Source organism: Pseudomonas fluorescens, assembly GCF_001307155.1.
Taxonomy (GTDB): domain Bacteria; phylum Pseudomonadota; class Gammaproteobacteria; order Pseudomonadales; family Pseudomonadaceae; genus Aquipseudomonas; species Aquipseudomonas helvetica.
The window spans coordinates 4,137,336-4,249,296 of sequence record NZ_CP012830.1 but is presented as its reverse complement, the minus strand read 5'-3'; the positions used below and the strand labels follow the sequence as shown (position 1 = coordinate 4,249,296).

The 111,961-nt window shown below is 59.3% G+C and carries 119 protein-coding genes (2 of these 119 only partly in view); 53 read left to right on the top strand and 66 right to left on the bottom strand.

What is annotated here, in order from left to right; all coding sequences use genetic code 11:
• Together AO353_RS19390 and AO353_RS19385 are read left to right on the top strand one after the other, a co-directional pair.
• Positions 1-25 carry the end of a VOC family protein gene (locus AO353_RS19390; RefSeq protein WP_054596407.1) on the top strand. 434 nt of this gene lie to the left of the window's left edge, so 25 of the gene's 459 nt are visible here — the last part of the coding sequence; the start codon falls outside the window, past its left edge; the stop codon is at positions 23-25.
• A gap of 163 nt (positions 26-188) precedes the next feature.
• Positions 189-1,016, top strand: a complete 828-nt coding sequence (locus AO353_RS19385; RefSeq protein WP_054596406.1) for a class I SAM-dependent methyltransferase — start codon at positions 189-191, stop codon at positions 1,014-1,016.
• A gap of 102 nt (positions 1,017-1,118) precedes the next feature.
• Here AO353_RS19385 and AO353_RS19380 read toward each other — a convergent pair whose 3' ends face one another.
• The 3 genes from AO353_RS19380 to AO353_RS19370 all read right to left on the bottom strand — a co-directional run bounded on the left by AO353_RS19380 (position 1,119) and on the right by AO353_RS19370 (position 3,875).
• Positions 1,119-1,604: a GNAT family N-acetyltransferase gene (locus tag AO353_RS19380; RefSeq protein WP_054596405.1), complete on the bottom strand. Its 486-nt coding sequence runs from the start codon at positions 1,602-1,604 to the stop codon at positions 1,119-1,121.
• A gap of 268 nt (positions 1,605-1,872) precedes the next feature.
• Positions 1,873-3,198 carry an ATP-binding protein gene (locus AO353_RS19375; RefSeq protein ID WP_173860018.1) on the bottom strand — a complete coding sequence of 442 codons (1,326 nt, stop codon included), beginning with the start codon at positions 3,196-3,198 and terminating at the stop codon, positions 1,873-1,875.
• The gene (locus tag AO353_RS19370; protein ID WP_054596403.1) at positions 3,195-3,875 is read right to left on the bottom strand and encodes a response regulator; all 681 of its coding nucleotides are present in this window, start codon (positions 3,873-3,875) and stop codon (positions 3,195-3,197) included. Before AO353_RS19370 ends, AO353_RS19375 begins: the two co-directional genes overlap by 4 nt.
• Positions 3,876-4,028: 153 nt before the next feature.
• On the opposite strand from AO353_RS19370, the gene dsbD reads away from it, so the two are divergent.
• The 3 genes from dsbD to dsbG are packed head-to-tail and all read left to right on the top strand — an operon-like array spanning position 4,029 to position 7,374.
• Entirely contained in the window at positions 4,029-5,765 is a 1,737-nt protein-coding gene (gene dsbD / locus AO353_RS19365; RefSeq protein ID WP_054596402.1) for a protein-disulfide reductase DsbD, read from the top strand.
• On the top strand, positions 5,765-6,631 hold the full coding sequence (locus tag AO353_RS19360; protein ID WP_054596401.1) for a TlpA disulfide reductase family protein: 867 nt from the start codon (positions 5,765-5,767) through the stop codon (positions 6,629-6,631). The genes dsbD and AO353_RS19360 overlap by 1 nt, the downstream gene beginning before the upstream one ends.
• Positions 6,607-7,374, top strand: coding sequence for a thiol:disulfide interchange protein DsbG (gene dsbG, locus AO353_RS19355; RefSeq protein ID WP_054596400.1), 768 nt, complete (start codon positions 6,607-6,609; stop codon positions 7,372-7,374). Before AO353_RS19360 ends, dsbG begins: the two co-directional genes overlap by 25 nt.
• Before the next feature lie 75 nt (positions 7,375-7,449).
• Here dsbG and AO353_RS19350 read toward each other — a convergent pair whose 3' ends face one another.
• Positions 7,450-8,262, bottom strand: coding sequence for an alpha/beta fold hydrolase (locus AO353_RS19350; protein ID WP_054596399.1), 813 nt, complete (start codon positions 8,260-8,262; stop codon positions 7,450-7,452).
• A gap of 287 nt (positions 8,263-8,549) precedes the next feature.
• Here AO353_RS19350 and AO353_RS19345 point away from each other — a divergent pair, with 287 nt between their 5' ends.
• Positions 8,550-9,098, top strand: a complete 549-nt coding sequence (locus AO353_RS19345) for an RNA polymerase factor sigma-70 (protein WP_054596398.1) — start codon at positions 8,550-8,552, stop codon at positions 9,096-9,098.
• A gap of 110 nt (positions 9,099-9,208) precedes the next feature.
• Here AO353_RS19345 and AO353_RS19340 read toward each other — a convergent pair whose 3' ends face one another.
• Complete coding sequence (locus tag AO353_RS19340) at positions 9,209-10,003, bottom strand: substrate-binding periplasmic protein (protein ID WP_173860017.1); 795 nt, start codon at positions 10,001-10,003, stop codon at positions 9,209-9,211.
• A 105-nt stretch (positions 10,004-10,108) separates the two neighbouring features.
• On the bottom strand, positions 10,109-10,732 hold the full coding sequence (locus AO353_RS19335) for a TetR/AcrR family transcriptional regulator (protein ID WP_054596396.1): 624 nt from the start codon (positions 10,730-10,732) through the stop codon (positions 10,109-10,111).
• A 180-nt stretch (positions 10,733-10,912) separates the two neighbouring features.
• Here AO353_RS19335 and AO353_RS19330 point away from each other — a divergent pair, with 180 nt between their 5' ends.
• The 8 genes from AO353_RS19330 to AO353_RS19295 all read left to right on the top strand — a co-directional run bounded on the left by AO353_RS19330 (position 10,913) and on the right by AO353_RS19295 (position 20,194).
• On the top strand, positions 10,913-12,703 hold the full coding sequence (locus tag AO353_RS19330) for an acyclic terpene utilization AtuA family protein (RefSeq protein ID WP_054596395.1): 1,791 nt from the start codon (positions 10,913-10,915) through the stop codon (positions 12,701-12,703).
• 12 nt (positions 12,704-12,715) lie between these two features.
• Entirely contained in the window at positions 12,716-13,585 is an 870-nt protein-coding gene (locus tag AO353_RS19325) for an SDR family oxidoreductase (protein WP_054596394.1), read from the top strand.
• A gap of 3 nt (positions 13,586-13,588) precedes the next feature.
• Positions 13,589-15,205, top strand: coding sequence for a geranyl-CoA carboxylase subunit beta (gene atuC, locus AO353_RS19320; RefSeq protein WP_054596393.1), 1,617 nt, complete (start codon positions 13,589-13,591; stop codon positions 15,203-15,205).
• 38 nt (positions 15,206-15,243) lie between these two features.
• A complete protein-coding gene (atuD, locus tag AO353_RS19315; protein WP_054596392.1) occupies positions 15,244-16,401 on the top strand; it encodes a citronellyl-CoA dehydrogenase in 1,158 nt (385 codons plus the stop codon).
• Positions 16,398-17,195, top strand: coding sequence for an enoyl-CoA hydratase/isomerase family protein (locus AO353_RS19310; protein ID WP_054596391.1), 798 nt, complete (start codon positions 16,398-16,400; stop codon positions 17,193-17,195). The genes atuD and AO353_RS19310 overlap by 4 nt, the downstream gene beginning before the upstream one ends.
• Before the next feature lie 59 nt (positions 17,196-17,254).
• The gene (locus AO353_RS19305; protein WP_054596390.1) at positions 17,255-19,216 is read left to right on the top strand and encodes an acetyl-CoA carboxylase biotin carboxylase subunit; all 1,962 of its coding nucleotides are present in this window, start codon (positions 17,255-17,257) and stop codon (positions 19,214-19,216) included.
• 70 nt (positions 19,217-19,286) lie between these two features.
• A complete protein-coding gene (locus AO353_RS19300) occupies positions 19,287-19,829 on the top strand; it encodes an exonuclease domain-containing protein (protein ID WP_054596389.1) in 543 nt (180 codons plus the stop codon).
• An 80-nt stretch (positions 19,830-19,909) separates the two neighbouring features.
• Positions 19,910-20,194 carry a pyrimidine/purine nucleoside phosphorylase gene (locus tag AO353_RS19295; protein ID WP_007940055.1) on the top strand — a complete coding sequence of 95 codons (285 nt, stop codon included), beginning with the start codon at positions 19,910-19,912 and terminating at the stop codon, positions 20,192-20,194.
• Between the two features lie 69 nt (positions 20,195-20,263).
• On the opposite strand, the gene AO353_RS19290 is transcribed toward AO353_RS19295, so the two are convergent.
• A complete protein-coding gene (locus AO353_RS19290) occupies positions 20,264-21,070 on the bottom strand; it encodes an MOSC domain-containing protein (protein ID WP_054596388.1) in 807 nt (268 codons plus the stop codon).
• Between the two features lie 101 nt (positions 21,071-21,171).
• Entirely contained in the window at positions 21,172-22,107 is a 936-nt protein-coding gene (locus AO353_RS19285) for a chemotaxis protein CheV (protein WP_054596387.1), read from the bottom strand.
• 566 nt (positions 22,108-22,673) lie between these two features.
• Here AO353_RS19285 and AO353_RS19280 point away from each other — a divergent pair.
• The 4 genes from AO353_RS19280 to AO353_RS31605 all read left to right on the top strand — a co-directional run bounded on the left by AO353_RS19280 (position 22,674) and on the right by AO353_RS31605 (position 25,737).
• The gene (locus tag AO353_RS19280; RefSeq protein ID WP_054596386.1) at positions 22,674-23,144 is read left to right on the top strand and encodes a hypothetical protein; all 471 of its coding nucleotides are present in this window, start codon (positions 22,674-22,676) and stop codon (positions 23,142-23,144) included.
• Positions 23,145-23,664: 520 nt separating this feature from the next.
• Complete coding sequence (locus tag AO353_RS19275; RefSeq protein ID WP_054596385.1) at positions 23,665-24,558, top strand: sensor histidine kinase; 894 nt, start codon at positions 23,665-23,667, stop codon at positions 24,556-24,558.
• Positions 24,555-25,214 carry a response regulator transcription factor gene (locus AO353_RS19270; protein ID WP_054596384.1) on the top strand — a complete coding sequence of 220 codons (660 nt, stop codon included), beginning with the start codon at positions 24,555-24,557 and terminating at the stop codon, positions 25,212-25,214. Before AO353_RS19275 ends, AO353_RS19270 begins: the two co-directional genes overlap by 4 nt.
• 214 nt (positions 25,215-25,428) lie before the next feature.
• Entirely contained in the window at positions 25,429-25,737 is a 309-nt protein-coding gene (locus tag AO353_RS31605; RefSeq protein ID WP_237142903.1) for a hypothetical protein, read from the top strand.
• Between the two features lie 75 nt (positions 25,738-25,812).
• On the opposite strand, the gene glp is transcribed toward AO353_RS31605, so the two are convergent.
• Together glp and moaB are read right to left on the bottom strand one after the other, a co-directional pair.
• The gene (gene glp, locus AO353_RS19260; RefSeq protein WP_162491288.1) at positions 25,813-27,000 is read right to left on the bottom strand and encodes a gephyrin-like molybdotransferase Glp; all 1,188 of its coding nucleotides are present in this window, start codon (positions 26,998-27,000) and stop codon (positions 25,813-25,815) included.
• 22 nt (positions 27,001-27,022) lie between these two features.
• Positions 27,023-27,562: a molybdenum cofactor biosynthesis protein B gene (gene moaB / locus AO353_RS19255; RefSeq protein ID WP_054596381.1), complete on the bottom strand. Its 540-nt coding sequence runs from the start codon at positions 27,560-27,562 to the stop codon at positions 27,023-27,025.
• An 81-nt stretch (positions 27,563-27,643) separates the two neighbouring features.
• On the opposite strand from moaB, the gene mobA reads away from it, so the two are divergent.
• Both mobA and AO353_RS19245 read left to right on the top strand, forming a co-directional pair.
• Positions 27,644-28,246, top strand: a complete 603-nt coding sequence (mobA, locus tag AO353_RS19250; protein WP_054596380.1) for a molybdenum cofactor guanylyltransferase MobA — start codon at positions 27,644-27,646, stop codon at positions 28,244-28,246.
• Positions 28,247-28,322: 76 nt separating this feature from the next.
• Positions 28,323-28,544 carry a YgdI/YgdR family lipoprotein gene (locus AO353_RS19245; RefSeq protein WP_054596379.1) on the top strand — a complete coding sequence of 74 codons (222 nt, stop codon included), beginning with the start codon at positions 28,323-28,325 and terminating at the stop codon, positions 28,542-28,544.
• A 327-nt stretch (positions 28,545-28,871) separates the two neighbouring features.
• Here AO353_RS19245 and AO353_RS19240 read toward each other — a convergent pair whose 3' ends face one another.
• The 3 genes from AO353_RS19240 to AO353_RS19230 form a co-directional block, all read right to left on the bottom strand.
• The gene (locus AO353_RS19240; protein ID WP_054596378.1) at positions 28,872-29,762 is read right to left on the bottom strand and encodes a pseudouridine synthase; all 891 of its coding nucleotides are present in this window, start codon (positions 29,760-29,762) and stop codon (positions 28,872-28,874) included.
• A gap of 92 nt (positions 29,763-29,854) precedes the next feature.
• Positions 29,855-30,175: a hypothetical protein gene (locus AO353_RS19235; RefSeq protein ID WP_054596377.1), complete on the bottom strand. Its 321-nt coding sequence runs from the start codon at positions 30,173-30,175 to the stop codon at positions 29,855-29,857.
• A 122-nt stretch (positions 30,176-30,297) separates the two neighbouring features.
• Positions 30,298-30,534 (bottom strand): glutaredoxin family protein, encoded by a 237-nt coding sequence (locus tag AO353_RS19230; protein WP_054596376.1) that lies wholly within the window; start codon positions 30,532-30,534, stop codon positions 30,298-30,300.
• 204 nt (positions 30,535-30,738) lie between these two features.
• Here AO353_RS19230 and AO353_RS19225 point away from each other — a divergent pair, with 204 nt between their 5' ends.
• The gene (locus tag AO353_RS19225) at positions 30,739-32,694 is read left to right on the top strand and encodes a monovalent cation:proton antiporter family protein (protein WP_054596375.1); all 1,956 of its coding nucleotides are present in this window, start codon (positions 30,739-30,741) and stop codon (positions 32,692-32,694) included.
• 73 nt (positions 32,695-32,767) lie between these two features.
• Here the strand turns inward: AO353_RS19225 and AO353_RS19220 are convergent, their stop codons facing one another.
• A complete protein-coding gene (locus AO353_RS19220) occupies positions 32,768-33,976 on the bottom strand; it encodes an ammonium transporter (RefSeq protein WP_054596374.1) in 1,209 nt (402 codons plus the stop codon).
• A 369-nt stretch (positions 33,977-34,345) separates the two neighbouring features.
• Here AO353_RS19220 and AO353_RS19215 point away from each other — a divergent pair, with 369 nt between their 5' ends.
• The 7 genes from AO353_RS19215 to AO353_RS19185 all read left to right on the top strand — a co-directional run bounded on the left by AO353_RS19215 (position 34,346) and on the right by AO353_RS19185 (position 41,993).
• A complete protein-coding gene (locus AO353_RS19215; protein ID WP_054596373.1) occupies positions 34,346-34,660 on the top strand; it encodes a DUF883 family protein in 315 nt (104 codons plus the stop codon).
• A gap of 1 nt (position 34,661) precedes the next feature.
• The gene (locus AO353_RS19210; RefSeq protein ID WP_054596372.1) at positions 34,662-35,051 is read left to right on the top strand and encodes a phage holin family protein; all 390 of its coding nucleotides are present in this window, start codon (positions 34,662-34,664) and stop codon (positions 35,049-35,051) included.
• Positions 35,048-35,392, top strand: coding sequence for a hypothetical protein (locus tag AO353_RS19205; RefSeq protein WP_054596371.1), 345 nt, complete (start codon positions 35,048-35,050; stop codon positions 35,390-35,392). Before AO353_RS19210 ends, AO353_RS19205 begins: the two co-directional genes overlap by 4 nt.
• Positions 35,393-35,432: 40 nt before the next feature.
• Positions 35,433-36,764, top strand: coding sequence for a deoxyguanosinetriphosphate triphosphohydrolase (locus AO353_RS19200; protein ID WP_054596370.1), 1,332 nt, complete (start codon positions 35,433-35,435; stop codon positions 36,762-36,764).
• Between the two features lie 268 nt (positions 36,765-37,032).
• The gene (locus AO353_RS19195; protein ID WP_054596369.1) at positions 37,033-37,431 is read left to right on the top strand and encodes a response regulator; all 399 of its coding nucleotides are present in this window, start codon (positions 37,033-37,035) and stop codon (positions 37,429-37,431) included.
• A 297-nt stretch (positions 37,432-37,728) separates the two neighbouring features.
• A complete protein-coding gene (locus tag AO353_RS19190) occupies positions 37,729-38,355 on the top strand; it encodes a response regulator transcription factor (RefSeq protein WP_019692902.1) in 627 nt (208 codons plus the stop codon).
• An 8-nt stretch (positions 38,356-38,363) separates the two neighbouring features.
• A complete protein-coding gene (locus tag AO353_RS19185) occupies positions 38,364-41,993 on the top strand; it encodes a transporter substrate-binding domain-containing protein (RefSeq protein ID WP_054596368.1) in 3,630 nt (1,209 codons plus the stop codon).
• Between the two features lie 55 nt (positions 41,994-42,048).
• On the opposite strand, the gene AO353_RS19180 is transcribed toward AO353_RS19185, so the two are convergent.
• Together AO353_RS19180 and AO353_RS19175 are read right to left on the bottom strand one after the other, a co-directional pair.
• Positions 42,049-42,531, bottom strand: coding sequence for a GAF domain-containing protein (locus tag AO353_RS19180; RefSeq protein ID WP_054596367.1), 483 nt, complete (start codon positions 42,529-42,531; stop codon positions 42,049-42,051).
• A complete protein-coding gene (locus tag AO353_RS19175; RefSeq protein ID WP_054596366.1) occupies positions 42,528-43,418 on the bottom strand; it encodes an ATP-binding protein in 891 nt (296 codons plus the stop codon). Before AO353_RS19175 ends, AO353_RS19180 begins: the two co-directional genes overlap by 4 nt.
• Before the next feature lie 166 nt (positions 43,419-43,584).
• Between AO353_RS19175 and AO353_RS19170 the strand changes: the two genes are divergently transcribed.
• Positions 43,585-45,912 carry a hybrid sensor histidine kinase/response regulator gene (locus AO353_RS19170; RefSeq protein WP_054598274.1) on the top strand — a complete coding sequence of 776 codons (2,328 nt, stop codon included), beginning with the start codon at positions 43,585-43,587 and terminating at the stop codon, positions 45,910-45,912.
• Here AO353_RS19170 and AO353_RS19165 read toward each other — a convergent pair.
• The 3 genes from AO353_RS19165 to msrB form a co-directional block, all read right to left on the bottom strand.
• On the bottom strand, positions 45,896-46,357 hold the full coding sequence (locus AO353_RS19165; RefSeq protein WP_054596365.1) for a MarR family winged helix-turn-helix transcriptional regulator: 462 nt from the start codon (positions 46,355-46,357) through the stop codon (positions 45,896-45,898). The two genes, AO353_RS19170 and AO353_RS19165, sit on opposite strands and share 17 nt — an antisense overlap.
• Positions 46,354-46,839 carry a glutathione peroxidase gene (locus tag AO353_RS19160; protein WP_054596364.1) on the bottom strand — a complete coding sequence of 162 codons (486 nt, stop codon included), beginning with the start codon at positions 46,837-46,839 and terminating at the stop codon, positions 46,354-46,356. Before AO353_RS19160 ends, AO353_RS19165 begins: the two co-directional genes overlap by 4 nt.
• Positions 46,840-46,955: 116 nt before the next feature.
• A complete protein-coding gene (gene msrB, locus AO353_RS19155) occupies positions 46,956-47,351 on the bottom strand; it encodes a peptide-methionine (R)-S-oxide reductase MsrB (RefSeq protein WP_054596363.1) in 396 nt (131 codons plus the stop codon).
• Between the two features lie 224 nt (positions 47,352-47,575).
• Between msrB and AO353_RS19150 the strand changes: the two genes are divergently transcribed.
• Together AO353_RS19150 and htpX are read left to right on the top strand one after the other, a co-directional pair.
• A complete protein-coding gene (locus AO353_RS19150; RefSeq protein WP_054596362.1) occupies positions 47,576-48,787 on the top strand; it encodes a pyridoxal phosphate-dependent aminotransferase in 1,212 nt (403 codons plus the stop codon).
• Positions 48,788-49,100: 313 nt separating this feature from the next.
• Positions 49,101-49,988 (top strand): protease HtpX, encoded by an 888-nt coding sequence (gene htpX / locus AO353_RS19145; protein WP_054596361.1) that lies wholly within the window; start codon positions 49,101-49,103, stop codon positions 49,986-49,988.
• Between the two features lie 65 nt (positions 49,989-50,053).
• Here htpX and AO353_RS19140 read toward each other — a convergent pair whose 3' ends face one another.
• Positions 50,054-50,710 carry a thiopurine S-methyltransferase gene (locus AO353_RS19140; RefSeq protein WP_054596360.1) on the bottom strand — a complete coding sequence of 219 codons (657 nt, stop codon included), beginning with the start codon at positions 50,708-50,710 and terminating at the stop codon, positions 50,054-50,056.
• A 103-nt stretch (positions 50,711-50,813) separates the two neighbouring features.
• On the opposite strand from AO353_RS19140, the gene AO353_RS19135 reads away from it, so the two are divergent.
• The gene (locus AO353_RS19135; protein ID WP_054596359.1) at positions 50,814-51,581 is read left to right on the top strand and encodes a DODA-type extradiol aromatic ring-opening family dioxygenase; all 768 of its coding nucleotides are present in this window, start codon (positions 50,814-50,816) and stop codon (positions 51,579-51,581) included.
• Between the two features lie 126 nt (positions 51,582-51,707).
• On the opposite strand, the gene AO353_RS19130 is transcribed toward AO353_RS19135, so the two are convergent.
• A complete protein-coding gene (locus AO353_RS19130) occupies positions 51,708-53,381 on the bottom strand; it encodes a DEAD/DEAH box helicase (protein WP_054596358.1) in 1,674 nt (557 codons plus the stop codon).
• Positions 53,382-53,804: 423 nt separating this feature from the next.
• Between AO353_RS19130 and AO353_RS19125 the strand changes: the two genes are divergently transcribed.
• Positions 53,805-54,596, top strand: a complete 792-nt coding sequence (locus tag AO353_RS19125) for a crotonase/enoyl-CoA hydratase family protein (RefSeq protein ID WP_054596357.1) — start codon at positions 53,805-53,807, stop codon at positions 54,594-54,596.
• Positions 54,597-54,752: 156 nt separating this feature from the next.
• On the opposite strand, the gene AO353_RS19120 is transcribed toward AO353_RS19125, so the two are convergent.
• Positions 54,753-55,508, bottom strand: a complete 756-nt coding sequence (locus AO353_RS19120) for a spermidine synthase (RefSeq protein ID WP_054596356.1) — start codon at positions 55,506-55,508, stop codon at positions 54,753-54,755.
• A 156-nt stretch (positions 55,509-55,664) separates the two neighbouring features.
• Between AO353_RS19120 and AO353_RS19115 the strand changes: the two genes are divergently transcribed.
• Positions 55,665-57,011, top strand: coding sequence for a class II 3-deoxy-7-phosphoheptulonate synthase (locus AO353_RS19115; RefSeq protein WP_054596355.1), 1,347 nt, complete (start codon positions 55,665-55,667; stop codon positions 57,009-57,011).
• Positions 57,012-57,134: 123 nt separating this feature from the next.
• Here AO353_RS19115 and AO353_RS19110 read toward each other — a convergent pair whose 3' ends face one another.
• On the bottom strand, positions 57,135-58,364 hold the full coding sequence (locus tag AO353_RS19110; RefSeq protein WP_054596354.1) for a winged helix-turn-helix domain-containing protein: 1,230 nt from the start codon (positions 58,362-58,364) through the stop codon (positions 57,135-57,137).
• 64 nt (positions 58,365-58,428) lie between these two features.
• Positions 58,429-58,644 (bottom strand): DUF1127 domain-containing protein, encoded by a 216-nt coding sequence (locus AO353_RS19105; protein WP_054598273.1) that lies wholly within the window; start codon positions 58,642-58,644, stop codon positions 58,429-58,431.
• Positions 58,645-58,741: 97 nt separating this feature from the next.
• Here AO353_RS19105 and AO353_RS19100 point away from each other — a divergent pair, with 97 nt between their 5' ends.
• Positions 58,742-59,596 (top strand): LysR substrate-binding domain-containing protein, encoded by an 855-nt coding sequence (locus AO353_RS19100; RefSeq protein ID WP_162491287.1) that lies wholly within the window; start codon positions 58,742-58,744, stop codon positions 59,594-59,596.
• Here AO353_RS19100 and AO353_RS19095 read toward each other — a convergent pair.
• Positions 59,586-60,320 carry a sulfite exporter TauE/SafE family protein gene (locus AO353_RS19095; RefSeq protein ID WP_173859977.1) on the bottom strand — a complete coding sequence of 245 codons (735 nt, stop codon included), beginning with the start codon at positions 60,318-60,320 and terminating at the stop codon, positions 59,586-59,588. The two genes, AO353_RS19100 and AO353_RS19095, sit on opposite strands and share 11 nt — an antisense overlap.
• Before the next feature lie 121 nt (positions 60,321-60,441).
• Here AO353_RS19095 and AO353_RS19090 point away from each other — a divergent pair, with 121 nt between their 5' ends.
• Both AO353_RS19090 and AO353_RS19085 read left to right on the top strand, forming a co-directional pair.
• Complete coding sequence (locus tag AO353_RS19090; RefSeq protein ID WP_054596351.1) at positions 60,442-60,903, top strand: MarR family winged helix-turn-helix transcriptional regulator; 462 nt, start codon at positions 60,442-60,444, stop codon at positions 60,901-60,903.
• Between the two features lie 303 nt (positions 60,904-61,206).
• Positions 61,207-61,626 (top strand): organic hydroperoxide resistance protein, encoded by a 420-nt coding sequence (locus AO353_RS19085; RefSeq protein ID WP_054596350.1) that lies wholly within the window; start codon positions 61,207-61,209, stop codon positions 61,624-61,626.
• Positions 61,627-61,703: 77 nt separating this feature from the next.
• On the opposite strand, the gene AO353_RS19080 is transcribed toward AO353_RS19085, so the two are convergent.
• Positions 61,704-62,273, bottom strand: coding sequence for an elongation factor P (locus tag AO353_RS19080; RefSeq protein WP_007943632.1), 570 nt, complete (start codon positions 62,271-62,273; stop codon positions 61,704-61,706).
• 48 nt (positions 62,274-62,321) lie between these two features.
• On the bottom strand, positions 62,322-63,455 hold the full coding sequence (earP, locus tag AO353_RS19075) for an elongation factor P maturation arginine rhamnosyltransferase EarP (RefSeq protein WP_054596349.1): 1,134 nt from the start codon (positions 63,453-63,455) through the stop codon (positions 62,322-62,324).
• Between the two features lie 122 nt (positions 63,456-63,577).
• Between earP and AO353_RS19070 the strand changes: the two genes are divergently transcribed.
• Both AO353_RS19070 and AO353_RS19065 read left to right on the top strand, forming a co-directional pair.
• Positions 63,578-63,979: a hypothetical protein gene (locus AO353_RS19070; protein ID WP_054596348.1), complete on the top strand. Its 402-nt coding sequence runs from the start codon at positions 63,578-63,580 to the stop codon at positions 63,977-63,979.
• Positions 63,980-63,981: 2 nt separating this feature from the next.
• The gene (locus AO353_RS19065) at positions 63,982-64,464 is read left to right on the top strand and encodes a GreA/GreB family elongation factor (RefSeq protein WP_054596347.1); all 483 of its coding nucleotides are present in this window, start codon (positions 63,982-63,984) and stop codon (positions 64,462-64,464) included.
• A gap of 5 nt (positions 64,465-64,469) precedes the next feature.
• Here the strand turns inward: AO353_RS19065 and cysB are convergent, their stop codons facing one another.
• The 5 genes from cysB to AO353_RS19040 all read right to left on the bottom strand — a co-directional run bounded on the left by cysB (position 64,470) and on the right by AO353_RS19040 (position 68,427).
• Entirely contained in the window at positions 64,470-65,444 is a 975-nt protein-coding gene (cysB, locus tag AO353_RS19060; protein ID WP_007955684.1) for an HTH-type transcriptional regulator CysB, read from the bottom strand.
• 113 nt (positions 65,445-65,557) lie between these two features.
• On the bottom strand, positions 65,558-66,058 hold the full coding sequence (locus AO353_RS19055) for a universal stress protein (protein WP_054596346.1): 501 nt from the start codon (positions 66,056-66,058) through the stop codon (positions 65,558-65,560).
• A gap of 93 nt (positions 66,059-66,151) precedes the next feature.
• A complete protein-coding gene (locus tag AO353_RS19050; RefSeq protein WP_054596345.1) occupies positions 66,152-67,057 on the bottom strand; it encodes a 5'-nucleotidase in 906 nt (301 codons plus the stop codon).
• A gap of 24 nt (positions 67,058-67,081) precedes the next feature.
• Positions 67,082-68,044 (bottom strand): putative 2-dehydropantoate 2-reductase, encoded by a 963-nt coding sequence (locus AO353_RS19045; protein ID WP_054596344.1) that lies wholly within the window; start codon positions 68,042-68,044, stop codon positions 67,082-67,084.
• Positions 68,041-68,427 (bottom strand): thioredoxin family protein, encoded by a 387-nt coding sequence (locus AO353_RS19040; RefSeq protein ID WP_054596343.1) that lies wholly within the window; start codon positions 68,425-68,427, stop codon positions 68,041-68,043. Before AO353_RS19040 ends, AO353_RS19045 begins: the two co-directional genes overlap by 4 nt.
• Between AO353_RS19040 and AO353_RS19035 the strand changes: the two genes are divergently transcribed.
• Both AO353_RS19035 and AO353_RS19030 read left to right on the top strand, forming a co-directional pair.
• A complete protein-coding gene (locus AO353_RS19035) occupies positions 68,426-68,857 on the top strand; it encodes a PilZ domain-containing protein (protein WP_054596342.1) in 432 nt (143 codons plus the stop codon). The genes AO353_RS19040 and AO353_RS19035 overlap by 2 nt on opposite strands.
• A gap of 143 nt (positions 68,858-69,000) precedes the next feature.
• Positions 69,001-70,077, top strand: a complete 1,077-nt coding sequence (locus AO353_RS19030) for a 3-deoxy-7-phosphoheptulonate synthase (protein WP_054596341.1) — start codon at positions 69,001-69,003, stop codon at positions 70,075-70,077.
• Between the two features lie 63 nt (positions 70,078-70,140).
• Here AO353_RS19030 and AO353_RS19025 read toward each other — a convergent pair whose 3' ends face one another.
• Positions 70,141-70,422, bottom strand: coding sequence for a GNAT family N-acetyltransferase (locus tag AO353_RS19025; protein ID WP_019692933.1), 282 nt, complete (start codon positions 70,420-70,422; stop codon positions 70,141-70,143).
• Positions 70,423-71,057: 635 nt separating this feature from the next.
• On the opposite strand from AO353_RS19025, the gene oprI reads away from it, so the two are divergent.
• Positions 71,058-71,309, top strand: a complete 252-nt coding sequence (oprI, locus tag AO353_RS19020) for an outer membrane lipoprotei OprI (protein ID WP_002553018.1) — start codon at positions 71,058-71,060, stop codon at positions 71,307-71,309.
• Between the two features lie 124 nt (positions 71,310-71,433).
• Here the strand turns inward: oprI and AO353_RS19015 are convergent, their stop codons facing one another.
• From AO353_RS19015 to AO353_RS19005, 3 genes are all read right to left on the bottom strand, one after another.
• Positions 71,434-72,402: a L,D-transpeptidase family protein gene (locus AO353_RS19015; protein WP_054596340.1), complete on the bottom strand. Its 969-nt coding sequence runs from the start codon at positions 72,400-72,402 to the stop codon at positions 71,434-71,436.
• A 103-nt stretch (positions 72,403-72,505) separates the two neighbouring features.
• The gene (locus AO353_RS19010; RefSeq protein WP_019692935.1) at positions 72,506-72,799 is read right to left on the bottom strand and encodes a hypothetical protein; all 294 of its coding nucleotides are present in this window, start codon (positions 72,797-72,799) and stop codon (positions 72,506-72,508) included.
• A 58-nt stretch (positions 72,800-72,857) separates the two neighbouring features.
• A complete protein-coding gene (locus AO353_RS19005; protein ID WP_054596339.1) occupies positions 72,858-73,463 on the bottom strand; it encodes an arylesterase in 606 nt (201 codons plus the stop codon).
• Between the two features lie 10 nt (positions 73,464-73,473).
• Between AO353_RS19005 and AO353_RS19000 the strand changes: the two genes are divergently transcribed.
• From AO353_RS19000 to greB, 3 genes are read left to right on the top strand one after another with little or no spacing between them, the layout of a single operon-like run.
• Positions 73,474-74,160 (top strand): ABC transporter ATP-binding protein, encoded by a 687-nt coding sequence (locus AO353_RS19000; RefSeq protein ID WP_054596338.1) that lies wholly within the window; start codon positions 73,474-73,476, stop codon positions 74,158-74,160.
• On the top strand, positions 74,160-76,664 hold the full coding sequence (locus tag AO353_RS18995; protein ID WP_054596337.1) for an ABC transporter permease: 2,505 nt from the start codon (positions 74,160-74,162) through the stop codon (positions 76,662-76,664). The genes AO353_RS19000 and AO353_RS18995 overlap by 1 nt, the downstream gene beginning before the upstream one ends.
• A 34-nt stretch (positions 76,665-76,698) precedes the next feature.
• Positions 76,699-77,196: a transcription elongation factor GreB gene (gene greB / locus AO353_RS18990; protein ID WP_054596336.1), complete on the top strand. Its 498-nt coding sequence runs from the start codon at positions 76,699-76,701 to the stop codon at positions 77,194-77,196.
• Positions 77,197-77,210: 14 nt separating this feature from the next.
• On the opposite strand, the gene AO353_RS18985 is transcribed toward greB, so the two are convergent.
• The 3 genes from AO353_RS18985 to AO353_RS18975 form a co-directional block, all read right to left on the bottom strand.
• A complete protein-coding gene (locus tag AO353_RS18985) occupies positions 77,211-77,519 on the bottom strand; it encodes a hypothetical protein (protein ID WP_054596335.1) in 309 nt (102 codons plus the stop codon).
• Between the two features lie 251 nt (positions 77,520-77,770).
• Positions 77,771-78,205, bottom strand: a complete 435-nt coding sequence (locus tag AO353_RS18980) for a DoxX family protein (RefSeq protein ID WP_054596334.1) — start codon at positions 78,203-78,205, stop codon at positions 77,771-77,773.
• 101 nt (positions 78,206-78,306) lie between these two features.
• The gene (locus tag AO353_RS18975; protein WP_054596333.1) at positions 78,307-79,728 is read right to left on the bottom strand and encodes a transglycosylase SLT domain-containing protein; all 1,422 of its coding nucleotides are present in this window, start codon (positions 79,726-79,728) and stop codon (positions 78,307-78,309) included.
• Positions 79,729-79,962: 234 nt separating this feature from the next.
• Between AO353_RS18975 and AO353_RS18970 the strand changes: the two genes are divergently transcribed.
• From AO353_RS18970 to AO353_RS18960, 3 genes are all read left to right on the top strand, one after another.
• Complete coding sequence (locus AO353_RS18970) at positions 79,963-80,769, top strand: TatD family hydrolase (protein WP_054596332.1); 807 nt, start codon at positions 79,963-79,965, stop codon at positions 80,767-80,769.
• A 109-nt stretch (positions 80,770-80,878) separates the two neighbouring features.
• Positions 80,879-82,360, top strand: a complete 1,482-nt coding sequence (locus AO353_RS18965) for a methyl-accepting chemotaxis protein (protein WP_054596331.1) — start codon at positions 80,879-80,881, stop codon at positions 82,358-82,360.
• Between the two features lie 227 nt (positions 82,361-82,587).
• Positions 82,588-82,950 (top strand): Mpo1-like protein, encoded by a 363-nt coding sequence (locus AO353_RS18960; protein ID WP_054596330.1) that lies wholly within the window; start codon positions 82,588-82,590, stop codon positions 82,948-82,950.
• A 5-nt stretch (positions 82,951-82,955) separates the two neighbouring features.
• Here the strand turns inward: AO353_RS18960 and AO353_RS18955 are convergent, their stop codons facing one another.
• The 3 genes from AO353_RS18955 to AO353_RS18945 form a co-directional block, all read right to left on the bottom strand.
• Positions 82,956-83,753 carry an acyl-CoA thioesterase gene (locus AO353_RS18955; protein ID WP_054596329.1) on the bottom strand — a complete coding sequence of 266 codons (798 nt, stop codon included), beginning with the start codon at positions 83,751-83,753 and terminating at the stop codon, positions 82,956-82,958.
• Between the two features lie 122 nt (positions 83,754-83,875).
• Positions 83,876-84,643 carry a CHAD domain-containing protein gene (locus AO353_RS18950; protein ID WP_054596328.1) on the bottom strand — a complete coding sequence of 256 codons (768 nt, stop codon included), beginning with the start codon at positions 84,641-84,643 and terminating at the stop codon, positions 83,876-83,878.
• 97 nt (positions 84,644-84,740) lie between these two features.
• Positions 84,741-85,019, bottom strand: a complete 279-nt coding sequence (locus tag AO353_RS18945) for a hypothetical protein (protein ID WP_054596327.1) — start codon at positions 85,017-85,019, stop codon at positions 84,741-84,743.
• Between the two features lie 224 nt (positions 85,020-85,243).
• Between AO353_RS18945 and AO353_RS18940 the strand changes: the two genes are divergently transcribed.
• The gene (locus AO353_RS18940) at positions 85,244-86,281 is read left to right on the top strand and encodes a patatin-like phospholipase family protein (RefSeq protein ID WP_054596326.1); all 1,038 of its coding nucleotides are present in this window, start codon (positions 85,244-85,246) and stop codon (positions 86,279-86,281) included.
• Between the two features lie 148 nt (positions 86,282-86,429).
• Here the strand turns inward: AO353_RS18940 and AO353_RS18935 are convergent, their stop codons facing one another.
• The 6 genes from AO353_RS18935 to kdpF all read right to left on the bottom strand — a co-directional run bounded on the left by AO353_RS18935 (position 86,430) and on the right by kdpF (position 94,573).
• A complete protein-coding gene (locus AO353_RS18935; protein ID WP_054596325.1) occupies positions 86,430-87,128 on the bottom strand; it encodes a response regulator in 699 nt (232 codons plus the stop codon).
• A 48-nt stretch (positions 87,129-87,176) separates the two neighbouring features.
• A complete protein-coding gene (locus AO353_RS18930; protein WP_054596324.1) occupies positions 87,177-89,828 on the bottom strand; it encodes a sensor histidine kinase in 2,652 nt (883 codons plus the stop codon).
• A gap of 105 nt (positions 89,829-89,933) precedes the next feature.
• Positions 89,934-90,479 carry a potassium-transporting ATPase subunit KdpC gene (gene kdpC / locus AO353_RS18925; RefSeq protein ID WP_054598272.1) on the bottom strand — a complete coding sequence of 182 codons (546 nt, stop codon included), beginning with the start codon at positions 90,477-90,479 and terminating at the stop codon, positions 89,934-89,936.
• A 211-nt stretch (positions 90,480-90,690) separates the two neighbouring features.
• Positions 90,691-92,769 carry a potassium-transporting ATPase subunit KdpB gene (gene kdpB / locus AO353_RS18920; RefSeq protein WP_054596323.1) on the bottom strand — a complete coding sequence of 693 codons (2,079 nt, stop codon included), beginning with the start codon at positions 92,767-92,769 and terminating at the stop codon, positions 90,691-90,693.
• Positions 92,770-92,780: 11 nt separating this feature from the next.
• Positions 92,781-94,475, bottom strand: a complete 1,695-nt coding sequence (gene kdpA / locus AO353_RS18915; protein WP_054596322.1) for a potassium-transporting ATPase subunit KdpA — start codon at positions 94,473-94,475, stop codon at positions 92,781-92,783.
• A gap of 8 nt (positions 94,476-94,483) precedes the next feature.
• A complete protein-coding gene (kdpF, locus tag AO353_RS29915; RefSeq protein WP_019692955.1) occupies positions 94,484-94,573 on the bottom strand; it encodes a K(+)-transporting ATPase subunit F in 90 nt (29 codons plus the stop codon).
• 400 nt (positions 94,574-94,973) lie between these two features.
• On the opposite strand from kdpF, the gene eat reads away from it, so the two are divergent.
• Together eat and AO353_RS29910 are read left to right on the top strand one after the other, a co-directional pair.
• The gene (eat, locus tag AO353_RS18910; protein WP_054596321.1) at positions 94,974-96,338 is read left to right on the top strand and encodes an ethanolamine permease; all 1,365 of its coding nucleotides are present in this window, start codon (positions 94,974-94,976) and stop codon (positions 96,336-96,338) included.
• Positions 96,339-96,503: 165 nt separating this feature from the next.
• Positions 96,504-96,671 (top strand): DUF2897 family protein, encoded by a 168-nt coding sequence (locus tag AO353_RS29910; RefSeq protein WP_081013765.1) that lies wholly within the window; start codon positions 96,504-96,506, stop codon positions 96,669-96,671.
• A gap of 149 nt (positions 96,672-96,820) precedes the next feature.
• Here the strand turns inward: AO353_RS29910 and AO353_RS18905 are convergent, their stop codons facing one another.
• The 12 genes from AO353_RS18905 to ccmA all read right to left on the bottom strand — a co-directional run bounded on the left by AO353_RS18905 (position 96,821) and on the right by ccmA (position 105,782).
• Positions 96,821-97,672: an urea carboxylase-associated family protein gene (locus AO353_RS18905; RefSeq protein WP_054596320.1), complete on the bottom strand. Its 852-nt coding sequence runs from the start codon at positions 97,670-97,672 to the stop codon at positions 96,821-96,823.
• Between the two features lie 15 nt (positions 97,673-97,687).
• Positions 97,688-98,341, bottom strand: a complete 654-nt coding sequence (locus AO353_RS18900; RefSeq protein ID WP_054596319.1) for a GntR family transcriptional regulator — start codon at positions 98,339-98,341, stop codon at positions 97,688-97,690.
• A gap of 125 nt (positions 98,342-98,466) precedes the next feature.
• On the bottom strand, positions 98,467-98,868 hold the full coding sequence (locus AO353_RS18895) for a hypothetical protein (RefSeq protein WP_054596318.1): 402 nt from the start codon (positions 98,866-98,868) through the stop codon (positions 98,467-98,469).
• A gap of 13 nt (positions 98,869-98,881) precedes the next feature.
• Complete coding sequence (gene ccmI / locus AO353_RS18890; RefSeq protein WP_054596317.1) at positions 98,882-100,090, bottom strand: c-type cytochrome biogenesis protein CcmI; 1,209 nt, start codon at positions 100,088-100,090, stop codon at positions 98,882-98,884.
• Complete coding sequence (locus tag AO353_RS18885; protein ID WP_054596316.1) at positions 100,083-100,556, bottom strand: cytochrome c-type biogenesis protein; 474 nt, start codon at positions 100,554-100,556, stop codon at positions 100,083-100,085. Before AO353_RS18885 ends, ccmI begins: the two co-directional genes overlap by 8 nt.
• Entirely contained in the window at positions 100,553-101,089 is a 537-nt protein-coding gene (locus AO353_RS18880) for a DsbE family thiol:disulfide interchange protein (RefSeq protein ID WP_054596315.1), read from the bottom strand. The genes AO353_RS18885 and AO353_RS18880 overlap by 4 nt, the downstream gene beginning before the upstream one ends.
• A complete protein-coding gene (locus AO353_RS18875; RefSeq protein WP_054596314.1) occupies positions 101,086-103,074 on the bottom strand; it encodes a heme lyase CcmF/NrfE family subunit in 1,989 nt (662 codons plus the stop codon). Before AO353_RS18875 ends, AO353_RS18880 begins: the two co-directional genes overlap by 4 nt.
• Before the next feature lie 3 nt (positions 103,075-103,077).
• On the bottom strand, positions 103,078-103,533 hold the full coding sequence (gene ccmE / locus AO353_RS18870) for a cytochrome c maturation protein CcmE (protein WP_054596313.1): 456 nt from the start codon (positions 103,531-103,533) through the stop codon (positions 103,078-103,080).
• The gene (gene ccmD, locus AO353_RS18865; protein WP_019692354.1) at positions 103,530-103,706 is read right to left on the bottom strand and encodes a heme exporter protein CcmD; all 177 of its coding nucleotides are present in this window, start codon (positions 103,704-103,706) and stop codon (positions 103,530-103,532) included. The genes ccmE and ccmD overlap by 4 nt, the downstream gene beginning before the upstream one ends.
• Positions 103,706-104,458: a heme ABC transporter permease gene (locus AO353_RS18860; RefSeq protein ID WP_054596312.1), complete on the bottom strand. Its 753-nt coding sequence runs from the start codon at positions 104,456-104,458 to the stop codon at positions 103,706-103,708. Before AO353_RS18860 ends, ccmD begins: the two co-directional genes overlap by 1 nt.
• A 77-nt stretch (positions 104,459-104,535) precedes the next feature.
• Entirely contained in the window at positions 104,536-105,204 is a 669-nt protein-coding gene (ccmB, locus tag AO353_RS18855) for a heme exporter protein CcmB (protein ID WP_054596311.1), read from the bottom strand.
• Positions 105,201-105,782 (bottom strand): cytochrome c biogenesis heme-transporting ATPase CcmA, encoded by a 582-nt coding sequence (gene ccmA, locus AO353_RS18850; protein WP_237142901.1) that lies wholly within the window; start codon positions 105,780-105,782, stop codon positions 105,201-105,203. The genes ccmB and ccmA overlap by 4 nt, the downstream gene beginning before the upstream one ends.
• 249 nt (positions 105,783-106,031) lie before the next feature.
• Between ccmA and AO353_RS18845 the strand changes: the two genes are divergently transcribed.
• Together AO353_RS18845 and AO353_RS18840 are read left to right on the top strand one after the other, a co-directional pair.
• Complete coding sequence (locus AO353_RS18845) at positions 106,032-107,603, top strand: flagellar hook-length control protein FliK (RefSeq protein ID WP_054596309.1); 1,572 nt, start codon at positions 106,032-106,034, stop codon at positions 107,601-107,603.
• Complete coding sequence (locus AO353_RS18840) at positions 107,600-107,929, top strand: EscU/YscU/HrcU family type III secretion system export apparatus switch protein (protein WP_019692359.1); 330 nt, start codon at positions 107,600-107,602, stop codon at positions 107,927-107,929. The genes AO353_RS18845 and AO353_RS18840 overlap by 4 nt, the downstream gene beginning before the upstream one ends.
• Before the next feature lie 202 nt (positions 107,930-108,131).
• On the opposite strand, the gene AO353_RS18835 is transcribed toward AO353_RS18840, so the two are convergent.
• The 6 genes from AO353_RS18835 to AO353_RS18810 form a co-directional block, all read right to left on the bottom strand.
• A complete protein-coding gene (locus tag AO353_RS18835) occupies positions 108,132-108,524 on the bottom strand; it encodes a DUF2802 domain-containing protein (RefSeq protein WP_054596308.1) in 393 nt (130 codons plus the stop codon).
• A complete protein-coding gene (locus AO353_RS18830; protein ID WP_019692361.1) occupies positions 108,525-109,010 on the bottom strand; it encodes a chemotaxis protein CheW in 486 nt (161 codons plus the stop codon). It lies immediately after the preceding gene.
• Between the two features lie 76 nt (positions 109,011-109,086).
• Positions 109,087-109,983 (bottom strand): CheW domain-containing protein, encoded by an 897-nt coding sequence (locus AO353_RS18825; RefSeq protein ID WP_054596307.1) that lies wholly within the window; start codon positions 109,981-109,983, stop codon positions 109,087-109,089.
• A 33-nt stretch (positions 109,984-110,016) separates the two neighbouring features.
• Positions 110,017-110,805, bottom strand: coding sequence for a ParA family protein (locus AO353_RS18820; RefSeq protein ID WP_054596306.1), 789 nt, complete (start codon positions 110,803-110,805; stop codon positions 110,017-110,019).
• 50 nt (positions 110,806-110,855) lie between these two features.
• On the bottom strand, positions 110,856-111,743 hold the full coding sequence (gene motD, locus AO353_RS18815; protein ID WP_054596305.1) for a flagellar motor protein MotD: 888 nt from the start codon (positions 111,741-111,743) through the stop codon (positions 110,856-110,858).
• Positions 111,744-111,755: 12 nt separating this feature from the next.
• Positions 111,756-111,961, bottom strand: the final stretch of a protein-coding gene (locus tag AO353_RS18810; RefSeq protein WP_054596304.1) for a flagellar motor protein. It continues 535 nt past the right edge of the window; only the last 206 of its 741 coding nucleotides appear in the window; the start codon falls outside the window, past its right edge; the stop codon is at positions 111,756-111,758.

Genomic DNA, 111,961 nt, shown 5'->3' with positions numbered 1-111,961 from the left:
GAAGGAGATGTTCAAACAGCAGTAACCCCCCTCCCCCCGCAGGACACGGCGTCGCCCGCCCATAAGCTTCCTCTGTGAAGCCACGGGCGATGCCGTCCGCGCTTACAAAAACCCTCAAGAAAACCTGAAGACCCGAGTGCTAGTCTGCCCAACGCACCCTAGGGATAGACAAGGAACAGGTCTTCAGCATGAGTGACTACATCAAACTGAACAAAGCCAACTGGGACGAACGCGCCCCGTTGCATGCCGCCTCAACCGAATATGGGACTCAGACTTTCATCGACGACGCCTATCACCTCTCCGACGTCGTGCGCTTCGACGTACCGTTATTGGGGGATATCTCGGGCTTTCGCGGCGTGCATCTGCAATGCCACATCGGCACCGACACGCTCTCGCTGGCCCGCCTCGGGGCGCAAATGAGCGGGCTCGACTTCTCACCGGCCGCCATCGTCCAGGCACGCGCGTTGGCCGAGCGCAGCGGCGCGCTAATCGAGTATGTCGAATCCGAGGTTTACCACGCGACTTCAGTGTTGCCACCCGCCTCGTTCGATCTGGTCTACACCGGCATCGGCGCCTTGTGCTGGCTGCCGAGTATCGACACGTGGGCGCGCACGGTCAGCGACCTGCTCAAGCCAGGTGGACGCTTGTTCATCCGCGAGGGCCACCCGATGTTGTGGTCGATCAACGAAGGTCGCGAAGACGCCTTGTCCGTCGAGTTCCCGTATTTCGAGCGCGAAGAGCCTTTGGTCTGGGATGACGAATGCACCTATGTCGAGACCGATGTGCGGCTCAAGGCCTCCGTCACGCATGCATGGAACCACGGTCTGGGAGAAATCATCACCGCACTGCTGACCCACGGGCTGGACATCACCGGTCTGGTGGAGCATCAAAGTATTCCCTGGAACGCCTTGCCCGGTCAGATGGTCTGCGATGACCACGGCGAATACCGTTTGAAAGAAGCCCCATGGCGCCTGCCGCTGAGTTACACATTGCAGGCGGTGAAACGCCGGGGCTGAGCACGGTGGCAGGTGCGCATTCCGGCCAGGGCGCGTACGTACTGGTTTACCTGCTCTGGAAACGCATCAGCGCTCCAAGGAGTTACACCCTCGGAAGGCTTGCTATGGGAGTGCTGTCAGCAACTTGTTCATGGGGACGGCCGTAAGCCCGGCAACACTGAATGCTTCTGCGCAGCGTCGGTACCCAAGGTGCTGAAAAAACTCTTCGCTGGTGCCGGTGCTGTTGAGTCGTGCCTGACTGAAACCATGCTCGATCAACCAGATTTCGAGACCCTGGATCAACGCCTGCCCGGCACCCCGGCGAAACCATTCCGGCAGGACGTAACAAAACCCGACCTTGCCGCTGACAGCGGCCATGGCCACCCCAATCGGTTTGTCGTCCAACAGCGCAAGATTCAGGTACAGGCGTGGGTCGGTCAGCCAGGGTTGTACATGTTCAACGGTTTTGTTGTGGGTCCAGGCCGCGACGACTTTCGGGTCATTGCGGTGATCCCCAGCGCACCCGACCTTGATCGAGCGCTCGACGATCCGGCTGATAATCCCCGCGTCCGCGGGCCCGGCCTTGCAAATGTGTAGGGGGGAATCCATAGCGCTATCACCTCATTCCATTGAGTCAAAGCTGCGAGGGACGATAGCGCCGCGAGGGTCAGGTGACTAATGGAGAGAAGTTACATTTGATGTGGTAACCCAATTTGTAGCAGCTGGCGAAGCCTGCGTTCGGCTGCGCAGCAGTCGTAAGTCCGAACACCGCGGTTAACCTGAAAGACTGCAGTGTCTGATTTTACGGTCGCTGCGCAACCGAACGCAGGCTTCGCCAGCTGCTACGAATACCAGATGTATGAGCGCGCGAGGGCCCTCAGGCTGACTGCAACGGCATCGTCAGATCAACCCGCAAGCCATCGGCACGGCTGTCGAAATGCAACACGCAGCCACAGCGCTGGACGATCGCCTGGACAATCGCCAGCCCAAGCCCACAGCCGGTGCTTGCGCCGTTGCGCCAGAAACGCTGGGTCAGGTGTTGCAGGTCATCGGCGGCGATGCCGGGGCCATGGTCGCGCACCTGAAAACGCACGCGGTTACCCATGGTTTCAAGGCTCAGTTCCACCGCCGCATCCGCCGGGGTGTGGCGTAAGGCGTTGTCCAACAGATTGCGCAAGGCGGCAATCGACAGCACGGCTGGCATCTGCACCGGTGCCTGTGAGTACTTCGCTGGCAAGTGCAGTTTGATCCGCTGACGATCACCGCTAGCCGCGTCTTGAATCGCCAAACGGGCCACCTCTTCGGCGCTGCACTGCACGCCATCGTCGAACGACAGACTGCCTTCGACCCGCGCCAGCAACAGCAATTGCTCAAGCGTGCGGTGCAAGCGATCGGCGCCTTCCTCGGCGCGGGCCAGGGACTGATCGCGGGCGGCGCCTTCGGTCATGCGCGCCACTTGCAGGTGCGTCTTGATCGCCGTCAACGGGCTGCGTAGCTCATGAGCGGCATCGCCAGTCAGCCGTCGCTCGCGCTCGATGGCCTTGCCGATTCGCTGGAACAGCTGATTCTGGGTTTCCAGCAACGGCTGCAATTCGCTCGGCAGCGGATGGATTTGCAACGGCTCAAGGGAGTCGGCGCTGCGACGCATCAAGGCATCGCGCATGCGATTAAGCGGCGCCAGGCCTTGGCCGATCCCCAGCCAGAGCAGCCACAGGCAACCGAGCAACGCGACGCCCACCGGCACCGACGCGGCCAGCAGTACCGACATGTTCAGTGCCTCGCGCTCGACTTGCCGGTCGGCCGTGGTGATGCGCAAATCACCACGAGCCAAGGTGAAACTGCGCCAGCGCGCACCGTCGATCATCTGGTCATGGAAGCCCATCTGTTCAGCTTCCAGGGTTTGTTCGGGAGTGCTGTGACTGCGGGCCAGAATCTCGCCGCGCAAGGAGCTGACCTGACAGGCCATGCCCCCCGGAATATTCAACTGCTCAGCACTGAAATGCGTGCCATCGCCCTTGCTCGGCAGCGCCGGCAATTGCTCCAGCAACCCGGCGACCATACGCGCCGAGGCCACCAGCCGCTGGTCGAGGGAAAACATCATCTGATTGCGCAAGTCGCTGAGCATCCAGGCCGCAGCCAGGGCCCAGATCAGCGCGAAGGCCGCGCCGAGGGTCAGACTCAGGCGCAAACGCAAACTCATCACTTCGATTGCTCTCCGCCATCCGCCGGCCCAAGGCGATAACCCAGCCCGCGCACGGTTTCAACGATGCCGTTGCCGAGTTTACGTCGCAGGTGATGGATATGTACGTTGAGGGCGTTGCTTTCCAGTTCATCGTTGAACCCGTAAACGCTGTCCTTGAGTTGCTCGGTCGACAGCACCCGGCCACGGTTGTGCAGCAAGGCTTGCAACAACGATTGCTCGCGGCGCGACAAGTCTACCGGTTGACCGGCCAGCAGCGTTTCGCGGCTGCTCGGATCGTAAGTCAGGGCGCCATGCTCGATCAGATTGACGCTGCGCCCCGCCACACGCCGCAGCAAGGTGTGCAGACGCGCAGCCAATTCACGCAGGTCAAAGGGCTTGAGCAGATAGTCATCGGCGCCCGCTTGCAGGCCATCGACGCGGTCGGTCACCGAATCGCGCGCGGTCAGAATCAGCACCGGAATCTCCAGGCCGTGATGACGCAACTGCTGCAGCAGCTTCAGACCGTCTTCGTCCGGCAGCCCCAGGTCGAGCACCATCACGTCGAACTTGGCAACCTTGAGCATCGCCCGGGCAGCCGAAGCCGTGGCGACATGCTCCACGGTCAGGCCCTGGGCCGTGAGGCCGGCAACGATGCCGCTGGCGATCAGCTCATCATCTTCACAGACAAGTACGTGCATGGTGAGACCTGTAGAAAAGCATTGATTAAGAGGGCAGCGGATTAAGCGGACATTATGCCCGAGGTGTCATTGCCACAAGGATAACGCGGTTAATCATCGGTTAATCGCCACCCATCATCGTGCACCCTACTTGCACCGCGATAAGGCTTTCCCATGCGTCGTCTGTTTCTACTGTTTTTTCTTTTCATCGCAGGGCTGGCCCAGGCAGCGTCGAACCCGTTCGACACCAAAGCTGATTTCCTGCCGGTCGGCAAAGCCTTTGTTTTTACCTCCGAACGCCTTGAATCCGGCGAAACCCAACTCTTCTGGCAAATTGCCGACGGCTACTACCTGTATCAGCAACGGATGAAGTTCGACGGTTTACCCGAGGCGGATAAACCGCCGCTGCCGTTGGGTGAAGCCCACAGTGACGAGTTTTTTGGTGATCAGCAGGTGTATCGCCAGGGCCTGGAGTTGAAAGTCCCGGCCGGCGCCAGTGGCCAGATCAAAGTGGGGTTTCAGGGCTGTGCCGATGCCGGCTTGTGTTATCCGCCACAAACTCAGGTGATCGACCTCGGAGGCAGCACGGCGGCGGTCAATGCCGCGCAAGCACCGGATGAAGCCTTGGCCAGCGGTCTGCAACAGCGGGCGCTGGGCTGGAGTCTGCTGGTGTTCTTTGGTCTGGGACTGTTGCTGGCTTTCGCGCCTTGCTCGTTGCCGATGCTGCCGATTCTCGCCGGTTTGATCGTCGGTAGCGGCGCCAGCCCCAAGCGTGGTTTCGCTTTGGCCGGCAGTTATGTGGTCAGCATGGCGCTGGTGTACGCGGTGCTGGGCGTAGTAGCCGCGTTGCTCGGTGCGAACTTGCAGGCCTTGTTGCAGAACGTCTGGTTGCTCGGCAGTTTCGCCGTGGTGTTTGTGTTGTTGTCGTTGCCGATGTTCGGCTTCTTCGAACTGCAACTGCCAGTCGCTCTGCGTGACCGTCTGGAAAACGCCAGTCGCAAGCAAGGCGGCGGCAGCCTTATCGGTGCCGGGGTGCTCGGCGCCTTGTCCGGATTGCTGGTCGGCCCGTGCATGACCGCGCCGCTGGCTGGAGCCTTGCTGTACATCGCCCAGAGCGGTAACGCGCTGCACGGAGGGCTGATCCTGTTCGCCATGGGCATCGGCATCGGCTTGCCGCTGCTGTTGCTGGTGACCGTCGGCAACCGCTTCCTGCCCAAACCCGGCACCTGGATGAACCTGCTCAAAGGCATCTTCGGTTTCCTGTTCCTCGGTACCGCGCTGGTGATGGTGCGGCCAGTGCTTGATGAGTCGCTATGGATTGGTCTATGGGGTGCGCTGCTGTTGATCATCGCCTACAGCGCCTGGCGCCAGACCGGTGGATTCGGCCGCGCCGCCCATGTGTTCGGTGGCATGGCGCTGCTTTCCGGATTGTGGGGCAGCCTGCTGTTGATCGGTGCTGCGGGTGGCAGCGATGACCTGTTCAATCCATTGCAGGTTTACAGTGCACAGGCATCGACCCGCGTCGCCGGCCCCACGGCTGACGACGCCTTCATCACCGTCAAGGATCCCGCTGCGCTGCAACACGAACTCGACACTGCCCGCGCCCAGGGCCAGTGGGTGCTGCTGGACTACTACGCTGACTGGTGTGTGTCGTGCAAGATCATGGAGAAACAGGTGTTCGGCAAACCCCAGGTAATGGATGCGCTGAAAGATGTCCGCTTGCTGCGCCTGGACGTGACCGCCGACAATGCTGCCAGCCGTGAACTGCTCGGCCGTTACAAAGTGCCGGGGCCGCCAAGCCTGTTGTGGATCGGCACCGACGGCATCGAGCGCCGTAGCCAGCGCATCACCGGAGAGGTGGATGCCGCCGGTTTCCTCCAACGCTGGAACATGACTCGGGACGCTCGTTAATGCTGACCTTTACCCTCGGCACCTTTGCCATTGCGCTCAACCACCTGCTGCTGATCAGTGCCCTGGCACTGGCCACCCTGGTCGGCTGGCGGGTGGCCAAGCGCGGTGGCGAGAACCCCGAGTCGGTGCTGTTCAGCCTGTTCCTGCTGGGCCTGCTCGCGGCCAGAGTGGGATTCGTGCTCACCTACTGGGCCCACTACCGTGATGACCCGTGGCAGATCATCGACCTGCGCGATGGCGGTTTCCTCGCCTGGCCCGGGGTGATTGCCCTGCTGCTGGCAACACTGTTGCGGGGCTGGCGCCGACCGGCGCTGCGCAAACCGTTGGGCGCGGGCGTTGGCAGCGGCCTGTTGTTCTGGTTGCTGGCAAGTTTGTCCCTGAACCTCTACGAACAAGGCACGCGCCTGCCGGACATCGTCTTGCGCAACGCCGCCGGCGAAACCGTGCAACTGGCCGATTATCAGGGCGGCCCCTTGGTGATCAACCTGTGGGCCACCTGGTGCCCGCCCTGCCGGCGTGAAATGCCGGTGCTGGAGAACGCCCAGCAACATCGGCCCGACCTGACCTTTCTGTTCGTCAATCAGGCCGAAAGCATGCAAAGCGTCAGCACCTTCCTTGCAACCCAAGGCCTGAGCCTTTCCAATGTGCTGTTCGATGGCGGCGGCCGACTGAGTCAGGCCGTTGGCTCCATGGCGCTACCGACTACGCTGTTCTACAGCGCCGAAGGCCGAATGCTCGGTAGCCACCTGGGTGAATTATCGGAAGCCAGCCTGGCCCGTGCCCTGGAAAACTTCGACTCCCCAACTTCTGCCATACAGGCCACACCTTCAAGGAAACTGCCATGCCCCGCCTCCGCCACCTGCTGACGCTGTCCCTGGGCGCAGCGCTGCTGCAAATCCCGATGCTGCAGGCCGAAGAGCTGCCTGCGGCGATCCGCAAGATCGAAGAAAAAGGTGCGAAAATCATCGGCAGTTTCGATGCGCCTGATGGCTTGCGTGGTTATGCCGCGCAGTACCAGAACCGCGGCATGGCCTTGTACCTGACGCCCGACGGCAAGCACGTGCTGCTCGGCAACCTGTACGACGCCGATGGCAAGGACCTGAGTGCCGAGCCGCTGCAAAAACTGGTCTACGCGCCAATGGCCAAGGAAGTCTGGGCGAAGATGGAAGCCAGCAACTGGATCGCCGACGGCAGCAAGGATGCACCGCGCACCGTCTACCTGTTCAGCGACCCGAACTGCCCTTACTGCAATATGTTCTGGGAGCAGGCCCGGCCGTGGGTGAAGGCCGGCAAAGTGCAGCTGCGGCACATCATGGTCGGGATCATCCGAGAGGACAGCCCCGGGAAATCCGCAGCCCTGTTGGCCAGCAAAGACCCGGGCAAGGCGCTGGAGGAACACGAGAAGGCGGGCAAGCAAAGCTCGTTGAAAGCGCTGACAAGCATTCCCGCCGCGATCCAGGCCAAACTCGACACCAATATGAAGTTGATGGAAGAGCTGGAATTGTCCGCCACTCCGGCCATCTTCTACATGGACGACAAGGGTGAGTTGCAACAGCAGCAAGGCGCGCCGTCGCCGGAAAAACTAGTGAAGATTCTCGGACCGAAGTAGTTTTTTACCGTCAGGTTTCTACTGGATGCAACGACGTCATCGCGAGCCTGCTCGCGATGGCGTCCTAATGATCGACTAAGTTCTCTCCGCCAGAAACTTCAGCAGCGCCTTGGTGACGAACTCAGGATTCTCCAGGTTCGAAATGTGCCCTGCCTCCGGCACCAACAGATACGGGCAACCGATCAACTCGGCCATTTCCCTGGTTTCCAACGGTGGTCGCGGTTTGTCCTGATCACCGCACATCAGCAGCGTGGTTTCAGGATTCAGCTCGCCCAGACGCGGCAGCAGATCATCACGACCAAACGTAATGCGCCCCATCGGCACAATGCTTTCACGCAAACGCTCAGGCGGCAGCGCGGCCAGCCTGGCGCGGAAATCCTGATAAAGCGCCGACTGAGGGTCGATGCCTGGACGGAAGAAAATCGGCACCACGATATCGAGTAACTGCGGCGAGATCACACCGCTGTCTTCGATCTGCTTGAACAGCGAGAAATAGTACTGGCGAGTCAGCTCGGGCTCGACACCGACATAGGTGTCCATCAACACCAGGCCGTTGAGGCGCTGTGGGGCCGACAGCGCCAGACGCACGCCCCACATGCCGCCGACCGAAAGCCCGACCAGGGTGACGCGGTCAATATCCAGATGATCAAGCAGCGCCAGTACCTGCCGCGCCTGATCATCCAGCGAAGTCATGCCCTCAGGTAACGGCCCGGACTCCCCGTGCCCCCACAGGTCCACGGCAATCACCCGATGGTGTTGCGACAACGCCACAATCTGCGGCGCCCACATGGCCTGGTCCCACAAGTAACTACCCGCCAACAGCACCACCGGACCAGTGCCTTGGTCAACGTAGTGAAGCAATTGTCCATCAATCGTAGCGAAGGGCATCAACTGTCTCCTTTCTGAATCGGGTCAACCAAAAACTCCGGCAGCCTGTCCCGGCGACGGGGGACAGTCAATCCGAACTTCAATAGAGGTCGTAACACGTCTGCGCTGGTCAGTAGCAAGCGCGGTTCAAGGACTGTCTGCGTGAGGTGTTGGACAAAGGGGCCTCAACATAACAATCGCTATCAATTGACAATTATTATCATTAACACTAGCTTGTCACTCGATGCGTAGGACGGCTCCGCCCCCCCTTGGTCGTCCTATTTACTTTTTGCAGCAAGGTGATTTCCATGACGGAACCAGTAACCACAAGCAGGTGCGACTCACCCTTACTCCAGGCGTTCGTTAATAATCGACTGATTCTGGTCAAAATCGCAGCCCGCATTACCGGCTGCCGATCCCGCGCTGAAGATGTCGTTCAGGATGCGTTTTTCAGGCTGCAATCAGCACCGCAAATCACCTCCTCGTTCAAGGCTCAGCTCAGCTACCTGTTTCAGATCGTGCGCAACCTGGCGATTGACCACTACCGCAGACAGGCGCTGGAACAAAAGTATTCGGGCACCGAAGAAGAAGGCTTGAACGTGGTCATTCACGATGCCTCGCCAGAAACCTCGCACATCAACTTCTCGATTCTGGAAAACATTGCCGATGCCCTCGGCCAATTACCGAGTCGCACCCGCTACGCCTTCGAGATGTATCGCCTGCACGGCGTGCCGCAAAAGGATATCGCCAAGGAACTCGGCGTGTCGCCGACCCTGGTGAATTTCATGATTCGTGATGCCCTGGTGCATTGCCGCAAGGTTTCGGGCAAGCGCAGCGATACGTTCGCCCGCCGCTAAAAGATCGCAGCCTGTGTGTTGTGGTTCAGTTTTTTTTGGACCGTTCTGGAGATACCGCCTTGAGCCTTACCGAGCAAGCGCAAGTTTCAGGTCAAAGGGTTGGCCTGACTTCAGCTTTTAGGCACCGGCACGATGGCAATCTTGTACGGATCGAAAATCTTCAGCATCTGCCCGTTATCCCGCAACCCCTGCAGCAACTTGCCGAAGGTTTCCGCGCTGATCGGCGCTTGCGGACGTAACAGCGCGTAATGGTGATAAACCTGATCGATGCGCTGGGATACCAACAACTGCGGCCTGACCTTTTCATTACGCAGCAGGTAATCGTAGAGGTACGAACGTGTGACCAGTGCAATGTCGGCGCGATTGCGCAGAACCATTAAAATATTGCTGTCGTGAGAAGTCGTGAGCGTCGCGTTGTAACTGTCCTTGAGAAATTGCGGATCGTTATTGAAATTGGCGAATTCATAGTGATAACCGCTGTACAGCGCCAGACGCTTGCCTTTCAAATCGGTGAAGTAACCCTGCTGACGATCCGGCTTGCTCTGTGCGACAAAGATTTCAGCATCTTCCAGCCCCATGTCGACGGTGCTGTGCGGGATATCCTTCCAACCCCACTCCGGATTTTCGAAGATTGCCATGTCAGTCCGGCCATCCTGGAAATCACCGAATCGACGCTGCAAGGAAGTCGGCACGAGTTTGAACTCATAGTCGGTTTGCGAGTGGTTCAGCGCCTCGACCAACTGCGGTAGCAACCCGGTATCGTCGCCATTCTCCGGTCGAACGGTGTACGGCGGAAAGTGCGCAGCGCCCACCTGCACTACTTGTGCGGCCGAAACCGGGAGTACGGATAGCGCACCCAGCGCCATCAGCGAAATCCGTAAAGCCTTCCGAACTGGCGAAGACATCAAAACGAGCCCACCTCTAAAAATATATCGACTACAACCAAGCTAGGCGGTTTTATCCGCTTCGACAACTTGGTGATGGCTATTTAATAAGTTTTTGCGAAACGGTCACTTTTCTTCCAACACCAGAATCAAGGCTTCGTCGGCCAATTGATCGAGGCTCATGCTGCCATCCGGCCGAAACCAGGTGGTTGTCCAGGACAGCGCGCCGGTTAGAAAACGTCGGGTAATAAATACGTCGCCGCGAATGAAACCGGCGTCTTTCGCCTCACCCAGTACCTGCAACCAGATCTGCTCATAGATATCGCGCAGCGCTAGCACCTGGGCCTGACCTTCTTGCGAAAGCGAACGCCATTCGTAGACCAGCACCGCCATTGCTTCGCCGCTGCCGCCCATGATCGACTGCAACTCACAGCGGATCAGTGCCAGCACCCGCTCGCGCACATTGGTCGCTTGCGCCAGGGAGGCGCGCATCAATGCGGTGTTGTAGCGAATGGTTTCTTCCATCACCGCCCGCAGGATTTCATCCTTGCTTTTGAAGTGATGAAAAATGCTTCCCGACTGAATCCCGACCGCACTGGCCAGGTCACGCACCGTAGTGCGCTCGTAGCCCTTGTTGCGAAACAGGTGAGCAGCCATTTGCAGCAGTTTGCCGCGAGCGCTGTCGGGATCGGTCAGTTGCCCGTTGTCGACCAACTCGCGCATTACCAGCAGGGCTTTTTGCTCGTCCACCCGTTCTCTCCTACAGTCGCTCAATCAATTGTGCGATCACACCACGAATGCAATGGGTTTGCGCGGGCAATTTAAGCTGACCGGGACGACCAAGCAAGCGCTTGGGCAGAAGATGTAACCAGCATTTACAAACCAAGCGCTTGCTTGGTAGTCTCGAGCCACTTCTGTCGGAGGCTTGCAATGAACAAAACCGTTCGTATCGGCTGCGCCAGTGCCTTCTGGGGCGATACCTCGACCGCCGCCGCGCAATTGGTTGACGGTGCCCAGCTGGACTATCTGGTGTTCGACTATCTGGCAGAAATCACTATGTCGCTGCTGGCCGGCGCGCGAATGAAAGATCCCCAGGCCGGTTACGCGACCGACTTCGTCGAAGTCCTCAGCCCGCTCCTCAAGCAACTTTGCGAACAGAACATCCGCGTGATCAGCAACGCCGGCGGGGTCAACCCACTGGCCTGCGCAGCAGCGCTGCAAGCGGCGTGCGATAAAGCCGGTGCGCCACTGAAGATCGCCGTGTTGCTCGGTGATGACCTGCAACCGCAGTTCAAGCAATTGGCTACCAGCGGCGTAAAGGAAATGTTCAGCGGCGCCCCACTGCCGCCAATGTGCGTGTCGACCAACGCCTACCTCGGCGCCCCCGGCATCGTCGAGGCGCTACGCCTGGGTGCGGACATCGTTATCACCGGCCGGGTGGTCGACAGCGCCGTGGTCAGCGCGGCATTGGTGCATGAGTTCGGCTGGTCATGGCAGGACTACGACAAACTGGCCCAGGCCGCGCTGGCCGGGCATCTCATCGAATGCGGCGCACAGTGCACCGGTGGCAATTTCACCGATTGGCGAAAGGTGCCCGACTACGAACACATCGGTTTCCCCATCGTCGAAGTCAGCGCCGACGGCCAGTTCATCGTCAGTAAACCCGAAGGTACCGGCGGTTTGGTCACACCGCTGAGCGTCGGCGAGCAACTGCTGTACGAAATCGGCAATCCTCGCGCCTATCTGCTGCCCGATGTGGTCTGCGATTTCAGCCTGGTCAAACTCCAGCAACACGCCAACAACGCCGTGCATGTACACGGCGCCAAAGGCTTGCCACCACCCCGTCAATATAAGGTCTGCGCGACCTGGCCTGACGGCTTTCGCTGCACCGCCAGTTGCCTGATCGCCGGGATCGACGCGGTGGCCAAGGCACGTCGGGTGAGCCAGGCGATCATTGCCAAGACCTCGGAAATGTTCAGCCAACGCGGCTGGGCGCCCTACAGCGAAGTGAACATTGAGCTGCTCGGCAGCGAAGCGACTTATGGTCCGCATGGTCAGCGCCAGGACAGCCGCGAAGTAGTGATCAAACTGGCGGTGCGGCACCCGGACAAACAAGCGCTGATCCTGTTTTCCCGCGAGATCGCTCAAGCCGCCACCGGTATGGCGCCGGGGTTGACCGGAATCGTCGGAGGCCGGCCAACCGTGTACCCATTGATTCGTCTGTTCTCGTTCCTGATCGACAAAAATACCTGCGTGCTGGAAGTCGACCTGCAAGGCCAACGTTATCCCTGCGCCCTGCCTGCCCTCGATCACCTCGACGTTGCCGACCTGCCGCTGCCCTTTGATCCGCCCAAACCCCACGCTCGCGCCGACGCCAGTGTGGCGCTGGTGAAACTCGCGGTGGCGCGCTCCGGCGACAAGGGCAATCACAGCAACATCGGCGTCATGGCCCGCGCCCCCGAATACCTGCCGTGGATCGCCGAAGCACTGACACCTGCGGTGATCGTCGACTGGATGAGTCACGTGCTTGACCCGATCCACGGACGTGTCGAGCGCTGGTATTTGCCCGGTACTCACAGCCTGAACTTTCTCCTGGAAAACGCCCTCGGTGGCGGTGGCGTGGCCAGCCTGCGAATCGACCCGCAAGGCAAGGCGTTCGCCCAGCAGCTATTGGAAATCCAGATCCCGGTGCCGCAAGGCATCGCTGACCAAGTCAAGTAGAGGACGGTTGCCGTGGCCTTTGATTCGATATTCAAACCCGAGCTGTTTGCCGGCCAGACGATTATTGTCACCGGTGGCGGCAGTGGCATCGGCCGTTGCACCGCGCACGAACTGGCGACCCTCGGCGCTCATGTGCTGTTAGTCGGGCGCAAACCCGAGAAGCTGCAAAAGGTCGCGACGGAAATCATCGAGGACGGTGGCAAGGCGGATTGGCAGGCCTGCGATATCCGCGATGAAGAAGCGGTCACGCAATTGGTCGGGCAACTGATCAAGGACCACGGGCCGATTCATGGCCTGGTCAATAATGCTGGCGGCCAGTACCCGGCGCCCTTGGCCTCGATCAATCAGAAAGGTTTCGAAACCGTGTTGCGGACCAATCTGGTGGGCGGGTTCCTGATGGCCCGCGAGGTGTTCAATCAGTCAATGAGCAAGTACGGTGGCAGCATCGTCAACATGCTTGCCGACATGTGGGGTGGCATGCCCGGCATGGGCCATTCGGGCGCGGCGCGTTCGGGCATGGACAACTTCACCAAGACCGCCGCGGTCGAGTGGGGTTACGCCGGTGTGCGGGTCAACGCGGTGGCGCCTGGCTGGATTGCCTCCAGCGGCATGGACACCTACGAAGGGGCGTTCAAGGCGCTGATCCCGACCCTGCGCGAACACGTGCCGCTCAAGCGGATCGGCACTGAATCGGAAGTCAGCGCAGCGATCGTTTTCCTGCTGAGCCCGGCGGCGGCCTTTATCAGTGGCAGCACACTGCGGATCGACGGTGCGGCGAGCCTCGGCGGTCGCGCCTGGCCACTGCACAAGGCGCAGCACAGTGAATCCTTCAATGGCTTTCACCGCGCAGGCTTACCCGATGTGCTCAAGGGCGAGGACTGATCTATGCCACAGATTGAATCGCAACTCGACATCCACAGCCGGCAGTTTGCGCAGAACCGCGAGGCGATGTTGAGCAACATCGAACAGTTCCGCCAGTTGGAACGCAACCTGCTGGCCAAAGCCGCAGAGGCCAAACCGAAATTCGACAAACGCGGGCAACTCCTGCCTCGCGCACGGCTGAACCTGCTGCTCGATCCTGGCGCACCGTTTCTTGAGCTGGCGAGCCTGGCCGGCTACAAACTGCACGACGACAAGGACGGCAGCCAGGCCGGTGGCGGGTTGATCGCCGGAATTGGTTATGTGTCCGGTGTGCGGGTGCTGGTGGTCGCCAATAACAGCGCGATCAAGGGCGGCACCATTTCTCCCAGTGGCCTGAAGAAATCCCTGCGCCTGCAACAGATCGCCATGGAAAACAAACTGCCGGTGATCACCCTCGCCGAGAGTGGCGGCGCCAATCTCAATTACGCCGCGGAGATTTTCGTCGAGGGTGCGCGCAGTTTCGCCAATCAGGCGCGGATGTCAGCCATGGGCTTACCGCAAATCACTGTGGTGCATGGTTCGGCCACCGCTGGCGGCGCGTATCAGCCTGGGCTCTCGGATTACGTGGTGGTGGTGCGCGGCAAGGCCAAGCTGTTTCTCGCCGGCCCCCCGCTGCTCAAGGCCGCTACCGGCGAAGTCGCCACCGATGAAGAGCTCGGCGGCGCCGAGATGCACGCGCAAATCGCCGGCACTGCCGAGTACCTGGCCGAAAACGATGCCGACGGTGTGCGCCTGGTACGCGAAATCGTCAGCCTGTTGCCGTGGAATGCGCAATTACCGCAGCGCAGCGCCGAACACTGGGACGAGCCGCTCTACCCCATCGACGATCTGCTGGGGCTGATTCCCGACGATCCGAAAAAACCCTACGACGTGCGCGAGATCATTGCGCGCATCGCCGATGGCTCGCGCTTTCTCGAGTTCAAGGGCGAGTTCGATCAGCAAACGATGTGCGGTCATTTGAAGATCCAGGGGCGGCCCTGCGGTTTCATCGGCAACAACGGTCCGATCACCCCGCAAGGTGCCAGCAAGGCCGCGCAGTTCATCCAGCTCTGCGACCAGAGCCAGACACCGCTGCTGTTTTTCCATAACACCACCGGTTTCATGGTCGGCACCGAATCGGAACAGCAAGGGGTGATCAAACACGGCGCGAAGATGATTCAGGCGGTGGCCAACGCGCGGGTGCCGAAGCTGACCATGGTGGTCGGCGGCTCTTACGGCGCCGGCAACTATGCAATGTGCGGCCGCGGGCTCGACCCGCGTTTCATCTTCGCCTGGCCCAACAGCCGCACCGCCGTGATGGGTGGCGCCCAGGCCGGCAAGGTGCTGCGCATTGTCAGCGAAGCCAGGCAGGCCAAGGACGGTTTGGTCCCGGACCCGAAGATGCTCGACACGCTGGAACAGGTCACCGCGCAAAAACTCGACAGCCAGTCCACCGCACTCTACGGCAGCGCCAACCTGTGGGACGACGGGCTGATTGATCCACGCGATACGCGCACCTTGCTTGGCTATCTGCTGGATATCTGCCACGAAGCCGAGGTTCGTCAGTTGCAACCGAACAGTTTCGGTATCGCACGTTTTTGAGGCTCTGATCACCACCCGATTTAGGGAGAACAATAAAAATGATCTTCACCCAGGAACACGAAGAACTGCGCCGTACTGTCCGTCATTTTGTCGACCGTGAAATCAACCCGTACGTCGATGAGTGGGAAAAGGCCGGGCGCTTTCCGATCCACGAGATTTTCCGCAAGGCCGGTGCGCTCGGTCTGTTGGGGATTTCCAAACCGGAAAAATTCGGTGGCATGGGCCTGGACTACAGCTATTCGATTGTCGCCGCTGAAGAGTTCGGGACCATTCATTGCGGCGGGATTCCGATGTCGATTGGCGTGCAGACCGATATGTGCACCCCGGCCCTCGCCCGTTTTGGCTCCGATGAGCTGCGTGAAGAATTCCTCCGCCCGGCGATTACTGGTGAACAGGTCGGCTGCATCGGCGTCTCGGAAGTCAGTGCCGGCTCTGACGTCGCCGGGCTGAAAACCACCGCGCGCAAGGACGGCGGCGACTACGTGATCAACGGCAGCAAAATGTGGATCACCAACTCCCCAAGCGCCGACTTCATCTGTCTGCTGGCCAACACCTCGGACGACAAGGCGCACATCAACAAGTCGTTGATCATGGTGCCGATGAACAGCCCCGGCATCAGCCTCAGTTCGCCTCTGGACAAACTCGGCATGCGCAGTTCGGAAACCGCCCAGGTATTTTTCGACAATGTGCGCGTGCCGCAACGCAACCGCATCGGCCATGAAGGCGCAGGCTTCATGATGCAAATGCTGCAGTTCCAGGAAGAACGCCTGTTCGGTGCGGCGAACATGATCAAGGGCCTGGAATATTGCATCGACAGCACCATCGAGTATTGCAAGGAGCGCAAGACCTTTGGCACTGCGCTGATCGACAACCAGGTGATTCACTTCCGCCTCGCCGAGCTTGCAACTGAAATCGAATGCCTGCGCGCGCTGGTCTACCAGGCCACCGAGCAATACGTCAAAGGCCAGGACGTCACGCGCCTGGCGTCCATGGCCAAACTCAAGGCCGGGCGGCTGGGCCGGGAAGTCAGCGACAGTTGCCTGCAATACTGGGGCGGCATGGGCTATATGTGGGACAACCCGGTGGCCCGCGCCTACCGCGATGTACGGCTGGTGTCGATTGGCGGCGGCGCCGACGAGATCATGCTGGGGATCATCTGCAAATTGATGGGCATCCTGCCCGGGAAGAAAAAATGACCACCTTGCCCGTTTGCCAGACCCTGCTGCTGGAACTGCACAACGGCGTTCTGCACCTCACCTTGAACCGGCCAGACTGCCGCAACGCCATGAGCTTGCAGATGGTCGCCGAATTGCGCGCGGTACTCGCGGCGGTGCGCGATGACCGGGACATCCGCGCGATAGTGCTCGGCGGTGCCGGCGGGCATTTTTCTGCCGGCGGTGATTTGAAAGACATGGCCAATGCCCGCGCTCAAGGTCAGCAGGCCTACCGCGAATTGAACCGCGCGTTTGGCGCCCTGCTCGAAGAAGCCCAGCACGCGCCGCAAGTGCTGATCACGGTGTTGCAAGGCGCGGTGCTCGGCGGCGGCTTCGGTCTGGTGTGTGTCAGCGACATTGCACTGACCGATCACAACGCCCAGTTCGGCTTGCCGGAAACCAGCCTCGGCCTGCTGCCGGCGCAAATCGCACCGTTCGTGGTCCAGCGTATCGGCCTAACACAGGCACGACGCCTGGCGCTGACCGCCGCGCGTTTTGACGGGCATGAAGCGCGGCGTCTGGGGCTGGTGCATTTTGTCGAACACGATGCCCAAGCCTTGGCCGAACGTCTGGATGCGGTGCTCGCGCATGTGCTGTGCTGCGCGCCTGGCGCCAATGCCGCGACCAAGGTCTTGTTGCTGGCCAGCACCGAACAGTCCATGGGACCGTTGCTCGACCAGGCAGCCGATTGGTTCAGTGAAGCCGTGACCGGGGCGGAAGGTGTCGAAGGGACGATGGCCTTCGTACAAAAGCGCAAACCGGGTTGGGCGCCGTAGGAGCAAAGCTTGCTCGCGATGAGGCCCTCACATACCGCCTACCCCAAGGGAACCCACAAATGCCCACCCTTCGCAAAATCCTCATCGCCAACCGCGGTGAAATAGCCTGCCGCATCCAGCGTACCGCCCAGGCGTTGGGCTATCGCACGGTGGCGGTGTTCAGCGATGCCGACGCCGACGCTCTGCATGTGCGCATGGCCGATGAAGCGGTCAACATCGGCCCCGCTGCTGTTGCCCAGTCCTACCTGAACAGTGCAGCGATCATCGACGCTGCATTGCGCAGCGGCGCGGACGCGATCCATCCCGGCTACGGCTTCCTCTCGGAAAACGCTGAATTCGCCACGGCATGCGCCCAGGCCGGCATCACCTTTATCGGTCCGGATCCTGCGGCCATCGAACTGATGGGCAGCAAACGCCTGTCGAAAATCGCCATGCTCGCCGCTGGCGTGCCGTGCATCGGCGGTTACCAAGGAGCGGAGCAGGATGACGCTACCCTCAGCCGCGAAGCCGAACGCATCGGCTATCCGCTGATGATCAAGGCCAGCGCCGGAGGCGGTGGGCGCGGCATGCGCCTGGTGCACACTGCGGATGAATTGCTTGCGCAGATCCGTACCGCACGCTCCGAAGCCCTGCACGCATTCGGCAGCGACGAGTTGATTCTCGAACAAGCGCTGATCGAACCGCGTCATGTCGAGATTCAACTGTTCGGTGACCAGCATGGCAACCTGATCTACCTCGGCGAGCGCGACTGCTCGATCCAGCGTCGCCATCAAAAAGTCATCGAAGAAGCGCCGTGTCCGGTGATGACAGCCGAATTGCGCGACGCCATGGGCGAGGCTGCGCTGAAGGCCGGACGCGCGGTGAATTACGTCGGCGCCGGCACCGTGGAGTTCTTGCTCGATGCGCGGGGGCAGTTTTACTTTCTGGAGATGAACACCCGCTTGCAGGTCGAGCACCCGGTGACCGAGATGATTACCGGCCTGGACCTGGTGGCCTGGCAACTGGATGTCGCCGCTGGGTTACCGCTGCCGTTGCGCCAGGAACAGGTCGAACTCAAGGGCCACGCGATGGAGGTGCGTCTTTACGCCGAAGATCCGGCGCAGGATTTCCTGCCCCAGACCGGGCGCATTATGCGTTGGGAACCGGCCCTCGCGGACGGGGTGCGCATTGACCACGGCTTGCTTGAGGGTCAGCAGGTCAGCCCGTTTTACGACCCGTTGCTTGGCAAAATCATCGCTTACGGCGCCACCCGCGAGGAGGCTCGGCGCAAGTTACTGCGGGCAGTCCAGGACAGTGCCTTGCTGGGCTTGCAAACCAATCAGCGTCTGCTCGCCGGTTTGCTGGAGCATCCACAGTTCATCGCCGGGGACTTCAATACCGGGTTCATCGCGCAACACTTCGCCGATCACCCAAGCCTTCACTCGCACGCGCCCACGGCCGAAGAGCTGGCTATCGCCACGGCGCTGTTCTATCAGCAGTCCGCTGGCGCTCATCCGCCAGGACTTGCCGGTTGGCGCAACAACGCCAACGCGCCGCTGTTGCAACAGATCGGCCTCAACGGCGATCGCTGGTCAACCGAGGTGACGGCCCTGCCCGACGGGCAACTGGTCATTCAGGTGGCCGGGGAAACGCTGCAACTGAAACTGCTCGATATCAACGCCCGCTCGGCCAACCTGGAAATCAACGGCATTCGCCGCCGCTACGCCTATCAACTGGCCGCCGGACAACTGTGGTTGTTCACTCGCCCCGGCAGCTTGCTGCTGCAAGACCAGACATTGGCGCCCGTCAGCAGCCAGGTCGGCACCAGCACCGGCACGCTGAAAGCCCCGATGGATGGTGCGATTGTCGACGTACTGGTCAGTGAAGGCTCATCGGTGACCAAGGGGCAGCTGTTGCTGGTGCTGGAGGCAATGAAAATGGAGCACCCGCTCAAGGCTGGCATCGACGGTGTGATCAAACGGCTGCAGGTCAGCCCCGGCGATCAGGTAAAAAATCGTCAGATTTTGTTGGAGGTTGAATAAGCCGCTAGGCGGATCCATCGCATTTGGCTACGCTCAGCCTCATCAGGACGCGGACACCAGGAAACCTGCGATGCCTCATTGGCTGGTAATTGATCTCGAAGCGACCACCGATGACGGTGGCTGGCCAGTAACCGAGATGGAAATCATCGAAATCGGCGCCACCCTGGTCAATCGCGCAGGCCGCGAACTGGACTACTTCCAGCGATTCGTTCGGCCCCTGCGACGACCGCTGCTGACCCCTTTCTGTCGCGAACTGACCCACATAACCCAAGCCAATATCGACGCTGCCCAGCCACTGACCGAGGTCTGGCCGCTGTTCGAGCGCTGGCTCGGCCAGCATCATACGCGCCTTGAAGGTTGGGCCAGCTGGGGCGATTACGACCGACAACAACTGCTTCAGGAATGGCGAAGCCTGCAACTCGATAGTGCCCTCAGCCGAGTCCCCCACATGAACCTGAAGCAACGCTTTGCCAAGGCCCGTCGACTGGAGCGGCCGTTGGGGCTCAATGGCGCTCTGCAATTGGCGGGTATGCAATTTACCGGTCAACAGCACCGGGCGCTGGAAGATGCACGTAATACTGCGCGGTTGTTACCGCTGATTCTTCCGGCCTGATCCTTGAGGGCAACAGGTGACGGACGAAAAGGCCTTGTGCATACTGGCCGGCCTTTTTAGCCCATTTCGAGGAATCGCCCATGTTTAAAGTCAACGAGTACTTCGACGGCACCGTCAAGTCGATTGCCTTCGGCACCGCTGAAGGTCCGGCCACCATTGGCGTCATGGCACCGGGCGAATACGAATTCGGCACCAGCCAGCGTGAGATCATGCACGTGGTTTCCGGAGCCCTGACCGTCAAACTGCCTGACAGCAGCGACTGGGAAACCTTCGCCGCCGGCAGCCAGTTCAACGTACCGGCCAACAGCAAGTTCCAGCTGAAAGTCGCCGTCGACACCGCTTACCTGTGCGAATACCGCGGCTAAGCGTTTCACCGCGATAAAAAAATGCCCGTGTCGAAAGACACGGGCATTTTTCATTCCAGCATTACAGCCTCATTCGAGAATCTCTACCGGCATGCCGACTTCGAGCCGGCCATTGCCGTCGTTGACCAGGTTCTGGCCAAACATCGCGCCATCCTCTTGCGCACGGTATTTCTGCAGCGTCGCCAAGGGTTCACGGTCGTCACTGCGCTCACCGGTTTGCGGGTCGATGGTGGTGAGAATGCAGCGTGAACACGGCTTGACCACACGAAACTCGACATCGCCAATGCGAATGCGCTTCCAGCCGTCCTCGGCAAATGCCTCGCTGCCCTCGATCACCAGATTCGGTCGAAAACGCAGCATCTCCAGTGGACGGCCGACCCGTTGCGACAAGTCCTCAAGCGACGCCTGACCAATCAACAACAGCGGAAAACCGTCGGCAAAGGCGACTTTATCGTCCTCCTTGCCGTAGCCGGCCTGAGTGGTACGGGCCAGCGCCTCGGGCACCTGCACCAATCGGGTAGGTTTGCCAATGAATTCACTGACCCAGGCGCCGGCAGCCTCCCCCGCATCGGGAACTCGCAAGGTATCGCGCCAGATGGTCACCCCACGCAGTTCAGCGTCGCTGGCAGGCAAGGCAATATCGATCGACGAGCGACCGGGTGCACTGAGCGTCAGGCCGCCGGAAGTATTCCACAACGCCGACAACTGGCTCATTCCCGATTCCACACGCTGTGTCAGGAAACGTCCACTGGCCTCGTCCACCAGCATCCAGCGTCGATCCCCCTCCAGCCCCAGTTTGTCCAGGCTGGCCTGTTGCAGGATTTCGCCCTTGCCGGACTTGAGTGGATAACGGTAAAGCGCGCTCAGACGCAACATGGCCAGCTCCCTGGTGGGCAAAAGCGCCACGATATACGAGCCGGCTGATGAATCAAAGAAGCACATCACGGGCAGATATCCTGCCTGCCCGTGACGTTCCGTCAGGCCGGGACTGCGTCGAGCATCAGGCGCTGGCGCACCACGTCGACCAGTTTGTCTGGCTGGAATTTCGAGAGGAAGTTGTCACAACCGACCTTCTTCACCATCGAGTCGTTGAAGCTGCCGGACAGCGAGGTATGCAGGACGACGTACAGGCCGCGCAAGCGTGGATCGTTGCGAATCTCGGTAGTCAGGCGGTAACCGTCCATCTCGGGCATTTCCGCGTCGGTGAAGATCATCAGCAATTTGTCGGTCATGACCACACCCGTATCGGCCCAGGCCTTGAGCATGTTCAGCGCCTTCAGACCGTCACTGGCGATGTGCATTTTCACCCCGAGCTGACCCAGGGTATCGCGCAACTGGGACAGGGCAACATTGGAGTCGTCCACCAGCAGCACTTCACGACCGCGGGCGCGCTCCAGCACCGGGTCTTCGAGCTTGTCACGCGAAACCTTGGCGTTGTAAGGCACGATCTCGGCGAGTACTTTTTCGACGTCGATGATCTCCACCAGTTGGTCATCGACCTTGCTGATGGCCGTCAGGTAATGCTGGCGCCCGGCACTGGTTGGCGGCGGCAGAATAGCTTCCCAGTTCATGTTGACGATGCGATCGACGCCACCGACCAGGAAGGCCTGCACCGAGCGGTTGTACTCGGTCACGATGATGGTGCTGTTGGGCCCCGGCACCAGCGGTCGCATGCCGATGGCCTGGGACAGGTCGATCACCGGCAATGTCTGGCCACGCAGATTGACCACACCACAGACAAACGGGTGACGCTGCGGCATCAAGGTCAGCTTTGGCAATTGCAGGACTTCCTGCACCTTGAAGACGTTGATTGCAAATAACTGCCGACCGGCCAGGCGAAACATGAGAATTTCCAGGCGATTCTCACCCACCAGCTGTGTGCGTTGATCTACTGTGTCGAGAATGCCGGCCATTGATGACTCCTGGGCTTTTCTGATGAATTCACTAAAGAAAGTTATCGGCGGATCTCACGCAATCTTGACCCGCAAACAAAATGCCACGCAAAGGAATTGATGTCACATTAACATCATGCTCTACTGAAGCGGCTATTTCATCCACTGCACAACCCTGCGCGCGACCCGTCTTTGCGTGTCAAGTTCCGTGACATCAGGGAATCCCCTAGCCGCAATCGGGATCAGCCTGATATTCGCGATATCCAATAGCCATTAATGTGACGCCATTCTCACTGCATGAATGGAGTCAGGCTTTTGTCTGTGATCGAAGTACCGTTGCCGAGCTCTTTTTTCAGCCCGCCGGGTTACGCACCTTATGCCTCACGGCTAATGGGTTCGGCACCTCGTTACGCTGTCAATCAGGCTCGCTCCATCGGGGCATTCGCGTCGAACGCAAACAGACCGTTCATCGTCAACAGCAAAAAATCAGAACTGCCCTACAGATTCCGGTCGTGGTCCGGCAGTACCTTACGCCCGTTCGCCATACGGCTGATTGCATCACCTGACTTGATGTCGTGGAGAAAAGCATGCTGAACGATCGTAAAAACCGGAATCAGCGACTGCCCGAATTCTTGATCGAGGCAGAAACCCTGCTGGCCAAATCCGAGGAATGCCTGAGCCACCTGCAACTGATCAACAATGATCAGGACGCCATCGATTGCATGCTGAACACACTGTTCACCCTGGCCAACCGGGCCGATGCATTGGCACTGCGGGCGGTATCCGAGTTCTCGATGTGCATTCACGCCTTGCTCAACGGTGCACGCAATCAAATCGACCTGAACGACCAGGCACTGTGTGCCTTGAAAGAGTGCTTCACATTGATGGCCTGGCAACTTGAACTGGTCGACCTGACTACCGGCCAACTCAGCCTCGATGACGCCGAACAGCTATCGTTGATCGAAGCCTTCGCGATGGAAATTGGCCGTGCCCCGACGCGCCTGGCATTACCCACCAAGCCATTCGCATGCGTTCCGCTTTCGGCAAGGCATGCCTGAGTTGCATCAGATAATGCATGGCATCGTTTGATAATTTTTAACACTTCCAGCAACAACGCTTTCGCGTCGCAATTGAATACTTCATATCTTTTAACGTCAGAATCAAATTAATAACCCAAGCATTAGTTGCCGACTTCCGACCTCCTGAGCTACCCGTCCAGAGCGCTGCAAACTGATTAGTGACGTAATGAGTCATGCTGGACGCTCAGTCACCAGCCCATGACCGCCAACGTGGAGCATATGTCCAGCAACGGCTAAATTCCTGACCCTTTGGACATATATAGCGAACGCGACCAACGGTATGTTAAGTGGTATTATGCGGCCCAATTAGTTGGTTCTGCGCTATGGCACTCTGACTTCAGGCGGAGCCTACCCCCTTGTACAGTGCAACACTCGATTTTGACAATCAGACTGCGCTAACTTGAAGCTCACTATTCAATTACCAGCATTTTCCACACAGAGACCCGTCAGCCATCGTGACCGGTCTGCCCGCAGCGAACATTCATTGGCTCCATCCGCTATGTACGCCAGCCTCAAGTCAGTCGCCTCTTGGCCACCCTCCCGAAAAAGCGTTCGCCGATTCACACTGCTGCTGTGCCTGTGCTCTGCGGTGGGCAGCCTGCTGGTTTACTGCCTGTCCAGCCAATTTCCAGTCGCACTGCTGATATTGAATCTCGCGGCAGCCACCAGCGTCTGGGTGCAGTATTGCAGTTCGCGAAAATCGATCAGGTTCCAGCCTCAGGAACTGGCCGATCGTTTGCTGGAAGTACAGGAAAACGAACGCCATCGGCTCAGCCGTGAACTCCACGACGACATCGGCCAATTGCTGACGGCGGCAAAGCTGCAAAGTGAATGGCTCAAGCGACGTCAGCCCGAAGAACTGCAAAGCCATTGCACCCTGCTCTGCGACACGCTGGAAGAAACCCTGACCAAAGTTCGTGATGTCTCGGCCATTCTCAATCCAAGACAACTCACCAGCCTTGGCCTTGAAGCCAGTTTGCGTGCACATCTGCTCAAAATGCTGGCCAATACTGCCGTGAACTGGAGCCTTGAATGCCAGCAGCGCCTGACCGGTATTCCGGAAGAAATGGCGGTGGCGGCGTTTCGGATTTCTCAGGAAGCCGTCACCAATATGCTGCGTCATGCCCAAGCCAAAAACCTGCTGATTCGCCTGCAACGTCTGCCCCAAGGACTGGCGCTGTTTATCAGCGATGACGGACTGGGCTTTTCTCCAGCCACCCATCCTGGTCGTGAAGGGCAACGCGGAATGGCCGGCATGTCGGAGCGGGTCGAACAACTGGGCGGCACCTTGAGCGTCATCAGCGAGCCCGGCAAGGGTACGCAGATCGAAGCACTTTTCCCCTGGGCGCCCCGCGCGCTCGAACGAGCCAGTACGAATAAGGTTCAACATTGACTTGTAACTTGCTTCTGGTGGATGACCACTCGCTGATCAGAGCCGGCGTGCGTGCGCTGGTTCTGGACATTCCCGGTTACGCCGTCATTGGTGAAGCCAATGATGGTGCGCAACTGCTCGAAATGGTCGAGAAGCTAAGCCCCGACATCATCCTGCTGGATATATCCATGAAGGAAACCGGTGGGCTCGAGGCTCTGCAAAGACTCAAGGCCGTACGCCCACAAAGCAAAGTGCTGATCCTGTCGATGCACACCGACCCGACGCTGATCATGCAAGCCCTGGAGTCAGGCGCTCACGGCTATCTGCTCAAGGACACCACCGCCACGGAGCTGGAACACGCGCTCGAAGCCTTGCGCAACAACGAACGCTACCTGAGCCCGGCCATCGCTCACACCGTGATCAACCAGGCGCTGGTGCGTGCCCAGAAAAGCCGGCCAGAACCCGTCGACACCCATAATCTGACGGCTCGCCAGCTAGAGATTCTGCGCTTGATCGTGCGTGGCAAATCCACTCGCGAGATTGCCAATGGTTTGGGCCTGAGCATCAAAACGGTGGAAACCCATCGCTCTCAGATCATGAAGCGCTTGCAGATCTTCGATGTCGCGGGCCTGGTACTGTTTGCCGTGCGCGAGCAAATCATCAGTCTCGACGATTAGGCCAGATGCAACGCCCTGCAGTGCCTATCCCTCAGGCATTCAGAAGCGTCCTACATGTCGACTTTTTTCTTACAAGTCATGATGAATATGCCCAATTGACGGTCATTTGGCATTGGTACACCTTGTGACTGCAGTTATCAGGCAACAGCAAAAAATCCACAAGGATGTGCACGCAATATGACCAGGGTCTATCAGGCAGGGAGCCATGCACTTAATGCAAAGCCATGACTTACGATTTCCAGCGAACCGGGATGCGCCTCCAAACACCGGCCACCCCGCTCACCCGATTGAATGCAATTGCACCGTCAACACACCTGGAGTGAACAACATGGAACCGCGCGTTGTAGAGCTGGAGACCCACCTCAAGTACATCCGCAGAGATATGGAAGAGGTCCGAAACAACGTCAAGTCCATCAAGCACAGGCTTGCCTACTCGGCAGGCGCTGCGGCGGTGATCATCAGCCTGCTCGGCTGGATTGCCAACAGCCGCTTCGATCAACTCGTGACGCTACTTAACGCATAACCTGCACCACGAAACACCAGGCCCGACGTGATCCATACCGGGCCTGGTGCTGGCGAGGCTGTAGTGCGCAAAGACCTAGCCCAGCACTTCACTCAGGGGGATGAAGTTCACCCAATCACCCTCGACCAACGTGCGATCTTCCAGCACTTCAACCAGCCCTTCCGCCCAGGCAGCACTGCGCAAAACACCCGAGCTCTGATTCTTGTAGATAATTGCCCGCCCATGCTCCAGACGACCGCGCAGGTATTCACGGCGATTGCCGGCCTTGGACCAGACGAATCCTGCCGGAACCTGAAACTGCAAAGGCCGAACCTCTCTCACGCCTTGGCGGCGTAACAGATAAGGGCGTGCCAACAAGGCGAAGGTCACCAGTGTCGACGCAGGATTGCCAGGCAACCCAATCACCGGCACGCCTCGAAAATGCCCGAACGTCAGTGGTTTCCCCGGCTTGATGGCCAATTTCCACAAGGCCAGTTCGCCCTCTTCGCGCAGCGCAATACCCAGGAAATCCGCCTCGCCTACCGATACACCGCCCGTAGACAGGATCAGGTCGACATCCCCCAGTTCGGCGAGCCGATTGCGAGTGGCCTGCAAATCGTCCGGCAGAATCCCCGCATCGATCACTTCGCAGCCTAAACGCTGCAACCAACTGCACAGCAATACCCGATTGCTGTTATAGATCTGACCCGGACCGAGGGCTTGCCCAGGCTCGACCAACTCGTCTCCGGTGGACAGCACCGCAACCCGTACCTTGCGCACGACTTCTAGTTCTGCACACCCCAGTGACGCTGCCAAACCTTGCTCGATGGGACCCAGGCGCGTACCGGCGGTCAATACCTGTTCACCCACCGTGGTTTCCTGACCTTGTGGGCGAATGTTTTGCCCTGCGCGCATCGGCTCGGTAAAACGTACCCGTTGGTCCGCCTGGACCTCGGCGTTTTCCTGCATTTCTACGCAGTCTGCACCCACTGGCACCGGGGCACCGGTGAATATCCGTGCACATGTACCGGGGGCCAATGGCTCCGGGGCTTGCCCGGCAAAAATCTTCTGGCTGACCACCAGTGGCTCGCCAGTCCAATCGGCCAGGCGCAAGGCATAACCATCCATGGCGCTGTTGGGCCATGGCGGCAGATCAAGGGTCGATACCAGGTCCTCGGCAAGAACGCGGCCCTGGATCGCGGCCAACGGCAATCGTTCACGCTCGAGGATTGGCGACGCCTCAGCCATTTCCAGCAAGCGTGCCAGCGCCACTTCGACGGGCATCAAGCTGCCGGTCTTGCCCGGCTTACCCACGGGATTCACAGGGTGCCGCCTGTTTCAAGTGAGCGACGAAGTTACACGGACGATGCCGCGAATCCAGTTGCTCCGCGAGAATCCCGTCCCAACCGGTTCGCACCGCATTGGTAGAACCCGGCAGACAGCAGACCAGCGTGCCATTGGCCAACCCTGCCAATGCACGCGATTGCACCGTCGAGGTGCCGATGTCCGCAACCGAGATCTGCCGAAACAGCTCGCCAAATCCGTCGACCTGCTTATCCAGCAGGCAACTGACAGCTTCCGGTGTACTGTCACGACCGGTAAAACCCGTACCGCCCGTAATCAGCACCACTTGCACGACGTCGTCAGCGATCCAGGTCGCGACTTGCGCACGAATTTTGTAGAGGTCATCTTTAAGCAGAATACGCGCGGCCAGGTTATGCCCGGCAGCACTGAGGCGGTCAACGAAGACCTGTCCCGAGGTATCGGTTTCCAGCGTGCGGGTATCACTGACAGTCAGCACCGCAATGTTCAGCGGGGCGAAAGGTACATCAGCCTTGGCTTTCATAGGCTCGTCCAGTTGTAGGAGAAACAGCCCGGTGTTATATCACAGCGCCTCATTTTTTCAGCGCACCGATGGAGATGCAGCATGACCTCGAACTTCCAGTTGCCGCCCTGCTCCATCCTGCTTCTGGCGGGAGGACGTGGTCAGCGCATGGGCGGTCAGGACAAGGGGCTGCTGGTGTGGCAAGGCCTGCCTCTGATTGCTCATCTGCATCACCTGACTCGAGGCTTGAGCGATGACCTGATCATTTCCTGCAACCGCAATATGGAAAAATACGCGCTTTATGCCGACCAGTTGGTGCATGACGACAATAGCGACTTCCCGGGCCCCTTGGCCGGGATTCGCGCCGGGTTGGCGGTCGCGCGACATCCCCATCTGATGGTACTGCCCTGCGACGTGCCGCGCATTGACGCCCAACTGCTCACGGCCATGCGAGAAGCCGCCTGCCAACAGCCGGACAAACCCTTGATGCTACGCCAGGGCGAACATTGGGAACCGTTGCTGTGCATTATCCCTGTAGCGCTGGCAGGCGAGTTTGAAAACGCCTGGAACGAGGGTGAACGCAGCCCCGGACGCATCATGCGCAACCTGGGTGCCATCGCACTGCAATGCCCCGAAAACGATCGACGCCTGGCCAACCTGAATACACCTGAACTGTTAAGCCTGCACAGCAACGTGCCAGAATGAGGCCAACCAAGGAACTTGCACGCCAGGCATACGTCTCAGCCCAGTACTCAAAAGAATTCATATTCGGAGAAATCACATGACTCATCGGACCCTCGCCACTCTCATGCTCGCACTGGGCCTCGCTACCCTCGCCGGTTGCTCATCGCCCGCGGTGATCACCTTGAATGACGGTCGCGAGATCCAGTCGGTCGACACCCCCCACTTCGATTCCAAGTCGGGCTTTTACGAATTCGAGCAACTGGATGGCAAGCAAACCCGCATCAACAAAGATCAGATTCGTACCGTTAAAGACCTGTAAGCCTCACGGCGACAGCCTGGTACAGATAAAGCCCGCCAGTGTGCGCAATGCTGTTCACTTAAGCCGATGTTTCAGGCACAACCGCAGTTGTGGCGAGGGAGCTTGCTCCCGCTGGGGCGCGAAGCGGCCCTGAATTGGGCCTGCTACGCAGTCCAGCGGGAGCAAGCTCCCTCACCACAGATACTTCTCAGGCCTCCAGACTTCCTTAAGTGAACAGCATTGCGCCAGTGTGCGGGCTTTATCGTTTCTGGCAAAAGCAGGCCTTGCACAGGCCAAGTCACTCACTGAGCACCGCGTTTGAGCTGTGCAATCACCACCGCAGGGCACTCACCACTGCAGGGTGATCTCGCTTTCAAAACTTCGTTCCAGCCCGGTCACCGGATCGATAAAGCGCAGCCCTTTGGCCAGCAACTTCAACGGATTGGCGTAATCATCCTCAACGTCTTTCAATGCGTCGGGATAAAACGGGTCATTGCAGATACTCGCCCCCAACGCCGTCATGTGGACCCTTAACTGGTGCTTTTTGCCAGTCACCGGATACAACGCATAACGCCAGAGATCGGCATTTTTTTCTACGACTTCAATCGCTGTCTCGGTATTGCTCGCCCCCGGACCTTCTTGCATGCGAAAGAAGGGTTCGCCATCAACCAAACGGCTTTTGTGCACCCGTGGAAACGACAACTCAGGCAAGGCACGGGCAATTGCCTCGTAGCGCTTTTCGATCTGTCGAGTCGGAAACAATGACTGATAAGCCGAGCGACTCTGGGGGTTGGCCGAAAACAGCACCAGCCCAGCCGTGTGTCGGTCTATGCGGTGCAATGGCACCAGGTGCGGGTTATCCAGGCGACGGATCAAACGCCGCAGCAACGTCTGCTCGACGTACTCGCCTGCTGGGGTAACCGGCAGAAAGTGTGGTTTGTCCGCGACCACCAGATGCTCGTCGGCATACAGAATCGTCTCGAGCACCGGGATTGTCTTTTCGTCGGGGACTTCCCGAAAATAGTGAATCCGCAGCCCTTCCTTGTAAGGCAGATCGACGGCAATCGCATGTCCGTGGCCATCCAGGACACGGCCACGGGCAATCCTGTCCAGCCATTGTTCACGACCTATGGCGCTGAAGTGCTCGCACAGACAATCGAGAACGGTCAACCAGGCGCCAGGCGGCAGGTACAGCGTGCTGGCCTGGTTCTGTGCGGCGGAAAAAGATGAGGTGGACATACGAAAGCTCTGGCCCTAATGCAGGTGGGCATTATCCAACAAGGACCCGAGCGATCCTAGGACAGATTCCGTGCGGGTCTCCCTCATGACTATCACGCGGTCAGCGACACTCGCTGCGCCGCCGCTTCGGTAAACTCCTTCAGCCAGCGCAATACATCGACAGCCTCCCAACGGCCGGGATCATAAAGCGCATACAACAACCCCTGATAACCCACGACATCCAGTTGACGGTGGTAACCCGCACGCTGAAACAAGGCTTCGATTTCAGCGAAGCACGTATTGAAGTGCAATTTGTTGAATGGCGTTTTCCCTTCCGTAACCAGGCCATCCAGGCGCAACTCCAGCACTGCCTCTTGGACCACATCAGCCGACATGCGATTCACGCTGGCTTTCAATTGTTCGACATTGACCATGCACTTCCCTCTGACGCGAATAACTGTATGCACATACAGTAAACGAATACTCGGGGTTACGCCAACGCATTACCTGAGGAGCGCGACAGGCGGAACGGCCGTCGCTGAAAACAAGAAGGGGTTTAGCGCAGGAATGCCACGACCTGTTCGGCGTCGAAGGGCCAGCCCAGCTCAGCCCCTGTATCAACACGGCGCAGCACCGGAATGCGTAAACCGTAGGCTTCGAACAACGCTTCACTGTCGGCAATGTCGACCAGTTCCACCAGCAGCCCATGCTCGACCAGCGGCATCAGCTCTGCTTCTGCGAGTTCACAGAGATGGCAACCAAGGGTGCTGAACAACTGGCATTCAGGAGTCATGACAAACAGACCAACGAGGATTGGGTGACTATTCTAGGCCCGGGATGAAAAGTCGTCGAGCAACGCCCTCCGTGACGACAGCCAATTTTAGCTATCTGGTATAACCCTGATGCAAATCATTCGACGTCGGCTCCAACTGCGCAATGCTCGCGGCTTTTTTTGCCTCTACGCTGGGTACGTCCCGGCACCGAAACGGAGAGTGTTGTGTTTGTCAATTTGTTGATCATCCTCGCCTCGTCATTGGTGGTGATTGCGCTGTTTCGGCGTCTTCAGCTGCCTCCCGTGCTGGGCTACCTGTGCGTGGGACTGCTGGTTGGGCCCGGCGCATTCGGCTGGGTGAATGACAACCAGGATCTACCAGACCTTGCCGAGTTGGGCGTGGTGTTTCTGCTGTTCTCCCTGGGGCTGGAGTTTTCCCTGTCGAAAATGCTTGCGCTGCGGCGCGTGGTATTTGGTCTCGGCAGCCTGCAAGTGCTGTGCTCGGGGGTGCTGCTGGGCGGCTTGCTGATGTTACTCGGCATGCCCGCCCCTCCGGCCATGTTGCTTGGCGCCGGTCTGGGGCTTTCGTCCACGGCAATTGTCAGCAAAGAGCTGAGCAGCCTCGGCGAGATCTTCAGTCGTCACGGCCAGAATGCGATAGGCGTGCTGTTGTTTCAGGATGTAGTTGCGGTGTTGTTACTGACGCTGGTCCCGGTGTTCGCCGGTAGCAGTGATCAAAGCTGGTACTGGGCGCTGCCGATAACACTGGGCAAAACCGTGCTGTCGTTTGTCGGCCTGTTGCTGACCAGTCGCTGGTTACTGCCGCGACTGTTCCACGAAGTCGCCACCTCGCGCTCCGCCGAACTGTTCGTCCTGCTGGCCCTGGTCATCGTCTTGCTGACTGCCTGGCTGACACATCTGCTCGGACTCTCCCCCGCCCTCGGTGCCTTCCTTGCCGGCATGTTGCTGGGCGAAAGCCATTACCGGCATCAGATCGAAGCCGATATTCGCCCGTTCCGCGACATTCTGCTCGGGTTGTTTTTCGTCAGTATCGGCATGCTGATCGATCTGCAGCTGTTCGCCAGCCATGGCCTGTTGATTCTCGGCCTGACATTGGGGTTACTGCTGATCAAGGGCAGCATTGTCGCGGCGCTGGTCAAATGGCGCGGCAGCAACGGCGAAACTGCCTGGCGCAGCGGCCTGGCATTGGCGCAAGGCGGTGAATTCTGCTTTGCGCTGATGGCACAGATGCAACAGAACAAACTGATACCGGCCGAACTCAGCGGTCTGTTACTGGCCGCGACGTTTTGCTCGATGCTGCTGACACCACTGTTGCTGCGCGCAGCACCGGGCATTGCCGCACGCTTGCATCGCAAACCCGATAAGGAAGCGCAACTCGATCAGGTCGCGGCATTGAACGCCGAGCTGCACGGGCATGTAGTGATTTGCGGCTACGGTCGGGTGGGTCAGTCCATAGGGCGTTTTCTGCGTCGCGAAGGTCAGCCCTTCGTTGCGCTGGACGATGACCCGGTTCGCGTTCATCAAGCCGCAGCGGGTGAAAGCTGCGTGCACTATGGCGATTCCCGTCGCGTGGAACTGCTGGGTGCCGTAGGTCTTGAACGCGCACGACTGTTGGTGATCGCAGTGGACAAAACCGATATAGCCATGACCGTACTCAAGGCAGCACGGCAGCTAAACGCTCAGGTCCCGATACTGGTTCGAACCCGTGACGACAGTCAGTTGGCCGAACTGAAGGCGGCCGGAGCCAATGAGGTTGTCCCGGAACTGCTGGAATCGAGTCTGATGCTCGCTTCCCACGCGTTGCTCATGCTGGGTTTGCCCCATCCGCAGGTCCAGGAGCGTGTCGACGAAGTGCGACATGGGCGCTATCGCCTGCTGCACGGTTTCTATCACGGAGCGCAAAGCAACCTGTTGGACAGTCGTGGGCAGCCGAAAGTATTGATGTATGCCGTCAACCTGACAATGGATGCCCATGCATGCGGCCGGCCCTTGAATGAGCTGGCACTTGAAGCATTGGGGGTGGACGTTCAAGCCATTCAGCGCAATGGCGCTGATTTGGCAGTTGAGGGCGTCACCTGCTTGCTGGCGGGCGATCGGGTGTTGATGTCAGGCACCTTGTCTGCCATCGAGGCCTGTGAAGCACGGCTGTTGGCGGGGTAATGAAGCGTGGTCGCGTTGCTCGCGCAGAACCGGAAAATATCCTGCGCGAGCCCGGCCAATTAGCTGAAGACAATCAATCCTGGCTGACTGCACCGATCTTGTGGATCGACAGATCCGCCCCGTAATACTCCTCTTCCTGGCTTAACCGCAGCCCGTGCAACAGCTTGATCGTGCCATACACCGCAAAGCCTCCGATCAGTGCTATGGCTACCCCGAGTGCAGTGCCTATCAACTGGCTGATCAGGCTGACGCCACCGAGCCCGCCCAAGGCACTCTGACCAAAAATCCCGCAGGCAATCCCGCCCCAAACACCACAAAGACCATGCAACGGCCAAACGCCGAGCACATCGTCGATCTTCCATTGGCTTTGCGCCGCAATGAAACACCAGACAAACAAGGCACCGGCAATGGCTCCGGTCACCAGTGCACCAACCGGATGCATCAGGTCGGAGCCAGCGCAGATTGCCACCAGCCCGGCCAATGGACCGTTGTGCAGGAACCCTGGGTCGTTACGACCGACAATCAACGCGGCTACCGTGCCGCCGACCATCGCCATCAACGAGTTGACGGCCACCAGACCGCTGACGCCTTGCAGGGTTTGCGCGCTCATCACGTTAAAGCCAAACCAGCCGACGATGAGAATCCACGAACCCAATGCCAGAAACGGAATACTCGACGGCGCAAACGCCACCAGGCGCCCGTCGCGATACCGACCATTGCGCGGACCGAGCAGCAATACCGCCGCCAACGCCAGCCAACCCCCCATGGCATGCACTACCACAGAACCTGCGAAATCATGGAAGCCGGCACCGAAGCGTGCCAACAACCAGGCCTGCAGACCGAAGTTTCCGTTCCAGACCACACCTTCAAAAAACGGATAAATGAACGCCACGATCAACGCCGTCGCACACAACTGCGGAACAAATCGTGCGCGCTCGGCAATCCCCCCGGAAATGATGGCCGGAATGGCCGCAGCAAAGGTCAGCAGGAAGAAAAACTTCACCAGCCCATAGCCGTGATCAGCACTGATTACCGCGGCCGGTTGCATGAAAGTGACACCGTAGGAAATCCAGTAGCCTATAAAGAAGTAAGCCAGCGTTGAAATGGCAAAGTCACTGAGGATCTTCGATAACGCGTTGACCTGGTTTTTTTGCCGAACCGTGCCGACTTCCAGAAAAGCAAAACCGGCGTGCATGGCCAGAACCATGACAGCGCCGATCAGAATGAACAGCGTATTGGAGCTATGGACCAGGCTGTCCACAGCACTTTGCAAATTTTCCATGGAGTTGGCAGACCTTAAAGTCGCAAAAGCACCAAAGCGGTTCGCCGAGACAATTTACGCACCAAGTTGACACCAGACTTGGCATCCACCCTTATTCCGGCGAACCGTTTTGGCGCAAAAAACTCATTGAGGTCGATCGTTGCTCGGGTGTTTGCGCGAGTTTCTATTATTTAGGTTAAGGTTTTCGCGAAGCACGCCCAGTTTCAGTACAACAGCACTGGCTGACGCACCACGACATAGCAAAAGCTGTACCAGGCATTAGGGGGTTCTCAACGCGGCGGGGGAATCTATTTGAGAACAGCCCCTAGCACTGAACCTTCGAACAAGGCTCATACTCGAACATTTCACACACCAATAATGGAGATCATCATGGCCAGAAAAACGGAAAAGACTGCTCAAGAAATCCTCAGGGAAGATTTTCAAACATTGGTCAGCGACACCGAACGGTTGCTGGAACACACTGCGACACTGGCCGGTGATCAAGCCGATGAGTTGCGTAGCCAGATTCACGAAAGCCTGCAGCGGGCTCGCGAAACCCTGAAACTGACCGAAGATTCCTTGCGCCAACGCGGCCAGGAAGCTGTCACCGCCACCGAAGACTATGTTCAGGCCAACCCTTGGCAAGCGGTTGGCATCGCGGCCGGCGTAGGCTTTTTGATTGGCCTGCTGACGACGCGGCGCTGATATGGCTATCGATGAATCCGGCTCGTCCGAAACAGGTACGGGGTCTTCATCGCGACGCTTGGGTGCCGCTTTTCTCGGGTTGCTGCACAGCCATGTAGAGTTGTTCGGCATCGAATTGCAGGAGCAAAAAGCCCGCACCGTAAGCCTGTTGCTGTTCGCAGGGCTGGCACTGGTTTTCGCCTTATTGCTGTTGATCGGGCTTTCGGCGCTGGTGTTGATTCTGCTGTGGGACACTTATCGCCTGGCAGGGATCATCGGCCTGTGCGTTTTCTATGCGCTCGCGGCACTCTTTTGTGGCATGCGCTTGAAAGCGGCGATCTTCGATGAAACATCACCGTTCAATGCCACCCTTCAAGAGCTGGCGAACGACAGGGAGCGCTTGCTGCCATGAACCTGCCTGAAATCCCCAAAAACAGTTCCCGACAAGAGATGCGCAAGGCATTGATACGCTTGCGCATGGAAATGCATCGCCAGGAAATGCGCCACGAGTCCCGGCAGATGCTGGAACCCTTGCAACGCGTACGGGGAATGACGCACAGTTTTCAGGAGGGTCTGGGCATCAAGCACGCGCCACTCTGGGGCATCGCCGCCGTAACCTTGCTTGGCTTTCTCACCGCCAAGGGCGCCAAGGGCGGTGCCATCAGCAGCGTCACTCGGTTAGTCCAGCTCGGCACCAGCCTGTTGCCGCTGATCAAGCTGGTGCTGCAAGGCTCCTCGCGCAAAGACCCGTAGACCCACAGCCCCCAATCAGTCACCTGACGGAGAACCTGCCTTGGATTGGCATACCCTGCTTAATCGTGAACGCCTCGGAAAACCGCTACACAGCCCGGAAGAGCTCGGTCGCAGCCCTTTCCATAAAGACCACGACCGGGTCATTTTCTCCGGCGCCTTCCGCCGTCTTGGGCGCAAGACCCAGGTTCACCCGGTGTCCAGCAATGACCATATCCACACGCGCCTGACCCACTCACTGGAAGTCAGTTGTGTGGGCCGCTCATTGGGCATGCGCGTCGGTGAAACCATCCGCAGCGCCCTGCCCGACTGGTGCGAGCCTAGCGATCTGGGCATGGTGGTGCAGTCAGCGTGCCTGGCCCACGACATTGGCAACCCACCCTTCGGCCACTCGGGTGAAGACGCCATCCGCTACTGGTTCCAGCAAGCCGCGGGCAAAGGCTGGCTGGACGCCATGAGCGAAGTCGAACGCAACGATTTCCTCAACTTCGAAGGCAATGCCCAAGGCTTCCGGGTTCTGACCCAACTGGAATACCACCAGTTTGACGGCGGTACACGGCTGACTTACGCAACGCTGGGCACTTATCTGAAATACCCGTGGACCGCGCGCCATGCCGATTCGCTGGGTTACAAAAAACACAAGTTCGGTTGCTATCAGAGCGAACTGCCCCTGCTGGAGCAGATCGCCCAGAAACTCGGCCTGCCTCAACTCGAGGAGCAGCGCTGGGCTCGACATCCTCTGGTCTACCTGATGGAAGCCGCCGACGACATCTGCTACGCCTTGATCGACCTTGAAGATGGCCTGGAGATGGAGCTTCTGGAGTACGCCGAGGTGGAGTCCCTGTTGCTCGGCCTGGTGGGTGATGATCTGCCGGAAACCTACCGCCTACTCGGCCCCGATGACTCGCGTCGCCGCAAACTGGCGATTCTTCGCGGTAAAGCCATCGAGCACCTGACCAACGCTGCGGCACGGGCATTCGTCGAGCAACAGGACGCGCTATTGGCCGGCACCCTTCACGGCGATCTGGTGGAACACATGCACGGGCCCGCCAAGCGTTGCGTACTGAATGCCAAAGACATGGCGCGTAAAAAAATCTTCCAGGACAAGCGCAAAACCCTGCATGAAATCGGCGCTTACACCACGCTGGAAATTCTGTTGAATGGCTTTTGTGGGGCGGCACTGGAACAGCACGGCGGTCGTACGGCTTCATTCAAGAATCGTCGCATACTCGATCTGCTGGGTAATAATGCACCCGACCCGCACGGTCCTTTGCATAACTCGTTTTTACGCATGATCGACTTCATCGCCGGAATGACCGACAGCTATGCCAGCGAAATGGCACTGGAAATGACCGGACGCTCCAGTCACCACTAAAAATCCATTGATCGGTCGCCCCGAAATATTCCGTGACGGCTGATCTCCCCACACTTTGTAGTACCGGGAGAATCTCCCTACATCGTATACAGAGCAAACTGATCGTTTGCTCTGTATACACACGAAATAATCACTCTATCCTGAACAATAGAATTGGCGGCCTTACAGCCGATATAGCTCCAGCAACGGCAAACAAGACAGTACGGATTAAACCGACAACGCTGTTTCCGACACCCACCGCAGTTCGACCCTCCACATGGAAAGCTATATGTTCAACTACGATCTGCGCATCATGCTGGTGGAGGACCATCCTTTTCAGCTGAAAGCAACCCAATACCTGCTTGAAAGTTACGGTTTTACTCAAGTCACCGCCGTAGATAATGCCGAAAATGCATTACAAACGTTGAGACATGTGCAGCCCCCCTTCGAAATACTGCTGTGCGATCAATGCCTGCCAGACCTCTGCGGCCTCGACTTGATCGGTATTGCCAGCCACCAGGGCCTGATACGACAGGCAATCATCCTGAGCAGCCTTGACTCAACCGAACTGGACACCTTGAAAAAAAATGCACATGAACAACGACTGCCATTACTTGGTTATTTGGCAAAGCCACTGAAACAATCTGAATTTATAAACTTGTTGACCCTTTCGGACCTTTATAAATAAACACAATTAACCCCCTCGAATACCTCACGACAAATAAAAAACCCTCAGCGCCATTACGCATCAGAAAACAGCGATGCGGCATATATTGTAAAAACACATATCGACCCTGAATAAATGCGCCTACATGCCCGGTTAATATACTTATTCCTCCTCACAAACCTAGTTCACTCGTAGTCCTCTGCCTCTTTTAATGTAGGACATGTCCTATATTGCACCTATAGCCTCGTCAGTTCATGCGTCAACGCACTTATCTGAGCTAAGGTGCTCGCTTTATTTGCGCACGTATGGGACATGATTATGAACTCGGTTTTTATTGTTGACGATCACCCCGTCATTCGCCTTGCGGTTCGTATGTTGCTGGAACATGAAGGTTACAAAGTAGTCGGTGAAGCCGACAACGGCGTCGATGCGATGCAGATGGTTCGCGAATGCATGCCCGACCTGATCATTCTTGACATCAGCATTCCCAAACTCGACGGACTGGAAGTTCTCTCCCGCTTCAATGCAATGAGCACCCCGCTGAAAACACTGGTGTTGACGGCCCAGAGCCCAACACTGTTCGCCATCCGCTGCATGCAGTCCGGGGCCTCCGGTTATGTCTGCAAGCAGGAAGATCTCAGCGAGCTGCTCAGTGCCATCAAAGCCGTGCTGTCCGGTTACAACTACTTCCCCAGCCAGGCCTTGAACCCGGTTCGCGGGGATGAAGCGCTCTGCGCTGAACTGGACTTGTTCAAGTCCGTCAACGATCGCGAACTGATGGTCCTGCAACTGTTCGCCCAGGGTCGTACCAACAAGGAAATCGCCAAGGGCATGTTCCTCAGCAACAAGACCGTCAGCACCTACAAAAAAAGACTCATGCAAAAACTCAAGGCCAAATCCCTGGTAGAACTTATCGAGATGGCAAAACGTAACGCGCTAGTGTGAGAGACAGGATGCCCAGGTGTTTAAAGGACTATTTATTGTATTTGAGTGCAGGTTTATGTCTGAGCACCTCTGTGTCAGGAGCAGGCAGCGGAGTCGGAAATTACGCGCTGCTCAGCCGCTCAACGGCAGGTTACATGGACGTCCAACTGGATAAATCACAACGGTTGTGGCTGCAAAACAAGCGCGAACTGATCCTGGGGACCTCCGCGCCTGACTACCCTCCTTTTGATTTAACGATCAGCGGTCACGACTATGAGGGTTTCACGGCTGATTACGCAGGAGTTCTTGCACAATCCCTAGGCTTGCCGATCAAGGTCCGTCGTTACCTCTCCCGAGAGGCCGCCATCGAAGCACTCGAAAATGGCGACGTCGACCTGCTCGGAACGGCCAATAGCTTTGAAGAACGACGTTCCAGCATCGTACTGTCTGCCCCCTACGCCATAGATCAACCGGTTCTGGTCACCCGGAACGCTGAAAACCGATCATTGACCGAAGGTCTCGCCGACATGCGATTGAGCATGGTCTATCACTATCTGCCGCTGGAGGAGGTAAAGGCGCAATATCCCAAGGCCATCATCACCTCCTACCCGTCCTACCAGAACGCGATCAATGCCGTCGCCTTCGACCAGGCAGACGTATTCCTGGGCGATACCATTTCCACCCATTTCATGATCAACAAGGGCTATCTGAAAAATGTACGGATGGCCAACTTCGGTAAACATGAGGCCTATGGCTTCAGCTTCGCAGTCAACAAGGACAATCCAGACCTGCTGGCAATCATCAACGCGGTACTCAAGGAAGTGCCTGCGAGCGAGCGGGAAAACATTGCCAAGCGCTGGAGCGCGGGCAGCGACATCCTTCTGACCGACCACAAACTGCAACTGACCAACCGCGAGGAACGCTGGCTTGCGCAGCACCCCGTTGTTCGCGTAGTCGTCAACGATGCCTTCGCCCCGCTGACATTCTTTGACGCCGACGAGAGCTTTCGGGGAATCACCGCCGACTTGCTCGAACTGATCAGGCTTCGAACCGGTTTACGCTTCGAGATTCACCGCAGCCAAAGTGACAGCGAGATGATCAGCCAGGTCAAAGGGAACCAGGCCGACCTGATCGCCGCGATGATTCCCAGCGCCGAGCGCGAGGCGCAACTGAGCTTCACCCGTCCCTACCTGGAAAATTCATTTGTACTACTGACCCGAAAGAGCACCTCCAGCCCAATCAATCTTGAGCAATTGAATGGAAAGAGCCTTGCCATCACTCAAGGCAATCCGCTCCTCGACTACCTGCACCGTGCCTACCCGACGATCCAGTTGGTTGAAACACCTGACAGTTTCAGCGCGGTGGAGTTACTCGCCAAAGGTCAGGTCGAGGGCGCCGTCAACTCATTGGTGATTGCCAACTACTTCATTTCATCGCAAGTGTTCGAGGACGCATTGCAAATCAGCGCGACTGTCGGGACGCAGCAAGCCGCGTTTTCACTGGCAACCGCGCGCGATGCCACAGAACTGCACTCCATCCTCGACAAAGCCCTGCTCAGCATTGCGCCGGACGAACTGGGAATAATCAACAGCCGCTGGCGCGGCTACACGGGCACTGCCAATAGCGCCTGGCGCAACTACCATCGCCTGTTTTATCAACTGGTCATTGGCAGCGGTCTTTTGTTGCTGATTTCGCTGGCCTGGAATGCCCACATGCGCAGGCAGATCAAACAACGCCAGAAAGCAGAGCGCGCACTCAACGACCAGTTCGAATTCATGCGCACGCTGGTCAATGGTACGCCTCACCCCATCTACGTACGGGACCGTGAAGGACTGCTGCAAAGTTGTAACGACAGCTATCTGGAAGCCTTTTGTGCCAAACGCGAGGACGTGATTGGCAAAAGCCTCATGCAGGGTGCCATGAGCAACGAGTTCGAGGCCCGGGAATACCTGGCCGACTACCAGCGAGTGGTGGCTGAAGGTGTCCCGTTGATTCTCGACCGCCCCCTGCACATTGGCCGGAAAAGGCTGACGATCTATCACTGGATTCTTCCCTATCGAGACTCGACGGGTGAGGTCCAGGGGATCATCGGAGGCTGGATCGACATCAGCGAACGACGGCAGCTTTTTGATGAGCTCAGGTCAGCCAAGGAACAGGCGGACAAGGCCAATCGCGCCAAGAGCACCTTCCTGGCCACCATGAGTCATGAAATTCGCACACCGATGAATGCGGTGATCGGCATGCTCGAACTGACATTGAAACGGACCGACCAGAGCCACCTGGATCGGCCGGCCATCGAAGTGGCCTATAGCTCGGCCAAGGACATGCTGGAGTTGATTGGCGACATACTCGATATTGCCCGAATCGAGTCTGGCCATTTGAGCCTGGCGCCAGAGCGGGTGAACCTTGGCGACACGATTGAGTCGGTCGTGCGGGTCTTCGATGGATTGGCCCGGCAAAAAAACCTCTGCCTGGTGCTGGAGTTCCCCACCAGCGCTGAACAGCCCGATGTATTGATAGACCCACTGCGTTTCAAACAGATACTGTCGAACCTGATCAGCAATGCCATCAAGTTTACCGAGCACGGCCAGGTGAGGATCAAGGTCAATCTGCAACCGGCGTCGGAGTCCGACCGTCTCCAGATGGAGTTGTGGGTCAATGACACCGGAATTGGCATCAGCGAGGACGATCAGCGACGCTTGTTCGAGCCTTTCACTCAGGCCGATAACACCGGGCATTTGGCCAGAAGCGGCGCTGGATTGGGATTGGTGATCAGTCGCAACCTATGCGAAATGATGGGCGGTTGCGTGCAACTGACCAGTTCGCCCGGGGTCGGCACTCAGGTAAGGATTTCATTGCCGATGGCCGCGCTGCCTGACGCCGTGGTGCTGGACACCCCGCAACCGGTCATCGCGAACGCCTCGGCCACCCTGAACGTGCTGGTGGTCGACGACCACCCCGCGAATCGATTGCTCATGTGCCAGCAACTTGGTTTTCTGGGGCATCGATCCGTCACGGCCAACAACGGTGAGGCAGGTTTCCAGGCATGGAAAGAGGGCCATTTCGACCTGGTGATTGCAGACTGCAATATGCCACTGATGAATGGCTACGAACTCACCCGTGCCATCCGCCAGACCGAGCGCGATGAGCAGCGCCCGCCCTGCACGGTGCTTGGCTTCACCGCCAATGCTCAACCGGAGGAAAAACACCGATGCCGACAGGCTGGCATGAACGATTGCCTGTTCAAACCCATCAGCCTGACGACGCTGGGCCAACGACTGGAAGCACTCAAGCCGATCATTGAAGATCAAGCCTTTCACCTGGACGGCTTGCAGTTACTCACCGGCGGCGATCCACAACTGGTTCAGCGCTTGCTCGCCGAACTGTTCAACAGCAATCGCCTCGACCGCCAGGAACTCCTCGCACTGCCTCCTGCAAGCGGGCCGCAAGCCTTCATCGATATGGCGCACAAAATCAAAGGTGCGGCCCGTATTGTTCAGGCCTCAAGGCTTATCGACGGTTGCGAAGCGCTTGAGCGCGTATGTCATGAGAACTTCTGTCTGGACCTGCTCGAGGCCCGCTGCAAAGGCATAGAGCACGCCATGCTTGAGTTGGAGCAGGCGCTACAACGACAGATCCATCATCACGCCAACGTGTAAAACCTCCCCTGAAGCACCCCGTAGCAGCCGCCTTCGGTAGCGGCTGCGGGTTTGATCAGCACTCGGTCAAACGCAGGAAAATCTCCGCCAACCGCTCAATGCCGGCCTGATCATCAACGGAGAAACGCGCCAGCAAAGGACTGTCCAGATCCAGCACGCCAATCAACCGACCGTCCTTGACCAGCGGCACCACCAGTTCACTGTTCGAGGCACTGTCGCAGGCAATATGCCCGGCGAACGCATGCACATCTTCAACCCGTTGAGTGCGAAGGGTTGCAGCCGCTGCGCCGCAAACGCCACGACCGAACGGAATGCGCACACAGGCGATCTGCCCCTGGAACGGTCCGAGCACCAGTTCCTCGTTGCGATTGAGGTAAAATCCGGCCCAATTCAGATCATCGAGCTGATTGAACAAGAACGCCGAAAACTGCGCGGCGTTGGCGATAAAGTCGCGCTCATCCGCCAGCAGCGACTCCAACTGCGCGCAGAGCAGGCCGTAGCCCTCAAGTCCAGCGCCGCTCTTTTGCAAATCGATCATGCCTTGTGCTCCAACAACTTCAGTCCGACCCAATACCGGGCAAATTGATACGCGCAACGGCCGTTGCGATTACCGCGTCCGGTAGCCCAGCGAACCGCAAGAATCTCGAGTTCTTCATCACGCTTCCACTCAAGGCCGGCCTTGCCCGCCAATGCTCCCACCCAATGCTCGACCACATTGAGGAAGTGCTCCTGGGTAAAAGGATAAAACGACAGCCACAGGCCAAATCGATCCGACAGCGCGATCTTGTCTTCGACCGCCTCGTTGGGATGAAGCTCGCCGTCGACCCTTTTCCAGTTTTCGTTATCGCTTTCTTTTTCCGGAACCAGGTGGCGACGGTTGGAGGTGGCATACAGCAGTACGTTATCCGGTGCCTGTTCCAGCGAGCCATCGAGCACGCTTTTGAGCACCCGGTAATCGCCCTCGCCGGCCTCGAACGACAGATCATCGCAAAACAGCACAAAGCGCTGTGGCAGCTTGGCGATTTGCTCGACGACGCGTGGCAGGTCCGCCAGGTGATCGCGCTCGATCTCGATCAGACGCAAACCGCCCTTGGCGTGCTCGGCCAGCAAGGCCCGCACCAGCGACGATTTACCGGTACCGCGCGAACCCCAGAGCAGCGCATGGTTGGCAGGCATGCCGTCGAGAAACTGCCGGGTGTTTCGCCCCAACTGTTCCAACTGCTTGTCGACCCCGATCAGGTCGGACAGACGCATGTCCAGGCTGACCTCAAGCGGCAGCAGAAATCCGCTGCGACCCTCGCGCTGCCAGCGTGCTGCCAGGCACTGCGTCCAGTCGATGGCCGTGCGTTGCGCGGGCAGTAGCGGCTCAATACGAGCCAGAACCGCATCGGCGCGTTCAAGAAATGCATTCAATCGGGAATCCACGACTTCTCCTCAGGCACGTTCACAGTAATGATGGGCGACAGAAAACCAAGCGCAGCGCGTAATGCCGGGATTATCGCGATAATGGCTTACCCGCCAGTCATGCCGAAATACACTGATGATCGGCTATGCTTCGCCCAGAAGGGAAACGAAAGTGGTTCAGCACACCATGGATATCAAGTTCACCAACCGCCTGTCTTACAAGCAAGCCAGGCTTACGGTGCTGGTCGGTTTCATTCTGGGAACCTTGCTCAGTCTGGTGCAAATAGGCATCGATTATGCCAGCGAAGACGCCTCCATCAACCGGGAAATACACTCGCTGCTGGAAATCAGCCATAACCCGGCTTCGCGGATCGCCTACAACATCGATGCCGAACTGGCTCAGGAACTGACCCTCGGCCTGCTGCGCTCGCCCGCAGTGATCAGTGCGCAACTGAGTGATAACAACAATACGATCCTCGTCAGCGTCAAACGCCCGGACACGCAAAACGGCAACTATCGGGTGATCAGCGACTTTCTGTTCGGCGCCAATCGACAGTTCAAGGACCGCCTGTTCCTCGACCACCTGCCCGATGAGTCCCTCGGCACCTTGCAACTGGATATCGATACCTACACGTTTGGCAGCCGCTTTCTGCGCCGGGCCGAAGTCACTCTGATCAACGGTTTTGTCCGCAGCCTGATACTGACCGGGATTTTGCTGGCGCTGTTCTACGTGATGCTCACCAAACCGCTGGTGCGGGTGATTCGCGAACTGAGCGCACGTGACCCGAGCAGTTCAGAACAGCCACCGCTGGAGTGTCCGGCAGCGCACGAAAACGATGAGATCGGCGTTCTGGTCACGGTGGCCAACCAGCAATTCGAAAGCATGACCACTGAAATCCAGCAGCGCCGCAACGCCGAAAACCGCCTGACCGACTACCTGGGACAACTGGAAAATATTGTCTCGGCGCGTACCGGTGAACTGAAAGCGATCAATAGCCGATTGACGGTATCGAACGCAGAATTGGAAATCGCGCGCCAGACCGCCCTGGACATGGCCCAGGCACGCTCTGTGTTTCTGGCCAACATGAGCCATGAAATCCGTACGCCGCTCAATGGTTTGCTGGGGATGATCGCACTCTCGCTGGACAGCCCGCTGAATGCCGAACAACGCCAGCAACTGTCGATTGCCCACGACTCCGGCAAAGTGCTGGTGGAATTGCTCAACGATATTCTTGACCTGTCGAAGTTCGACGCCGGTCAGCTTGAGCTGGAGCGCATTCCATTCGACCTCGGCTCACTGATCGAAGACACCGCCAACCTGCTGTCACAGAACGCCGCGCCCAGCGTCGAACTGACGTGCCTGATTGATCCGCAGTTCCCGTCGCTGGTACTCGGCGACCCGATGCGGGTTCGGCAGATTGTCAGCAACCTGCTCTCCAACGCCCTTAAATTTACCCGTTTTGGACGGGTGGACGTGCGCCTGAGCACCCACGAAGACGGTGTCAGAATCGAAGTCTGCGACACCGGTATCGGCATCGCGCAGGATGATCAGGTCAAAATCTTCCAGCCGTTTACCCAAGCAGGTGCCGGCATCTCTCGTCAGTTCGGTGGTACCGGGCTGGGGCTGGCCCTGACCTTTAACCTGTGCGAAGCCATGCAGGGCCGGCTCGGCATCAGCTCGGAGCCTGGTTTCGGCAGCCAGTTCTGCGCTGATCTGCCGTTGCCCACCCACACGCCGGCAATCGTTCCCGCGTCCCTGCAAGGCAAGGTATTGGCGATCACCGCCGCCAGCAGCGGTCTGGCCGAACTGTTAGGCAATCTGTTGCCCGGTTGGGGGCTGGAATACCAGCAGCGCACCATCGACGACTCAATGATCGGCTTATCGCCCGATGTGCTGATCACCGACTGCCCGGAATGTCTGTTCGGATTACGTCCGGGCATGACCGCACCGATTTTGCTGGTGACCGCCTATGGCAGTTTCATGCCCAGCGAAGAAGCGGCTGCCCTCGCCCCTCTGCAACAACAAGCCCGCCCACTGGCCCGCAACGCACTCTACCAGACACTACGACGCACTTTGCAGGCCGACGAAGTCGCTCTCGTGTCCGATACTCAAGAGCCAAGCCTCATGCCCCAGCGGCGGGCGAGAATCCTGCTGGTGGAAGACAACCCGGTCAATCAGCTCGTAGCCAAAGGCATGCTCAGCAAGTTGGGTTGCAAGGTGGTTGTCGCCTCCCACGGCGCCGAAGCGCTCGACCAGCTGGAGCTCAAACAGTTTGATATGGTGCTGATGGACTGCAACATGCCGGTGATGGACGGCTACGAGGCCAGCCGGCAGATCCGTCAGAGTGGGCGCTGGCCGGATCTACCGATCGTTGCCCTGACCGCCAACGCCATGCCCGAGGAGCGCGAACGCTGCCGCGCGGCAGGCATGAGCGATTATCTGGCGAAACCGTTCCGTCGCGAGGAACTGGCCGCCCTGCTTGAGCAGTGGGTGCCGGCTACGGTAGCGCCCTGATTTGCCCCAGCAGTTGATCAAGGCCGTCACGCAATTCGTCCAAGCGCTCAAGGTCGACACCGCTGTCGCACAACAGGCGTGCCTTGAGAGGCCCGACCTGTTCGCGCAAGGCAACCCCTGCCGGCGACAGACTCAAGTGCACTTCTCGCTCATCGCGCGCCGAGCGTTGACGCTGGACCAGGTGTAACTGCTCAAGACGCTTGAGCAACGGCGTGAGCGTCCCGGAATCCAGCGACAATCGCTCGCCAAGGGCTTTGACTGTTGGCTGCCCGGGTGCACTCTGCTGCCACTCCCATAGCACCAGCATCACCAGATATTGCGGATACGTCAGACCCAGTTGATCGAGCATCGGCTTATAACCGCGGATCACCGCTCGGGACGCGGCGTACAGTTTGAAGCAGAGCTGACTGTCGAGCAGCAGCGAATCGGCTGACACATCGTTCATTTGAGCAGGGCTTCAATCTCGCGGGTCAGGTCCTGCGGCTTGGTCGCCGGTGCAAAACGCTTGACCAACTTGCCATCCTGGCCAATCAGGAACTTGGTGAAATTCCACTTGATGCCCTGGGAGCCCAGTACACCCGGCGCACGTTTTTTCAACTGAACAAACAGCGGGTGGGCGTCGCTACCATTGACGTCGATTTTCTTGAACAGTGGAAAACTCACACCGAAGTTCAATTCGCAGAACTCGGAAATCTCCCCTTCATTGCCCGGTTCCTGTTTACCGAACTGGTTGCACGGAAAACCGAGCACCACCAGGCCTCGATCCTTGTAGGTCCGCCACAGTTCTTCCAGTCCTTTGTACTGCGGGGTAAAGCCGCATTTACTGGCGGTGTTGACCACCAATACCGCTTTGCCGGCGTAATCGGCCAGGGTCTTTTGCTCACCGTTGATGGTGGTGCAGGGAATACTCAGCAGAGTGTCGGTCATCGCGCATGCTCCGGTGGAAGATGGGGAAGGATTAAACATAGCGAGCAATTAAATTGTGTGCAATTTAATAAATCAATAACCTGCCGACAAGCAGCTGCCGCAGGTCAGGACTCACATTATTCGCGCGGCACCAGGTCCAGGCACACCGAGTTGATGCAATAACGCAAGCCAGTCGGTGGCGGGCCATCCGGGAATACATGCCCCAGGTGCGCGTCGCACTTGGCGCAGACCACTTCGGTACGAATCATGCCGTGGCTGATATCACGAATCTCGACCATGGCGCTCTCGCCGATCGGCTCATAGAAGCTCGGCCAGCCACAGCCTGAATCGAACTTGGCTTTTGAGTCGAACAGCGGTTCGTTGCAACAGATGCAGTGATAGACACCATCGGTCTTGGTGCCGTTGTACTTGCCCGAGAACGGCCGTTCGGTGCCCTTCAGACGACAAACGTTGTACTGCTCCGGGTCGAGCATCGCGCGCCATTCTTCCAGGGTTTTTTCCAACTTTTCCATTGTCATACCTCTGCATCTGAAAAAGCCTGATCTGTACCTTTTCCACGGATCAGGCGGCACGTATGATTGCGCCTCGTTAATCGCCAGTCTGGCAGCCGCGTTACCCGCATTCAAACGGATTTTGGTGCGGTGACCCCAGGCGCCAGGCGTGTGTGAAAACGCAGGATTCCCAGTACGGTAGTTCATACAGCGTCTGGATCGTTCATTTTCGGGAACACATCGCCATGCAGGTCAGCAAATCGAACAAGCTCGCCAACGTCTGCTACGACATTCGCGGCCCAGTGCTCAAGCACGCCAAACGCCTGGAAGAGGAAGGCCATCGCATCCTCAAGCTGAACATTGGCAACCCGGCGCCTTTTGGTTTCGAAGCGCCCGATGAAATCCTCCAGGACGTGATCCGTAATCTGCCGACCGCCCAGGGCTACAGCGACTCCAAAGGCCTGTTCAGCGCGCGCAAGGCCGTCATGCAGTATTACCAGCAGAAACAGGTAGAAGGTGTCGGCATCGAAGACATCTACCTGGGCAACGGCGTTTCCGAACTGATCGTGATGTCGATGCAGGCGCTGCTCAACAACGGTGACGAAGTACTGGTCCCGGCTCCCGACTACCCGCTGTGGACCGCGGCGGTCAGCCTGGCGGGTGGCAATCCGGTGCACTACCTGTGTGACGAGCAAGCCAACTGGTGGCCGGACCTGGCCGACATCAAGGCCAAGATCACCCCGAACACCAAGGCGTTGGTCATCATCAACCCGAACAACCCGACCGGTGCGGTGTACTCCAAGGAAGTCCTGCTGGGCATGCTGGAACTGGCTCGCCAGCACAACCTGGTAGTGTTCTCCGACGAGATCTACGACAAGATTCTCTACGACGATGCCGTGCACATCTGCACCGCGTCCCTGGCGCCGGACCTGCTGTGCCTGACCTTCAACGGTCTGTCCAAGTCCTATCGGGTTGCCGGTTTCCGCTCCGGCTGGATCGCCATTTCCGGTCCCAAGCATCACGCTCAAAGCTACATCGAAGGCATCGACATGCTGGCCAACATGCGCCTGTGCGCCAACGTGCCAAGCCAGCATGCAATCCAGACCGCATTGGGTGGTTATCAGAGCATCAATGATCTGGTGCTGCCGCAAGGTCGCCTGCTGGAACAGCGTAACCGCACCTGGGAACTGCTCAACGACATCCCGGGCGTCAGTTGCGTCAAACCGATGGGCGCGCTCTACGCGTTCCCGCGGATCGACCCAAAAGTCTGCCCGATCCACAACGATGAAAAATTCGTTCTCGACTTGCTGCTTTCGGAAAAACTGCTGGTGGTCCAGGGCACAGCCTTCAACTGGCCATGGCCGGACCACTTCCGCGTCGTGACCCTGCCACGGGTGGACGACCTGGACATGGCTATCGGTCGGATCGGCAACTTCCTCAAGTCCTATCGCCAGTAAGCGCGATAACGCCGAGGGCCTCAAAAAGGCCCTCGGCGATTAATTCAGCAACATATCTCCATTCTTCGACTGCGACAGCGCCTTGAGTGCAGGCGGATTTACGCGGCTGCCGGTTACGCCCAGCAGAGGCGGGACTTGTGAAAGCAAAATCCAGCCAAATATCTATTCAGGTGACGTCAGAAATGCCCTGCAAGCATCTAGAATCCAGCTGTAGGACACAGTTTGAAATAGTCACCCGGTTGAATAGCCTGGTGCGGCACCTTATATACCCCGCAGTACGCTACATATTTAGCACGAGGAGATTTCTACAACCATGATGCGCATCCTGCTGTTTTTGGCCACTAACCTGGCGGTCGTGCTGATTGCCAGCATCACCCTGAGCCTTTTCGGCTTCAACGGGTTCATGGCGGCCAACGGGGTTGATCTCAACCTCAATCAGCTGCTGATTTTCTGTGCGGTCTTTGGTTTCGCCGGCTCGTTGTTCTCGCTGTTCATCTCCAAGTGGATGGCGAAGATGAGCACCAGCACCCAAATCATCAGCCAGCCGCGCACTCGCCATGAACAATGGCTGCTGCAAACCGTCGAGCAGCTGTCTCGTGAAGCCGGAATCAAAATGCCTGAAGTCGGGATTTTCCCGGCCTACGAGGCCAACGCCTTCGCCACCGGCTGGAACAAGAACGACGCGCTGGTCGCGGTCAGCCAGGGCTTGCTCGAGCGTTTCTCGCCCGATGAAGTGAAAGCCGTCCTGGCCCATGAAATCGGTCACGTGGCCAATGGCGACATGGTAACGCTGGCGCTGATTCAGGGCGTGGTGAACACCTTCGTGATGTTCTTCGCACGGATCATCGGTAATTTCGTCGACAAGGTGATCTTCAAAAACGAAGAAGGCCAAGGCATCGCCTACTATGTCGCGACCATCTTCGCCGAACTGGTACTGGGTATCCTGGCCAGCGCAATCGTCATGTGGTTCTCGCGCAAACGCGAATTCCGTGCAGACGCAGCCGGCGCCCAATTGGCCGGCACCAGCGCCATGATCGGCGCCCTGCAGCGCCTGCGCTCGGAACAAGGCCTGCCGGTGCACATGCCGGACACCTTGAATGCCTTCGGCATCAACGGTGGCATCAAGCAAGGGTTCGCTCGCATGTTCATGAGCCACCCGCCACTGGAAGAGCGTATCGACGCCTTGCGTCGTCGGGGCTGAGAGGTTCTGCGGTGATACGAAAGGGGCGATTTGATCGCCCCTTTTTTATGCCGATCTTTTGCTGTTTAGCGAGCCATCAATTTATATACCCGCTCTTCAAGGCGCGTAACGCCCGCCTGGAGGAACTTCCAGCTCTCCCCCAGAATGTCCCGCACCTCACAGAAATCAAGCTGCCAGCGACCACCCAGCAATGTCTGCGCGTTTTCATCCGTCACGGCAAAGGGCGGCCCGTCCATCTGCGCCTGATCGTAGTCCATCGTAATCAACAAGCCTTCACAAGCTGACGGTAAAATCCGGCTCAGGTGCGCGGCGTATTGCTCGCGCATGAGCGGTGGCAAGGCAATCAGCGCCGCCCGATCATAGACAGCCGCACAATCGGCCACATCGTCTGCGGTCAGGCCGAAAAAATCCCCGCACCACAATGCCAGGGGACCCGCCTGGTAGACCTTGAACGCACCTTGCTCGGTGATCTGCGGTGTCAGTTGCTGCTCACGAAAAAACTCCTCAACGGCTTTTTCCGATAACTCGACACCCAGCACCCGATGTCCCTGCCCTGCCAGCCACACGAGATCGAGACTTTTCCCACAGAGCGGCACTAACACCTGCGAGCCCTTTGCCAGATTCAATTGCGGCCAGTATTGCTGCAAATAAGGATTAACCTCTGACTGATGGAAACCGATCTGATTGAGCTCCCAACGCTTTTGCCAAAACTCTGGCTGCATAAATCCCCCTGATATTTCGATCTATATGCCCTAAAACTTATATTAGATTTAGATCAATGATCTGACTGAAGATGCTCTCATCTTAACGCTCAGGACCTTATTCATGTTCCCCAGCCTGTTTATCTCTCACGGTTCACCCATGCTTGCACTGGAGCCCGGCGCCAGTGGCCCGGCGCTGGCCCACCTGGCCAGCGAACTGCCGAAACCCAAGGCCATCGTGATCGTTTCCGCACACTGGGAAAGCCAGGACCTGCGCGTCGGCAGCGCTGAGCAACCGGAAACCTGGCACGACTTCGGAGGATTCCCCGCCGCGCTGTTCGCGGTGCAATACCCGGCACCCGGCCAGCCGGAACTCGCGGCGCAGGTCGCCGAATTACTCAAGGCTGATGGCTTGCCGGCACAGCTCGATAACCAGCGTCCGTTCGATCATGGTGTTTGGGTGCCACTGTCTCTGATGTATCCGCGGGCCGACATTCCGGTGGTACAAGTGTCACTGCCAAGCCATCTCGGCCCTGCCCTGCAAACCCGCGTCGGTCGCGCATTGTCCAGTCTGCGCGAGCAAGGCGTGCTGTTGATTGGTTCCGGCAGCATCACCCACAACCTGCGCGAACTGGACTGGCATGCCGGCCCGGAAAGCGTCGAGCCCTGGGCCAAGGCCTTTCGCGACTGGATGATTGAAAACCTCGCCGCAAACGATGAAGCCGCCCTGCACGACTATCGTCGGCAAGCCCCGAATGCCGTGCGCAGCCATCCCAGCGACGAACACTTGCTGCCGCTGTACTTCGCCCGCGGCGCCGGTGGCGATTTCAGCATCGCCCACCAGGGGTTCACCATGGGTGCGCTGGGGATGGACATCTATCGTTTCGGCTGAATCCTGCCGCTCGTTCCCGCGCAGCGTGGGAACGATCAACAAAGGCCAGACACAAAACTGCAGGCAAAAAAAATCCCCGAACCAGTCGGGGATTTTTTATCTGCGATCAATCAGCCCGAAAGCGGATCAATCTTCGCGATAGCGACGCAGTTTCAGCTGCTTACCGGCAACGCGAGTGTCCTTCAGTTTGGTCAGCAGACGCTCCAGACCATCTTCCGGCAACTCGACCAGGCTGAAGCTGTCACGCACCTGGATACGACCGATTGCTTCACGAGCCAGACCACCTTCGTTGAGGATGGCGCCCAGCAGGTTCTTGGCAGCGATACCATCACGCGCACCCAGCGCGGTACGGCAACGAGCACGGCCTTCGGCCAATGGGATCGGAGCACGACGCTCGCGGTCACCACGGTCAGGACGATCACCGGTACGCTCTGGACGATCGCCACGCGGTGCATTGTTCGGCACCAGTGGACGTTCTTTCTCGATGGCAGCCAGGGTCAGCGCCTGAGCGTTGGTAGCCTTGCGCAGCAGAGCAGCAGCCAGTGCACGCGGGGTGCAACCGATGTCGGCAGTCAGGCGATCCAGCAGATCACCGTGAGTCGATTCGGCATCGGCCACCAGCGGCGACAGGCTGTTGGTCAGTTTCTTGATGCGTGCATCGAGAACGGCTTGAGCGTCTGGCAGGCGAACTTCAGCTACCTTTTGACCGGTTACACGCTCGATCACTTGCAGCATGCGGCGCTCACGCGGAGTCACCAGCAGCAATGCACGACCTTCGCGACCGGCACGGCCAGTACGGCCGATACGGTGAACGTAGGACTCTGGATCGTACGGCATATCAACGTTGAAAACGTGAGTGATACGTGGAACGTCCAGACCACGAGCAGCAACGTCGGTCGCCACAACGATGTCCAGACGGCCATCCTTGAGGGACTCGATCACGCGCTCACGCTGGTTCTGAGCAATGTCACCGTTCAGCGCAGCGGCCTTGTAGCCTTTGGCTTCCAGGGCACTGGCCAGGTCCAGGGTCGCTTGCTTGGTACGCACGAACATGATCAGCGCGTCGAAGTCTTCCACTTCCAGCAGGCTCAATACAGCCGAGGTCTTCTGGTCAGCGTGAACCAACAGGTGAGCCTGTTCGATCGCGGTAACGGTCTGAGTCTTGGTCTGGATCTTCACGTGCTGCGGATCACGCAGATGACGCTCGGCGATGGCACGGATCGACTGCGGCAGGGTAGCCGAGAACAATACGGTCTGACGGGTTGCCGGCAAGGCCTTGAAGATAACTTCCAGGTCGTCCATGAAGCCCAGCTTGAGCATTTCGTCAGCTTCGTCGAGAACCAGGTGGTTCACGGTCGCCAATACTTTTTCGTCACGACGCAGGTGGTCGCACAGACGGCCCGGAGTGGCGACAACGATCTGTGCGCCATTACGGATTGCTTTCAGTTGCGGGCCCATAGGCGCGCCGCCGTAAACGGCCACAACGGTAACGCCCGGCATTTGCTTGGCGTAGGTTTCGAAAGCGGTTGCTACTTGCAGCGCCAACTCACGGGTTGGCGCCAGGATCAGGGCTTGCGGTTCGCGCTTAGCAGGATCGATGCGGTGCAGGATCGGCAGGGCGAACGCAGCGGTTTTACCCGTACCGGTTTGCGCCTGACCAATCATGTCGTGACCGGCCATGATGATCGGGATCGATTGCTGCTGAATAGCCGAAGGCTCTTCGTAGCCAGTCGCGATGACGGCTGCAAGAATATTCGGATTAAGGTTAAAAGCGGCGAAGCCGCCGGTTTCCTGGGTCATGGGTCTGCCTCTAAGTGCATCCGCAAAGACCCATGCTCCAAAGCTGCGCATGCCGTGTAAGACTCAAGAGTCGCCCTGGCTGCTTTGTCGGCGGGGATTTGCGAAAACGAATGAATGAAAAAGATTCGTCAAGGAAGAGTCCGCTGTGCGGACGTGCAGCCGAAGCTGACTTCGGGGAATTGCGCTACCTAAACGCGGCCTGGCTAAAGACCGGCGCGCACTATACCGGAATTCGCCAAAAAAGGGAGCTTTATTTGTCGGAAAAAACCCGCATACACCGTTGTGTCACAGGCTTTGCGGATAATCGTGCAACGGTCTATTTTTCAAAGGCCCGGCCCTGTTGGTCGTGACACTTAAACGGTTCATCTTTCAGGCTATGACCTTTGGTCCGCGCCCCCCCTTCCCCGCCCGAGGATAGACCCCATGAATCAAGCAGATTGCAGTCGTGTCAGCCGTGAACGACGCGGTCATGTCCTGTTGATCGGGCTGGACCGGGTGGCCAAGCGCAATGCATTTGACCTCGATCTGCTCAACGCACTGAGCCTGGCCTATGGCGAGTTCGAAGCCGACAGCGAGGCCCGCGTTGCGGTGGTGTTCTGTCATGGCGAGCACTTTACCGCCGGGCTGGACCTGGCGAGTGTCAGCGCGGCACTGGCCGAAGGCTGGCAAGTCCCGGCCGGCGGTTGCGATCCGTGGGGGGTGTTCGTTGGCCCCAGGGTCAGCAAACCGGTGATTGTTGCGGCCCAGGGTTATTGCCTGACCATTGGCATCGAACTGATGCTGGCCGCCGATATCAACCTCTGCGCCAGCAACACCCGTTTTGCGCAAATGGAAGTGCAGCGCGGCATCTTCCCCTTTGGCGGGGCAACCTTGCGCCTGCATCAGGTAGCCGGCTGGGGCAATGCCATGCGCTGGCTGCTGACCGGCGATGAGTTCGATGCCCACGAAGCGCTGCGTCTGGGACTGGTGCAGGAGGTGATGGCCAGCGAAGACCTGTTACCGCGTGCGATCGAGCTGGCAGAACGCATTGCCAGGCAGGCGCCGCTGGGGGTTCAGGCGACCTTGCAGTCCGCGCGCCAGGCCCATCTGGAGGGCGAAACAGCGGCGGCATTGGCTTTGCCAGCGCTGGTCAAGAAGTTGCTCAACAGTGAAGACGCCAAGGAAGGCGTGCGATCGTTGATCGAGAAACGCCCGGGCGTATTCAAAGGCTGCTGACATTGCCTTTGTGGCGAGGGAGCTTGCTCCCGTTCGGCTGCGCAGCAGTCGTGAAGCAGCAATCGCGGTGGATCAGAAAGACGGCGCTTGCCGGTTCTGGGGTCGCTTCGCGCCCCAACGGGAGCAAGCTCCCTCGCCACAGTGGCTCGCCAGAATTCACGTCGCCGGGCGAATCGCCTTGATCAGCGATTGCAGCGAATACCCCAACCGCGGCGCCAGCGCTTCGGCGCGGGCGGTCAATCCTTGCATGTCCAGTTCCTGGTCAAGGTCGGCTGGCACGATCAGGATCACGTTGCCCTCCTTCACCGGCAGCTCCCAATAATGCCGGTGATAGAGCCCACGTAGTAATGCCGCACCCAGTGGCTTGCCGTCATCGGTCGCCCATTGATTGATCACCAGCCAGCCGCCCGGGTTCAGGCGTTTCTGACAGTTTTCCAGAAAGCCCCAGGCCAAATGGCCGACACCCGGCCCGACATCGGTATAAAGGTCGACGAAAATCAGATCCGCCGACTCAGCGGTCTCGAGCAACTCAAGGGCGTCGCCGATGCGGATATACAGACGAGGATCGTCGTCCAGCCCCAGGTACTCGATGGCCAGGCGCGGTACGTCTGGGCGCAACTCGATCGCTTCGACGTCTTCCAGCGGCAGGAACTTCAGGCACGCCTGAGTCAGGGTGCCCGCCCCCAGGCCGAGAAACAGCGCGCTTTCCGGCTGCTCATGGCACAGCGCACCAATCAGCATCGCGCGGGTGTAGTCGTACTCGAGCCAGCTCGGATCGGCAGTGAACACGCAGCTCTGCTCGATGGCATCACCAAATTCGAGAAAACGGTAATCCGCCACTTCCAGCACCCGGATCATGCCGAATTCATCGTGCACCTCGGCGAGCAGATGCTCGACGCGCTCCTCAGTCATTTCGTCTCCTGGTCGTTGTCGGGTTGATCCCCGGCAACGCAATCATTCGTTCCGCTTGGTGCGGCAAAGGCGCGATTGTCCGCCAAGCTTCGGGAACAGGTCACGCACTAATTGCTGATAACATAAACGTCCGATCGTAAAACATTAGAGTCCACGATGAGCCAACCCTGGAGTCCTGACAGCTGGCGCGCCCTGCCGATCCAGCAACAACCCCACTACCCTGACGCTGCGCATTTGCAACAGGTCGAGCAAAGCCTGGCCAGTTATCCGCCATTGGTGTTTGCCGGTGAGGCCCGGGAGTTGCGTCGTCAGTTTGCCGAGGTGACCCAGGGCCGGGCGTTTCTGCTGCAAGGCGGCGATTGCGCGGAAAGCTTCGCCGAATTCTCGGCGGCAAAAATCCGTGACACCTTCAAAGTCCTGCTGCAAATGGCGATCGTCATGACCTTCGCTGCCGGTTGTCCGGTGGTAAAAGTCGGGCGTATGGCCGGGCAGTTCGCGAAACCGCGCTCGTCCAATGACGAAACCATCAACGGCGTGACCCTGCCGGCCTACCGCGGCGACATCGTCAACGGTATCGGTTTCGATGAAAAAAGCCGCGTCCCCGACCCGGATCGCCTGTTGCAGTCCTATCACCAGTCCACCGCGACCCTGAACCTGCTGCGGGCCTTTGCCCAGGGCGGTTTTGCCGACTTGCATCAAGTGCATAAATGGAACCTGGACTTCATCGCCAACTCGGCGCTGGCCGAAAAGTACAGCCACCTGGCCGACCGTATCGATGAAACCCTGGCGTTCATGCGCGCCTGCGGCATGGACAGCTCGCCGCAATTGCGCGAAACCAGTTTCTTCACCGCCCACGAAGCGCTGCTGTTGAACTACGAAGAAGCCTTCGTACGCCGCGACAGCCTGACCAACGATTACTACGATTGCTCGGCGCACATGCTGTGGATCGGCGATCGCACGCGTCAGCTCGACGGCGCTCATGTCGAGTTCCTGCGCGGGGTGAACAACCCGATCGGGGTCAAGGTCGGCCCGTCCATGAACCCCGAAGAACTGATTCGCCTGATCGATGTGCTCAACCCCGACAACGATCCAGGCCGCCTGAACCTGATCGCGCGGATGGGCGCAAACAAGGTCGGCGACCATCTGCCACAGCTGATTCGTGCGGTCGAACGCGAAGGCAAGAAAGTGCTCTGGAGCAGCGACCCGATGCACGGCAACACCATCAAGGCCAGCAGCGGCTACAAGACCCGGGATTTCGCGCAGATCCTCGGCGAGGTGAAGCAGTTCTTCCAGGTTCACGAAGCGGAAGGCACCTATGCCGGCGGCATTCATATCGAGATGACCGGGCAGAATGTCACCGAATGCATCGGCGGTGCACGGCCGATCACCGAAGATGGTTTGTCGGACCGTTACCACACCCATTGCGACCCGCGGATGAATGCCGATCAGTCGCTGGAGCTGGCGTTCTTGATTGCCGAGACCCTGAAGCAGGTTCGGCGCTGAATCTGTAAGCCTTGTGTTGCCTGACACACCGCCATCGCGAGCAAGCTTGGCTCCTACAGAGAATGAGGTTGGCCGTAACAACCCTAACCCGTAGGAGCCAGGCTTGCTCGCGAAGGCGTCAGCTCAGGCACCGCCAATCTGCGTCAACGCCACCCGCAACCGCGCCGCACTGGTCCGCGGGCAATTGAGCTGAATCTGCTCCAACCCCAACCAATCGGCCATCTGCCGAAGATTCGCCGCCAACGCCTGCATCCCCTGCTCATCCAGGCCTTGCTCTTCTTCGTGCACCGCATGCACTGCCAATCGACCCAACGCCCGTTCCGCTCGAAGATCGACCCGCGCGGCAATCCGCTCGTTGTGCAAAAACGGCAGCACGTAATAGCCGTAAACCCGCTTGTCTGGTGGCGTGTAGATTTCCAGTCGATAACGAAAATCGAACAACCGCTCGGTTCGACTGCGTTCCCAGATCAACGAATCAAACGGTGAAAGCAACGCACTGGCTTCAACCTTACGCGGCACTTTTGGCTCCGGCAGGCAGTATGCCGGTTGCTTCCAGCCCTGCACCCCGCACACCAGCAACTCACCATTTTCAACCAGCTCGGCCAGGCCGTTGCGGCACTCGGTCAGACCCAAACGAAAATAGTCGCGCAGATCCTTTTCCGTGCCGACACCCAACGCATTGGCTGCATGCAACAGCAATCCGCGTTGCGCCTCGGTTTCGCCGAGCAGCGGTTGCTTGAGTATCGATTCGGGAATCACCCGTTCCGGCAAGTCGTAAAGACGCTCAAAACCGCGACGCCCCGCCACCGTCACTTCGCCGGCAGCGAACAACCATTCCAGTGCATGCTTTTCAGCGCTCCAATCCCACCACGGACCGGCCCGCTCCTGGCGCGTCGACAAACTGCCAGCGCCGAGTGCACCCAGCTCCTGGACTGAAGCCAGGACGCGGCGAATGGTCTCTTGCTGTTCGCGACCGAATCGCGCCAGTTGCTGATAGATCCCCTCGCCTTGCGCCGCGCGCTGCATGCGCCAACGCATCAAGGGATACATCGACAGCGGCAACAACGACGCTTCATGCCCCCAATACTCGAACAACGTACGCCGTCGGCCCTGGCTCCAGGCGGCCTGGTCGAGCAAGTCGGCGGAGTAGTTGCCAAGACGCGAGAACAGCGGAAGATAGTGCGAGCGCACCAGTGCGTTGACCGAATCGATTTGCAGAATACCCAAGCGTTCGATCAGGCGGTTGAGCTGAGCGGGCTTGACCGCCGCTGGCGGCTGGCGCCCGGTGAAACCCTGGGCGGCCAGTGCCAGACGCCGAGCCTGCTTGAGGGATAAGGACAGTTCTGCGGGCATGTGCATCTCCTTGTCTGCTCGCAAACTACCTCAGTGTGAAGCTGCTTGTGTAGCGGTTCGGTACTCATTTGTGCATCGGGTCATCCCAGAATGGCCGGACGACTTCATGCTCGACATCGGCGCGGCTGATACCGATATCCTTGAGCGCCTCATCACTCATGCTCGCCAGCAAAGCGCGCTCACGATGAAGTTCATGCCAGCGGACGATTTTTTCCAGCCAATGGCCCAGGGAAAACCCGTGAAACTTTCCAACCAGCACATAACCTTTTTGACCTTTCATCATCTTGCCCTCCGTTGTAGATGACTGAAGTCTCGCGCCGGAGCTAAGATCAATCCAACGAATGTTTCTTATGCAATACATCTCTGAGATTGATGAATTGAGCCACTACCCGAGTATCGATACGGAAGTCCTGCGCACCTTCGTTGCCATTGCCGACCAGGGTGGTTTCACCCGCGCTGGCGAGCTGGTCAATCGCACGCAATCGGCGGTGAGCATGCAGATGAAACGGCTGGAAGAGGATGTGCTGCAACGCCAGTTGTTTCAGCGCGACGGCCGTCAGGTGAAGCTGACCGCCGAGGGTCAGGTGTTGCTCGGTTATGCCCGGCGGATCCTGAAACTCCACAGCGAAGTGTTCAACACCCTGCGTGAGCCACACATGGTCGGCACGGTGCGCATCGGCACCCCGGATGACTATGTCATGCGTTTCTTGCCGGGCATCCTCTCGCGCTTTGCCCAGGCCTATCCGCTGATCCAGATCGAAGTCCATTGCGAGTCATCCAAGCAGCTATTGCTGCGTCAGGACCTGGACCTGTCGATCGTCACCCGCGAACCCGGCAGCGAGATCGGCCAGTTGCTGCGCAAGGAGCGGTTTGTCTGGGCGCAGGCGCAGTGCTTCAACCCCAACGAGCAGACGCCGCTGCCTCTGGCGATGTTCAACAGTGATTGTTTTTGCAGGCTTTGGGCCTGCAATGCGCTAGACGCTTCCGGGCGCGAGTACCGGATCGCCTACAACAGTTCGAGCCTGTCGGCGATCATGGCGGTGGTCAGCGCCGGGCTGGCGGTCACCGCGCAACTGGAAAGCCTGATCACCCAGGACATGCGCATCCTCGGCGAGGCTGAAGGCCTGCCCTTGTTGCCCGAAGCCAGCATCATGCTGGTGCGCAACCTGAACAACCCTTCACCCATCACCGAATGCCTGGCGGAGCACATTGTCGAAGGCTTCAAACTTTAAAGGCGAGCATCACCGCGCAGAGCACCAGAAAGGCGCAGAACAACCCGCGCAGCAAACGCTCCGGCATGGCGTGGGCGATCTTCACGCCCCAGCTGATGCTCAGTAAACCGCCGACGGCCATCGGCAGTGCGATGCTCCAGTTCACTTGATGATGGAGCGCGTAAGTCACCAGCGTGACGCCGGTGCTGGGCAAGGCCAGCGCCAATGACAACCCTTGAGCCACCACTTGCGTGGTGCCGAACAGGCTGGTGAGCACCGGCGTCGCCACCACCGCGCCGCCCACGCCGAATAACCCGCCCATGGTCCCCGACGCTGCGCCCAACACACCCAGCCAAGGCCACGAGTAACGCATCTGCGAGGCAGCCGGCGCAGTGGCCATGAACATGCGCAACAAGTTGTAGGCCGACAAGGCGATCAGGAACGCTACAAAACCGATGCGCATCAGCTGTGCATCAATGCCCACCGCCCAGATCGAGCCGATCCAGGCAAAGCAGAAGCCCATCGAAGCCAGCGGCAATGCGTGGCGCAGTTCGATGCGATTGCGCTGATGATAGCGCCACAGCGCCAGCATCACGTTAGGCACCACCATGACCAGCGCCGTGCCCTGGGCAATTTGCTGATCCAGACCGAACAACACGCCCAACGCGGGAATCGCGATCAAACCACCGCCAATCCCGAACACACCGCCGACAGTGCCCAGCGCAGCGCCGAGCACCAGATACATGACTAACTCAATCACTGACGACTCCCTCTCAAATCAGGCCTCGCATCCTAAACCAAAAATTATCTGGCGCATTAAAGACTCGACCGCTAAATTCATGACGATGAATGATCAAGGTTTAGACATGAACACCCAACGCAACACCCCGGACAACTGCGACAACCTGCTGCTGGATAACCAGCTGTGCTTTGCCCTGCACTCAACCTCACTGCTGATGACCAAGGTCTACAAACCCTTGTTGCAAGCACTGGGCCTGACCTATCCGCAATACCTGGCAATGATGGTGCTGTGGGAGCGCGACGGGCTGACCGTCGGCGAAATCAGCACGCGCCTGCTGACCGATCCCGGCTCCCTGACGCCACTGCTCAAACGCCTGGAAGCCGAAGGCCTGCTGAGCCGCACCCGCAGCCGCGAAGATGAACGCGTGGTGATTGTCGAGCTGACCGAACAAGGTCGCGCCCTGCGGGAAAAAGCCCGAGAGATTCCGCCGTGCATCCTCGGCGCCAGCGGCCAGACCCTGGAACAAATGCGCAAACTGCAGGCCGATCTGCAAAATCTGCGCAGTCATCTGCAAGAGAGCCTCTGAGCGGGCTGCCTGAGCTACCGCGTCATCGTTCATCGCGGGCAAGCCCTGCTCCTACAGGTTTGTAGGAGCAGGGCTTGCCCACGAAGACGGCTGCCTTGAGATAAAAATCTCTCTCCTCACATATCCCCCGCCAGCACCTCTAGCTCAATACTTCCAGGCGCATGTATCCACTTGCCAGTCTGCCTTCGACAAACATTTTTAAAAATTATATTGCGCGCAAAACATTCGCGAGCTACATTTATTTCGCAATTACTTAGCGCGCAAACCTTTAGCGCAAAATAAAATTCGAACGAGGCCCATACCATGCAAACTCTCTATACCGCAGTTGCAACCGCTACCGGTGGCCGTGATGGTCGCGCCGTTTCCAGCGACAACATCCTCGACGTCAAGCTCGCCACGCCAAAAGAACTCGGCGGTGCCGGCGGTGCGGCGACCAACCCTGAGCAACTGTTCGCGGCCGGTTACTCCGCATGCTTCATTGGCGCACTGAAATTCGTCGCCAGCCAGACCAAGCGCAAAATCCCTGATGATGCCTCGATCACCGCTCACGTCGGGATTGGCCAGATTCCAGGTGGTTTCGGTCTCGACATCGACCTGCACGTCAGCCTACCAGGCGTGGAACAGGCCGACGCGCAATCGCTGGTCGACGCCGCGCACCAGGTCTGCCCGTACTCCAACGCCACGCGCGGCAATGTAGACGTTCGCCTGCACGTCACTGTCTGAGTGTTCGCACCCAACAGACGCACACAAAAAAGCCCGACTCGATGGTCGGGCTTTTTCTTTCCTGCAAAAAACTGCGCTTATTTAGCGCGGCCTTTGTAAGAACCGCCTTCGCGGGTATCGATCTCGATCATGTCGCCGATTTCGATGAAGTCGGCAACCGACAGTTCGGTACCGTTCTTCAGTTTGGCAGGCTTCATCACCTTGCCGGAAGTGTCACCGCGAGCGGAACCTTCGGTGTAGTCAACCTGACGCACGATAGTGGTCGGCAGTTCTACGGAAACCAGACGCTCTTCGAAGAAGATCGCTTCGCAAACATCGGTCATGCCTTCTTCAACGAAAGGCAGAACAGCTTCGATGTCTTCGGCGTTCAGCTCGTACATGGTGTAGTCAGTGGTGTCCATGAACGTGTAGGTGTCGCCGCTGATGAACGACAGGGTCGCTTCTTTGCGGTCGAGGATTACGTCGTCCAGTTTGTCGTCAGCGCTGTAAACGATCTCGGTCTTGTAACCGGTCAGCAGGTTTTTCAGCTTGGTCTTCATGATCGCGCTGTTACGACCGGACTTGGTGAATTCAGCTTTCTGAACCAGCCAAGGGTCGTTTTCGAGACGGATCACCGTACCGGGTTTCAGTTCTTTACCAGTTTTCATTGCGAATATCCGAATTTGGATGGGATTTACAAAAATCTAGGCCGCGTATCATATCCAATTTAGGTAAAACTGCACCAGCGCCGAAGCAAGATCGGCCTGCAAAGCCTGTTCCAGACACCATGCCTGGGCGTGCTTTTGCAGTTCTGGCCAGTGTTCCTGTGCCGCAACCCATGCCTGAGCCATTCCAGCGCCCGTGTTCCAGGCTCGCCATAACCCGACGAGCGCGGCTTTTGCCGCCGGTGAAAGGCCTGCGGTGTACAGCGTCAGAAAGGCTTCGAGTTTGTCCAGGTGGACATCTTCTTCCTGTTGATAAATATGCCACAGCATTGGCCGGGCCGCCCATTGCGCGCGGACGAACGAGTCCTCTCCACGCACCGCATTGAAATCACAACACCACAGCAGCAGGTCATATTGATCCTGCCGGACGAACGGCAACACCTGCACGGTCAACGCCCCGCGCACCTGTAATGCGCCGACACCAAGCCCTTCAACGCCCAGCCAGCGCTCGACGTCGCCCAGGATCCGGCCCTCGGGCACCAGCAGATGAGTGGAATGAACGTCGCCCGCCATGACGTCCAGCCAATCGGCCAATCCGGCATTCTCGTAGGCAAACAACGAAATCAGCCGTGCACCGTCGGCGCGATCGACGCCCAGCCCTTGCAGGAATTCGCGCTGAGCCTCAGTGCTGTGTTGAAACTGCTCGCGCCGTTCCAGCAACCCGCGCTCACGCAGCAAACCGCCGGTACCCGCCTGAAACCCCGGGAAGAAGAAGTACTTCTGCACCTGTTTGTACTTCACCGACGGCAAGCCATGGCAGCCGACGATCCAGTCTTCGGCACTCAAATAATCGAGGTTCATCCACAGCGGAGTCTTTTCGCGCGCCGCCATTGCCTCCATATAGGCATGCGGCAACTGGCAGGCGAATGCAGCGATCACCACATCGGCGGCCTCTGTCGGCGCCCAGTCGGCCGGCCAATGGCAGACCTCGACGCCTTGCTGCCACTGCCGGGCAGCACTGATGTCGAGTTCCGGGCACAAGCGTTCGAACGCCCGCAGGTCATCGACCCACAGCCGTACTGCGCAGTGATGTTCGGCCACCAATTGTCGAGCCAGACGCCAGGTCACGCCGATGTCGCCGTAGTTGTCGACGACCGTGCAGAAAATATCCCAGTCGACTTTCATTCCAGGCTCCGTGAGGCAAAGAACTTAATTGTCCGCATAAATCGTTGCGCGCAGAAGAGCCGACGCCGATTAATCTTCATGCGACAATCGCCGCAGCCCACCACCCTCGCCAGGAAGCAGCCATGCCCTACCGTCCACACGTTCGCCGCACGGTGTCCATCACACTCAGCCCATTGCAACTGATTGCCAGCATCGCCGTGGGTTTGTGGCTGGGCTTTTTGGCCATCGCGCTGACCTGCTGGCTGGCGTCGAAACTGCTGTTCAGCGAACAACTCGCCCCGCTTGCCGATGCGGCGCGTCGAATAGCACAACCCAAGCCTGCGGCGGTTGAACCGACACCCGAGAATCCGATGTTCGAGCAGTACAAGGAAAACCTGCGCAAACAGGCGCAACAGCAAACGCTCGATCAGGCACGCAGCAATACCCGTAACCTGTCCAACCCGAAATGCCAGTTCTGGATGCAGCAAGACCAAACCGCACCCAGCGAAAAAAGCCGCGCCAACGTCCAGCAATTCTGCGATTGATCATGAACAAACACACGGTCCACCAACTGATTCTGGAAAAGCTTGCGGTCGATCTCGACATCGCCGAGCGTGCAGCGCAAACCGCGTACGAAACCGCGACTCACGAAGAAAACATCGCCGAGAACAAGTACGACACCCTGGGACTGGAAGCGTCTTATCTGGCCGCCGGACAGGCCAAACGGGTGGAGGAAATCCGCCAGTCGCTGGCACTGTGCCAGAACCTGACATTGCGCGCTTATGACGACCAGCGCGGGATTGAAGTCGGTTCACTGTTGGGCCTGGAAGACGAAAAGGGGCGCGAACAGTGGCTGTTCCTGGCGCCTGATGCGGCCGGCTTGAAGGTTGATCTGGTGGGGCAACTGATTACCGTCATCACCCCGCGCTCACCGCTGGGCAAAAGTTTGCTGGGCAAGTTCGAGGGCGATGAGGTGGAGATCGTGGTGGCGGGCACTCGGCAACAGTTCGCTGTCACCGAGGTCGTCTAGTCAGTTCAATGAACCGGTAGTTCAACGCCTTCGAACAGCTCTTCCAGTTCCTGCTTGTTGTGGCACTGGATGGCTTTGGCCATGACTTCGCGAGTCAGGTGCGGGGCGAACTTCTCGATGAAGTCGCACATGAAGCCACGCAGGAACGTCCCGCGACGGAAACCGATTTTGGTCACGCTGGATTCGAACAGTTCGCTGGCGTCGAGCACCACCAGGTCGTTGTCGAGTTTGGTATCGACGGCCATTTTCGCCACGATCCCGACACCCAGACCCAAGCGAACATAAGTCTTGATCACGTCGGCGTCGGCGGCGGTGAACACCACTTTCGGGGTCAGGCCGCGATGGCTGAAGGCTTCGTCGAGTTTCGAGCGACCGGTGAAACCGAACACGTACGTCACGATCGGGTATTCAGCCAGGGCTTCGAGGGTCAGCTTCGGCAGCTTGGTCAGCGGGTGACCTTGCGGCACGACTACGCAACGGTTCCAGCGGTAGCACGGCATCATCACCAGATCGCCGAACAGCTCCAGCGCTTCGGTGGCGATGGCAAAATCCACGGTGCCGTCAGCGGCCATTTCGGCGATCTGCATCGGCGAACCCTGGTGCATGTGCAGGGCAACGTCCGGGTATTGCTTGATGAAATTGCTGATCACCGGTGGCAGTGCATAACGTGCCTGGGTGTGGGTGGTGGCAATCGACAGGGTGCCTTTCTTCTCGTTGGAGAACTCCTGAGCGATCTGCTTGATGCTTTCGACCTTGCGCAGAATTTCGCCAGCGGTGGTGATGATTCGTTCACCGGCCGGGGTGACTCGGGTCAGGTGTTTGCCGCTGCGCGCGAAAACCTCGACACCCAATTCGTCTTCCAGCAGACGGATCTGCTTGCTGATGCCCGGCTGCGAGGTGTACAGGCTTTGGGCCGTTGCGGAAACGTTGAGGTCGTGGTGCGCCACTTCCCAGATGTAGCGCAATTGTTGAAGCTTCATATGAATCCCTCAAAGCAGATAGACGCCACGGGCATCAGCGACGGTATATAACTATATTAATGGTTTGAAGAATAAATCTAGAACTTTTTCATCAAAAGGCCAGCATTCTCGCCTTAAATATCGCCGTGACGCCGACGCTGCGACAATGGCACCAGGTAAACCGGCACGTGCGACAACTGCAGCACACGCGCAGCAGTCCGTCCCAACGGTGTTTCTCCACCGGCCCCATGGCTGTGACTTCCTAGGATCAACAAATCCACCGAGAGTTTCTGTGCCTGATCAAGAATGACCTGCGACGGGTCACCCTGAAATACTCTGACCGATTGAATCAGCTCCAGGTCCTGCTGCCCCTCCCCCAACTCTTCGCGAAAGCTGTCGAATACCCGCTGCTCGATATTGGCCATCACCGTGTTCAAACCCTGGCTGTGAAATTCATTCAAGGCTTGCTCATCGAGATAGCTCTGCAACACCGATTCGGCAAAAAGCCCCATAGGCTCAACGGCGTGCACCACATACAGATCGGCTTTGAATGTTCGTGCCAATGCCAACGCATGCTGCATCACAAAGGGTGCGTACAGGCCGAGGTCAGTGGCATACAGCATCGAATGGATCATTTGATCTCCTCGAATGCAAAGATGGCGGCGATTAATTCAGCTTAGCAGCGCCACAGCGATACGACGTTCTGCGCAAGGCATTGAACGTTGGGCTTAAATCTTCAGTTCATTACTGACACCGTGAGGGACGTGGCCGGTGGCGACCACCTCACGCGCCAACTCGCAATGACCTGCCTGGTCGTCGAAAAAAACGTCGGCGGCGAAGGCTTCAAGAAACGCCGATTTCGCCAGCCCGCCGAGAAACAGCGATTCGTCGAGTCGAATATCCCACTCGCGCAACGTACGGATTACCCGCTCGTGAGCCGGTGCCGAACGCGCGGTCACCAGTGCAGTGCGGATCGGGCAACTGTCATCAGGAAACTCGCGCTGCAACAGATTGAGCGCGGCCAGAAAACCTTTGAACGGACCTCCGCGCAACGGCTCGCGAGCGGCTTCACGCTCGTTGGCCTGAAAGGCCTCGAGGCCACCCGACTGATAAACCCGCTCCGACTCATCGGAAAACAGCACGGCGTCGCCATCGAAGGCGATGCGCAATTCTTCACTGGCGGCGCGGCTCGCACCACCCGACAGAATCGTCGCCGCCGCGAAGCCGGCGTCGAGCGCGCTGCGCACGTCATCGGCATGGGTGGAGAGAAACAGATCGCAGCCGAAGGCCTTCAGGTACGGATACGGACTGCGCCCACCGACAAACGCCGCGCGGGAAATCGTCAGGCCGTAATGGTGAATCGAGTTGAAGACTCGCAAACCGGTGTCTGCACTATTGCGCGACACCAGCACCACCTCGACCCGCGCCCGACCGAGGCTGGTATTGAGGTTCAACAGTTTTTGCACCAGTGGGAACGCATCACCCGGCTCGAGGATTTCGTCTTCGTGCTCGATCTGATACTGCCGATAAGCCTCGACGCCACTCGCCAGATAGAGCTTGTGGCTTTCGCTCAGATCGAACAGCGCTCGCGAAGAAATCGCCAGCACCAATTTATCGCCTATCCCTTTTGCCATGCTGCTCCCCCCAGGTGAAACGACTTAACCGTTATGCCGATCGATAAAACCCAGGGCCTGATACAAGGCCTCGATTTTCGGCAACTCGCAACCGGCGGCCTTGGCGGCTGCCAGTGGCCGCGCATAAATCGCAGCCAGTTCCAGTGGCCGTTTATGCTGGTAGTCGTGGTACATGCTCGGCCAGTAGTCGGGCATTTTTTCGGTGACCTTGAACAGGTGCTCGGCATACCCCGGCGGCATGCTGTGGCCACAGGCAAGTGCGCCCTTCACCACTTCGGCCATCAATGCCTGAATCAGTTCACGGCTGCTGTCATCAGTCATCAGCGGTGTCGTGCTCGCGCCGAGCAAGACCGATAACCCGTTGTACGGAACATTCCAGACCAGTTTTTGCCAGCGCGCCTGCTGAAGGTTGCTCATCGCCTGCGATTCAAGACCGGCGGTACGAAACAACCCTGCCCCTTGCTCGACAATCGCCTGACGCGCAGTCTCGTCATCAAGCGCCGGTCCGCTGTGATAACCCACGTTCACCGCACCGAGTGCCTGATGTTCGATCACTCCGGGCCCCGCGCGGTGAACGCAGATAAAGCACAGCCCACCCAACAAGTGCAGTGAGTCGGGTAACAGATCGCGCAGGCTGTCTTCGACATCCAGGCCATTTTGCAGCAACAGGACCTTCGCCCCCGGCGCCGCAGCCTTGATGATCGCCGGTGCAAGCTCGGCGTTGCTGGTGGTTTTCGCGCCGACCAGCAACCAGTCGCACAGCGGCATATCGTCGGCCGACGAATACGCCTGAACCGGATTCAAGGTCAATGCGCCATAGGGCGCGCTGTTGAGTTGCAGGCCGCGTTCGGCGACCGCTGAAAACTCGCTGCGCAACAGAAAGTGCACATCGAACCCGGCCCGCGCCAGCATTACGCCGTAAAAGCCACCGATTGCTCCGGTGCCGATAATGCCGATTCTCGGCTTTTCAACTGCAGTGCCCGTCATGGCAACTCCTCTGGATTTCGACTCAGCGCCTGCCCCAGCGCAGCATTCAGTTCGGTGCGGGCCAGGCGCGACTGTAACGCCCCATAAAACTCGCCATCGCGCACGACAAACAACGCGGGCAAATGAAAGACCTGATAACGCTCCACCACACCACCGTTGTTCCCCGCGTCGATCCAGCACAGCTGATCGACTTCAAGCTCCAGTTCCGGCAACTGCTGGCGCGCCCAACGGCAACTGGAACAGCCGACGCTGGTAAAAATCACCAGCGACACACCACTCATCGCCAACAGCCGCTGGTCGGCATCGAAATCAGTCAGCTCGCATTCGACAACTATACTGGGTGAAGCACTGTCGAAAGACCGACACTTGGAGTCTGTGTTCATGGGGCGCTTTATTCCTCATCCTGACGATGTGCCTGTCGAGTTAACGTTGCGCAAGCATCAGTGTATTTCTCGGCAAGAACTGCACACTATCAGTCTCGGAGGCGTGGCTTGCAATTACCACCGCGCCTGGCGCAAAGGAACGGCACTGGAAGTGCGAATGCCGACCCTGAGCGGAAATGTCTGTTATCTGGGCTACGTGGCCTGGTGCCTGCGACGAAAGCACGGTTATCTGGTCGGCATCGCGTTCATCGACGAACAGACCCTGTTTAAAGCGCGGATGGGCGAGCAGGTCTGCCAGATTGAACGTTTTTACCGTCAGCAAAAGCCCCAGGTTGAACAGCAAAGCGTCGATGCGCTGGCCCTCGAATGGCTCGACCAGCATGCCACCGAGTACTCTCACGAGACCGTTCGACAGGCCTTTGCGCAGTAAACGCTGGATAAACCCGCGCCTGCCCATTGTCGAGCCACCGCGTAACGCGCTAAGGTTCGGCTCCCCGCTGCGCTTAAATCATGCTGTGCTCCGCCGCGCGGGGATCGCTGGCGGCCGGCACCCGTGACCTGACGAGTAACACGATGGCTGATTTACCGATCAATGACCTAAACGTCGCCTCCAACGAGACGCTGATCACTCCTGACCAGCTCAAGCGTGATATCCCCCTGAGCGATGCTGCCCTGCGCACCGTGACCAAGGGCCGCGAAGTCATTCGCAATATCCTGGATGGCACCGACCACCGCCTGTTCGTCGTCATCGGGCCTTGCTCGATCCACGACATCAAGGCTGCACACGAATATGCCGAGCGCCTCAAGGTACTCGCCGCTGAAGTGTCCGATACCCTGTATCTGGTCATGCGGGTCTATTTCGAGAAGCCACGTACCACCGTCGGCTGGAAAGGCCTGATCAACGACCCGTACCTGGATGACTCGTTCAAGATTCAGGATGGCTTGCACATTGGTCGTCAGTTGCTGCTGGACCTGGCCGAAATGGGCCTGCCGACGGCGACCGAAGCCCTTGACCCGATCTCGCCACAGTACCTGCAGGACCTGATCAGCTGGTCGGCGATTGGCGCACGCACCACCGAGTCCCAAACGCACCGTGAAATGGCTTCGGGCCTTTCCTCGGCAGTCGGCTTCAAGAACGGCACCGACGGTGGCCTGACGGTTGCCATCAACGCCCTGCAATCGGTTTCCAGCCCGCACCGCTTCCTGGGGATCAACCAGGAAGGTGGCGTGTCGATCGTCACCACCAAGGGCAACGCCTACGGTCACGTGGTGCTGCGCGGCGGCAACGGCAAGCCGAACTACGATTCGGTCAGCGTCGCACTCTGCGAGCAAGCGCTGAACAAGGCGAAGATCAAGCCGAACATCATGGTCGACTGCAGCCACGCCAACTCCAACAAGGACCCGGCGCTGCAACCGCTGGTGATGGAGAACGTGGCCAACCAGATCCTCGAAGGCAACCAGTCGATTATCGGCCTGATGGTCGAAAGCCATTTGAACTGGGGTTGCCAGGCGATTCCAAAAGACCTCGCCGAGTTGCAATACGGCGTGTCGATCACCGACGCCTGCATCGATTGGACAGCGACCGAAAACACCTTGCGCAGCATGCATGCCAAGCTCAAGGATGTGCTGCCGAAACGTCAGCGCACCTGACTGCATTCAGCGCACACAAAAACGCCGGGCTAAGCCCGGCGTTTTTTTATTCGGTGATCCTGCTCAGAGCTTGGCCGCATGCCGCTGGTGACGTTCCATGTAGCGCTCCACGTAGGAACACGACGGAATGACTGTGTAGCCCATTTCCTCGGCGTACTGCAGCGCCTGTTCGGTCAACGCCGCCGCAATACCGCGACCACGCAGCGCGTTGGGCACGAAAGTACGATAGATATCCAAGGTCTGTTTCCCCAGATCCATATAGGTCAGGTAGGCACGATGACCGTCCACATTGGTCTCGAACTGATGACCAGCCTGGTCATGGTGGATGGACAACGCCTCGCTCATCACTACTCCTCGCGGGTCTTGAACTGACCCCTACCTTACCGATGTTTTCCCGGCGAAGGAACCTCTACGCCACCCCGTGTCTGTTTGGACACCGAGAGGAACTGCAGCCATCTCGCGCAACCGGACACATTTCGAATAGTAGTCACCAAAGGCTGAAATGCTCAAGGCGCACTTGTCATCATGTCGATTGCGTCGGTCCAGCGCAGGGCACGTAGTGGCGGCTCGACCGAACATCTCCCCTGGTCGATAGCCTGAACATTGCCGGATGTTGAGACTTAAGACGAACCGGCCTTGTTAAAGTCACCTCTAGATGCACAAAGAGGCGTGAGCCGCTCCGCAAATTCTGAACAAAAGTGTAGACGAATCGATATAGAGCGACTTGGGCTCTAGAGCGTGAAACAGTCATATTCGTCTGTCAGCTATACAAGCAGGTCGCTCAGGGCGGGCTTCCCAGCTGACTAATTTTTATACAACACGATTAAAAGTTGCTCGAAAAAGATTCCGCGCCTACAATTTTTTTTGCTTCTTGCGCTACGTCAGTTTACTTACTACAAGTAATGGGTAGTATGTATGCCGGCTATTTCCTCACTCTGAGGAGACAGCTACTTAATAGAAAGTCCTTGAAGGGGAACACGATGAACAACGTTCTGAAATTCTCTGCTCTGGCTCTGGCCGCAGTTCTGGCTACCGGTTGCAGCAGCGTATCGAAAGAAACCGAAGCACGTCTGACTGCTACTGAAGACGCAGCAGCTCGCTCCCAGGCTCGTGCAGACGAAGCCTACCGTAAAGCTGATGAAGCTCTGGCTGCTGCTCAAAAAGCACAACAGACTGCTGACGAAGCTAACGAGCGTGCTCTGCGCATGCTGGACAAAGCTAGCCGCAAGTAATAGTCCTCGGGACTGTTATCAAGCCGATCCATTTTTTGGGTCGGCTTTTTTATTGCCCCGATTTTGCCGAGGGCAATAAAAAACCCGCCGACGCTGTGAGGCCCCGGCGGGTCGTTTGAAGCGCTTACTGCAGATCGATCGGTACAGCCGACGCCACAGGCGCGGAGGTATTCGGTACAGCGATTTCCACCGGCATACCATCTTCAGCGGCGACCACGTCGCGCACCACATCCCAGTTCATGCGCAGGTTCTTGGCCAGGTCTTCACGCTTGAGCAAAGCGTTGATCACCGCGGTGTGCTTGTCGACCACCGACGGGTTGCCAGTGTCGTCCAGCGGCGTATGCGCCTCCAGGTAAACCTTGCCGCCACTCATGCCGAACTTGTACGGGTCGTTGAGGATCCGCACCGACGTTCCCACCGGCACCATGCCGGCCATTTCCAGCACATTGTTGTTGAACATGCGGAAGCAGCCATGGCTGGTACGCATGCCGATACCGAACTTCTTGTTCGAACCGTGAATCAGGTAGCCCGGTGTGCCCAACGTGAACTTGAACGGCCCCAGCGGGTTGTCCGGGCCGGCCGGCACGACGTTTGGCAGCGGATCGCCATCGGCGGCGTGTTCGGCCTTGATCGAGGCTGGAGGGGTCCAGGTCGGGTTCGGTGTTTTGGCAGTGATGCTGGTGTGGGCGATGGGTGAGCCCCAGCCTTCACGACCAATACCCAGCGGGAAGGTGTACACCACGTTCCGGCCTTTGGGGTAGTAGTAGAGGCGATACTCGGCCAGGTTGATCACGATGCCTTCACGCGGGCCTGGTGGCAGGATGAAGCGTGTTGGCAGTACGACTTCGGTACCAGCACCCGGCAACCACGGATCGACGCCCGGGTTGGCGGCGACCATTTCCAGGTAGCCCAGATCGTAGGTGGTGCCCAGATCGGCAAAGGTGTCTTCGTACTTGGCTTTGACCGTTTGCACCTGGCCGACGATATCTTCGCCCGGCGGCGGTAAAGGCAGCTCCAATGCTGCAACGGGACCCGCTACACACAAGGCGGCAAGAGACAAGTAGCGGGTGACGGCAGGAAAGCGCGGCAGCATCCGGAACATCCTTCGTATGATCAACAGAGGGTATGGGGGCAAGATTGTACACCGAAGCCCCCGAATTCGGGGAGCCGGGTCGATGGACTACCCTTTGAGGGCTTTACAGCTCGAAGCGCAACTCGGGCCAGATCGGCGATGTGCCGCGCTTTTGCGATTCCAGGATCGCCCGGCATAGCGAGCACAGTCGCTGGTCCTGAAACACCGTCCGGTCGACGCTCGACCAGCGCGGTTGTGCCGGCAGCAAAGTGCCGCACAGGGTACGGTCGGCCGAGCCACCCAACTCCAGTTGACGCGTCACCAGATGCACCCGGACTTCCTGGCAGGCGAACAGATCCAGCTGTTCGTCAGGCTCGATCAGTTGGTAGGCAAACAGGGACCAGGCAGGACGCGGCATCGGGGGCTCCAAATCAGGGGGGCGCCACATTAGCCGAAAGACTGCCGCTAGAAAAGCGTCATAACAGCGGTTTTAGCGTAGGCCAGACATTTTCCAGCAACTTGCCCTGCGCCGCGACCGCCGGATGAATGCCATCGGCCTGCATCAGCTCGGGATTCCCGCCGATTCCCTGAAGAAAAAACGGCACCAGCGGGACTTTTTTCTCCTCGGCCAGATCGCTGTAGACCTTCGCGAACGCCTCGGTGTAGCGCACCCCATAATTGGGTGGCAATTGCATACCCAGCAGCAGCACCCTGGCACCGCTGGCCCTGGCGTTGTCGATCATCGACGCAAGATTTTGTTGCAATTGCGTTGGCAGCAATCCGCGCAGCCCGTCGTTGCCCCCCAACTCGAGAATCACCACCTCAGGCTTATGCTCCACAAGCAACGCCGGCAGGCGTGCCTGGCCGCCGGCACTGGTGTCGCCACTGATGGACGCATTGACCACCGTCTCGGTGAAACCTTCGTGCTTGAGCCGCTGCTCGAGCAACGACACCCAGCCTTGCCGGGTATCCAGGCCGAAAGCTGCGCTGATACTATCGCCAACGATCAGGACTGTACCCGCCGCTGCGTTCTGGGCCATGCACATCAAGGCCAGGCCAGCACTCAAAAACCACACACGCATCGGACTCTCCATGGGCGCAAGCATTCTCACTGCGCGGAACCTTAGCAAAGTGGTTCCCAGCGCGGAAGGTGAACTGACCATCCTGCACGAACTCAGCCTGGAACTGAACAAGGGCGACAGTTTGGCCATCGTCGGCAGTTCCGGCTCCGGCAAATCCACCCTGCTGGGTTTGCTGGCGGGTCTCGACCTGCCCAGCAGCGGCGAAGTCACCCTTGCCGGGCAAGCCCTGAGCAATCTGGATGAAGACCAGCGCGCGCGGATACGCGCCGAGCATGTCGGCTTCGTGTTCCAGTCGTTCCAGTTGCTCGACAGCCTCAACGCCCTGGAAAACGTCATGTTGCCGCTCGAGCTGGACGGCCGCAAAGACGCCCGCGAACGCGCCACCGAACTGCTGCGCCGCGTTGGCCTGGGCCAACGCCTGAGCCATTCGCCGCGCCAGCTTTCCGGTGGCGAACAACAGCGCGTGGCGATCGCCCGGGCATTTGCCGCCGAACCCGACGTGCTGTTTGCCGACGAACCTACCGGCAACCTCGACACGCATACTGGCGAGCACATCAGCGACCTGCTCTTTGAACTCAATAAAGAAAGCGGCACGACGCTGGTCCTGGTGACCCACGACGAACGCCTGGCACACCGTTGCCACCGTCTGATCCGCCTTGAAGCCGGCCTATTGGTCGTCGCCCCTCTGGAGCCTTGATGGCACGTTTGCCGCTGTTGCGCCTGTTCAGTCTCGCCATTCGCCAATTGCTGCGCGATGCCCGCGCCGGAGAACTGCGGGTGTTGTTCTTCGCCCTGTTGGTCGCCGTGGCGGCGAGTACCGCCATCGGCTATTTCGGTGCCCGCCTGAACGGCGCCATGCTGCTGCGCGCCACCGAGTTTCTGGGGGCGGATATGCTGCTGGAAGGCAGCTCACCCGCGCGCCCGGAACAAATTCAATCCGGCAAGGAGCTGGGGCTGCAACACGCCCAAGTGGTGGAGTTTTCCAGCGTCATCGCCACCGACAACGGCATTCAGCTGTCGAGCATCAAAGCGGTCGACGGGGTCTATCCATTACGCGGCCAGCTGAAAAGCGCGCCCGCGCCGTTCGCTCCCGAAGAGGCCGGTGGAAGTCCGAAACCGGGCGAAGCCTGGGCCGAAGCGCGCCTGCTGACGGCACTGAATCTGAAGGTCGGTGACACCATCGACGTCGGCATGAAAACCCTGCACCTGACTCGTGTGCTGACCTATGAGCCGGACCGTGCCGGCAATTTCTACAGCCTCACGCCCCGGGTGATGATCAATCTCGCCGACCTGGCGGCCACCGGTGTGGTCCAGCCCGGCAGCCGGGTCAGTTACCACGAACTCTGGCGCGGCACGGCACCGGCCCTGGAAACCTATCGAGAGCTGATCAAACCGGGGCTGGCCGCCAACCAGCGCCTGCAGGACGCCCGCGACGGCAACCGGCAAATCGGCGGTGCGCTGGGCAAAGCCGAACGTTACTTGAACATGGCCAGCCTGGTCGCCGTGCTGTTGTCCGGCGTTGCCGTGGCGCTCTCGGCGACCCGATTCGCCACCCGCCGCTTCGACGCCAGCGCGCTGCTGCGCTGCCTGGGTTTATCGCGTCGGGAAACCCTGCTGCTGTTCAGCGTACAACTGACTGTACTCGGCCTGCTGGCCAGCCTCAGCGGCGCCCTCCTCGGCTGGCTTGCGCAGTTGGGGTTGTTCGCCTTGCTGGGTGAATTGCTGCCCAGCGATGTACCGCCGGGCGGGCTGCTACCGGCCATCGCCGGGATCGGCACCGGACTGGTCGCTCTCGCCGGATTCGCCCTGCCGCCACTGGCAGCACTGGGTCGCGTACCACCGCTGCGGGTACTGCGCCGCGACATACTGCCAATCCCTTCCAGCACCTGGATGGTTTACGGCACCGCACTGGCAGCCTTGGGCCTGATCATGTGGCGCTTGAGCCTGGACCTGCTGCTGACCTTCGCCCTGCTCGGTGGCGGTGTCATCGCCGCACTGGTCCTCGGCGGCCTGTTGCTGCTGGTACTCAACAGCCTGCGGCGCCTGTTGGCCCGTGCATCCTTGCCGTGGCGGCTGGGTCTGGGCCAATTGCTGCGTCACCCATTGGCGGCGGCGGGACAATCGCTGGCCTTCGGCTTGATTCTATTGTCGATGGCGCTGATCGCCCTGCTGCGCGGTGAATTGCTGGATACCTGGCAAAACCAGTTGCCAAAAAACGCCCCAAACTACTTCGCACTGAATATTTTGCCCGCCGACAAACAGGCCTTCACCGATCGGCTGATCGAACTCTCCGCGCAATCGGCGCCACTGTACCCGGTGGTGCCGGGACGGCTGATCAGCATCAACGGCGAACCGGTGCAAGGCATCGTCAGCAAGGACACCGAAGGTGATCGGGCCATCCAGCGCGATCTGAGCCTGACCTGGGCTGCCGACCTGCCCGCCGGCAACAGCATCACGGCTGGTAGCTGGTGGTCTACGCAGCCGACAGGCGATGTACCCGGTGTTTCGGTGGAAGGCAAAGTGGCCGAGAGCCTGAAGCTCAAGCTCGGCGATCATCTGGTTTTCAGCATCGGCGGGGTCAACCGCGAGGTGCAGGTCACCAGCTTGCGCAAGATCAACTGGGACAACTTCCAGCCGAACTTCTTCATGATCTTCCAGCCCGGCACCTTGAAAGACCTGCCGGCTACTTACCTGACCAGTTTTTACCTGGCGGCCGGTCATGACCAACAGATCATCGATCTTGCGCGAGCGTTCCCGGCGGTGACCATTCTGCAGGTCGAAGCCTTGCTGGCGCAGCTGCGCAGCATCCTTGAGCAAGTCACGCTGGCGGTCGAGTACGTGTTGTTGTTCGTGCTCGCGGCCGGCATGGCAGTGCTGTTTTCCGGCTTGCAGGCGACACTCGACGAGCGCATTCGCCAAGGTGCATTGCTACGTGCGCTGGGTGCCGAACGGCAGTTGCTGGTCAAGGCGCGGCGTATCGAGTTCGGTTTGCTCGGAGCCGTCAGCGGTTTGCTCGCGGCGCTGGGCTCGGAACTGGTGAGCCTGGTGCTTTACCGCTATGCGTTCGATCTGGCCTGGCATCCGCATCCGTGGCTGCTGTGGTTGCCGGTGATTGGGGCATTGCTGATCGGCGGTGCGGGCGTGTTCGGCACTCGTCGGGCGCTGAATGCCAGCCCCCTGACAGTCTTGCGCGAGGGTTGATAAACTTGATGCCTCCTGACCAAAAGAAACCGCAATGAGCCGCTATCGCCCTCCTCGCACCGCCGGCACCGCCCTCATCACGCCTGAGGGCGAAGCGCGGATGCGTGCCGAGTTCCATGAGCTCTGGCATGTACGCCGCCCCCAGGTGACCCAATCGGTCAGCGAGGCTGCTGCGCAGGGCGACCGCTCTGAAAACGCCGAGTACACCTACGGCAAAAAGATGCTGCGCGAGATCGACAGCCGCGTGCGGTTTCTCACCAAGCGGCTGGAAGCGCTCAAGGTTGTCAGCGAAAAACCCAGTGATCCCAACAAGGTCTACTTTGGGGCCTGGGTGACCATCGAGGATGAACACGGCAAAGAGTCGCGCTATCGCATCGTCGGCCCGGATGAGCTTGATCTCAAACTAGGCTTGATCAGCATCGACTCACCACTGGCGCGGGCCTTGATCGGCAAAGCGCTGGATGCCGAAGTCCAGGTTCAGACGCCTACTGGCGAGCAGTTCGTGTATATCGTCGCAATCGACTATCCCTGAATCTCGGCAAGACCTCAGCGACGGGTAATCAACCCTTGGCGCGCAACACGCGTCAGTTGCCTGATCACTTCGGGCGCGTCTTCGGCGCTGGGTGACTGGATCACCGCCAGATCGAAGCTATCGCTGGCAAAGCGCGCCAGCGATTCGCCGTCTTCGACAAACTGGATCAGGAACGCTGCAGGGCCGCCAGTACGACGTGGCCAGCCATCGAGATAACGCAACAGGGTCGGCTGATGATTACCGCCAAGGAGGATTTTTGGATTGCGCTGGGTCGGGTGTGCCGTAATCGGCGCAGGACGTACTGGGGGGCGTAGTGCATTCATCGTGTCGTGTCTCGGCCTCAAAAGTCTGCATGGCAGGTGAGAGGCAACACCGAACCAGCGCTTTAGCGGTATTTCGAAGCCTGTTTCAAGCTTCTATCGGCAACTGGATGAGTTACCTGGCGCCCCGCAAGTAGCTGTTTAAATCGGCGCATGGCAAGCATCCTAGAGAAGCCGACAGGACAGTGTCAAGAATCTCGCGCAACAAAAAAAAAGACCCGCACAAGGCGGGTCTTTTCGTTGAGTCAGAGCGCTCAACCGCTGATGGCACGGTCTGCCGACAACTTGCCTGCGCCTTCGATCAGCACGGCGATGCTACCGCCCAGCAAGGCCAGGGCAAATTCATAACCGTTGTTGGTCAGGAACAGACCGTTGCCGATGTGCACCGAGAAAATCGCGACCAGCGAGAGGAAGGTCAGCCCCAGCGCAGCCGGGCGTACCAGCAGGCCAATGATCAGCGCCAGACCGGCGAAGAACTCGGTACCACCGGCCAGGATTGCCATCAGGTGACCCGGGGCCAGGCCGACGCTTTCCATGTACTGCGCAGTGCCGGCAATGCCATAACCGCCGAACATGCCGAAGAGCTTCTGTGAGCCGTGGGCCGCGAAGATGATGCCGACGAAGATCCGCAGAACGGTCAGACCGTAGCCAGCGCGGGTGGACAGTACCTTATTGATCAGTGTGCTCATGCTATGTCATCCAGTGTAAGTGTGTTGGTTGACCGCTATATTAATCAGTAAACATAATGTTAAAAGCGCAAAAAACCCGCCATAACAATCAGTTTAGTCGATCATTTACGTGAGGCAACTTTCTGACCTTGAGGCTCCAATGACTCCCGCTCTCGGTCATATGCCAAAAAGTATTTATTCACACTATTAACATAGCTGACAGGACCCATTCCCACCTGCTCCATAGCAATGCGCTCGACCTGGAAAAACCACTGATTGGGGTTCAAGCCCCGGCGCCTGGCCTCGGCACGCATCCCTTGAACACGTTCCGGCCCAAGGTTGTAGGCCGCCAGAACGAAAGCCATGCGCTCACGCTCATTGAGCTTGGGGCTGGCGAAAAACTTGCGACGGATCAGCGCCAGGTACTTGGCCCCGGCCTGCACATTGTTGTCCACGGACTGAATGTTATTGACCCCGACCCGCTGCGCCGCCGACGGGGTAATTTGCATCAACCCGGTCGGGCCACTGCCGCTGCGGGCGCTTGGCTCCAGCGCCGATTCCTTGAACGCCAGCGCCGCCAGGTTCAACCAGTCCATACCCTGTTCTCGGGCGTGCTTTTGCAAGACCGGGCGCAGCTTCTCAAGACGTTGACGGTCAGCGCGATCCAGCGGGTAGTGAACCTGATACAGGCGTCGGTAAATACGCAGGAAAGCCACATCCTCATCGGACGGGGTTTTATAGGTTTGCAGGAAGCGATCGATGCTCGCTCGCAACATCGATGCGTCACGACGGACGAACCAGTACTCCTTGCCCGGCTCGCTGATGACCACCTGCCGATCGAAACGCAGCTTGGGCAGGATCTTGCCCCAGCGCTCGGCAATCGGTTGCTCGACGATGGTCAGGTGGAAAATCCCGCCCTGCACCATTTCCAGCACGTCTTCGACCGCCAGGCTCGGGTCGACCCATTCGACCTTGACCGGTGGCAGTTTGTGCAGCGCCAGCTTCTGATTGATCTGGTTGATTGCCTCACCGGCCGTGCTACCGGCGGGCAGCGCCAGGGTTTTACCGGAAAGTTGTTCAAGCCGGGTATAGCGGCGCTCGCCCTTGATCCCCACCAGCAGCAATGGCACGTTTGCACCTATCGGCTCGCTGGTACTGACCGCGTGTGCGGACTGCGCATCGAGCAACTCCCCCGGCGCTACCAGGTCACCCTCGCCGCGCTGTAACGCGCCGAGCAATTGATCCTTGGCTTTGGGGATGATCTTGAGGGAGATTTCCTGGCCGTCACGGGCATGGCCATTGAGGTACTGTTCGAAGGCTCGCAGGCGATGGTATTCAACGCCGATGGTCTGGCCCTGAACCTCGCCGGAACTGTTCCGGCTCTGATTGACCAGCACCCGCAGCACGCGGCTGCCGCGGATTTCCGCCAGATCGCGGACCTTGCCCGACTGAACGGCTTCCAAGGGACCCGCCAACCGCGCAACGGCCGGCATCGGCAGCAGCATCGACAAGCACAGCACTAGCAAAACCTGGAGTCGTGTCATCCGTTCTCCGGAAAGAATACTGTCCAACGTCTCGATATTTCGAGCCGTGGGTCGACAGAAACAGAGCGCCTGGAGCGCTGGCAGAGTGCGAAAGAGCGCAGCCGCGACGGCCATCTGGCTCGTCGAAGCTCTCTTCCGGCATCAAAAGACAGCTTTAACTCTTTGTAGTTCTTCGTTTTTATTATAAATCTACAGCTCTGGTATGCTTTCCGGCCGCAGGCCTAGGGTCACACCATGCAACTCATCGATATCGGCGTCAACCTGACCAACCCCAGTTTTGCCGACAAACACCAGGCGGTACTCGACCGTGCGTATGCCGCTGGCGTCTGCCAATTGGTACTGACCGGCACCAGTGTCGAAGGCAGTGAACAGGCCCTGGAGTTGTGCCAGCAACTGGACGAAACCGGCCAGCGGTTGTTCTCCACCGCCGGTATCCACCCGCATTCGGCCAGTGACTGGAATGCCGACAGCGCTCAGCGCTTGCGCAGTTTGCTCAAGGAGCCAAACGTGCGGGCGGTGGGCGAATGCGGGCTGGATTTCAATCGTGACTTTTCACCGCGCCCGCAACAGGAAAAAGTGCTCGAAGAGCACCTGGCAATGGCCGTCGAACTGCAACTGCCGGTCTTCCTCCATGAACGCGATGCCAGCCAGCGCCTGCTGGAAATCCTGCGCGACTACCGCGACCAACTACCGGCCGCCGTGGTGCATTGCTTTACCGGCGAGAAGCGGGCGCTGTTCAGCTACCTGGACCTCGACCTGCATATCGGCATCACTGGCTGGATCTGCGATGAACGTCGCGGCACTCACTTGCACCCGCTGGTTCGCGAGATCCCGCGCGGGCGCTTGATGCTCGAAAGCGACGCGCCGTACCTGTTGCCCCGCAGCTTGCGCCCCAAACCCAAGAACGGGCGCAATGAACCGGCGTATCTGACCGAAGTGCTGCGTGAGGTGGCCTTGCATCGTGGCGAAAGCCTGGAAGACGTAGCGGCTCACAGCACCGCGTGTGCGCGAGCGTTTTTCGGGTTGCCGTCGGTTGATTGAACCCGCTACACCAGGATCATCATTGATCCACATCAAAAAGCCCTTCGCTGAGTAGCGGCACAATGCTGGCACCTTGCCAATACTGTTTCCGCTATCAGAGAAGACCTCCATGGGTGCCTGGCTTAGCAACATTTCGCTGAAATACAAATTCTGGGCGGTCAACGCGGTCGCCTTCGTCACCACCCTGCTGCTGGTGCTGTATGCCGTGCAACTGGAGCAACAAGCGCGCAACCAGGCCTCACAGCAGTCGGCCGTTGCTCAAGCGCGACTGATCAGCAACTGGCCGGTCGGCCAGGCCTTGCCTGAAGCCGAGCATTTCCTGAGCTTCGGCAAAGGCCAGATCCCCCTGCTGAACCAACAGCCATTGCCCGAGTTGAACAACGCCAATGGCTGGGTCGACATCAATGACATGCCGCTGTTTGGCGAGAACCCATTGATCGGTGCCGAGGTGCTAGCGCGTGCCAACGGCGAGCAGATCGCCGTTCTGGCCTATGGCCCGAGTTTAAGTCAGGTGTTCGGCGAACGATTCGCCAACTATGCGGCAGCCGTGTTCATCCTGATGCTGGCGATGCTCGGCGCCTCGCAATTGTTGATCCGTTTTCTGCTCGCCCAGCTCAACACCCTCAAGGACGTGATGCTGCACGTCGAAAAAACCGGCGACCTGTCGGCTCGCGTACCGCTGGCTTGCACCGATGAGGTGGGCCAGATGGCCAGCGCCTTCAACGCCATGCAGGCCGGCTACCAACGCGTGGTCAACACCGTGGCCAATACTGCCCGCCAACTGGATATCGGCGCGGCGCGTCTGGCCGCCAGCATGAACGAGGTACGCCACGGCATGCTCGGCCAACAAAGCGAAACCGATCAGGCCGCCACCGCGATCAATGAGATGTCGGCCACGGTCTATCACATCGCCCAACATGCCGGCGCCACTCGCGACCTCTCGCAAACCGCCGACAGCCTCGCCGGCAGTGGCCAGGAAGTGGTCATCCGGGTACAACAGTCCATCGCCGGACTCTCCAGCGGGGTGCAGCAAACCGCCGAGATGATTCAGCGTCTCGCCGAAGACAGCCAGAAAATCAACGGCGTGGTCAGTGTGATTCACAGCATCGCCGAGCAAACCAACCTGCTGGCCCTGAACGCCGCCATCGAAGCCGCACGCGCCGGGGAAATGGGCCGGGGCTTTGCGGTGGTCGCCGATGAAGTGCGCAATCTGGCCAAGCGTGTGCAGACCTCTACTGATGAAATCACCAGCATGATCTCGGCGCTGCAAGCCGGGACACGGGATGCGGTGGACTTCATGCAGGAAAGCTCGTTCAAGGCCGATGACTGTGTGCAGCAGGCTCAAGAAGCTGGCGCCGCACTGGCAGAGATCACCGGCGCAGTGGCGCAGATGCGCGAAAGCAACACCCAGATTGCCGTGGCGGCGGAACAGCAGAGCCAGGTGGCAGAAGAGATGAACCGCGCAGTGGTGAGCATCCGTGACGTCACCGTGAACACCGTGCAGCAGACCGTGGATTCGGCGACCACCAGCAATGAACTGGCAACGCTGGCGGGTGAGTTGAGCAAGGCGATCGGGCAACTGAAGCTTTGAGGGGCCCATCGCGGGCAAGCCTTGCTCCTACAGATTTTGGGCCAACTGCGCGATGCGTGGACGAGTCTAAATTCGTAGGAGCAAGGCTTGCCCGCGATAGCGCCGGACAAATCTCATCAATGTTGGCCATGACACCTATCGCGCCGATAGCCAACCTTGATTCGCCGACGACCGCCGCCCCACCTATCCTTCAATCATGTGTTCAACACGGATCGAGGATTCCCCACATGGGCAAACGTCACCCCAACCTTCCCGCCTGGCAATGGCGTGCATACCCGCAAAACCACCAGCACCCGACCAATCTGGTGTTGCACCTGATTGCCGTGCCGCTGTTCATCGTGGCGTTTCTACTGATCGTTTCCGGGGTGTTCGGCCTGAGTTTTCTGAACGTCGCCATCGGGGTCGTCGGCCTGCTCGCCGCACTTGGCTTGCAACGCCACGGTCACAGCCTGGAGGCGCAAGCCTCCGAGCCGTTCAGTGATCGCAAAGATGCGGTGTCGCGCTTGCTGGTCGAGCAATTCCTGACGTTCCCGCGTTTTGTCCTCAGCGGTGGCTGGTGGCGCGCCTGGCGCAAGCGCCATCACCGCTAAAAGTCTTACGCGAAAATAGTCACCGTCTGTCGGCTCAACGCAATCAATTGCCCTTCAGCGCTCCACAGCGCTGCGGCGGCGTGGCCATATCCGTCACGGGCATGTTCGATTTCCACAAGATATTTGCACCAGTCCAACGTGCTCAACGCCAGCAACGGCTGAACGAATTCGATGGTCCAGGTCAGCGTGCTGCCCGCCGCCGGTTTCTTCAGGTGTGGCAACAATGCCGGAGGCCAGGCATCCACCAGCGCCAGAATGTGCGCCTCGGTGACCGGCTCTTCCTTGACGTCGCCACGCAAGCGAACCCAGCCGCCCATCTCCCGGGATTTATTACCGGTGAACGGCAAACCGCCGACACTCCAACGCATCGCCAGATGGCGCATGAACTCGGGCGTCACGCCTTTGATGTAGGGCAATTCCTGGCAATCGTCCCAGTGTTTCATCTCTGGCGCGGGCGCGGCCACCACCTCGACTTCGGAAGGACGCGAAGCGCCAAAGCTGCCCTGAACCAGGGTCACCACCTGGCCGTTCTGCACGGCTCGCCCCAGCACCTGGCTGACCGCTTTGCCTTCGCGCAGCACGTCCACCTCAAAACTCACGGGCACACCGGGTTCGACCGGACCGACAAAGGTGATCGCCAATGAACGCACCGGGCGATCCGCCGGGACTTTCGCGCGCATGGCTTCGTACTGCAACGCGGCGACCAGACCGCCGAAACTGGCGCGGCCCTGGGCCCATTCCGCCGGAATAGACAGCTCATGCGGCGAACTGTGCACGGCGTCGAGCAAATCGGAAAAACGCATGGAAACCTCAAGGCTGGGAAAGGATCGAAGGATCTTAACCAGCCAGCAGCGCCTGTACAGCACCTATTCCGGCCAAAGAGGCTGACAGATAGGCCGCCAACGGCGACGAAAGGCAATCCGCGTCAGGCTTTGAAGCAAGCCGATATGAGTTTGTCGAGCACCCGATCAGCGCGACCTTCAGCCTTGGTCATGGTTGCTCGCCAGACGGCCACACAAGGCAGCAAGTCGGGCTCGTGCTCGGCACGGGCCAACCATTGCCAGCAATCGTGCCAGTCGCCGAGCGCTTCCTGTGCCGATTTGAGACGTCGCATGGCAGCTTTGGGCAAGCGATCCAGTTCCGGGTAGGCTTCGATCGCATAGCGCACGCGTTTGATCAACAACCGCAGGCGATGGCGGTCATGCGCGGGATCGTGCAGGGCCACATCCAGCGCTTTCCATTGTTTGGCCAGGCGTTTCTCGATGCGCGTACGCAACCCCTTGAGCAAGCCTTGACGTTGGGAGGCGCGCAAAAAGCGTGGGAAGGCGTCGAGAATCATCAATAGCTGCGCCAATTCCGGGCTGTCGGCCACAGCCGGATAGGCCTGCGCCATTTGCACCATTCGGCGCTTGGCCGCGTCTGCTTGACCGTGTGCCAGCAAGTACGCCGCCAGCACTTCTCGCTCGCGCAGCGGCGTGGTCAGGCTTCCAACACCCGCCGCTGCCGCTTCGAGTTGTTCGACTCCGGGCAAACCGCGCAATGGCCGCAACAAGCTGCGCAAACGGCGAACCGTCGTGCGCAAGTCATGCAGCGCTTCAGGGTCGGTGCTGGCGCTCAAGCGCGCCTGGCAGGCCAGCAAACGCACTTCCAGCCCCAACACCTTGGCTACCAACCGATTCACCAACGCAGACATCGCTCTCTCCCAAGTCGACAACCAGCATCAGATCGCAAGTTTACGCTCATGCTGGCGGTAAAACCGGGTGCCGACATTGCGTCAGATCATTGTGAATTCAACGCCCTGCGCGGGATTCGCGAATATAGAAGCGTGCTTTCTCGGCTTTTTTAGTGCAGCCCTCGTAGGCCTCGAACTGCTGCTGGGTCTTGGCCCCGGTCAGCAGCGAAAGCGCCTTGGAGTAACTCACGGTACCAGCGAAACCTTCGGCCTTGGCAATGTCCAGCTCCTGCCAGGCGGCATCCAGTTGACTACCGCAACTGTCGCGGTAAGCAGATTTTCCCGCGCAACCGGCAAGCACCAACGCGATCAATGGCAGACAGATCCAGGCTTTCATCAATGATTCCTCAAGGTATAAAAAACAATCGTGCAGGTAAGACGGCCAATGCTGCAAAAAGTGCCTTGGTCCACCCATGGAAACTATAGCGCCCGCGAGAATACTCATGTGCCGTTATTGAGTATCAAAAAAACGACGCTAATGGCCTGACTCAGAGTCAGCATGATTGAAGCACGCCCCTCAATGGGTGCATTGTTGAAGCCTGTTTGATGAAGGGGCGAGTCATGAAAAAGCGTGTCGCATTGGTGCTGGGCTCAGGTGGCGCCCGAGGCTATGCCCATATCGGAGTTATCCAGGAAATCGAAAGACGCGGTTATGACATCGCCTGTATCGCCGGTTGCTCCATGGGCGCGGTGGTCGGCGGTATCTACGCCGCCGGCAAACTCAACGATTACCGCGACTGGATCGAGAGCCTGGATTACCTTGATGTACTGCGCCTGGTGGACGTGAGCTTTCGTCTTGGGGCGATACGCGGCGAGAAAGTCTTCGGGCAGATCCGCAAGATTGTCGGCGAGATCAACATCGAAGACCTGCGCATCCCCTACACGGCCGTCGCCACCGACCTGACCAACCAGCAGGAAATCTGGTTCCAGGAAGGCTGCCTGCACCAGGCTATGCGCGCCTCGGCGGCGATCCCCAGCCTGTTCACGCCGGTCATGCAAGGCAATCGCATGCTGGTCGACGGCGGCCTGCTCAATCCTCTGCCGATTGTTCCAGTGGTCTCGAGCCATTGCGACCTGATCATTGCGGTCAACCTCAACGCGACCAACCAGCGGCACTATCAGTTGCCAGTGATCCAGCGCCCTGCCGCGTTCAGAAGCCGCTTCGACAACCTGCTCAACTCGCTCGGTTCACGTCTGCCGTTCCGCCGCAAACAGGCCGAACAATTGCTGCTTCTGGAACAGGAAGCACTGCGCAGTGAAGCCGCCGAAATCAACCCCTGGATCGAATCCGCCGAGCCCGAAGCGCAACAACCCGCTGCCGCCCCGGAAGGCGACGGGGCGCCGAGATCGGCCACGGGCTCATTTATCATCGACAACGTTGGCCCAGCCTCGTTGCTGGACTTGATCAACCAAAGTTTCGAAGTGATGCAAACGTCGTTGGCTCAATACAAGATCGCCGGTTATCCACCGGACATCCTGATCAACGTGCCAAAGCGGGTTTGCCGGTTTTTCGAGTTCTACAAGGCGCCGGAGCTGATCGCGCTGGGACGGGAGATTGCCCGGGATACCCTGGATCGGTATGAGAATGAGCGCGATTGACCCCCTCCAAATCCTGGCCGGATGTTCCGGCCCCATCGCGGGCAAGCCTTGCTCCTACGTATTGATGCCATCCACAAATCGTGCGGCCGACTCAAAATCCGTAGGAGCAAGGCTTGCCCGCGATAGCGATTGGCCAAACGATACAGGACTACAGACTGCCCTCGTTCAATAGCCGATACCCTACCCCCGCCTCGGTCAGGATAAACCTCGGCCGGGTCGGGTCATCCGCCAGTTTCTGACGCAGATGCCCGACCACAATTCGTAAGTAATGGCTGTCTTCGGTGTGGGTTGGGCCCCAGATGTCCTTGAGTAACTGCTGCTGGGTGATGACCCGCCCGGCGTGACGCGCCAGTTGCGCCAGCACCGAGTACTCCTTGCGGGTCAGCGCCACTTCAGCACCGTCCAGCAATACCCGCCGGTACGCCAGATCGACCGTCAACGGGCCGAACTTGAGCGCCGCTTCCTGGGCTTCACCCGCTGGAGACTGCCGCAACAAGGCACGGATCCGCGCCAGAAACTCCTGAATGCCAAACGGCTTGGTCACGTAGTCGTTGGCGCCGCCATCCAGCGCTTCGACTTTCTGCCCTTCGCTGGCGCGCACTGACAGGACCAGCACCGGCACTGTCGACCATTCACGGAATTCGCGCAGCACTTGCTGGCCGTCCATGTCGGGCAGGCCGAGGTCGAGCACCAGCAAATCCGGCTTGTTCAGCGCAGCCTGGGCCAGGCCCTCGGTGCCGGTACCGGCTTCAAGCACTTTGTAGCCCTGGGAGGCCAGGCTGATGCGCAGGAATTTGCGGATCTGCGGTTCATCGTCAATGACCAAAATGGTCGTGGTCTGGCTCATGGTTTCAAATCAGGCAAAGTAAGTGGCGAGAGAGTAGCGCAGGCAGCGTCAGGCTTCACTTTCAAACCCCGGCTGCTCCTGCAATGGCAAATGAATGGTGATGCAGGTGCCGCGCCCACCGATACCATCGGCGACGCTGATCCGCCCGCCATGGGCGCCGACCATGCCCTGGCAGATCGCCAGACCCAGCCCGGTGCCCTGCCCGCCCCGATCACCACGGGCGGCGGTATAGAACATGTCGAAGATCTTCGCGCGTTCCTCCTCGGGAATGCCCGGGCCCTCGTCACTCACGGAAAAAAACAGCTCGCTGTCACTGGCACCGGCACTCAGCTGCAAACGGCCATGGGCCGGCGAAAAGCGTGCGGCGTTTTCCAGCACATTCACCAGTGCCTGCTCGATCAATGCTGCATGCACATAGAGCAACGGCAACGCGCCCGGCACATCGGTGCTCACCTGCAACGGCGCCAGCACTGCGCGCAAACGGTTGAGCGAACTGCCGACGATATCCGCCGGCGACACCCAATCGCGCGCCAGCTTCAGCGCGCCGTGGCCCAGGCGCGTCATGTCCAGCAAATTCTGAATGTAGCGGTCGAGCCGTTCGGCTTCATCGCGGGTGCCTTCCAGCAACTCACGGCGATCTTCCAGCGGGATCGCCTCGCCCAGCGCCAGCAAGCTGTCGATGCTGCCGCGCATGGACGTCAGCGGTGTGCGCAAATCATGGGACACCGACGCCAGCAAAGCACTGCGCAATTGCTCGGTTTCACCGTGCAAACGTGCCGCCTCAAGGTCGTCGGCCAACTGCGCACGGGCCAACGCTTGAGCCAGCGGCTGACTCAATGCAGTCAGCAAGCGTCGCCGCTGACCACTGAGCTGCTGACCCTCTTTCGGGCAAACGCCGAGCAAGCCCAACGGCCCGTCGTCGACTGACAACGGCCACCACCACCAGCGACCGAACGGTAATGTGCCGGTGCCCATGCCGGCCGGTTGATCGTGCTGCCAGGCCCAGTCGGCGGCAGCGCGCTCGGCTTCGGAAAACTGCAGCGGGCCACCGGTTTCGACCTTCCAGCCGCCCTGTCCGTCACGGTTAACCAGACACAATTGCAGATCGTTCCAGCCAACCAGATGCGTCGCCGCCGCGCTGATCACCGCTTGCCGGTCGGTGGCAGCGGTGAGCTTGCGCGACAGGTCGAGCAGTTCGCTGGTCTCTTGCTGCGTGTCGCGCAAGGCTTCCAGCTGGCGCCGCTGGCGCGCCGCGAGGTTGCCGGTGAGCGCCGCCATCAGCAGGAAAAACAGCAGCGTCAACACGTCTTCCTCACGCTGAATAGCAAAGGAGAAGGTCGGCGGAATGAACAGGAAATCGTAGGTCAGAAATGACAACGCCGCACACGCCAGCGCCGGCCCGAGGCTGCTGCGTACCGCCACCAGCAACACCGCCGCGAGGAACACCAGCGAGATATTCGGCAGCGGCAAAATACTCGACACCGCCCACGCCAAAGCGCTGGCCAGTACCGTCGCCAACAGTGCCAGCGCATAGTCGAACCAGACCAACGAATGCGCCGAACGCTGACGCGGTTGATGCTGCTGTTCATCGCTGTCGAGGACGTTGATTTCCAGGCCACGGGCATTGCGCAACAAGCGTGAGGCCAACCCGCCGCCGAACAATCGACGACGCCAACGCTGACGCGACTGACCGACCAGCAGCAGGCTGGCACGCCGTTCGGTGGCGTGTTGAATCAGGGTTTTCGCCACTTCGCCAGCGCGCAGCAGCACCACTTCGCCGCCCAGCCGTTCAGCCAATTGCTGAGCGCTCTGCAGGCGCAAACGCGATTGCTCGTCGCGCACGCTGCCGTTGTCCACATGCACCAGGCTCCACGGCAAATGCCGACGCTGCGCGACCCGACTGGCATGCCGTACCAGGCGCTCGGCCTGGGCATCGCCATCAACGCCCACCAGCAAGCGACCGCGCACGGCCGGCGCGGCCTGACCCAACTGTCGATAGCCGCGACTCAGGTCATCATCGACCTGCGCCGCCGCGGTTTGCATCGCCAGTTCGCGCAGTGCCGTGAGGTTGGTTTGGGTGAAGAACGCATCGATTGCCGCTCGCGCTTGCTCCGGCACATAAACCTTGCCATCACGCAGCCGCTCGAGCAGCTCGCGCGGCGGCAAGTCGATCAACAGCAATTCGTAGGCTTCTTGCAGCACCCAGTCAGGCAGGGTTTCGCGCACTTGTACGCCGGTGATCCCGCGCACCTGATCGTTAAGACTTTCCAGATGCTGGACGTTGACCGTGGTGAACACGTCGATGCCTGCCGACAACAACTCCTGGATATCCTGCCAGCGCTTGGCGTGGCGGCTGCCGGGGGCGTTGCTGTGGGCCAGTTCATCGACCAGCACCAGTTTTGGCTTGGCCTTGAGCAGGCCATCGAGGTCCATTTCCTCAAGCATCACGCCACGGTATTCCGAGCGCACCAACGGCAACTGCGGCAAACCGCCGAGCAGCGCTTCGGTTTCCGCCCGACCGTGGGTTTCCACCACCCCGGCGATGACTTTCACGCCTTGGCGTAGCTGGGTGTGGGCGGCTTGCAACATGGCGTAGGTTTTACCGACGCCAGGCGCGGCGCCGAGAAAAACCTTGAGCCGGCCACGACCATCGCGGGGTAAGTCTGCTAACAGTGCGTCGGCGCGGCCGGAGTCGCTCATTGATTTCTCGCCTTTCAAATTCGGTTTCGTTGTTGCGGAAAAGATCGCAGGCTACGCCAGCTCCTACAGAGGCGTAGGAGCTGCCGAAGGCTGCGATCTTTTGATCTACAGTTTTTCCAGCGCGATGTTCAGTTCCAACACATTCACTACCGGCGGTCCTACCAGCGGCTGCTCGATGTGTGCATTCATCAACTGCTCGACCGTCGATATCGGCAGATTGCGCGCCGCCGCAACCCGCGACAGTTGATAGGCAATTGCCGCCGGAGGCAAGTGTGGATCGAGGCCACTGCCAGAGGTGGTCAGCAACGCCAACGGCACCGGCCCCTGGCCAGGCACCAGCAGTTTGTTGGCATCGTCGATCACCCGGGTCGCGAGTGCCGGATTACTCGGTGCCAGGTTGCTCGCACTGCTCGATACGGTCGCAAATGCGCCCGCCGATGGCCGTGGATGGAACCACGCATCACCGGCAAAGTCCTGGGCGATCAAGGACGAGCCGCGCACCTTGCCATCGGCGTCACGCACCAGGCTGCCATTGGCCTGATCAGGGAACGCCACCTGGGCGACACCGGTGACCACCAGTGGATAAGCGACGCCGGTGATCAGGGTCATCAGGACAAGCAGGCTCAAGGCCGGACGGATCATAGAAGACATTTCAAAACCCTCGAATCGGAAAATATTCATCAGCGTGGGAGGTACACACCGCCTGTGGCGAGGGAGCTTGCTCCCGCTCGGCTGCGCAGCAGTCGTAAACGCGGTACATGCGGTGTGCCTGAATAAACACGGTGGCCCGGGGTGGGGCCGCTTCGCAGCCCAGCGGGAGCAAGCTCCCTCGCCACAAAAGCCCCGGCCTCCAGGCCCACCGTTACACCAAATGCAAAGCAGTCAGCAGCATGTCGATCAGCTTGATGCCCACGAACGGCACCACGATGCCGCCCACGCCGTAGATCAACAGGTTGCGCCGCAGCAGGTGTGCAGCGCTCGCGGCCTGGACGCGTACCCCGCGCAGGGCCAGCGGGATCAGCCCGACGATGATCAAGGCGTTGAAGACGATGGCCGAGAGAATCGCGCTCTGTGGACTGCTCAGGTGCATGATGTTCAGCACGCCCAGTTGCGGGTATATCGAGGCAAACAGCGCCGGCAGGATGGCGAAGTACTTGGCCACGTCGTTGGCGATGGAAAACGTCGTCAACGCGCCGCGCGTCACCAGCAACTCTTTACCAATCTGCACCACGTCCAGCAGCTTGGTCGGATCGCTGTCGAGGTCGACCATGTTCGCCGCTTCGCGCGCTGCCTGCGTCCCATCGTTCATTGCCATGCCGACGTCAGCCTGAGCCAGTGCCGGCGCATCGTTGGCACCATCACCGCACATGGCGACCAGACGCCCGTCGTTCTGCTCGTGACGAATGCGGGCGAGCTTTTTCTCCGGCGTCGCTTCGGCCAACACGTCATCGACACCGGCTTCAGCGGCAATCGCCGCCGCGGTCAGCGGGTTGTCGCCGGTCACCATGACCGTGCGAATCCCCAGCTTGCGCAGTTCGGCAAAACGCTCACGAATACCCGGCTTGACCACGTCCTTGAGGTGGATCGCACCGAGCAATTTGCCCTCGGCACACACCAGCAATGGCGTACCGCCGCTTTGGGCAATCTTGTCGATTTCCCGGGACATCGCCGGCAGTATCTCGGCACGCGTCAGGCCAACGAAGGCCAACACCGAATTCACCGCGCCCTTGCGGTAGACGCGGCCCTGATAGTCAACGCCGGACAAGCGGGTTTCGGCACTGAACGGTACAACCGTCAGCACCTCGGCGGACGGTTCAGCCTGTGGATGAAGTCCACGCAAGTACTCGACGATCGACTTGCCTTCAGCCGTGTCGTCAGCCAGCGAAGCGAACAGCGCACCTTCGGCCAGTTCCTTGGCACTGACACCCGGCGCGGCATAAATCGCGGTGCAGCGACGGTTACCGAAGGTGATGGTGCCGGTCTTGTCCAGCAGCAACACATGCACGTCGCCCGCCGCTTCTACCGCACGGCCGGATTTGGCGATCACGTTCAGCCGCACCAGACGATCCATGCCGGCGATACCGATGGCCGACAACAAGCCGCCGATGGTGGTGGGGATCAGCGTTACCAACAGCGCCACCAGGAACACCAGCGGCAGGTTGCCGTTGGCGAAGTGGGCGAACGGCTGCAAGGTCACGACCACCACCAGGAAGATCATGGTCAGGCCGATCAGCAGAATATCCAGCGCCACTTCGTTCGGGGTTTTCTGGCGTTTGGCGCCTTCAACCAGTGCAATCATACGGTCCAGCGTCGATTCACCGGGGTTCGCGGTAATGCGCACCAGCAACCAGTCAGACACCAGTCGAGTGTTGCCGGTGACCGCCGAACGATCACCACCGGACTCACGAATCACCGGTGCGGATTCACCGGTAATCGCCGCTTCGTTGACCGCGGCAATACCTTCGATCACCTCGCCGTCACCGGGAATCATCTCGCCGGCTTCGACGCGAACCACATCGCCTTTGCGCAGGCTGACCGCTGGCACTACCTGAAAGCTGCCATCGGCTTTCTTACGCCGAGCGCTCAAGCCTTCGCTGCCGGCCTTGAGGCTGTCGGCACGGGCCTTGCCACGACCTTCAGCCAAGGCTTCGGCGAAGTTCGCGAACAACACGGTGAACCACAGCCACAGGGCGATTTGTGCCGCGACAAACGTCGGCACTGCCGGATCTGGAATCACACACAACACGGTGGTGAGGATCGCGGTCAGTTCGACCACCAGCATCACCGGCGAGCGCTTCAACTGCCGTGGGTCGAGCTTGACGAAGGCTTGCACCAGCGCCGGCCGCCACAGGGCCGAAATCGCAGTTTTCGGTTGTTCGACAGGTTGCGCCGGCACAACGTGTGGTGCGGCTTTTTTCGATACACGAACGGGCATATTCATCATCAAATCCCTCAGAAGCCCAAGCTCAGGTGTTCAGCGATAGGACCCAGCGCCAGGGTCGGCAGGAACGTCAGGCCGCCCACCAGCAATATGGTCACGGTCAGCAACGTCACGAACAGCGGGCCATGGGTCGGGAAGCTGTTCTGGCCAATCGGCGCGGTTTTCTTCATCGCCAGGCTGCCGGCCAGGGCCAGTACCGGGAGGATGTAGCCGAAGCGCCCGATCAACATGCCCAGGCCCAGCATCAGGTTATGGAACGAAGTGTTGGCGTTCAGGCCGGCGAATGCCGAACCGTTGTTGGCGCTGGCGGAGGTGTAGGCGTACAGCAGTTGACTGAAACCGTGGGGGCCGGGGTTGCTGATGGTTCCCGCAGGGCCAGGCAGGCTCGCCGCAATGGCACCCAGCACCAGTACGCCGACCGGCATCACCAGCAAGGTGACAACCAACAGTTGTACTTCCTTGGCTTGCAGTTTCTTGCCGAGGTATTCCGGTGTACGTCCGATCATCAGACCGGCGAGGAACACCGCGATCAGCACGTTGAGCAACATGCCGTAGAGGCCGGCGCCGACGCCACCGAAGATCACTTCGCCGACCATCATGTTGATCAGCGCGACCATGCCGCTCAGCGGGTTGAGGCTGTCATGCATACCGTTGACCGAGCCGTTGGAGGCTGCGGTGGTAGTCACCGACCAGAGTACGGTCGCCGTGGTACCGAAGCGTGCTTCCTTGCCTTCCAGCGGCGCAGTCTGTTCGACCGCAACGTTGTTCAGGGTCGGGTTCGGCTGGTATTCAGCCCACAGCGACACCGCGCCACCGATCAGGAACAACGCCAGCATGCAGGCGATGATCGCCCGGCTCTGACGCAGGTCCTTGACGTAATGGCCGAAGGTGAACACCAGCGCCACCGGGATCAGGATGATCGAGGTGACTTCGAACAGGTTGCTCCAGGCCGTCGGGTTCTCGAACGGGTGCGCCGAGTTGACGCCGAAGAAGCCACCGCCGTTGGTGCCCAATTGCTTGATCGCAATCTGGCTGGCTGCTGGCCCCAGCGGAATCACTTGATCCACGCCTTGCATGGTCAGCGCATTCACATAATGAGCGAAGGTTTGTGGCACGCCCTGCCAGACCAGGAACAGCGCCAGCAACAGGCACAGCGGCAGCAGTCCGTAGAGGGTGGCGCGGGTCATGTCGACCCAGAAGTTACCGAGGGTTTGCGCCGATTTGCGACCGATGCCGCGACACAAGGCAACCAGAACAGCCAGGCCGGTGGCGGCGCTGACGAAGTTCTGCACGGTGAGGCCGATCATCTGGCTCAGATAGCTCAGGGTCGCCTCACCGCTGTAGGACTGCCAGTTGGTGTTGGTCATGAAGCTGACGGCGGTATTGAACGCCTGTGTCCACTCCTGCCCCGGAAGGTTTTGCGGGTTGAGTGGCAAATAGTCCTGAAACAACAGGATCGTGAACAACAGCAAAAAGCCCGCGAGGTTGAACGCGAGCAACGCCAGGGTGTATTTCTGCCAACTCTGTTCGCTCTGCGGGTCGACCCCGGCCACGCGATAACAGCCCCGTTCCACGGGCCCGAGGATCGGCGTCAGCCAAGTGCGCTGGCCTTCCATCACCTTGTAGTAGAACCTTCCCAGGAACGGTGCCGGAATCAGCACCACGGCGAAGAAGGCGAGGATCAGCCAATAGTCATAACTGTGCATAGCCGCTCCTAGTGCTGATCCGCGCGCAACAGCGCAACCAGTAGATAAATGAACAGTCCCACCGCCAACAGCAGGGACACCCCGTCCAGAACACTCATGGAATTTCTCCGTCGTACGGCAACTGCCGCGTGTGGCGCAATTGTCCGCAGGAAGGCTGTAAAGGAACGAGACCGAGGGGTTGGGCGCGGCATAAAGAAAGCGTAAAGAGTGGCTTTACGTGGGGGGTTACAGGCCAGATTTCAGTGGTGTCAGGAACGGCCCCATCGCGGGCAAGCCTTGCTCCCACAGGTTTCACACAATCCTTGTGGGAGCGTGGCTTGCCCGCGATGGCGTCATATGAATCACCACCGCCCTCAACTGGCGCACAAAAAGCGCACATCCCGCAGCGAACATCCTCGATACGACAGCTTTCTGCGCTTTACGACCTAACAAATCGACATGGCACGCCCACTGCACACGCCCTCCACGGGCTTTTCCAAATCGCAGCGGGAGAAACGCATGAACACACAACTCAAACCGACGTTGGGCACCCTGCATTTATGGGGGATCGCGGTCGGGCTGGTGATTTCCGGCGAGTACTTTGGCTGGAGTTACGGCTGGGGCGTAGCCGGAACGCTCGGCTTTCTGGTGACCTCGTTCATGGTCGCGACCATGTACACCTGCTTCATTTTCAGCTTCACCGAATTGACTACGGCGATCCCGCATGCAGGCGGCCCTTTCGCCTACAGTCGCCGCGCCTTTGGCGAAAAAGGTGGGCTGATCGCCGGCCTGGCGACGTTGATCGAGTTCGTCTTTGCACCTCCGGCCATTGCCCTGGCCATCGGCTCTTATCTAAACGTGCAGTTCCCCGCCCTCGACCCAAAACATGCCGCGGTCGGTGCGTACATCGTATTCATGGGCCTGAACATCCTTGGCGTAAAACTGGCGGCGACCTTCGAACTGGTGGTGTGCGTGCTGGCAGTTATCGAGTTGCTGGTGTTCATGGGCGTGGTCGCCCCGGCGTTCAGCTTCAGCAACTTCGCGCTCAATGGTTGGGCCGGCTCCGATGCGTTCGGTGCACCGGCCATCGCCGGGATGTTCGCGGCTATTCCCTTCGCTATCTGGTTCTTCCTCGCCATCGAAGGTGCGGCCATGGCCGCCGAAGAAGCCAAGGACCCGAAACGGACGATTCCCAAGGCCTACATCAGCGGCATTCTGACCCTGGTATTGCTGGCCATGGGCGTGATGTTCTTTGCCGGTGGCGTGGGTGACTGGCGGACCCTGGCGAACATCAACGATCCGTTGCCGCAAGCGATGAAAGCCGTGGTCGGTGAAAGCTCCGGCTGGCTGCACATGCTGGTGTGGATTGGCCTGTTCGGGCTGGTGGCGAGCTTCCACGGGATCATCCTTGGCTATTCGCGACAGTTCTTCGCCCTCGCCCGCGCCGGATACCTGCCGGCCTACCTGGCCAAGCTGTCACGCTTCCAGACCCCGCACCGGGCAATCATCGCTGGCGGGCTGATCGGCATCGCGGCCATTTACAGCGACGGGCTGATCAACCTCGGCGGCATGACCCTGACCGCCGCGATGATCACCATGGCGGTATTCGGCGCTATCGTGATGTACATCATGAGCATGCTCAGTCTGTTCAAACTGCGTAAAACCGAACCGAATCTGGAACGGACTTTCCGCGCGCCCGGCTATCCACTGGTACCGGCGACTGCCCTGGCATTGGCGGTGGTGTGCCTGGTAGCGATGGCCTGGTTCAACGCGCTGATCGGGGCGATCTTCCTCGGCTTCATGGCGGTCGGTTTTGTCTACTTCCTGCGGACAGCGCAATTGCGTGCCGATGCACCAGCGGATGCGATGTTGACCGGGCTTTGAGCAAGCACTGAAACGACGCTGATGACGTCGCGTACAAGGATGTGCGGCGTCTGCGGTATATCAGGCATAGAATGGAACCACTGCGAAAATTGATCGCTCAAAAGTGGTATGCACGATCGGTTGGTGAAGCCCTCGCCTACCGGCCTGCCCTTAAGGAGAACACCTATGCCCTGGTATGCCTGGTTGATTCTGGTGGTTGCTATCGGATCGATCGTCGGTGGCTTGATGTTGCTGCGCGACACCGCGAACAAAGTGGAATTGACCGATGAGCAACGTAAACGCGTCGCTGAGCGCAACGCCGAAGCGGACGCCAAGGATGCGCAGAATCGTTGACTGAACTGTGGCGAGGGAGCTTGCTCCCGCTGGGCCGCGAAGCGGCCCCTGGAGTCCCTCGCACATTTTCTTGAGATGTAGCGCTTACACTGGAATGGCGCCCGCTGCGCGGTCGAGCGGGAGCAAGCTCCCTCGCCACAAAAACTTCTCTATTTCTCCCACTCGGCTTTGGCAATATGCAAGCCGTGCAGCCCCTTGTACGCAGCCCGCTCAGGCTGGCTCCAGCCTTTGAGCAACGTCTCCTCCAAACGATAGATTTCCACGCCCAGCGGCCGGCAGACACTTAACGGATCCTGCGCATTCGGCCCCCACATCGGCAACGACAAATCACCCCCCGGGCAGGTCGACAATGCACACAGCAGATCAATCTCGGCGAAGAACTCCAGGTAGTCGCCCTTCTGCGCCGGGCAGGCCTTCATGAAGTACATGTCATCGTGGTTGAGCCCCGTGCACTGAAAAATGTTCAGCACGTCATGCACGTCGAACTCGGTCAGACCGTGAGGTAACACGGCGCGGGTCAGGTTCGAATGGCAGTGGTGATGGAAATCCTCGCCGGTGAGCATTTTGTTCACATAGGGATCGCAGCGCGTGCCCAGCAGATCGTGCAAACGTCCACCGTGTTCGTCGATGCCATAGTTGGCCAGGCTGTCGTCAGTGATGGTCACCAGCGGCCGCAGAAAAGGCAGGTTCGACCAGAGCCGGTCATGGGTGCTGACATGAGCCCCCTGCAATTGCCGGGTCCGCGCAGCCCACAGCCGTTCGCGCGGGTCGTTGGCATTCCAGACGTTGAAGTCTCCCACTTGCGGGCCCACGGGTGTGGTCACACGAAACACATGCCCCGCCGGTACATGCCAGGCGCGGCCGGTGCGGATCGGCACTTCGAATTGCTCGATCAGCGTGCGCCCGGCCGGTGTATCGCGGATCCGCTCGTAGAAGGCTTTATCGACCTGCAACGCCGAACCCTTACTGACCTGATAAGCCGCGGGATAGTCTTTGTACATGGCATGAGTCCTCGATCAATGACGGGAAGGATGGTTGAACAACTCAAGCAATTGCTGTTCGGAATCGTCGAGATAGTCGCTCAAGGCGTCGTAAGCGCCGGGCTTGTCGCCCTCGACCAGCAAGTCGTGAATGTGCCGGTCGCGCTCAAGCCAGGGCGCCTGGAAGCGGGACTCGTCAGGTGCCGCACTGAACACCAGGCGCAGTTGCGCAACGACGTTGGTAAAAAACTCATCGAACAGCGGACTGCGTAACAAACCGACAATATGTTGATGAAAACGCAGGCTGTGGGTGCCGACAGCCCGCCAGTCTTCACGCTCGCGGGCCAACTGCGCGGTTTCAATGGCGTCGAGCATGTGATCGGATTGGTATTCGCGCAGCGGTCGGCTGGCGCTGATGGCCTGTAGCTCCAGCGTGCGTCGGACCTGAAACAGGTCGCGCAGCTGATCGGCGCCGAGTTGGCGAACCATCACGCCTTTATTTCGGACATAAAGGGTCAGGCCCTCCTGCCCCAAGCGGTGCAGCGCTTCGCGGATGGTATTGCGCGAGGCGTTATAGGCAATCACCAGATCGCCTTCCACCAACGCCCGCCCCGGCAGCAAACGACCGCCAATGATGTCGGCGCGCAACTCCAGTGTGATGTGGTCAGCCAGGGACAGTCCGCTACTCATACTCATCGCCTCAGGATTGTTCAACAATCGTTAGTCAATGAGTAATCACTATTCGTGCCAGTTTCAACCTGCACGCCATGCCTGGCGCACAATGCAAAACGGCGACCCTAGGGTCGCCGTTTTCGTTACTGACTGTATTGCTTGCCCAATCCTGGCGGTACGCCATGGATATCGATCTCTTCCCACGGCCCGTTCGGGCTGATCGAACGACTCCAGCCGTTGTTCCAGTGGTAGTAGGTGCGCTGGCGGTAGAAGGTGTCGGTCTGGTTGTCGAGGACGTAGACGCCGAGTTTCGCATCCCAGTGGCTGTTGCCGCCGGGTGGTGGCGCGAAGCTTGCGGAGGTGCGCGGCTGTGGCTTGCCGGGCTTGTTTGGGGTCACCGGTTTGCCAGGGGCGGTCGTCGGTTTGCTGCCTGGGTACGATGACGGAATGGGCGGCAACCGCTCTTCATGTGACGGTGGCTGGACCGCACATGCACTTAACCCCAAGACAAGACTGAGCAGGGTGATACGAGCGATGGCGGTCATAGCGGATTCCTGATTATTTGTCTGGGCTGTCGATGGTCAATTGTTGCGGCGCGGTAGTGCTGCTGGCCAAAGGCTCGCTGCGACCGACCCACTCGCCAGCAGTCGGCTGGCCGGCACGGGATACGCGCGCGACCAGTTGGACTTCAGGAAAGTTCGACAGTTTCAATTGCGGCATCATTGCGTCGGCATCGCCCAGTTCGACGGTCGCTGGCAGATCGGCAACGGTCAGGCGCTTGGCTGCCAATGGTGCCGGAGGCCCCGAGGTTGCGCGAGCGAAGATGAACACGCTGTCACCTGGCTGTACCTTGGCTTTCACGTTCGCCGCCAGATCAACCGTCACTTTCAGCAACGCTGCCGGCTTGGCCGCTACGACTGGCGCCTTGGCGACAGTAGCGCCGTTCGCTTGCAGTTTTTCGGTTGCCCGGGCAATGCCACCTTCCAGCGCGCTGCGCGAGTTATCTTCGGGTGGCAGTTGCGCCAACAGACGCCCCCAGTAGTCGATGGCCTCCTGATAACGCTCGCCTTCGAAAGCCGCGATGCCCAACAGTCCAAGGCTGGTGACTTCTTTAGGATCGGCCTTGAGTGCTTCGTCGGTCAACGCCTGGATCTTCTCCGACCACTTTTTGTTGTCGGCAAAGTACTGCGCCTGGGCCCACTGGCCGAGCAATTCAGGCTGACGGCCAGCCAATGCCACGGTGCGCTCGAAGATCTTCGCAGCGTCGCCAGGACGGTCCTGAGCCATGTAGGTACGACCCAGGAAATACAGGCCTTCGGCCGAATCCGGTTGAGCCGCCACAGCGCGTTCGAGACGACGGGTCATCTCTTCCATCGATTGCGGTGCCTGGGCAAATTCGCGGGTCAGTTCGACCTTGTCGCTGGCGCCGAAATGCAGGTACAGCCCCAGGCCCAACACCGGCACCAGAATCGCTGCCAGCACTGGCAACGGCTTGCCCAGACGGGAAACCCGGCCCGTGTCGACGCCTTCGGTATCCGCCAGCAGTTCACGAGCGGCTTCGTCACGCCCGGCGCTCATTTGCGTCGCATCAAGCACGCCTTCGGCCTGTTGAGCCTGCAACTCAGCCACGCGTTCCTGGTAAAGCGCCACGTTCAGCGCGGTACGATCCTCTTCACGCTGGGCCCGACGGCCACGCAGAACAGGGATCAACAAAAAACTCAGGGCAACCAGTAGAAGCAGACCTGCAGCGAGCCAGAAATCAATCATTCTTGGTGTTATCCAACAGTTGGTCGAGGCGCTTGCGCTCATCAACAGAAAGCGTGTCGGTACCTGCCGTGCGCTCGGCACGACGGCGACGGACGATCAAGGCGATCACCAGCACGCCACCGAGCAACAACCCGGCCGGGCCAAACCACAGCAGCGCGGTCTTGCTGTTCAGGGCTGGCTTGTAGCGCACGAAGTCGCCATAGCGGTCGACCATGAAGTCGATGATCTGCTGGTTGTCCTTGCCCTCGCCGAGCATGCGGAAAATCTCTTTGCGCAGGTCAGCGGCGATCGGTGCATTGGAATCGGCAATGTCCTGATTCTGGCACTTGGGGCAACGCAGTTCTTTGGTCAGTTCGTGAAAACGCTCGCGCTCGGCGTCATTGGCGAACACATAAGTGTCGATGGCCGCGTGAGCGACTCCGGCGATACTCAGGCCGAGTACGGCGGCAGCAATCCAGCGCTTCATGGCTTGGCCTCATCGACCAGCGCCTGATACTTGGCCGCCAGTTTTTCGCGCCAGACCACTTCGTCGATCACCCCGACGTATTTGTCGCGGATGATGCCTTTGGCGTCGATGAAGAAGGTTTCGGGAGCGCCGTAAACGCCGAGATTCAAGCCCAGGGAGCCCGCCTCGTCACGGATGTCCAGCAGGTACGGATTATGGAACTCGACCAGCCACTTCAAGGCATCGGTGTTGATGTCCTTGTAGTTGACGCCATAAATCACCACACCCTGCTGGGCCAGTTTGTTCAGCACCGGATGCTCGACCCGGCAGGAAATGCACCAAGTGCCCCATACGTTGACCAGGGCCGGTTTGCCCAGCAGATCAGCGCGGGTCAAGGTCTTGTCGCCTTGCACGGTCGGCAGGGAAAACTCGGGGAACGGCTTGCCAATCATCGCCGAGGGCAGCTCGGCCGGGTCCAGGTAGAGCCCCCGGTAAAGAAACACCGCCACCAGCAGAAACAGCGCCAGTGGCAACACCATTAACCAACGTCTCATGCAGTGGCTCCCGTCATGCCCAGCGCTTCACGCACGCGACTTTTCACCTTGACCCGATAACGACGATCCAGCGCCGCCAGCAACCCACCGAAACCTGTCAGCAAACCGCCGAACCAGATCCAGCGCACGAACGGCTTGACGTGCACGCGCACGGCCCAGGCGCCATTCTCCAGCGGCTCACCGAGCGCCACGTACAGGTCGCGGGTGAAACCGGCGTCGATACCGGCTTCGGTCATCATTGAGTTCTGCACGGTGTACAGACGTTTTTCCGGGTGCAGCACCGCGACTTCCTTGCCCGAACGGATCACCCGAATGGTGCCTTTGTCGGAGGTGAAGTTCGGTCCTTCGAAGTGCTTGGCGCCCTCAAAAATGAAGTGATAACCGGCAAGGTCCATCGACTCGCCCGGTGCCAGGCGCAGATCGCGCTCGGCGCTGTTCTGGCTTGAAAGCACCACGCCCAAGGCGCACACGGCGATACCGAGGTGCGCAACCTGCATACCCCAATAGCTGCGAGTCAGGCTCGGCAGACCTTTGATCAGGCCCTTGTTGCGGGTCTTGTCGAAAATGTCACGCACACCGGCCAGCAACACCCAGGCCGCGAGCATGAAGGTCGCCAGCACGGCCCAGTTGAAGTCGCCATAAGCGATCCCGGCGACGACCGCCAAAGCAGCGCTACCGAGCAACACCGGGGTCAGCATATTCATCAGCCATTTCACCGGGGTGTCTTTCCAGCGCACCAGCACACCGACGGCCATCACCACCATCAGCAACGCCATCAACGGAATGAACAACGCGTTGAAATACGGCGGGCCGACCGACATCTTGGCGCCGCTCAGGGCATCGAGCACCAGCGGGTACAAGGTGCCGAGCAGAATCATCGAAGCCGCAACCACCAGCACCAGGTTGTTGCCCAGCAGCAGGGTTTCACGTGACCACAGGTTGAAGCCGACGTGGCTCTTGACCACTGGCGCACGCAGGGCAAACAGCGTCAGCGAACCGCCGACTACAAACAGCAGGAAGATCAGGATGAACACGCCCCGCGCTGGGTCCGAGGCAAACGCGTGCACCGAGGTCAGTACACCAGAACGCACCAGGAAGGTTCCCAGCAGGCTCAGCGAGAACGCGGCAATGGCCAGCAACACGGTCCAGCTTTTGAACACGCCGCGTTTTTCAGTCACGGCCAACGAGTGAATCAGCGCCGTACCGACCAGCCAAGGCATGAACGAGGCGTTTTCCACCGGGTCCCAGAACCACCAGCCGCCCCAGCCGAGTTCGTAGTAGGCCCACCAGGAGCCGAGGGTGATGCCGATACCGAGGAACGCCCAGGCGACGATGGTCCAGGGCCGCGACCAACGGGCCCACGCCGCATCCAGACGCCCGCCGAGCAAGGCAGCAATCGCGAAGGCGAACGCCACCGAGAAACCGACATAACCCATGTAGAGCATCGGTGGGTGAACGATCAGGCCAATGTCTTGCAGCAACGGGTTGAGGTCATGACCGTCAGTGGGAATCTGCGGCAGAATCCGTGCGAACGGGTTCGAGGTGAGAATCAGAAACAGCAGGAACCCGGTGCTGATCATGCCCATCACCGCCAGCACGCGAGCCAGCATGACCTGCGGCAACTGCCGGGAGAAGATCGACACGGCGAAGGTCCAGCCGCCGAGAATCAACGCCCAGAGCAGCAAGGAACCTTCGTGGGCGCCCCACACCGCGCTGAATTTGTAGTACCACGGCAAGGCGCTGTTGGAGTTGTTGGCGACATACCCCACCGAGAAGTCATCGGTCATGAAGGCGTAGGTCAGGCAGCCGAAGGCGAACAGCAGAAAAGTGAACTGGCCCCAGGCCGCTGGCTGGGCCAGGCCCATCCACATGCGGTCACCGCGCCAGGCACCGAGCAACGGCACGGTGGCCTGAACGATGGCAAAGCACAGGGCGAGAATCATCGCCAGATGGCCCAACTCGGGAATGAAGATGCCTGAGGTCATGGGTCAACCCTCCTTCGCGGGTGTTGGAGCGGATTGACCACTGTCTTTGAGCGCCTTGGTCACTTCTGGCGGCATGTATTTCTCGTCGTGCTTGGCCAGCACTTCGTCAGCCACCACCACGCCGTCTGCATTCAGTTTGCCCAGCGCAACGATGCCCTGCCCTTCACGGAACAGGTCCGGGAGGATGCCGCGGTAGGTGATGGTCACGGATTTGTTGAAGTCGGTGACAATGAATTTCACGTCCAGCGAATCGCCGGAGCGTTGCAGCGAGCCCTTCTCGACCATGCCGCCAGCACGAATGCGCGTGTCTTGCGGGGCTTCGCCATTGGCGATTTGGGTCGGTGTGTAAAAGAGGTTGATGTTCTGCTGAAGGGCACTGAGGGCCAGGCCGACAGCTGCGCCGACACCGACCAGGATCGCGAGAATAATGATAAGACGCTTTTTACGCAGCGGATTCACTTGCTGTTCTCCCGGCGCAGACGGCGCGCCTCTTGTTGCAGGTAACGCTTGCGGGCCAGGATCGGCGCAGCCACGTTGAGAGCCAGTACCGCCAGGCAGATGCCATAAGCCGACCAGACATAAAGACCGTGATGGCCCATGGCGAGGAAGTCGCCGAATGAAGCAAAACTCATTACGCGGCCTCCAGGCTGTTTTGCACTTCGGCCTTGACCCAACTGGCACGGGCTTCGCGCTTGAGCACTTCAAGGCGCATGCGCAGCAACAGCACGGCGCCGAAGAAACAGTAGAAACCCAGCACCGTCAGCAGCAACGGCAGCCACATTTCGGCTGGCATTGCCGGTTTTTCGGTGAGGCTGAAGGTGGCGCCCTGGTGCAGGGTGTTCCACCACTCCACCGAGTACTTGATGATCGGGATGTTGATCACGCCGACAATCGCCAGCACCGCGCAGGCCTTGGCTGCGCTGTCACGATTGCTGATGGCGTTGCCCAGTGCAATCAGACCGAAGTACAGAAACAGCAGAATCAGCATGGACGTAAGTCGTGCATCCCAGACCCACCACGAGCCCCAGGTCGGTTTGCCCCAGATGGCTCCGGTGACCAGCGCCACGGCGGTCATCCAGGCACCGATCGGCGCTGCGCATTGCAGGGCGACGTCCGCCAGTTTCATCTTCCACACCAGCCCGACAATGCCGCAGACCGCCAGCATCACGTAGCAGGACTGCGCCAGCATGGCGGCCGGCACATGAATGTAGATGATTCGAAAGCTGTTGCCTTGCTGGTAGTCCGGCGGCGCGAAGGCCAGGCCCCAGACCACGCCGACGCCGATCAGCAGCAACGCCGCGACACTCAGCCAGGGCAGCAGTTTGCCGCTGATGCCGTAAAACCATTTGGGCGAGCCGAGCTTATGAAACCAGGTCCAGTTCATTACTGTTTCCATCACGGTTGTTCTTCGCCATCACGAAGAACCAGGGTCTTTACTGGTTAAAATTTAACCAGACCTCATTATTCGCCGACGCTGATCTTCAGGCCAGCGGCTATTGCAAAGGGTGTCAGGGTTATCGCCAGGGCGGTCAGGCTACCAAGCCACAGCAAATAACCGGTTGCCGGCATACCCTGCAAGGCTGCCTGCAAGGCGCCACTGCCGAGAATCAACACCGGGATGTACAGCGGCAGAATCAACAACGCCAGCAACAAACCGCCGCGCTTCAATCCGACCGTCAGCGCCGCGCCCACCGCACCGAGCAAGCTCAATACCGGTGTACCGAGCAACAGCGACAAGAGCAAAACCGGCAGACAAGCGGCAGGCAAACCGAGCATCAACGCCAATAACGGGGCAAGCAACACCAGTGCCAAGCCGGAAAACGCCCAGTGTGCCAGCACCTTTGCCAAAACCAGAAGAGGCAGGGGGTGCGACGAAAGGACCCACTGTTCAAGGGATCCGTCCTCGAAATCACTGCGGAAAAGCCCGTCCAGCGAGAGCAAAACCGATAAAAGGGCCGCGACCCAGACCAGCCCCGGTGACAAGGTTTGCAACAATTGTGTCTCAGGTCCGACCGCCAATGGAAACATTGAGACAACAATGGCGAAGAACACGAGAGGGTTGGCAAGCTCGGCAGGACGACGACACAGCAAACGCGCCTCACGGGCGACCAACAGTGCGAAAACACTCATACGGCCCACTGCCCCAAATCGATGTCGCGGTAACCGGCCGGCATCCGGGCCAACGTGTGGTGAGTGGTCAGAATCACCATGCCGCCTTGCTCGCAGTGTGCGGCCAGGTGTTCTTCCAACTGGGCGACGCCTTGTTTATCCAGCGCGGTGAATGGTTCGTCGAGGATCCATAGCGCCGGGCTGTCCAGATACAAGCGGGCCAGGGCCACGCGGCGTTGTTGACCAGCGGACAGGGTGTGACAAGGAACATCTTCGAAACCGCGCAGTCCTACCGCTGCCAGCGCCTGCCAGATCGCCTCATGCGTCGCCGGCTGATGCAACGCGCACAGCCAGCTGAGGTTCTCTTCAGGGGTCAGCAGGTCCTTGATTCCGGCGGCATGGCCGATCCACAACAGGTTATGGGCCAGCTCCGGACGCTGCGTGTTCAAAGGCTGGCCGTTGAGCAATACCTGGCCGCTGGTCGGCTGCATCAAACCGGCAAGCAGGCGCAGCAAGCTGGTCTTGCCGCTACCGTTAGGGCCGCTGATCTGCAACATGTCACCGCGGCCCAGACGCAACTCGAGGTTTTCGAAGAGCATCCGCCAGTCTCGCTCACAGGCGAGCGCTACGGCTTCTAGTAGAGGGATGGTCAAGAGATCGCGGGCCTTTACGGTTCAAGTCGGCAATGGAGCGGCCGTTAAAGTGATGCAGCATAGATGTATTGACGGCCTGTTCTAGAGAGCTGCGTCAAACATTTGCGATGTTTTCCGCGCCCCGACAACAACGGGGCGGCATTATACATGTCATGTCCTACTCCAAAGAGGGCAATTTCGACAGGGTGTGACCTGATGACCGGCGAGATGAACATCCTTCCACTGCCCGCTACGACGCCGGCCACCTCGCGCCCGCTGGTGGTCAGTGGTGAGTTGCTCAAGTTGCAGACCCCGGTGGAAGGTTTGATCGCCGCAGGCCAAAGCGCCAGCGCTGAAGTGCTGTCGCTCAAACAGAACGACCAGACTTTCCAGTTGCTGCTCAAGGTCACTCTGGACAGTGGCCGTCAGACCACTGTGCAAGCCACCAGCAACCAGCCTCTGCCTCAAGGTACTAACCTGACGGTCAGTCAACCTTCAGCCGGCAGCCTGGCGATTACTGTGCAACAGGCCATCGCCTCCAACATCGCCACCCTCACCCGTCTCGACACCTCACAACTGCCGGTTGGCACCTTGCTGCAAGGTAAAGTCCTGACCACCCAGTTGATGCCGCAAACACCGGGGCAGCCGGCGGTCTATCGCTCGCTGGTGAGTGTGCTCAATACCGCGCTCAGTGGCAGCACCTTGAGTATCGACAGCCCGCAGCCGTTGCGCATCGGCAGCCTGCTCAGTGCCTTGGTCCAGGGCGCGCAAAGCCTGAGCTTCGTGCCTCTGGCCAGTCGTCAGGAGCAACTGGCGGTGAGTCAGCAACTGCTGGCCCAGCAAAGTCGCCAAGGCTCATTGAGCGGGCTGATCGATGCCCTGCAAAACCTGCCAGCCTCCGACAGCACCTCCGACGATCTGCGCGCCGCCGTCGACAAACTGCTTGCCGACCTGCCAGACGTTCAGCAACTGAGCACCCCCAAAGGTCTGGCGCAGGCGCTGGTCAACAGCGGGCTGTTTCTGGAAAGCAAACTGCTCACCGGACAGAACCCTGCGCTGACGCCGGACATGAAAGGCAATTTGCTGCGATTGATCGCACAATTGGCCCCCGACCTGCCGGCCAATACCAGTTTCAACGCGATCATCGCCGCCAACACCCTGGCGCAGGCGCTGCCAAGCTTTGTCCGCAGCGCCCTCGGCACCCTCGGGCAGGTCAGCGCCAAACCGCAGCCGAGCAGCTTCCCCCTGCCCTCGCGGTTGCTGCAAAGCCTGGAAGGTGAAGGCGATCTGGAGCATTTGCTGCGCCTGGCTGCAGCGGCCGTTTCGCGCCTGCAAAGTCATCAACTGTCGAGCCTGGAACAGACCGGCATGACCGAGGATGGCAAGCTGCAAACCACCTGGCAGCTGGAAATCCCCCTGCGTAACCTGCAAGACATCGTGCCGTTGCAGGTGAAGTTTCAACGCGAGGACACACCGGAAAAGCAACAGCACGAGAAACCTGTCGAGCGCCAGCCGAAGCAACGGCTTTGGCGAGTCGAGTTGGCGTTTGACATGGAACCGCTTGGGCCGTTGCAGATCCAGGCACAGCTGGCCCAGGGCAAACTCTCCAGCCAGCTCTGGGCCGAACGGCCTTATACCGCCAGCCTGATCGAAAGCAACCTGGAGGGCTTGCGCGCGCAGCTGCTGGCATCGGGCCTGAATGTCGGCGACCTGAATTGCCACCTCGGTACGCCGCCCCAAGGCAATCAAACCCGCCTCGAACAACGCTGGGTCGACGAAACCGCATGAACAACCACACGCCACCGCGCCAGGCCATCGCCCTCAAATACGACGGCAGCCATGCCCCGACGCTCACAGCCAAAGGCGATGACGAACTGGCCGAAGCGATTCTGAAGATCGCCCGCGACTATGAAGTGCCGATTTATGAGAATGCCGAGCTGGTGAAGTTGCTGGCGAGGATGGAGTTGGGTGAAAGCATCCCTGAAGAGCTCTATCGCACGATTGCCGAGATCATTGCGTTTGCCTGGAAACTCAAGGGCAAGTTTCCGCAAGGGCATGGTTCTGAGGAGACGATAGTGGAGCGGGATGTGACAGAACGCGGGGATGATTACTGATCAAGCAGCTGTTGCAAGCTCACTGTGGCGAGGGAGCTTGCTCCCGCCGACCGGTTCGAGCTCGGGCGCAGCAGTCGTAAAAAAGCTGACGGAATCTATCTGGAAGAATGTAATTGTGGGTTTCAGGGCTGCTTCGCAGCCCAGCGGGAGCAAGCTCCCTCGCCACAATTGTTCATCCGTCGGCAGACTCGCGCAGTCGCTATCAGTTCTTGTGCAACTTGCTCATCAACTCGGCCTCTGCCTGGGTCAGGCCGCAGGACTGGGTCAATTCGTCGACGCTGGCGCCCATTCCCACCAGGCGGGCTGCCTGGGCGAATGACAGGCTCGACGGGTCACGCTGCTCAAGCTGGGCCAGCTTGTCCGGCAAGGGGCCGACCACCGCACGCAGTTCATGCAGGTCTTCACCCATGCGCACGTTACCGTTCTGGTAGTCGTCGACACGCTTGGCCAGGTCCTTGATGCGTTGATCGCGCAACGCATTGCCCTGGGCTTGCAGCGCTGCCAGCTCTCGCTGCTTGCGCGTGTAAGCCAGGAACATCGCCAGGGTCCCTACCCACAGGAACCCCAGTACTATGACAGCAACCTCGAGAATCAATCAGATACTCTCCAGTTCCGACCACTCTTCTTCGCTCATCATTTTGTCCAGCTCGACCAGGATCAGCAACTCGTTGTTCTTGTTGCACACGCCCTGGATGAACTTGGCGGATTCTTCGTTACCGACGTTAGGCGCGGTTTCGATCTCGGACTGACGCAGGTAAACCACTTCGGCCACGCTGTCGACCATGATCCCGACCACTTGCTTGTCGGCTTCGATGATCACGATGCGGGTGTTGTCGCTGACTTCGACGGTGCCCAGGCCAAAGCGCTGGCGGGTGTCGATCACGGTCACCACATTGCCGCGCAGGTTGATGATGCCCAGCACGTAGCTTGGCGCACCCGGAACCGGAGCGATTTCGGTGTAGCGCAGGACTTCCTGAACACGCATCACGTTGATGCCGTAGGTTTCATTGTCCAGCTTGAAGGTTACCCATTGCAGGATCGGATCTTCGGAACCCTTTGCAGACGACGCCTTATCATTCATACCCTGACCCCTCGAAAAACCGCCTGTGGCGGTGTGTGTTCTGCCCGGCCGCACTGTGTATGCGGCCAGCTGCTTGTTATGTAGGTTTGTGGGCCGGCTTACCGCCGCCCATGTGCTTGGCACCACCGCTGGCGATCAACTCCGCCAGCTCCGAGACATCCAGCAACGCACACATGTGCTCGATCACCGTCCCGGCCAGCCATGGCCGTTGACCCCGATGGCTGCGCCATTTGATTTCGTTCGGGTCCAGGCGCAACGAGCGGCTGACCTGATGCACCGCCAGCCCCCACTCATAACCCTGAACCGAGATTACGTATTGCAGGCCCTGGCGGAAGTCATCGCGATAACGATCGGGCATGACCCAGCGCGCGGTATCCAGCACCTTCAGGTTGCCGGCCTGACTTGGCAGGATCCCGAGGAACCATTCCGGCTGGCCGAACAATGGCGTCAGCTCATGACCGGCCAACGAGTAAATCGAACCGAGGCACACCAGCGGTACGGCCAGGGTCAAACCGGCGACGTCGAACAACAGGCATTCAAACGGTTCGGCAGCCCAGCTTGGCCGGTCATCGCCGACCACCGGCGGTGGCGTGTTGCTCGGCGGCAGATGGACTTCAACCACCGGCTCGACCAGCGCTTTGAGCAAGGGGGCGACCGTTGAAACCGGCGCCAGTATCGGTACAGGTGCTTCCAGTACCGGCACGACAACGGGCGCCTCGGCAACCGGAGCTACAACGGGAGGCGCAACCACGGGCTTTTGTGCATCGCGAGCCTGCTCTTCGAGCACTGCAGCCTGGAACTCGTCCAGTGCGCCTTGCGCCTCAATGGCTTCAACGACCTCGACGACTTCTACAACCTCGGGCAATACCTCGACTTCTGACGGCAACTCCTCGGTCGCGTCTTGCAACAACGCATCCAGATAGGACTGCAACGCCAGTTGTGGTCGGCTGGTAATTTTTACTGGCCGGTTCATTGGCACCCCATCCCGGCAGAGAAAAGATTCACCTCAAGCCACCTGCGGAACAAGTTGCTGCGCCAGCAAATGCTTGAGCAGTGCGCGGTACGCCAGCACTCCACGGCTCTTGCCGTCGAACTGCGAAGGGGTCAGGCCGGCACGGCTGGCATCACGCAGTCGGGTATCGACCGGGATGTAGCCTTGCCAGATTTCTTCCGGGTACATGTCGCGCAGCACCCGCAAGGTTCCCAGCGAGGCTTGGGTGCGACGATCGAACAGGGTCGGCACGATGCTGAACGGCAGCGCTTGTTTACGCGAACGGTTGATCATCGCCAAGGTGTTGACCATGCGCTCCAGACCTTTCACTGCAAGGTGCTCGGTCTGCACCGGGATCACCAACTGCTGGCTGGCCGCCAAGGCATTGACCATCAGCACGCCAAGCAACGGTGGGCTGTCGATCAACGCGTAATCGAAGTCCTGCCACAATTGCGCCAGGCTCTTGGCGATCACCAGGCCCAGGCCACTCTGCCCCGGCGACTGGCGCTCGAGGGTGGCGAGCGCGGTGCTCGACGGCAACAGGGAAATACGCTCGTCGCTGGTCGGCAGCAACAGCTGCCCGGGCAAGCCTTGCGGCACGCTGCCCTTGTGCAGAAACAGGTCGTAGCTGCTGTGTTCCAGGCTGTCGGGGTCGTAACCGAAGTAGCTGGTCATAGAGCCGTGTGGGTCGAGATCGACCACAACCACGCGCTTGCCCGCCTCAGCCAGCAAACCGGCTAAAGCGATGGAGGAAGTGGTTTTACCGACACCACCCTTTTGATTGGCGACTGCCCAGACTCTCATTCAGATTGTTCCTCCCGGTCGAATCAATACAACCGAGAAATAGCTCAACGTTATAAGCCGGGTGACGGAGAATTGACGGCACTCTCGTGTCCCGGCGACTTGACAGTCGTCGGTGCAGTTTGTGTGCCAGCACGCTTCAACGCGGCGTCCGGTTTTGCATTAGCGGTTCCGGTACCGGTCAGGCTGCGGCGTACATCGAGATTGCGCGACACCACCAACACCACGCGCCGGTTACGCGCACGCCCTTCGGCGGTCGCGTTATTGGCCACGGGCTGGAACTCGCCGTAACCCACCGAGGCCAGACGCCCGGGGTTGACACCCTGCATGGCGAGCATGCGCACGATGCTCGCCGAGCGGGCCGAGGACAGTTCCCAGTTGGTCGGGTACTGCGCCGTGCGGATCGGTTGATCGTCGGTGAAGCCTTCAACGTGAATCGGGTTGTCGAACGGCTTCAGAATCGCCGCGACCTTGTCGATGATGTTGAACGCGATATCGCTGGGCATCGCATCGCCGCTGCCGAACAACAGGCTGGAGTTGAGTTCGATCTCGACCCACAACTCGTTGCCACGCACGGTCATCTGATTGGAACTGATCAAATCGCCAAACGCCGCACTGATGTCATCGGCAATACTCTTGAGCGGATCCTTGCTGGCCTGGGCGATGCCGGCATCGATCTGCTCGCTGTCCTTGACCAGCGGCTTGGCCGGGGTAACCGTCTTCGGACGTTCTTCGCCAATGGGGATCGGCTTGAGGGCACGGTCAGAGTTGGTAAAGACCCCGACCAGCGCTTCGGAAATTTCCTTGTACTTGCCTTCGTTGATCGAAGAGATGGAATACATCACCACGAAAAAGGCAAACAGCAGTGTGATGAAGTCCGCGTAGGACACCAGCCAGCGCTCGTGGTTGACGTGTTCATCGTGCTGACGGCGACGAGCCATGAGGTTATTCCCTTAGTCCATGAAGCCCTGAAGCTTCAACTCGATGGAGCGTGGGTTTTCACCTTCGGCGATCGACAGAATGCCTTCCAGCAACATTTCGCGATAACGCGACTGCCGCAACGCGATGGACTTGAGCTTGCTGGCAATCGGCAACAACACCAGGTTGGCGCTGGCCACACCGTAGATGGTCGCGACGAAGGCCACGGCAATGCCGCTGC

Coding starts and splice junctions, on each gene's coding strand:
- AO353_RS19330 (WP_054596395.1), top strand. CDS start 10,913: ATGAACAAAACCGTTCGTATCGGCTGCGCCAGTGCCTTCTGGGGCGAT.
- msrB (WP_054596363.1), bottom strand. CDS start 47,351: ATGGAAAAGTTGGAAAAAACCCTGGAAGAATGGCGCGCGATGCTCGAC.
- AO353_RS18895 (WP_054596318.1), bottom strand. CDS start 98,868: ATGACCGCCATCGCTCGTATCACCCTGCTCAGTCTTGTCTTGGGGTTA.
- AO353_RS19360 (WP_054596401.1), top strand. CDS start 5,765: ATGCTGACCTTTACCCTCGGCACCTTTGCCATTGCGCTCAACCACCTG.
- AO353_RS18940 (WP_054596326.1), top strand. CDS start 85,244: ATGAAAAAGCGTGTCGCATTGGTGCTGGGCTCAGGTGGCGCCCGAGGC.
- AO353_RS19085 (WP_054596350.1), top strand. CDS start 61,207: ATGCAAACTCTCTATACCGCAGTTGCAACCGCTACCGGTGGCCGTGAT.
- AO353_RS19065 (WP_054596347.1), top strand. CDS start 63,982: ATGAACAAACACACGGTCCACCAACTGATTCTGGAAAAGCTTGCGGTC.
- htpX (WP_054596361.1), top strand. CDS start 49,101: ATGATGCGCATCCTGCTGTTTTTGGCCACTAACCTGGCGGTCGTGCTG.
- AO353_RS19300 (WP_054596389.1), top strand. CDS start 19,287: ATGCCTCATTGGCTGGTAATTGATCTCGAAGCGACCACCGATGACGGT.
- AO353_RS18945 (WP_054596327.1), bottom strand. CDS start 85,019: ATGAAAGCCTGGATCTGTCTGCCATTGATCGCGTTGGTGCTTGCCGGT.
- AO353_RS19025 (WP_019692933.1), bottom strand. CDS start 70,422: ATGAGCGAGGCGTTGTCCATCCACCATGACCAGGCTGGTCATCAGTTC.
- AO353_RS19135 (WP_054596359.1), top strand. CDS start 50,814: ATGTTCCCCAGCCTGTTTATCTCTCACGGTTCACCCATGCTTGCACTG.
- AO353_RS19110 (WP_054596354.1), bottom strand. CDS start 58,364: ATGCCCGCAGAACTGTCCTTATCCCTCAAGCAGGCTCGGCGTCTGGCA.
- AO353_RS19240 (WP_054596378.1), bottom strand. CDS start 29,762: ATGTCCACCTCATCTTTTTCCGCCGCACAGAACCAGGCCAGCACGCTG.
- ccmD (WP_019692354.1), bottom strand. CDS start 103,706: ATGAGTTTTGCTTCATTCGGCGACTTCCTCGCCATGGGCCATCACGGT.
- AO353_RS19010 (WP_019692935.1), bottom strand. CDS start 72,799: ATGCCGCGTCCTGCCTGGTCCCTGTTTGCCTACCAACTGATCGAGCCT.
- AO353_RS18985 (WP_054596335.1), bottom strand. CDS start 77,519: ATGAATGCACTACGCCCCCCAGTACGTCCTGCGCCGATTACGGCACAC.
- AO353_RS18885 (WP_054596316.1), bottom strand. CDS start 100,556: ATGAAGCGCTGGATTGCTGCCGCCGTACTCGGCCTGAGTATCGCCGGA.
- ccmI (WP_054596317.1), bottom strand. CDS start 100,090: ATGATTGATTTCTGGCTCGCTGCAGGTCTGCTTCTACTGGTTGCCCTG.
- AO353_RS19140 (WP_054596360.1), bottom strand. CDS start 50,710: ATGCAGCCAGAGTTTTGGCAAAAGCGTTGGGAGCTCAATCAGATCGGT.
- AO353_RS19190 (WP_019692902.1), top strand. CDS start 37,729: ATGAACTCGGTTTTTATTGTTGACGATCACCCCGTCATTCGCCTTGCG.
- AO353_RS19015 (WP_054596340.1), bottom strand. CDS start 72,402: ATGCTGCCGCGCTTTCCTGCCGTCACCCGCTACTTGTCTCTTGCCGCC.
- AO353_RS18900 (WP_054596319.1), bottom strand. CDS start 98,341: ATGAGTAGCGGACTGTCCCTGGCTGACCACATCACACTGGAGTTGCGC.
- AO353_RS19215 (WP_054596373.1), top strand. CDS start 34,346: ATGGCCAGAAAAACGGAAAAGACTGCTCAAGAAATCCTCAGGGAAGAT.
- AO353_RS19095 (WP_173859977.1), bottom strand. CDS start 60,320: ATGTATCTGGTGCTCGGCGCTGCGCTGGGCACTGTCGGCGGTGTGTTC.
- AO353_RS19280 (WP_054596386.1), top strand. CDS start 22,674: ATGCTGAACGATCGTAAAAACCGGAATCAGCGACTGCCCGAATTCTTG.
- greB (WP_054596336.1), top strand. CDS start 76,699: ATGAGCCGCTATCGCCCTCCTCGCACCGCCGGCACCGCCCTCATCACG.
- AO353_RS19345 (WP_054596398.1), top strand. CDS start 8,550: ATGACGGAACCAGTAACCACAAGCAGGTGCGACTCACCCTTACTCCAG.
- AO353_RS31605 (WP_237142903.1), top strand. CDS start 25,429: ATGCAAAGCCATGACTTACGATTTCCAGCGAACCGGGATGCGCCTCCA.
- AO353_RS19035 (WP_054596342.1), top strand. CDS start 68,426: ATGGGGCGCTTTATTCCTCATCCTGACGATGTGCCTGTCGAGTTAACG.
- AO353_RS19080 (WP_007943632.1), bottom strand. CDS start 62,273: ATGAAAACTGGTAAAGAACTGAAACCCGGTACGGTGATCCGTCTCGAA.
- AO353_RS19105 (WP_054598273.1), bottom strand. CDS start 58,644: ATGAAAGGTCAAAAAGGTTATGTGCTGGTTGGAAAGTTTCACGGGTTT.
- kdpB (WP_054596323.1), bottom strand. CDS start 92,769: ATGAATATGCCCGTTCGTGTATCGAAAAAAGCCGCACCACACGTTGTG.
- atuD (WP_054596392.1), top strand. CDS start 15,244: ATGATCTTCACCCAGGAACACGAAGAACTGCGCCGTACTGTCCGTCAT.
- dsbD (WP_054596402.1), top strand. CDS start 4,029: ATGCGTCGTCTGTTTCTACTGTTTTTTCTTTTCATCGCAGGGCTGGCC.
- AO353_RS19310 (WP_054596391.1), top strand. CDS start 16,398: ATGACCACCTTGCCCGTTTGCCAGACCCTGCTGCTGGAACTGCACAAC.
- kdpA (WP_054596322.1), bottom strand. CDS start 94,475: ATGCACAGTTATGACTATTGGCTGATCCTCGCCTTCTTCGCCGTGGTG.
- AO353_RS18845 (WP_054596309.1), top strand. CDS start 106,032: ATGACCGGCGAGATGAACATCCTTCCACTGCCCGCTACGACGCCGGCC.
- oprI (WP_002553018.1), top strand. CDS start 71,058: ATGAACAACGTTCTGAAATTCTCTGCTCTGGCTCTGGCCGCAGTTCTG.
- cysB (WP_007955684.1), bottom strand. CDS start 65,444: ATGAAGCTTCAACAATTGCGCTACATCTGGGAAGTGGCGCACCACGAC.
- AO353_RS19235 (WP_054596377.1), bottom strand. CDS start 30,175: ATGGTCAATGTCGAACAATTGAAAGCCAGCGTGAATCGCATGTCGGCT.
- AO353_RS19005 (WP_054596339.1), bottom strand. CDS start 73,463: ATGCGTGTGTGGTTTTTGAGTGCTGGCCTGGCCTTGATGTGCATGGCC.
- motD (WP_054596305.1), bottom strand. CDS start 111,743: ATGGCTCGTCGCCGTCAGCACGATGAACACGTCAACCACGAGCGCTGG.
- AO353_RS19130 (WP_054596358.1), bottom strand. CDS start 53,381: ATGACCCAGGAAACCGGCGGCTTCGCCGCTTTTAACCTTAATCCGAAT.
- AO353_RS19185 (WP_054596368.1), top strand. CDS start 38,364: ATGCCCAGGTGTTTAAAGGACTATTTATTGTATTTGAGTGCAGGTTTA.
- AO353_RS19170 (WP_054598274.1), top strand. CDS start 43,585: ATGGATATCAAGTTCACCAACCGCCTGTCTTACAAGCAAGCCAGGCTT.
- earP (WP_054596349.1), bottom strand. CDS start 63,455: ATGAAAGTCGACTGGGATATTTTCTGCACGGTCGTCGACAACTACGGC.
- AO353_RS18825 (WP_054596307.1), bottom strand. CDS start 109,983: ATGAACCGGCCAGTAAAAATTACCAGCCGACCACAACTGGCGTTGCAG.
- AO353_RS19160 (WP_054596364.1), bottom strand. CDS start 46,839: ATGACCGACACTCTGCTGAGTATTCCCTGCACCACCATCAACGGTGAG.
- moaB (WP_054596381.1), bottom strand. CDS start 27,562: ATGAAAGCCAAGGCTGATGTACCTTTCGCCCCGCTGAACATTGCGGTG.
- AO353_RS18950 (WP_054596328.1), bottom strand. CDS start 84,643: ATGTCTGCGTTGGTGAATCGGTTGGTAGCCAAGGTGTTGGGGCTGGAA.
- AO353_RS18980 (WP_054596334.1), bottom strand. CDS start 78,205: ATGAGCACACTGATCAATAAGGTACTGTCCACCCGCGCTGGCTACGGT.
- AO353_RS19125 (WP_054596357.1), top strand. CDS start 53,805: ATGAATCAAGCAGATTGCAGTCGTGTCAGCCGTGAACGACGCGGTCAT.
- AO353_RS19220 (WP_054596374.1), bottom strand. CDS start 33,976: ATGGAAAATTTGCAAAGTGCTGTGGACAGCCTGGTCCATAGCTCCAAT.
- AO353_RS19180 (WP_054596367.1), bottom strand. CDS start 42,531: ATGATCGATTTGCAAAAGAGCGGCGCTGGACTTGAGGGCTACGGCCTG.
- AO353_RS19195 (WP_054596369.1), top strand. CDS start 37,033: ATGTTCAACTACGATCTGCGCATCATGCTGGTGGAGGACCATCCTTTT.
- AO353_RS18970 (WP_054596332.1), top strand. CDS start 79,963: ATGCAACTCATCGATATCGGCGTCAACCTGACCAACCCCAGTTTTGCC.
- AO353_RS19340 (WP_173860017.1), bottom strand. CDS start 10,003: ATGTCTTCGCCAGTTCGGAAGGCTTTACGGATTTCGCTGATGGCGCTG.
- AO353_RS18820 (WP_054596306.1), bottom strand. CDS start 110,805: ATGAGAGTCTGGGCAGTCGCCAATCAAAAGGGTGGTGTCGGTAAAACC.
- AO353_RS19150 (WP_054596362.1), top strand. CDS start 47,576: ATGCAGGTCAGCAAATCGAACAAGCTCGCCAACGTCTGCTACGACATT.
- dsbG (WP_054596400.1), top strand. CDS start 6,607: ATGCCCCGCCTCCGCCACCTGCTGACGCTGTCCCTGGGCGCAGCGCTG.
- AO353_RS19045 (WP_054596344.1), bottom strand. CDS start 68,044: ATGACGGGCACTGCAGTTGAAAAGCCGAGAATCGGCATTATCGGCACC.
- atuC (WP_054596393.1), top strand. CDS start 13,589: ATGCCACAGATTGAATCGCAACTCGACATCCACAGCCGGCAGTTTGCG.
- AO353_RS19070 (WP_054596348.1), top strand. CDS start 63,578: ATGCCCTACCGTCCACACGTTCGCCGCACGGTGTCCATCACACTCAGC.
- AO353_RS18905 (WP_054596320.1), bottom strand. CDS start 97,672: ATGTACAAAGACTATCCCGCGGCTTATCAGGTCAGTAAGGGTTCGGCG.
- kdpC (WP_054598272.1), bottom strand. CDS start 90,479: ATGTCTTCTATGATCCGTCCGGCCTTGAGCCTGCTTGTCCTGATGACC.
- AO353_RS19230 (WP_054596376.1), bottom strand. CDS start 30,534: ATGACTCCTGAATGCCAGTTGTTCAGCACCCTTGGTTGCCATCTCTGT.
- AO353_RS19350 (WP_054596399.1), bottom strand. CDS start 8,262: ATGCCCTTCGCTACGATTGATGGACAATTGCTTCACTACGTTGACCAA.
- AO353_RS19295 (WP_007940055.1), top strand. CDS start 19,910: ATGTTTAAAGTCAACGAGTACTTCGACGGCACCGTCAAGTCGATTGCC.
- AO353_RS19090 (WP_054596351.1), top strand. CDS start 60,442: ATGAACACCCAACGCAACACCCCGGACAACTGCGACAACCTGCTGCTG.
- kdpF (WP_019692955.1), bottom strand. CDS start 94,573: ATGAGTGTTCTGGACGGGGTGTCCCTGCTGTTGGCGGTGGGACTGTTC.
- AO353_RS18840 (WP_019692359.1), top strand. CDS start 107,600: ATGAACAACCACACGCCACCGCGCCAGGCCATCGCCCTCAAATACGAC.
- AO353_RS19210 (WP_054596372.1), top strand. CDS start 34,662: ATGGCTATCGATGAATCCGGCTCGTCCGAAACAGGTACGGGGTCTTCA.
- AO353_RS18935 (WP_054596325.1), bottom strand. CDS start 87,128: ATGAGCCAGACCACGACCATTTTGGTCATTGACGATGAACCGCAGATC.
- AO353_RS18965 (WP_054596331.1), top strand. CDS start 80,879: ATGGGTGCCTGGCTTAGCAACATTTCGCTGAAATACAAATTCTGGGCG.
- AO353_RS19115 (WP_054596355.1), top strand. CDS start 55,665: ATGAGCCAACCCTGGAGTCCTGACAGCTGGCGCGCCCTGCCGATCCAG.
- AO353_RS18860 (WP_054596312.1), bottom strand. CDS start 104,458: ATGAACTGGACCTGGTTTCATAAGCTCGGCTCGCCCAAATGGTTTTAC.
- eat (WP_054596321.1), top strand. CDS start 94,974: ATGAACACACAACTCAAACCGACGTTGGGCACCCTGCATTTATGGGGG.
- AO353_RS19000 (WP_054596338.1), top strand. CDS start 73,474: ATGGGCGCAAGCATTCTCACTGCGCGGAACCTTAGCAAAGTGGTTCCC.
- ccmB (WP_054596311.1), bottom strand. CDS start 105,204: ATGAGTGTTTTCGCACTGTTGGTCGCCCGTGAGGCGCGTTTGCTGTGT.
- AO353_RS19245 (WP_054596379.1), top strand. CDS start 28,323: ATGACTCATCGGACCCTCGCCACTCTCATGCTCGCACTGGGCCTCGCT.
- AO353_RS19050 (WP_054596345.1), bottom strand. CDS start 67,057: ATGGCAAAAGGGATAGGCGATAAATTGGTGCTGGCGATTTCTTCGCGA.
- AO353_RS19385 (WP_054596406.1), top strand. CDS start 189: ATGAGTGACTACATCAAACTGAACAAAGCCAACTGGGACGAACGCGCC.
- AO353_RS29910 (WP_081013765.1), top strand. CDS start 96,504: ATGCCCTGGTATGCCTGGTTGATTCTGGTGGTTGCTATCGGATCGATC.
- mobA (WP_054596380.1), top strand. CDS start 27,644: ATGACCTCGAACTTCCAGTTGCCGCCCTGCTCCATCCTGCTTCTGGCG.
- AO353_RS18955 (WP_054596329.1), bottom strand. CDS start 83,753: ATGCGTTTTTCCGATTTGCTCGACGCCGTGCACAGTTCGCCGCATGAG.
- AO353_RS19040 (WP_054596343.1), bottom strand. CDS start 68,427: ATGAACACAGACTCCAAGTGTCGGTCTTTCGACAGTGCTTCACCCAGT.
- AO353_RS19205 (WP_054596371.1), top strand. CDS start 35,048: ATGAACCTGCCTGAAATCCCCAAAAACAGTTCCCGACAAGAGATGCGC.
- AO353_RS18975 (WP_054596333.1), bottom strand. CDS start 79,728: ATGACACGACTCCAGGTTTTGCTAGTGCTGTGCTTGTCGATGCTGCTG.
- AO353_RS18875 (WP_054596314.1), bottom strand. CDS start 103,074: ATGACCTCAGGCATCTTCATTCCCGAGTTGGGCCATCTGGCGATGATT.
- AO353_RS18995 (WP_054596337.1), top strand. CDS start 74,160: ATGGCACGTTTGCCGCTGTTGCGCCTGTTCAGTCTCGCCATTCGCCAA.
- AO353_RS18880 (WP_054596315.1), bottom strand. CDS start 101,089: ATGAGACGTTGGTTAATGGTGTTGCCACTGGCGCTGTTTCTGCTGGTG.
- glp (WP_162491288.1), bottom strand. CDS start 27,000: ATGCCCGTCGAAGTGGCGCTGGCACGCTTGCTGGAAATGGCTGAGGCG.
- AO353_RS19305 (WP_054596390.1), top strand. CDS start 17,255: ATGCCCACCCTTCGCAAAATCCTCATCGCCAACCGCGGTGAAATAGCC.
- ccmA (WP_237142901.1), bottom strand. CDS start 105,782: ATGCTCTTCGAAAACCTCGAGTTGCGTCTGGGCCGCGGTGACATGTTG.
- AO353_RS19380 (WP_054596405.1), bottom strand. CDS start 1,604: ATGGATTCCCCCCTACACATTTGCAAGGCCGGGCCCGCGGACGCGGGG.
- AO353_RS18960 (WP_054596330.1), top strand. CDS start 82,588: ATGGGCAAACGTCACCCCAACCTTCCCGCCTGGCAATGGCGTGCATAC.
- AO353_RS18930 (WP_054596324.1), bottom strand. CDS start 89,828: ATGAGCGACTCCGGCCGCGCCGACGCACTGTTAGCAGACTTACCCCGC.
- AO353_RS19275 (WP_054596385.1), top strand. CDS start 23,665: ATGTACGCCAGCCTCAAGTCAGTCGCCTCTTGGCCACCCTCCCGAAAA.
- AO353_RS19165 (WP_054596365.1), bottom strand. CDS start 46,357: ATGAACGATGTGTCAGCCGATTCGCTGCTGCTCGACAGTCAGCTCTGC.
- AO353_RS19055 (WP_054596346.1), bottom strand. CDS start 66,058: ATGATCCATTCGATGCTGTATGCCACTGACCTCGGCCTGTACGCACCC.
- AO353_RS19120 (WP_054596356.1), bottom strand. CDS start 55,508: ATGACTGAGGAGCGCGTCGAGCATCTGCTCGCCGAGGTGCACGATGAA.
- AO353_RS19030 (WP_054596341.1), top strand. CDS start 69,001: ATGGCTGATTTACCGATCAATGACCTAAACGTCGCCTCCAACGAGACG.
- AO353_RS18830 (WP_019692361.1), bottom strand. CDS start 109,010: ATGAATGATAAGGCGTCGTCTGCAAAGGGTTCCGAAGATCCGATCCTG.
- AO353_RS19285 (WP_054596387.1), bottom strand. CDS start 22,107: ATGGCCGGCATTCTCGACACAGTAGATCAACGCACACAGCTGGTGGGT.
- AO353_RS19370 (WP_054596403.1), bottom strand. CDS start 3,875: ATGCACGTACTTGTCTGTGAAGATGATGAGCTGATCGCCAGCGGCATC.
- AO353_RS19290 (WP_054596388.1), bottom strand. CDS start 21,070: ATGTTGCGTCTGAGCGCGCTTTACCGTTATCCACTCAAGTCCGGCAAG.